The following is a 114,143-nucleotide window of genomic DNA, read 5'->3' as shown; positions in this document are numbered from 1 at the left end:
GCTTTTCCAACGTCATCGTCATGGTCCCGTTCTGCCGGACCGTGCATGAAGCGGATATGGTCATCCAGGCGATGGAAGAACACGGCCTGGTCCGTGGCGCGGCCGGACTTCAGCTGTACATGATGTGCGAAATCCCCTCGAACGTGGTCCTCGCGGAGGAGTTCGCCCGGCGCTTTGACGGGTTCTCCATCGGGTCCAACGACCTAACGCAGCTGGTGCTGGGGGTGGACCGAGACTCGGAGGAACTCGCGGGGCTGTTCGACGAACGCGACCCCGCCGTCACGTCCATGATTGCCCAGGCAATCAGCAAGGCACACGCCGCCGGCATCAAGATCGGCATTTGCGGGCAAGGCCCCAGCAACCACCCCGACCTCGCCGAGTTCCTGGTGGGCCAGGGCATCGATTCGGTATCGCTGAACCCGGACACGTTCCTGAAGACCCTGCCCATCATCGCCGCTGCCGAGGCCGCGTCCGCCAGGAGGTAGCCGGCCAGGCCGCGCCACCCAGGGGGAGCCGCGCCGCGCAGGGGGAGCCGCGCCGCCCAGGGGCGCAAAGACACGGGGCAGCAAAGTGCCTGGCCTGCATGCAGGCCAGGCACCGCCGTCGGCTGCTGGTGGTCCTCAGCCCCTGCTGATGGGGATCTTTGACGAAGCCGCCACCTGTGCCTGGTCCGGCATCGGTGCCCGGACTTCCAGGACGCCATCCTTGTAGGACGCGGAAACATCGTCCTGCTGGACGCCGCTGGGCAGCGGGATCCGGCGCATGAATGAGCCGTAGCGGAATTCAGACCGGTAGCTGTCCTTGTCCTTGTGCTCCTTCTTCTCCTGCCGCTCGGCCTTGATCGACAGCACGCCGTCGGCGACTGTCACGTCCACGTCCTTGTCGGGATCAATGCCGGGCAGTTCGGCCCGCACCACCAGCGTGTTGCCGTCCACCATCTCTTCAACCCGAATGGCGGAAGACCCCGTCTCGCCCTCGAAGAGTCTTTCGATCAGATCCATGGGGGAGCGGCGGGTGTCGAACCATTTCATCAGGTCTGTCATGCTTTCCTCCTGCTCATCTGGACGCCGGATCATCGGGTTGCCCGGCAGTTCCACCATCCCCTTCCCGGGAGGCGGGTTCCAGAGTCAAAGGTCCCAGCCTGCTTCCGGCAGCACGGGCGCCGGGGCGCCGGGCGAAATATCCGACGGCTTCGATCGCCAGGCACCCTGCCAGGGCAGCTGCTGAGGCGACTGCCAGGAGCTCCGCAGGCGGCAGGTCGAGGCGAAAGAAGTCCTGGGTCAACGGGACGGAAAAGAGCAGGGCAAGTCCCGCGTACATGCCGGCCAGGATCAGGAGTTTGGGTGCAGTGAGGGGCCGTGAGGCCATCACCAGGATCCAGGCCGCCACGAGGCCCAGGGTCACGGCGGCTGCCGACTGTGCCTCATCAGGGCCCCACCCGCCCGGGGCCTGGGCGTAGGCGCTCACGGCCAGCACGCACGCGGCTGCACAGATCCCGGCGGGTACGGCGAAAGCCAGTGCACGGCGGAGGAACCTGGGTTCGTAGCGCCGGCCTCCTGGCTGCAGGGCCAGGAAAAAGGCCGGCAGGCCGATGGTCAGGCCGTCGAGGGCGGACAACTGGCGGGGCAGGAAGGGGAACGCCAGCAACAGGATGCCGCTCACGACCGAGATCAGCGTCGCGTAGACGGTCTTGCTGAGGAAGACCAGGGATACGCGCTCGACGTTGCTGATGGCCCGGCGTCCTTCATCAACCACGGCCGGCAACCGGTCAAAGCGCCCGTCCAGGAGGACGAGGCGGGCTACCGCCTTGGTTGCCGGTGCCGCAGAATCCATGGCAATGCCCAGGTCGGCCTCCTTGAGTGCCAGGACGTCGTTGACGCCGTCCCCGGTCATGGCCACCGTGTGTCCCCGCCGTTTCAGTGCCTGGATCAGTTCCCGCTTTTGCGACGGCGTGACCCCGCCGAAGAGGTCCTGGGACTCCACGATCCCCTCCTGCAGGAGGGGATCGCCGGGCAGGTTCCGCGCGTCGTAGGCAGTTCCGGAACCGAAGCCCAGGCCGTTGGCAAGGGCCGATACTGTCCGGGGGTCATCCCCGGAGATAATCTTCACGGCGACTCCCTGGCGCCGGAAATAGTCGAGGGTCCGCGGCGCGTCCGTCCGGATGCTTTCCCGGAAAGTCAGGAGAACCACCGGCGCAAGGTCCACCGGCAAGCCTGACTCCGTGTCGTCCAGCGGCAGGTGTGCCGGCAGGTGTGCCAGCGCCAGCGTGCGGAGCCCGGTTGAGGCAAGCGCCGCTGCCCGGCCGCGCGCCCGTGAGCAGCCGGGGGACCGGCCGAGCACCGCGTCGGGCGCCCCCAGGACCCACGTTCCCGGTGCCCCGGATTCCGGACCGAATGTCACCGAACTCCACTTGCGCGCCGATGAAAAGGGGACGGCTGACACTTCCGGAAGCGGACTGTCGGCGGGAAAGGCTGCACCGATGGCCGCGGCCGTGCTGCTGGCGTCAGCGGCGGCCCCGAACCACTCCACTGCCGCCCGCCACCCATCCTCCGGGGCCGTCCCCACGTCATGGACGGCGTCGAACACGATGGAGCCGGAGGAGAGCGTCCCTGTCTTGTCCAGGCACAGCACATCCACCCTGGCCAGCACCTCCACCGCGGCAAGTTCCTGGACCAGGACCTTTTGGCCGGCAAGCCGGAGGCCGCCCACGGCGAATGCCACGCTCGTCAGCAGCACCAGGCCGAGGGGGATCATGGCCATGATTCCCGCAACTGTCCCAACTGCCGCTGGAACCCACGCCCCGGTGGCGAGGGCGTCTGCCCATCCGCCTTGTTCCTGCATCTGGGCATTGACCAGCAGCACGGCGGTGGGCAGCAGCAGCCAGGAGATGACACGGAAGACCTTGTCCAGCCCCCGGCGGATCTCCGACGTGACCAGGGAAAAACGCCTGGCTTCGGCCGCCAGCCGGGAGGCGAACGTCTCCGGCCCGACGTGCAGGACCCGGGCGTAACCGGTGCCGGCCAGGACCAATGAGCCCGAGAGCAGGACGGCCCCCGGCAGTTTCGGCACGGGCTCGGACTCCCCGCTCAGCAGCGATTCGTCCACTTCCAGGGAAGCGCCGGCCAGAAGCTGAAGGTCGGCACTGACCTCGTCTCCGGCACTCAGCACCACCAGGTCGTCCCGAACCAGTTCGCCGGAAGGTATCTCCGCCTTGGCACCGTTTCGGATCACCCGGCTCGTCGCGGCGTGCAGGATGGCCAACTGGTCAAGGGAACGCTTGGCACGGTACTCCTGGATGATGCCGATCAGCGCGTTGCTGATGGCGGACAACCCAAAGAGGGCATCGCGCCATTGGCCCAGCACCAGCAGCAGGAGGAAACTTCCGCCGACGATGCCGTTGAACAGGGTGAGGACGTTGGCCCGCACGATGTCCCAGACGCTGCGGCTCGTGGCTGCCGGAGCACTGTTGACCTGCCCGCTGCGGGTCCGTTCCAGGACCTCAGCGGTGGAGAGGCCTTCGAGCCCCCCGCGCCGGCCCGCGACGGCACCGGATGCGTCTTTGTCCTCCCCGGCTGTGGTCATGGCGCGACCAGGAACAGCTTCCGCCGTTACTCCCTGTGCTGGGCCTTGTGCATGCGGGTTATGACGGTGGGGCACGGCGGCTGGGTCAGGACCGCATGCGCTGTCGAGCCGAGGAGGAGCCGGCCGAACCCGCCCCTGCCCAGGCTGCCGAGGACCAGCAGCCGCGCCCCGGCAGCCGCCCGGACCAGGGCGTCCGCGGGCTCCAGGACGGTCTCCAGGGCGGTGTGGACCACAAGATCGGGATACTCCTGCCGGAGGCCCGCCAAGGTCTCGGACAGCACCAGTTGTTCTTCCTCCATCACGTGGCCTGCGAAACTGGAGGAGGGAAGGCCGGCGGCGATCCACCGGTTGGGGCCGCTGAAGGCGTACAGGACCGTCAGTTCTTCACCCAGGGCGTCGGCCTCCGATGCCGCAAAGGCAACCGCCTGGGTTGACTCGCGCGATCCGTCCACGCCGACGAAGACCCCCCGCCCGTCTTCCTGGCCGATGCCAATGACCGCCACGGGACATTCCGCCGTGGCAGCGGCCTGCAGGGCGCGGTCGGTCAAGGCCCCGCGGGAATGCCCGCTGGTGCCCAGGACCAGCATGGACGTGTTCCTGGAATATTCACCAAGCGCCGCTCCCACGCCGCCTTCGAGCAGTTCCAGCGTGACCTGAAGGTTGGGCTCCGCGGCGCGCACCTTGTCCCCGACCTCCTTGAGCAGGTCCAGGCCCCTTTCGCGGAGCACTTCGATGTAGGGCAGTGCCTCGGCGGCCATCCACCGGTCATCCAGGACATGCAGTACTGCCAGGGGCACTTTGAGCCGGCTGGCACGGGCCGCGGCCCAGAACAGGGCTGCGTTTGACGCGGGGGAGTCGGTGATGCCGACGGCGATGGGCTGGCTTGGTGCCATGGGGGCCATCCTTGGGGGTCTTGTTGGGCGGGCGGTGGGGCAGGACGGATTTTGGGCGGGAGGGTCGCCCGCAGACGGGTTAATCGGCTGTAGGCTCCCGCGGCGGCCACCAGTGTGTTGGTGCCGCGATGACGAACCGACGGCCGCTGATGTCCTCCGGCGTGATCCGAAGCAGGACGTTCTTTTGTCCCGGTTGCCACGGCGAGAGCCCCGCGTCCATGGCGTCCTGGACTTCTTCAGCGTCCGAGACGACAGCAGCGTGCCCCTTGATGATGACGCTCCAGGCGATCGTGCCGTACTGGTTCATTCCGTCTGCCTCGACCGCCACGGATTTCCGGCCGGCGAGGGAAGCGAGCTTTGTGTTGTCGCCTGTCCGGATCAGCAGGGTGCCGTTAGTGGGGACGTAATTGACGGGGAAGTTCTCCACGGTCTCGCCGTCTGCAAAGGCCACCCGGCACAGGGACGCGGAGCGAAGGTATTTCCAACAATCATGGACGCCGAGGTGCTTGATTTCGGGTTCTGTTGCTGCTGTGTTCATGGCCGTAGCCTAGGGCGGCGAATCTGCGGCGGCTAGGGAAGAAGGTCCCGCCGGTGGCCACCATTGCGTCCACTGAATTGATTTCGTAACAGGCCCGGGTCTGTCTGTGGCCGCCGCGGTCTTTTAGAATGGTTCCAGGAGATGCCTTCGTGCTCGGGGGAGGCGCATTCAGGGGCGGGGCCGGACTCCGTTCCGGGCGTTTAAATCGCGCCAGGGGCCTGCAACGACGCAGGTGCTTGCCGCAGGAGGTGGAACGTGGGCACTGAGCGGCAGTGGAACTCTCCCATGAGGGACAGGGTTGAGGAACTCCTGCGGGACTTGACCGCCCGGGGAGACGAGCTCCTGGATACCCAGGAACGGATCAACGGCTTGCTGGCCGCCGTCGTCGCCCTTGCCGAGGACCTGAGCCTGGAAGCCGTCCTGGACCGCCTTGTCCGCTCTGCCTGCGCGCTGGTGGGCGCAAAATACGGCGCCTTGGGCGTCATTGGCGAGGACCGCAGGCTGAGCCACTTCATCACGGTGGGTATTGATGAGGAGGGCATCCGCTCGATCGGCGACCTGCCGACGGGGCACGGTGTCCTGGGCCTGTTGATCCGCGAACCGAAGCCTTTGCGCCTGCATGACCTTGGCAAGCATCCCATCACCTCGGGCTTTCCCCCGAACCATCCGCCGATGAAGACGTTCCTGGGTGTACCGGTCCGCGTGCGCGACGAGGTGTTTGGCAACCTGTACCTCACCGAGAAGTTCGGCGGGAAGGACTTCACCCCCGAGGACGAGGACCTGGCGGTGGCCTTGGCTGCCGCGGCTGGAGTCGCCATTCAGAACGCCCGCCTCTTCGAGGACAGCGGCCGGCGGCAAAAATGGCTGGAAGCGGGCATGGAGCTGAGCAGCCGGCTGATCCTGGCGTCCCATCCGAGTGATGCAGACAGCCTCGACCTGATCGCCGAAACAGCGCTTAAAGTCTCCGATTCGGCACTGGCAGTGATAGCAGTTCCGGCCGGTGAGGGCGTACTGCGCTGCCAGTCCTCACTGGGGGTGCAGGGCCTGCAGGCCGGGCAGGAGATCACGGTCTCCGCAACGATCTCCTCCGTCATTGACTCGGGCGAATCCCTGGTGGTCCGGGAGCCGGGCCAGGTGTTCGAGGACGAGGTTGCCAAGAAGCTCGGTTCGGTGCTGGTGTTTCCGCTCGGGCACGGCACCAGCGACAACGGCGTGCTGTTGGTGGCCCGCGCACAGGGGGCCCCGGTGTTCAACCAGTCGGATGTCGAATCCAGTGCCATGTTCGGGAGCCGGATCGGGCTGGCACTGGACCTGGCCCGCGTCAACGCGCTTCGCGAACAGAACCTCCTGTTCACCGACCGGGAGCGGATTGCCCGCGACCTGCACGACCTTGTCATCCAGCGGTTGTTTGCCGCCGGCCTGAGCATCCAGACCTTGCGCCGCTACACGCCCGACCCCGTGGCACACGAGCGCATCGGCGCGGTCACCAGGGAACTGGATGACACCATCCGGAAATTGCGGGACACGATCTACTCACTCCGGACGGGGGAGGAGGAGCGGGAAGCCCTGACGGGCCGGATTTTGCGGGTTGTCCGGGAGAACTCCCGCAGCTACGCGGTTACCCCCAAGGTTGCCCTGGACGGGCCCGTGGACTCGGTCCCGGAAGAGGTGGCCGTCCACTTGCTGTCAGTCGTCTCGGAAGCGTTGAGCAATGCCCTCAGGCACTCCGGAGGTGACGAGATCCAGGTTGCCGTCACGGTGGGCCGCACCCTGGTCCAGCTCCTCATCAGCGACAACGGGCGGGGGTTTACGGAGCCTGCCGAGGTCAGCGGCCTGGCGAACATGCGCTACCGGGCGGAGCTGCTGGGCGGCACCTGCGTCATCGAGAGCGCGCCCGGAAAAGGCACCGCCGTCCAGTGGTCGGCGCGGCTGTCCTAATCGGCGGCTGTCCTCATCGCAGGCGGGGCGATCCAGCCTGGACGTCAGGATTCATCCGTAACATTCCGGGTGACGTACACCGCAGCCTGGGTCCGGCGCTCAAAGCCCAGTTTTGCGAGGATTGACGAGACATAGTTCTTGACGGTCTTTTCGGCCAGGAACAGGTCATCACCGATTTGCCGGTTGGTCAGTCCCTTCCCGATCAGGGCCAGGACCTTCTTTTCCTGTGCGCTGAGGGCTTCCAGGCGCGGGTCAACCGGGGCACTGGCCAGGCCCTCGATGATCCGCTGCTCCACCCCGGGCTCGAACAGCGACTCACCGGCCGCGGCCCTGCGGATTCCGGTCAGAAGGTCATCGCTCCGGATCTGCTTCAGGATGTAACCGGATGCCCCGGCCAGGACAGCACCCCGAAGGGCCTGTTCGTCGTCGTAGCTGGTCAGGATGAGGCAGCGCAGCCGGGGGTCAAGGGAACGCACGTCGCGGCAGACTTCTATGCCCGTGCCGTCGGGAAGGCGCCCGTCAAGGATGGCGATGTCAGGCTGCAACGCGGGAATGCGACGTGTGGCCTCCGCGGCGGAGCCGCTCTCACCAACGACCAGGAACCCCTCACCCTCCAGCAGGTCCCTCAGCCCCTGGCGGACCAGCTCATGGTCATCGAGGATGAACACCCGCATGGGCCCGGAAGAAGCTTGTGTGTGGTTCGCCCCCACTTCATGGATTTGCACCTAATGCTCCCAACATCTGACCAGGCCCCGCTTTCCCGGAGGGGCAGTCCCCAGGAGGGACTAAACCCCATTGTTCCCTGACCAGGGATGGGTGGGAAGGGACCAAAGTCCACAGCGGCGCGCGCGGGCCGGGGCGGCCAGCAGGAGGGGCGCAGCCCACTGTCCGGTACGGGCAACGCCGCCACCCGGGTGACCTTTGGCCCTACCCCGCTTGACGCGTGCAGTCCACGCTGGGACGGACCGCACCACGAGAGAGAACGGACATGGCGATGGCAGCCGCGGAGACGCACCCGAGGATTATCGTGGGAGTGGATGGATCGGAGGCATCCGTGGCAGCCCTCCGGGTTGCCCGTGCGTTGGCGGAGCCCCTGGCGGCGAGGGTCGAAGCGTGGGCGTGCTGGGACGTCCCGGCAGGTTACGGCGTCTACCTGGCTGTCGGAATCGAAGGATTCAAGTACGCCGCGGAACAGGTGCTGCAGCAGGCCCTGAAGGACGCCTTCGACGAGCAGCCGGCCTTCGTGCATCCCAGGCTGGTACGCGGGAAACCAAGCCCGTTGTTGATCGACGGCAGCCGCAATGCGCTACTGCTCATCGTGGGACGCCGGGGACACGGGAGCTTCGTCCCCGGTTCGGTGAGTTCAGCCTGCGTAAGCCATGCACACTGTCCCGTCCTGGTGGTCCACAGCCCGGAAGAAGGCCGGCCGTAGGAGGGGCTTGCTAACCCTATGCGCGATGGCGGTGTTCTTCTGCGTGGTGGTCCTGGTGCTGATGGCCGCTTTGCCCTTCGTCTGATCCCACCAGCTCGTGGAGTCCTGCCACGGCGTCCGCAAGCGACAAATCCGGGGATTCGACGACGAAGGGCATCAGCAGGCGGTTCTCCTTGTCCAGGTGCAGGGCGAAGATGCGCTGGATGGCCCCGGCCGCCACAGCGGCGGCCACCCCGCTGGAGGTCCGGAGCTCCTCGACCAGGTCGACGATGACTTTGTGCTCCGCGAGCATCCCCTCCACCAGAAGCTTCGCACCCGGCTTGCCGCGCGGCCCGCTGTACAGCGGGCCCTCCTCGGCGAGGGCATGGGGGACCAATTCCCGGTCGCACCAGTCCAGTAAGGCAGCCTGGGTGCCCTGCTCGGCGTTCGCGTCCCCGGCTTCGACAGCCTCGGTCAGCAGTCCGGCCATGCCGTTGAGCTGCCGAAGCATATCGGCGTGGTGCGTTTCCACCGCCTTCAGCGCCCGCGCCTCGTTGGATGCCTCTTTCCCTGCGGCCGGTAGAGCCTTCATTCGTTGTTGCCTTCCAGTTGTGGAACCTGCCGCTTGGTGCGCCCGAACGGCCAGCGGATGTCCTTTGTTGCCCAGTAGCCCGCAACGCTCATCACGGCGAATCCGGTCACCCCTATGAAGGGCGCCCGGACCACCAGTCCCAATACCAGGACGCAGAGCCCGGCCATAAAGAAGACCAGGCCGCGGCCGAGCCGGGTCCGCAGCGAAGACGGGGAAATATTCCTGTTGAGCAGCGCGGCGAGCCGGGGGTCATCCTGTTCCAGGCCCTGGGCGATGCTGTCAAGCTCCCGTTGCTCAAATTCCGAGAGTGGCACGACTGCCCCCACTATCCTTCCGTGGCTGCTAGCTGCCTGGATGGCCGCGCAGCACAGCCAGCCTGTTTTGGTATTCCGCAACGTCGATTTCCCCGCGGGCAAACCGCTCACCGAGCACGTCCTCCGCTGTTCGCATCGACGAGGACTGGGTATTGTGCGGATACGGTGCCCGCAGCGAGCGGGCCAGCAGCACGATGCCGGTGATGACAGCTCCCCAGACCACCACCATGCTGATGCTCATCAGGACATAGCCCCACAGGCCCATGCCGTCGTTCCAGCCGTACACTTCCCTGACCTCCGGTCACTGTAGAACGGATGCCGGCCATCCGCTGACTCCAGTATCGGCAGGAGCGTGGCCGCCGCGGCAGAGCCATTGGTCCCCATTCCCGGGCACCCATCCCGGCTTGAGCCGGCCGCCGCGGGGGCTTTTGGCACTGGCACGGTACGGCCCGGTTCCGCCACTCTGGGGAGGAGAACCAGGAGGAATAGGCGTGGAGGTCGAGGGCAAGGTCCATATGAGCCCGCCGCCCCGAACGGGCTTCCTTGCCCGTTGGGTCGGGTGGGTAACCCTTGGCGAGAGCCTGGGCTTCCTTGCCCCGGTCCTTGCCGAGTACATCGGGGCCAACGCCTGGCCTGATGGCGTGCCGCTGCTCCTCGTACTGGCAGGCTTTGCCGAGGGGGCGGTCCTGGGTTGGTTCCAGGTGCGGCTCCTCCGAACCCGCCTGCCTGGCGTCGCCTCCCGCCCGTGGGTGCTGCTCACGTCCGTTGCCGCCGGCTTTGCCTGGGCCGTCGGGTTGCTGCCGTCGGCCTCGCCGGCATGGGAGGACTGGCCGGTCCCGGCACGGATTGCGGCCGGGTCGCTGGCTGCAGTCCTTCTGCTTGGCTCGATCGGGTCGGCGCAGTGGATCGAGCTGCGGCACCATGTGCCGCGGGCGTGGCGCTGGATTGGCGGAAGCGCGGCCGCGTGGGCGGCCGGACTGGCGGTGTTCATGGCGGTTGCCACCCCCTTGTGGGAGCCCGGGCAGGCGGCATGGCTGACGGCCCTCATCGGCGCCGGGGCGGCAGTGCTCATGGCGGTCGCGATGGCGCTGGTGAGCGGACTGGTCCTGGTCCGCCTCCTCACGGAGAGCCGCCCGCAGGGTCACCGGTCTTAGCAGCTTCGGCGCCAGAGGCTGCGGCGCTAGAACCCGCGGCGCCGAAAGCGCTTGTCCACTGCGACGACCAGGGATGCGAGCACTGCCAGGCCCAGAATGCGCAGCCAGGCTCCGCCGTCGATCGGGGCGGTGTGGAAGAGGTCGTTCATCACCGGTGTGTAGGTGAGGGACAGCTGTCCGGCTGCCTGGACCAGGACGCCGAGGATCACCCACCGATTGCTGAAGGGCCCGATCCGCCAGGCTGGCCGGGTCAGCGAGCGGCAACTGAAGAGATAGAAGACTTCAACGGCCACGAAGAGGTTCAAGGCAGCGGTCCGGGCTTCGGCAACGGACGCGCCAACGCTGAGTTCATGTTCAAAGAGCCACCAGGCTCCGGCGACCATGAGGGCGGAAACCAGCAGGATCCGAAGTGTCAGGGTCCATGTCAGGAGGGGGCGGTCCGGTGGCCGGGGCGGACGGGACATGAGTCCCGGCTCCTTGGGCTCGAAAGCCAGCATCAACCCGAGAGCCACCGCCGTGGTCATGTTGATCCACAGAATCTGGGTGGGCAGGATGGGCAGCGTCCCGCCCACCAGGATGGCCACCAGGATTACCAGCCCTTCTGCCATGTTGGTGGGGAGGGTCCAGACGATGAACTTGGTCAGGTTGTCGAAGACGTTCCGTCCTTCTTCGACGGCCGCCTCGATCGTGGCGAAGTCGTCATCGGTCAGGACGATGTCAGCGGCCTCCTTGGCCACCTCTGTTCCCGAACGTCCCATGGAGATTCCAACGTCCGCCTGCCGCAGCGCCGGGGCGTCGTTTACGCCGTCGCCCGTCATTGCCGCAACGTGTCCGCGCGACTGGAGCGCCCCGATGAGGCGGAGCTTCTGCTCCGGTGAGACGCGGGCGAAGACCGTGGCGCGTTCGACGGCGTCCGGCAAGCGGTCAGCCGGAATGGCGTCCAGCTCCGCACCGGTTAAGGCGGTGCCGTCGCGGTGGTCGGAGGCCAGGCCGACGGCCGCGGCGATGGTCATGGCAGTCCGGACGTGGTCACCCGTTATCATCTTCACCGCGACGCCGGCGCGCTGGCAGGCGTGGACCGATGAGGCGGCCGCTTCACGCGGGGGATCGAGCATCGCCTGGAGCCCGGTGAGGGTCATCCTGCCGCGCAGAGCCGTTGCGGTCAGGGCACCGCCGGGCACGGGCAGGTAGAGGATGGCTGTGGCGAGCACCCGCAGCCCGGTGTCCGCGAGCGCGTGCGCCGCCGTGAGGGCAGCATGGTGGTGCAGCGGTGCGGTGCCGCCTTTTCCGTCCATCTGGAAACCACAAAGGTCCAGGACGCGTTCCACGGATCCTTTCACGAGGACGATGCTGCGGCCGTCCGGGGGACCTGGCGGATGCAGCGTGGCCATGAACTGGTGCTCGGAGGCGAAGGGCATGGCGGCCTGCCGGGGGCGTGCTGCCAGGAACCCCGCGACGTCCACACCGCCCTTCCCCGCTGCCACCAGCATTGCCGCCTCGGTGGGGTCCCCCCGCGACCGCCAGGTGGTTCCCTCGGGAAAGACAGTGGCGTCATTGCACGCGCCTCCGGCAAGGAGAGACCAGTAGAGCGCGAGGTTGTCGGCCGTTGCCACCGGTTGGGCAGCCTTCTCCGGCTGGCCCGCAGGGTGGATGTGCCCCTCCGGGCCGTATCCGGAACCGGTGACCCGGTAGCTGCGTTCCGGAGTCCAGATTGCCCGGACGGTCATCTGGTTTTCAGTGAAGGTGCCGGTCTTATCGGAGCAGATCACTGTGGTGCTCCCCAGGGTCTCCACCACCGGCAGGCGGCGGACCACGGCCCGCCGGCGGGCCATCCGGCGGACGCCTATGGCCAGCGTCACCGTGACGGCGGCGGGAAGGCCTTCCGGGATGGCACCCACAGCGAGGGCGACGGCGGCAGTAAACATCTGCGCAGGCTGCTCGCCGTGTGCCACCCCGGCGAGGAAAGCCACTGCGGCCAAAGCCAGGATGGCAACCGTCAGGGTCCCGCTGAACCGTGCCAGCTTCTGGGTCAGCGGTGTGGCCACAGGCTGGACGGATCCCATGAGCCGGTGGATCTCGCCGAGCTCTGTTTCACCGCCGATGGCGACGACGATCCCGGCACCGGTGCCTGCGGTCACCAGTGTGCCGCTGTAGAGCATGTTCCTCCGGTCAGCCACCGGCGTGGCCCGGGGAAGCACCACCTCGTCCTTGGAAACCGGTTCCGATTCGCCGGTCAGGGCGGACTCGTCCACGCGCAATGCGGACAGCCGGACCAGGCGCAGGTCAGCCGGTACCTTGTCGCCTGCTTCCACCAGCACAAGGTCCCCGGGAACCAGGTCCTCCGAGGGGATGTGGTGCCTGCTGCCGCTTCGCATCACCGCGGCCTTGGTGCGGACCAGCGAATGAAGGGCATCCAGGGCCGCTTCCGCCCGCACCTCCTGGATGAACCCCACCAGTGTGTTGACCAGCACCACCGCAAGGATGACGCCGGTGTCCAGGAATTCGCCCAGGATTGCGGTGACGGCGGCAGAGGCCAGCAGTACATAGACCAGCGGGTTATTGAACTGCCGCCCCAGTTTCCGCAGGACGCTGCCGCTGCGGGACCTTGGAAGCACATTTTCGCCGAATTGCGCCCGTCGCTGGCTGACCTGCTCCTCGTCCAGGCCCCGGACGGCATCACTGCCGAGCAGCAGGACGACTTCGTGGAAGGGCAATCCGTGGTGGGCGGGCTCCGGCGCTTTGCTTTGTGCATCGCCAGCCACTGCACCGCCAGGGCGTGGCCCCCTCTGGCCCTGGCGCGCGCCGGCGGCTTGTCCCTGCCCGGCCTTGGTTTGCCTGATCTTCGCCATGGTGCCGGGGTCAGCTTCCGGGCAGGGCGTCGAGGGTGGTGAAGCCGTAGCCTGCGGCCCTGATCCGGTCGATGGTTTGCGGCAGCGCGTCGGCGTCCAGTGTGGTGGCGTCGTCAGGATTGGAGCCGATGTGCATCAGGATGATCTCGCCTGGCTGCAGCCCCGCCAGGATCCTGTCCACGACGGACTGAACGCTGGCGCCACCACTGGTGCCCTTCCAGCCCAGCGTGTCCACCGTCCACCGGACCGCGACGTAGCCGAGGCCGTTGACTGCCGCAATGGTCCGGCTGTCACGCTCTCCGTAGGGGAACCGGAAGAACGGCCTGGGATCGGCACCCGCCGTAAGGATGGTCTGCTCCGCCCCGCGCACTTGTTGGGCAATGGCACCCTCGGTGAGGCCGGTGAAGCCGGGGTGCGTCATGGAGTGGTTTCCCACCCGGTGCCCGGCTGCCGCGATCTGCGCCACGCCTTGCGGGTTGTTGGCGGCCCAGTTGCCGGTCAGGAAAAACGTGCCCGTGGCACCTTTGGCGGACAGGGTGGAAAGGATTTTGGGCAGTCCGGCCGCGTTGGCTCCCGCGTCGAACGTCAACGCAACAACACGCCCCGCCCCGGGGATCACGGTGAGGTCCTGGCCGGCCAGCGATCCGGGGAAGGGCGCGGCGGGTGCCGGCTCCGCGGGGGCCGGAGGCTCCGGAGGTACCGTGACGGGCGGTTCAACGGGAGCCTCGCCGGCTTCCGGCGTCCCGGTTTCCTGGGGCGCAGCGACGGTGGCGGAGCCGCTGGGGCCCGGTGGGGACGACTCGGCGGGCGATGCCGGCGGGGAGGCCAGGGAGGCGGACGGCGTTGCCGCCGGGGCGGTGGGCGAAGCCGGCGGCGCGCTGCCGGCGCCCGGCCGCAGCAGGACGGTAAGGACTGCGGCGAGGAGCGCCAGGGCGAGCACCACCACGACGGCGACGGCCCGGCGTCGTACCTCCTTGCCCGACGCTGCCATCACGGACCCCGGCGCGCTGTCCCGCTGGTGCCCACGGCTTCCTCAGGAAGCCCTGTGCGCTTTCTCGGGGGTGTGGACCACCAGCACCGGGCAATGGGCGTGGGCCACGAGGGCCGAGCTGACCGAGCCGAGCAGCAGGCCGCCGAAGCCGCCATGGCCGCGGCGTCCCACCACCATCATGTCGGCGTTCCGGCTGGCCTCGATGAGTGTCTCGCGCGGATGTCCGCGCACCAGCGTGACGGTCACGTTTGCCGGCGTTTCGTCGCCGAAGGCCGTCTTCACCGCCTCGTCGAGGATTGCTTTGGCCCCTTCTTCGAAGTGCTCGATGCCCATCATGACGTAACCCGCGTACATTTGCGGGTACTCCCAGCAGCCCATGGCTTCCACCTTGGCACCCAGGGAAGTGGCAAAGCGCTGGGCCTGCCGAAGCGCCTCAACTGACGGTTCCGATCCATCCACACCCACCAGGATCCGGGCAATTGGTGCTCCGGCAACACTCATGTCAGCTCCCTTGTTTGTCCGGTCCGGTCACCTGCAATCATGCCGGGCCAGGGCCGCCGGGGCTAGGGCCGAAGGTCATAGGAGGCTCGGCGGCGCCCAGGTCCAGCCGGAACGGCGGGTACTCGTCGCGCATCAGCGCCGTGTAGACGATGACCCGGTAGATCCACCGGTTGATGCCAAGGATCAGGTCGAACAGGGGGCGCAGGTACCGGCCAGTGAACAGCAGGGCGACTGCCGCGATCAGGACCAGCAGCCCCAGCAACGACAGGCCGGAGCCCCGGTCGTACGTGGTCCCAAAGAAGTTTTGTTCGGCTTCCCACCGCCAGGCGGTGCCTGCGAAAGCGGCTACCACGAGCAGGTGCGGAATGGCGAGCAGCCACCACTTGATGAGGACCAGGCCCCGGGAGAGGCGTTGCGGGTAGTCCACCTCGAAATCCGCCGGATAGTTGGTGCGGGCCAATGTGAAGGGCGGGTAGACGTCAGTACCGACGGCCGCATAGGCGTAGAAGGCCACCCGCCAGTTCCAGCGGAGCACGCCGACGTTGAAGTCGAACAGCGCCCGCGGATACCGGCCGGTGACCAGGATGGCGAAGCCGGCCACGATGGTGGTGACGATGAATGCAAACCACAGGAAGAACAGAATGATGAAATGCGGGATGGCCAGGAACCACTTCACGAGCCACATCCAGCGGGAGAGGCGGGGATCGAGTTCCCCGTAGAGCCGTGCCGGGTAGGGCGCGAAGTCAGCCGATAAGCCGCCGGGCGGGGGCGGGACGGCTCCTGGCTGGACGGATTCTGGCGGGACAACTCCGGGTGGAATTGCTCCGGGCGGGACTGCTCCGGGTGGAATTGGTCCGGGCGGCACTGCAGCGCCGGGCGAACCGGGTGGGGCCGCTCCCGCCGGCGTTGCCCCTGGCCCCGCCGGACCGGCGGGGTAGGGGCTGCCGGGAGGGGCACTGCCTGGATACGCACTGCCTGGATACGCGCTGCCGGGATACGCGCTGCCGGGATAGGGGCCGCCGCTGGCATACGGACCGCCCTGGTAAGGCCCTCCGGGGTAGGTGCTGCCGGTGTAGGGACCGCCTGCCGGCGGCCTGGCCGGCGGACCCGCGTGCCGCCCGAGCCCCATGGCCCCGAACACAATCAGGGGGATCCCGATCAGGAGGGCGATGGTTCCGCCCACCAGCAGGCCGGTGGCTGCCGGCCCGATCAGCTCGGACCGGAAACCGGCCTGCATCCGGACGTCCACCCCGGAGGAGGCATCAGCGTTCATCACCACGATTTCCCAGGTGCCGGCCGCGAGGTCCCAGGTCAGCTCCTGCTGCCCCGGACCTGACACCGAGGTGGCCCAGAAACCCTGCCCGGCAGGCGGCGTGGCGGGTGTGTCCCCGGGGATGTCGCGGTACTCCGCACGGTCGCCCCGCCGGAAGGCATTGAGCAGCTCCGAACGATGGACGCCTGAGAGGTAACGCTCGACGTCCGCCTGCGGGCCGATGCCGATGAACACCTCCTTGCCCGGTGATGCGGATTCCGCCCGCAACCGCAGCGTCCCGATGTCGAAGGGAACCCTGCCCGGCACGTCTTCGCGGAAAGTCTCCATCCGTGGTGACGTGATTGCATAGGAGCTGACGGAAAAGCGGTTGGTACTGGACGTCAGGTACCCGTCGCCCTGGGCGGCTCCCACGGCTGACGCCACGGCACCGCCCGCCAGGGCAGCCAGGCCCGGCACAGCCAGCAGGATCCCGAGAATGAGCATGATGATGGCGGCGGGCTTTTTCATGGTGTGGTTCCTTGCGCCTGGGAAACTCTGCGTGGAAGAAGGAGCTGGTGGGAAAAGGCGCAGCTGCGGCTGCCTACTAGATCTGGTTCTCGCCGGCCTCGGTCCTGGTGATGACGGTGGGGCAGGGGAGGTGCCTCAGTACGCCGTGGGCGGTGGACCCGAGGAGAAGGCGCTTGAAGGCGCCGCGGCCGCGGCTGCCCACCACCAGCAGCCGCGCACCGGACGCGGCATCCACAAGCGCATCCACCGGTCCGCGCTCGGCCTCGAGCCGCTGGTGAACCGTGAGGTCCGGGTAGTCCTCCTTGAGCCCGGCGACGGTTTCGGAGAGCACGATCCGTTCTTCGTCGACGGCCAGGCTTGCCAGGGTTGCCGTTGACAGGCCCGCGTCGATAACAGGATTGGGGACGTTGATAGCGTAGACAACCGTCAGTTCCTCGCCGTCCCGGTCCGCTTCCGCTGCGGCAAACGCGACCGCCTGGGTTGCTTCAGGGGATCCGTCCACGCCGACCACTACGCCCGTCCTGCCCTCAAGGTCCTGGGTTCCGACGACGGCGACCGGGACCTTCGCGCCCGTTGCGACCTGCAGTGCACGGTCGGCCAGCGTGCCGCCGAGGTGGCCGCTGCCGGAGCCGACCACCATCATCGACGTTCTTTTGGAGTACTTGGCCAGTGATCCACCCACGCTGCCGGTGAGGAGTTCGGTGCTGACTGCCGGTTCAACCCCGTCCAGGCGGGCGGCAGCCTTCTGCAGGAGTTCCTGGCCGACCTCCTGGAGGGTGCCGAACCAGGGGTAGGGCTCCGCTACCCAGCGGTCGTCCACAACATGGAGCAGCACCAGCGGCAGGCCGGCGCGTTTTGCCCGGGCGGCCGCCCAGAGGACTGCGGCCTGGCTCTGGGCCGAATCATTGGTGGCCACAGCGATTGGTTTACGGGTTGTCATGGCCGCACTTCCTGATCTGTTCGAAGGGTCCAGTAATGGGCAGGGCACCTCCAGGCGCCCGGACCGCAGCCCAGCCATGCCGTGGTCCTGCCCTTCAAGACTGGCTCCGGGCGCGGCGGGGCTGTAGGGCCAAAAGTCACAGGACTGGATAATCCGGCTACGGCGCCAGGCCCGCCTTGGGGTCAATGTGCCGTCGGCGGTTCCCACCGGCAGCATTTGGTCAGTATGCTTACTAACGTCCTCCGAAGAGAAAGGCACCATCATGACTGAACAGAACCTGCCCGACGACGAACTGGAAGTAGTGCAGGAAGACGACGTGCTTCTCGACCAGGCGCCCGGTGCCGCCTCTTCCCTCGAACTTGATCCGGTCTCGGGGGAGCCCGACAGCTATCCGGGGGCCGCGGAGAACAACCCGGACCGCTGGCAGGAGGATCCGCTGCTGCAGGACGAGGCGGTTTCCGGCGAAGAGGAAGACTTCCTCAGCGAGCAAACCCTCCGTGATGAGACCGCCCGGGCACGGTATGAAGCCGGCGACGAGCAGGTGCCCCCGGAGGCGCCCACGCTCGGAGAGGCGGCGGCAGACGTCGACTTCGGCGAAGTGCCTGCCGGCCTGGAAGCGGACGGCAGCGACGACGAAGAGAACTTCGGGGGCTCCCCGCTCAGCGAGTTCGAGCCTGACGACCTGGAGCGCTGACGGCCACCACCCGGGGCGGCGCGGCAGGGCAGGCGAGGAGACGCCATGAAAACGAACGAACTGCTGGCTGACGCCTTCGGGCGCATCCAGGCAGTGGTAACGCAAACCCTCGACGGTCTCGATGAGGCCGCCCTGCAGCGGCGGCCGGCGGGCACCGGCAATTCCATCGCATGGCTGGTCTGGCACCTTGGCCGGGTGGAGGATGCCCAGGTGGCTCCGGCTGCCGGGCTGGAACAGGTCTGGACGGCCCAGGATTTCGTGTCCCGCTTCGGGCTGCCGCTCTCCCGGCAGGACACCGGCTACGGCCATACGGACAGCCAGGTGGACGCGGTACGTGCGCCGCGGGCTCTCCTGCAGGAATACTACGACGCCGTGCACCAGCAAACGGCCGCCGTGCTGTCAGGGCTCCGGGACTCCGACCTTGACCGCGTTGTCGACAGGAACTGGGACCCGCCGGTGACTTACGGGGTGCGGCTGGTGAGCATCCTTGCCGATTGCCTCCAGCACGCCGGCCAGGCCGCTTACGCCAAGGGGCTGCACGGAGGGAAAGTGGAACGGGCCGGTGCGTGAGCTGGTGGTCCTGGGGACTGCCTCACAGGTGCCCACGCGGGCCAGGAACCACAACGGCTACTTCCTGGGTTGGGACGGCGAAGGCCTGCTCTTCGACCCAGGTGAAGGCACCCAGCGGCAGATGATCCACGCCGGCGTTTCTGCCACCCGGATCACCAGGATCTGCCTGACCCACGTGCACGGCGACCACTGTTTTGGCCTGCCGGGAGTGCTGTCGCGGATGGCCCTGGACGGCGTGTCCCACCCGGTGCACCTGCATTACCCGGCGGCCGGCGAAGACGTCGTCCGGGCCCTTCTCTCCGTCAGTTCGCCAGGCATAGACCTGCGGCTGCACCCCCATGGTTCAGCCGGGGCGGTGGCCGAAGGCCTGGAGGTCCGGCCCCTCAAGCACCGGATCGAGACGTTCGGTTACCGGCTCACCGAGCCGGACGGCCGCACCTTCCTGCCGGAGCGGCTTCAGGCCGCCGGCGTCGCCGGACCGGACATCGGGCGGCTGCAGCGCGGGGGCAGCCTTGAAGGAGTGCCGCTCGAGGAAGTGAGCATTCCGCGGCCGGGCCAGCGCTTCGCGTTCATCATGGACACCGCGCCTTGCGCCGGCGCCGACGAACTCGCCGCCGGGGCCGACCTGCTGGTCACGGAATCAACGTTCAGCGACGACGACGGCGGGCTGGCTGAGCAATACCGCCACCTCACCGCCGGGCAGGCGGGGGAGTTGGCGGCGGCCGCGAAAGCGCGCACCCTGGTGCTCACGCACTTCTCGGCGCGGTACGGCGACGATGTCTCACTGCTGGCGGCCCAGGCGAAGGCGCGCGCCCCTGCTGCGGCGGTGGTGGCCGCGGAGGACCTGCAGCGCATCGCCGTTCCACCCAGGCGTACCGTGCCGGGATTTACGGCCCGGTCCGGGTTCACGCCCCGCGCGCCCCAGAACGAACCACGGAGATAGGGTTAAAACATGACGGCAGCAGCTGAATCCACGCTCACGCTCGACGGCAAGTTCGCCCGCGAACTGGCCGAACTCGCCGTTCCCTGGCAGGCCGAGGAAGCCCCGGCTCCGGAACTGCTGGTCCTTAACGAGGCGCTGGCCGCTGATCTGGGCCTGGACCCGGGCTACCTCCGCAGCCCCGAAGGCGTCCGGCTCCTGGTGGGCAACCATGTCCCGGACGGCGCCACACCGGTGGCGCAGGCATATGCCGGGCACCAGTTCGGCGGGTACTCACCCCTGCTCGGCGACGGGCGCGCCCTGCTGCTGGGTGAGCTGACTGACCGCAGCGGACGCCTCCGCGATATCCACCTCAAAGGCTCCGGCCGCACTCCGTTCGCCCGCGCCGGGGACGGCCGTGCCGTCGTCGGGCCCATGCTGCGGGAGTACCTGGTCAGTGAGGCCATGCACGCCCTCCGGATCCCCACCACGCGCTCCTTGGCGGTCGTGGCCACCGGGCGGCAGGTGCGGCGCGACGGGATGCTGCCGGGGGCCGTCCTGGCCAGGGTGGCGGGCAGCCACCTGCGTGTTGGCAGCTTCCAGTACGCGCGCGCAACGGAGAATATCGGCCTGCTCCGGAGGTTGGCGGACCACGCCATTGCCCGCCATTACCCTGACGCTGCGAAGGTCGAAAACCCCTACCTGGAACTGTTCCGGTCCGTGGTCTCGGCCCAGGCTTCCCTGGTGGCCCGGTGGATGCTGGTCGGATTCGTGCACGGAGTGATGAATACGGACAACATGACCATCTCCGGAGAGACGATCGACTACGGCCCGTGCGCCTTCATGGACGCATTCAACCCGGGCGCCGTCTACAGCTCAATCGACGTCAGCGGACGCTACGCCTACGCCAACCAGCCCGTCCTTGCCGAATGGAATCTCGCCAGGCTCGCCGAGGCGATGCTGCCGCTGATCGACGAGGACCAGGAGAAGGCGGTAACGCCGGCGGTGGAGGCCCTGGGCGCATTCCGCGGGCAATACAGCGCCGCGTGGTCCGGCGGCATGAGGGCCAAGCTGGGCATCCCCGAGGCCGCGGCCGCCGATGAGGCTGCCTCGGCCGTGGTGGACGGGGCAATCGCCATCCTCAAGGACGGCCCCGTCGACTACACCCTGTTCTTCCGGAACCTCGGCAAGGCTGCCCGCGGCGACCTCCGGCCCGTCCGCGGCATGGTCCTTGACCTGCCGGCCTTCGATTCCTGGGTTGAGCGGTGGCAGGCCCTGGGCCCCGACCAGGAGCTGATGGACAGCGTGAACCCGGCCTATATTCCGCGCAACCACCTGGTGGAAGAAGCACTCGCGGCCGCCACCGGGGGAGACCTGGACCCCCTGCGCCGGCTGCTGGAAGCGGTCACTGAACCCTTCACCGAGCGGCCTGGGCTGGAACGCTACGCCGAGGGAGCGCCCGAAGACTTCGGGAGTTACATGACCTTCTGCGGGACCTGAACGCAGAAGGGCGGCGGCCGGAAATCCCGGCCGCCGCCCTTCTTCGACGCGCGGTGGTTAGGCCACGCGGACGGCGGAGTAGCCGCCGAGCCAGCTGATGGAGTGTACCTCGGTGGTGTAGCCGTTGACGCCGCCGCTGACCACCTGGCCGTTGCCGGCGTACACGCCCACGTGGCCGGAGGTGATGATCAGGTCACCGGGGGCCGGGCTGCCCACCACGCTGCCGTACTGGAAGAACTGGGTGGGGGCGAGGTCGCCCACCGACTTGCCCACGGAGCGCAGGGCCTTTTCCACCATGGCCGTGCAGTCCTGCTGGACACCCAGCTGGCCGTAGGCCGATGCGAGGATCGCGGCTCCCGTGCCGGTACCGGTGGAGGCCGGGGTGGCCGAAGCGTAGGACATGTTCATTCCGGTGTTCACCGGAGTGGACGCAGCTGCCGCCGTAACGGGTGCCGGGGCGGGAGCGGGTGCCGGGGCGGGTGCTGCCGCAACGTATCCTGCCTCGGGGATCTGGATCTGGTCACCCGGGTAGATGATTGAGGACAGTCCCAGTCCGTTGGCGGACAGGACGTCGTTCAGGCCGACACCGTAGGCTGACGCGATGGCGCCAAGGGTATCGCCGGAAACCACCGTGTGGACGGTGCCGGCAGCGGCGGCCGGCGCTGCCACCTGCGCGGCGGGCTCGGCGGTGGCCTCGACGTTAGTCGTGGTGCCCGGGGCGGTTACACCTGCGTGGGCCGGCGCACCGACCCCGAACGCAATGCCGGATGCTGCTGCCACTGCGAGCGCCGGGCGGCCCAGCGAGCGGGCCTGGGACTTCGCTGTCACGGCGAGGCCCTCGAGCACAATTGAGCGGGCCGGAGTCGCGCGGTGACGGGCTGCATTGGAAATTTTTGACACGGTTGATCGCCTCTCCCATGCCTGCGGGGTGAGCTGTCGGGTTCGGGCTGGAGATGCCCGGCCGAAAGCACCCCGCAACGGACGGAGGCGCTATTCGACTTAACCCCAAGGCCTCAAGAGGCCATGGAAATGTGGTTCCCCCGTCCCTGCCAGCTGGAAACGATCGAATCCCGGGTCAGCGGCAGGGCTCGGCAAGCTGATGGGAATGTCCCGTCTGGGAGGGACACCATTCGACCATAACCCGCTCTCGGGTCAATTGTCACATTTGGATAACATGCGAGGTTTTCCTCTCGCATTAAGCAATCGTTTTGATGCGCGACTTCGCCTGTTACTGCAACGTGTTCATGCATGCCTTGGTAACGCTTCCGCCACGGTCTCCTGCCAAGCCATGCAAGCACCCGGCAGGCTTCGGAACTATGCCCCTGATCGTGACCAAGATCAAGGTCCTGAGGGGGCGCTAGGCTTTCCCTATGCCAGACGTTGAACGGTTCCGGGTGCTGCTCGAGCAGGAGCGGGAGCGGAGGTCGGCTTTGCTGCCGGCGCTCCGGGCGGATATCGCGGCGGCGAATTCAGCGCGCCAGGACTCCAACGTCGACGACGAGCACGACCCCGAAGGTGCAACGATCGCCTTTGAACTCTCCCAGGCCGCAGCGCTCCTGAAGCAGAGTTCGGCGGGGCTTGACCAGGTGGAGGCCGCCCTGGCCCGGATCGGCGACGGTACTTACGGTATCTGCGCGGTGTGCGGGGAGCCCATCGCCGAGGGCCGGCTGGAAGCCCGGCCGTGGACCCCCTATTGCATCCGGCATGCGGCAACGGGGCGTGGGCAATGAGCGGCGCCACGGACACGGTGGCCGCGGCCGCGGAATTCATCGACAGGACCCTCCAGAATGAGGGTGCCTGGTACCGGGCGGACGACGTCGGCAGCCGGCTGGGCGGGGCCCTCGCCTCCTACGGCTCATCCGTCGGGGCGGTCCGCGGCACCGTGCGCGACGCCCTGCGAAAATTCAAGGCCCTTGACCACGACGGCACGGTCATGCTTGCTTCGGCGCTCTGGGGCCAGCCTAAACCCGGAGCCCGGCCAGTGTTTGAGCGGCGCCTGGCCGCCGTCGTGCTGCTGCAATCCAAAGTCCGCGGGCTCCGGCATTCGGACCTGACCCGCCTTGAAGGGTTCCTCCGCTCCGCGCTGGCCCAGGAGCTGGTGGAGCCGATGATCGCGGACGTCCTGGTGCCGCTGCTGGCGGGACTGGGGGAACGCGAACGGCAGCGCGCCGACGTTGTCCTGGCAAGATGGCGGGAAGATCCGCAGCTGCAAGCGGCCGCGGATGCCCTTGAGAAGGACCTGACCCTGAGAAACGCACCTGGGAGATCCAATGAATGAACCGTTTGACCTCGCCCGTTTCGTCACCGCCCAAAACCGCGGTGGAACCTATGAGCAGGCGCTGGGGGAGCTGCAGGTGGGCAACAAGACCGGCCACTGGATGTGGTTCGTCTTCCCGCAGATCGCCGGCCTGGGGCGCAGCGCCATGTCCCGCACCTACGCCATCGCATCCCTGGCTGAAGCACGCGCCTATCTGGACCACGACGTCCTCGGCCCCCGGCTGCTCGAATGCGCGCAGGCCCTGACCAACCACCCCGACCGGTCCGCCGAGGATATCCTGGGCGGCATCGACGCGCAGAAGCTGCGGTCCTCCATGACACTGTTTCTCCGGGCGGCGCCCGGAGAAACAGTGTTCAAGACCGTCCTGGCCCAGTTCTTCGACGGCCAGCCGGACGAGGCCACCGACGCGCTGCTTGCCGAACAGGAAGCCGCCGGATAAGCGGCAACGGCTACGGCGTGGGGCTGCCGCCGTTGACGTTGAGCGTTTCGCCCACCACGTAGCTGGACTCCGGCGACGCGAGGAAGACATACGCGGGTGCCAGTTCGGCGGGCTGCCCGGCCCGGCCCAGGGGAGTGGACTGGCCGAACTCGGGCAGTTCCTCCTTCGGCTGGCCGCTGCTCACCTGCAACGGGGTCCAGATGGGGCCCGGAGCCACCGCGTTCACCCGGATCCCCTTCGGTGCCAGCTGCTGCGCCAGCCCCTTCGTGAAGTTGTTGATGCTGGCCTTGGTGGTGGCGTAGTCCACCAGCGTGGGCGAGGGGTTGTACGCCTGGATCGAGGTGGTGTTGATAATGGTGGAGCCCGGCGGCATGTGCGGCACCGCAGCCTTGGTCAGCCAGAACATGGCGTAGACGTTGGTCTTCAGCGTGTGGTCGAACTGTTCATCCGTGATGTCCTGCAGGTCCTTCTGGGCCACCTGCTTGCCGGCGTTGTTGACCAGGATGTCCACCCCGCCCAGGACGGCAACGGCGGTGTCCACCAGGTCCGTGCAGGCCGCAGCGTCCTTGAGGTCGCCGGGGACCTTGATTGCCTTGCGACCTGCCGCCTCAATGATTCCGGCGATCCGTGACGCGTCTTCCTCTTCCTGCGGCAGGTAGGAGAGCACGACGTCGGCGCCTTCCCTTGCGAAGGCAATGGCGGTTGCCCCGCCGATGCCGGAGTCCGCGCCGGTCACGATGGCACGGCGGCCTTCCAGCCGCCCGGTGCCGCGGTAGGTCTCTTCGCCCAGGTCGGCCTTGGGCTCCAGTTCCGCGTCCAGGCCCGGCTCGGGCTGGTGCTGCTCTGGCGGGGAGATCTTTTCGTAGGCAGTCACGGGGTTGCGGAAGGTGTACTGGTCGGTCATGCGGTCCTCCTCTTCGGCGCAAAAACTAAGCATGCTTACGTTTTCCAGCCTAGGCAAACATTCCGCCGCTGCCAAGCCGTTCAGCCGCGCCGCACCTCCACCAGCCTGACCTCGGCGAGCCGCCCGCCGTCCACGGCCGCTTCCATGTAGGTACAGGCCGGTTGCCGGCGCCGGTCCGTGGGGGAGCCGGGATTCAGCAGCCGGAGCCCCCCGGACGAGGTGGTGTCCCACGGGATGTGGCTGTGCCCGAACACCAGGACGTCCGCGTCCGGGAACAGCGCCTCGCAGCGCGGTTCGCGGCCCTTGGCCGGCCCCGTCTCGTGGACCATCGCGAACCGGACGTCGTCCAGCGTGATGCGTGCCGTCTCCGGGAGCCGCCGGCGCAGTTCCGGGCCGTCATTGTTGCCGTGGACACCCAGCAGCAACGTGCTGCGTTCCTCGAACTCATCCAGCAATGCCGGCTCCACCCAGTCTCCGGCGTGGAACACCACGTCCGCGGTTTCCACCGCGGCCCACACCTGCTCCGGCAGGTTCCTGGCGCGCTTGGGCACGTGGGTGTCGGCGATAAAAACCAGTTTCAGCGGCATACCGGAATCCTGCCACGGCTGCCCTGTTCCCGCAGGCCGCCGAGTCGTAATCTGGGGGCTGGGAGGTGATTGCCATGGAGGCAGCCCAAGGCGACCGCATCGTGGTGCACGGACGGACCGTGGGGTCCGCGGACCGGCACGGGGTGATCCTGGAAGTCCGCGGCCAGGGCGGGGCCCCGCCCTATGTTGTCCGCTTCGATGACGGGCATGAGACCGTCATGTACCCCGGCGGCGATTTCGCCGTCGAACGCGGCCACGCAACCTGACACCTGCCGGCACCTGACGTCAGGCAGCCCAGTACCCCTGGAGGGAGGCGCAGTTCCTCTGTAAGCCGGGAGTACCTGTCAGACTGAAGCCATGGAACATTTTCCGGCATCCGCTTCGTCTTCACGGCCTCCGCAGCGCACCGGTCCGCGCGACCCGGGCGATGCCTGGGTCGAGGGCGACCGCGGCCGCTACTGGGGCAGGTTCGGCGCAGCAGGTGTCCTGGCGTACGACCCCGCCAAGGGTGTCCTCCTCCAGCACCGAGCGGTGTGGAGCCACAACGGCGGAACCTGGGGGCTGCCCGGCGGGGCGCTGCACGAGGGCGAGGAAGCCGTTGCCGGTGCGCTCCGCGAGGCCTACGAGGAGGCAGCGGTCCCTTCGGAGAGCGTGGAGGTGCTCTTCACCTCGGTGCTGGACCACGGCTACTGGTCCTACACCACCGTGGTGGTGCGGGTGCGGGAATCGTTCGACCCCGTGATCAGCGATCCGGAAAGCATCGCCTTGCTGTGGATTCCGGTATCAGAGGTGGACGCCCTGGACCTCCACCCCGGGTTCGCGGCATCCTGGCCCGGGCTGCTGGACCGGCTGGACGGGCGGGCCTAGTACCCCTGGCCGTATTCCGCCGTCACCAGGATGGGCAGGTGGTCGGAGTTGCCGCGCGGAAGTGTTTCCACGCTTGCGATGTCCAGGCCCAGCGAGGTGGCGAAGTCGAAGTGGCCCTTGAATACCTTGTAGCGGGTGTAGGTGCGGCGGTTGCTGAGGGAGAGGGCGTACCCGGAGTTCTTCATGTGCATGTCCAGGTTCTTGGTGAAGAACGGGTAGTTGAAATCCCCTACCATCAGCGTCATCAAACCCCTGCCCATGCTCAGCAGTTCGGCGTGCGCTGCGTGGATCTGCTTGCGCCGCAGCGAGTTGGAGGCGGTGAGCGGCGCAGCGTGGAACGAGCCGATGACCAGTTCGTGCTGGGTCTCGTTGTCCATGACGCGGGTGCCGATGAGGCGCTCGTGGGCGGGCGCCAGTACGCGGTCGTGCATGGATTTCTTCAACGCAAAGGACTGCGTGTCCAGGGCGGTGAACCGGCTGGTGCGGTAATAGATGGCCAGGCCCAGCCGGTTGCCCTTGGTGACATCGGCCAGGTGCAACGGGCCCAGCGTCTCGGGCAGGTCGCTGGCATCCACCTCCTGGAGGCAGAGCGCATCGATGTCGTGATTCCGTGCCAGGGCGAGAAGCTCGCCACTCGCCTTGTGCTTGCGGAGGTTGTAGCTGATGACGCGCATGAAATACCTCTTTTGAGGTTGCTGACAGGACCAGTTCCTGAGTCTAGTCCGATGCCTGCACGGACACCCCAACATTTCGCCCGCTGCCCGGCGTGCCGTGCCGGTGCGGGATAGAGTTAGGGCCAATTCACCGAAATTCCTGAAAGGGTCAGCGTTGACTGCAGATCTGCCCGAACTCGCCGAAGGCAACTTTTACTACCAGGCCCTCGGTGGCGGCCGGTTCCGGTCGACCATTCACGCCCAGGGCGCCTGGAACGCCCATGAACAGCACATGGCTCCCGCATCCGGACTGATGGCCGGGGCCCTGGAGCGGCACGAGCCGCGCGCAGACTTGCGGATGGCCCGGATCAGCTACGAGATCCTGGGGCTGATTCCAGGCGGCGAATTCCAGATAGAGACCACCACCCTGCGGCCCGGGAAGACCATAGAACTGGTCCAGGCCGAGCTCGTGGCAGGCGGCCGCACGGCGATCCGTGCCACCGCGTGGCGGATGGTCACCAGTGACACCAGTGGCGTGGCCGCCGTCGAGGACCCGACCATCCCGGGCCCCGACGAATGCAAACCGTACGACGGCTCGGCCGTATGGCCCGGCGGCTTTATCCGTTCGCTGGAGATGCGGGTGGCTGAAGGCCACAGGCCGGGGGCCGGCAAGGTATGGCTGCGCACGGAGCACCCCTTGACGGACCAGGCCGACAGCGGAGACACCGCCCGGCTCATGGGCTTGGTGGACACCGCAAACGGCATCGCCGCCCGCGTCCCGCCCGGCAAGGACAGCTACGCCTTCCCCAACCTTGACCTCCAGATCCACATGTACCGCCGGCCCGAGGGTGAGTGGCTGGGGCTGGACAACGCCGTGTCGTTCGGCCGTGACGGCATCGGACTCACCTCAACTGTCCTGCACGACCGCCAAGGGCCCTTTGGCCGGGCCGAGCAGATCCTGACGCTGCGCAGGACCTGACCAAGCCCGTGCCCCCTTAACACGTGGAGAAGAGCCGTCAGGGCACGTCCGTGGAGGCAGGCGGCAGGCAACGTACCGGATGTATCGTTGTATATCGTTGGCGTTTCACAGAGGAGATCACCATGCGTGGTTCATTCCCGGCACGCGGATTCGGCGGCAACAACATCGACGGCATGTGGCAGGCCGTTGAGGAGCTCCGCTCACGGTTTGAAAAACAGGGGAGCACCCGTGCAGGCAAGGGTGAAGTGCGTGCGGCAGTGCTGGCACTGCTTGCCGAGCGTCCCATGCATGGCTACCAGATTATCCGGGAGATTGAAGACCGCAGCGGCGGCGCCTGGAAACCCAGCGCGGGTTCGGTCTATCCCACCCTGCAGCTCCTGGCCGACGAAGGTTCCATCAGGGCCGAGGAATCCAATGGCCGCAAGATCTACTCCCTGACCGAAGCGGGCCGGGAAGAGGCCGCTGCCCATCACGGTCCCGCGCCATGGGATGCCGCGGCCGCCGGCTCGGGCTCCCTCCCGAGGGCCGCCGTCGAGCTCGCCCAGGCTACAGCCCAGGTGGGGCGCACGGGTTCGCCTGAGCAGGTGCAGGAGGCGGTTGCGGTGCTTGATGAGGCACGCCGCCGAATGTACGCGATCCTCGCGCGGAACTGACGCGGGTGGCGCCAAGCTTCCGGCGCCGTGGCGGTCCCCTGCCCGGTGCCGGCGATGGCGCTGCCGCAAACAGCAGCGCCGGTGACAGCCCGGATGACGACGTCCGGGCCGGGAGCGCCCGTGCCCGTTACCGCCGCATCCTGCGCTTCGCCGCCCGGAACCTGTTGGTCATCTGGTGGTTTGAGCTGTTCCTCCCGAGAATCGGGCTGGGCTGGCTGGCCGAGCGGACCCGCTCGCGCCGGATGCAGCAGTTCGCGCGGCGTTTCCATGACCTCGCGGTGGAACTTGGCGGCCTGATGATCAAGGTGGGCCAGTTCCTGTCTTCCAGGCTCGACGTCCTTCCCCCCGAGATCACCAAGGAGCTCGAAGGGCTGCAGGACGAGGTGCCGCCCGTGCCCTTTCCTCAGATCCGGCGCCTGGCCGAGAAGGAACTCGGCGCGCCCCTTCGAGAGGTCTTTGCCGCCCTGGAGGAGGTTCCGATCGCGGCAGCGTCTCTCGGTCAGGCGCACCTGGCCCGCCTCAATCCCCTGGACGGTGCGGACACCGGGCTGGACAGGGTGGTGGTGAAGGTGCAGCGGCCTGGCATTGGTGCCATCGTCGACGTCGACCTCGCCGCCCTGCGCAGGGTGGGCGGATGGCTCAAACGGTTCCGGGTGGTCTCCGAGCGTGCCGACGTGCCCGCCCTCGTGGAGGAATTCGCGCAGACAAGCTTCGAGGAGATCGACTACCTGCACGAGGCAGCCAACTGTGAGCGGTTCGCGGATGACTTTGCCGGGGACGCCAAGGTGGCCGTGCCCGGCGTCGTCTGGGAGCGGTGCACCCGCCGCGTCCTCACCCTCGAAGACGTGACAGCCGTCAAGATCACCGATACGGCCGGGCTCCGGGCGATCGGAATCGACCCCGCCGAGGTGGCCCCCGTCTTCGCGGCCGTCATGTTCGACCAGCTGTTCACCAACGGCTTCTTCCACGCCGACCCGCATCCCGGGAACATCTTCGTCACCCCCGTTCCGGCCGCCGGCGATGCGCGCCCGTGGAAACTGACATTCATCGACTTCGGCATGATGGGCGAAGTTCCCGCCTCGACACGCAAAGGCCTCCGGAAACTGCTGATCGCGGCCGCCGCTCGCGATGGCAAGGGGCTCGTGGCCGCCATCCGGGAGGTAGGCGTCCTGGTGCCCACTGCGGACACCGTGGAGCTCGAGCGCGCCATGACGCACCTCTTTGCCCGCTTCGGCGGAATGGGTTTCGCCGAGCTGCGCGAAGTGGACCCGCGCGAATTCCGCGACTTCGCTGTGGAGTTCGGTGATGTGGTCCGTTCACTGCCCTTCCAGCTGCCGGAGAACTTCCTGCTGATCATCCGCGCCATGTCCCTGACCTCAGGGGTGTGCAGTTCGCTGGACGAGCGGTTCAACCTGTGGGATTCCGTGGAGCCGTATGCTGCGCAGCTGCTGCGGGACGAACGCGGCAACTTCGTCCAGGATGCTGCCCGGCAGGCAGTGGACGCCGCCGGGTTAGCCCTCGGCCTGCCCAGGCGGCTGGACGCCCTGGCTTCCCGGATCGAAGAGGGATCGCTGCCCCTGGCGGTCCCGCGGCTGGAGCGGCAGGTGGCCCGGCTGGACCGCGTGGCCAGGCGTTCGTCGTCGGCCATGGTCTTCGGCGCCCTCCTGGTCTCAGGCGCCGTGCTCCGGGGCGCGGATCCCGCCCTGGGCAACGTGCTGATGATCGCGTCTGCGCTCCCGCTGCTCCACGGACTGTGGGTGGGCCGCCGCCACTGACCTCCGCGGGATTCCCTGCCTTGTCAATGACGGGCAGCGGCACGGCGTAACCTAGGGGAGGCCGTCCGCCAGGATCGCCATTGACCGCAGGACACAGGGAGCAAGGCAGGATGCACGACGCCGGAACGGGACTGGCATCATGAACGGGCGGCGCACGTTGACCGTGGTGCGGCAGGACGTCTCCCTCGGCGCGGGCCGCGACCTCGAATTCGGCCTGGAACTGCTGGCCCGGGCTAAGAACGGGGAGATCGGCCCCACCCTGCGGCTGTACCGCCCGGCCCCCACCGTTGCCTTCGGCCAGCGGGACACCCGGCTGCCCGGGTACGAGGCTGCAGCCCAGGCCTGCCGCGATGACGGCTTCGAACCGCTGGTCCGCCGGGCCGGGGGACGCGCCGCGGCGTACCACCAGGGAACGTTGGTGGTGGACCACATCGAGCCGGACGAGGACGCCATTGCAGGATCCAAGGCGCGGTTCGGCTACTTCGGCGAACTCTTCGCCCAGGCCCTGCGCGAAGTGGGGGTGCAGGCGGACGTGGGGGAAATCCCGGGGGAGTACTGCCCTGGGGAGTTCAGCGTCCACGGCACCGACCCTGCCGACAGCTCCCGCCGCGTGAAACTTGTGGGCACGGCACAGCGTGTCGTCTCCGGTGGCTGGCTCTTCAGCTCCGTGATCGTGGTGGAGGACTCCGCACCAATCCGCAAAGTCCTCACGGACAGTTATGCCGCCCTCGGGCTGGACTGGGACCCCGCCACCGCCGGCGCCGCCAACGACCTCGTGCCGGGCCTTGGCGTGGATGACGTGGAGCAGGCCCTCCTTAAGACCTATGCGGGCCATGCCACCCTGGAAACTGCTCCGTTCAGCAGCCTGGGGGCATGACCCGCATCGGAAGGTACCGCAGGGCGCCTAGGCGGCCAGCCGGTTCTTGACCTCGGCCGCCGACGGGTTAGTGGCCGCCGTGCCGTCCGGGAAGAGGACCGTGGGGACGGTGCGGTTGCCTCCGTTGAGCTGCTCCACGAGTTCGGCGGTACCGTCCACCTCTTCGATGTTGATCTCGGTGTAGCCGATGCCCTGGGCGTCAAGCTGCTTCTTCAGCCGGTTGCAGTAGCCGCACCAAGTGGTCGAGAACATGGTGATGGTGCCGGATTCGGGAGTGAAGTCCACAGGGCTCTCCTAGCGTCGATTGAAAGGTTTCCTTACCGTCAACGGTAGCGTGCACAAGGGTATTCCCCGTCCTTTGCGGCGCGGTCCGCAGCCTGCATGACAGTATGTGGCGCCGGTGGCATGCTGGTGCCATGTGTGGACGCTACGTGATGGCGCGGGCCGTAGGGGATCTCCTGGCCGAATTCGACGCCGAACTGGAAGACGAGGTAAGCATTCCGCCCTCCTGGAATGTGGCCCCCACCGATGCCGTTCCCATCGTCCTTGAGCGGGTCAGGGACGACCAGGAAGTCCGGCAACTGCACGTTGCGCGCTGGGGACTGGTTCCGTCCTGGGCCAAGGATCCCGGAATCGGTTCCAAGATGATCAACGCCCGCAGCGAGACCGTGCTGGAAAAGCCCGCCTTCCGCAAGGCTGCACAGTCCCGTCGCTGCGCCGTCCCGGCTTATCCGGTACTCCCAGGTCCCCGTCTTTTACGTCTTCAACAGTCAGAATTTGCCCTCTGGAAAGTGTTGAAGTCGGCATTACCCGGTACCCGTCTTTGACGCTGCGGCCATCTTTCGTGTCGTTGCGTGGCGGGCGAGCCGGCCGGGTGGACTATGGGGTTGGCAAAGGAGCCGCGCGATGAGGGTGCAAAGAATACGGTTGGAGGGCGAGGAGCCCACTTGGACTGTTCTGGGTGCTGATCTACTGCCAGCCAAGGAGATCGAGTCGTACCTTGAGTTTTTGCGGCAGACCGACGCCTCGCCGAACACAGTCAAGGCTTACGCGCGCGGGTTGGCGTTGTGGTGGGAGTTCCTCGAGCTTCGTGGCCGGAGCTGGGACGTTTTCGGTGTTGAGGATTTCACGGGGTTCCTCGGCTGGATGCGGTCGGGGCTCCCGCCGGGAGTATCGTCTTTGTCCGCCGTACCGGAGCGGGTCGCTGATGCAACGGCGGCCCAGAGACTGCAGGCGGTCCGCTCGTTCTATGTGTTTCAGCAGTGGCGCGGCCTCGAGGGAATTCCCGCGCTGTTCCTGGGGCGGGAATCGAACTCGCCGTACTTGCCGTTCCTGGCTCACATCCGACGCGGATCACGTGCGGCGTCGGTGTCAGTGAAGGTCCACCGGCGACGGCGGGCGGCACCAACTTTGACGGCCGCGCAGATCGACTCCATCAAACAAGCCTGCGCGCACTGGGACCCCGGCACGAGGTCCTGGTCAGGATCGATCAGGGACCGGCTGTTCTTCGCTTTGCTTGAGGAGACAGGCCTGCGGCTTGGCGAAGCGCTTTCATTGCAGCACCGGGACTGGCACTCGGGCGGCGGCGAGAATCCGTACATCGAGGTGATCCCGCGCCCCCATCCGCACGGGGCGCGGGTGAAGGGCGGAAATTACCGCAAGCTCTACATCTCTGACGAACTGGACCGCCTCTACGCCGATTACGTCTGGCACCTCTGCGAGGCAGGCCTGGACCTGGCAGTCGGGGACATCGACGGCTCATACGTCTTCGTAAACGTCGCCGGCGGAAAACGCTTCGCACCAATTCGCCCGGAAACGATTTACAAGCTGATCGCCCGGATAAAGCGGGTGCTTGGCGACCTCGTGCCAGCGCATTGGTCCCCGCACTGGTTCCGTCACACCCATGCCACGGCCCTGCTTCTCTCTGGCCGACCAGTTCATGTGGTCAGTCGACGACTCGGTCACGCAGACGTCCAGACAACCCTGAACACCTACGCCTGGGTGACCGAGGACGAAGAATTACGGGCACTGGCCGATTGGTCCGCCGTGACAAAACAATGGAGGGACGGGCATGCGGACATCTGACGCAGACATGGTCGGGATCCTGCATGCCAGCGGAGCACCTGGCTTCACTGCGGCACGGAACGAGGAACTGCTCAGCGCGGTCCCCGAGGGCCTTCGTCTGCTGCACTACACGCGGGACTCGATCCCGGCCGAGCATCTAAGCTCATTCGGTTTTTATCACGACAAGATCGGCAACATTCACCTCGACAACCTGCCCACCACGATGAAGAACGAGCTGATGTTCGCGATCTGGCGCATTGTCGAGCTCGGCGGGCGAGTACCCTGCGCGCCGTTGGGATTACTCGCGCGGGAGCTCGCCGCGACGTCGAAACGGCTGCAGCGGGCCGGCCAGCCGTTCGAGAGCCTGATGAACTACACGCCGGCCGTATGGCGCACTGAATTGGCTACGACCTGGGTCCGGCGCACGAAGCAGCTGCCTAATCCGAACACGCTGCGCACATTCCTGTCACCGCTGGACCGGGTCAGCAAGCTTCTCTGGTTCGCCTACGACACAAGGCCGTGGTGGCAACGAGAGATCTGGGACCTGACCCTGGACCAGCGAATCCCCCGGCGGCCCCAGGAGATGCTCTCGCAGGTCGCGGTCCACTGGCACCGCCTCCAACCCACGTGGTTCCGTCAGGGCGCGATGTTCTACGTCAAGACACAACTCGAGGCCGGCCAGCTGACCTGGGCAAGCGTGCACGGCCGGCACAACGCGCTCCTTCCCTTCGGAGAATTTGCTGCAGCCCGAAATCTCCCGGGTCCGCGACTCACGCCGGACCCCGCCCGGCTGCGCCCGTTGATGCTGGAGTTCCTGAGCGAAACCCGTCAGACGAAAACACGCCACGGAAAGAACACCGGCAAACCGCGCTCGATCGGGAGCGTCGCCCAGATTACCGCGGCAGTCCGGGGCCTCTACGCATTCATGAACGATTTCGGACCCGAGGCTGCGGCCGCGGTCGGTGATGAGCGGTGGACCGGTATTGGTCCTGAGTATCTGAGGTTCTGGCGGCCAGGAGACATTCCGCGCGTTCACAAGAACCGCTACGACGAACGGCACCTGTTTACCGACACAGTCATGTCGGCGCTGGCCGCACACGCCCATCTGCTCGGCGTCCCTCGCCCGCTCGGTGGATTAGGGGACGAGCAGGGGATGCGGATTCTGTTGCTGATGATGGCTACCGGGCGTCGGATCAATGAGATCTGCATGCTGGACCTGGATCCGATCATCCCGGTTGAAGGCCCCACCCCTGAGGGCGGGAACATCGCAAAGCTGCGCTACCAGCAGACGAAGATCCTGGACGCGCCGGACACGATCTTCGTCGACCAGGAAGTCACCGCCATCATTGCAGAGCAGCGCCGCTGGCTCACCGAAAACTTCGAAGCCGGGGTGACACCGAAGTACTTGTTTGTGAAGGCTCAGGGCAATTTGCGCGGCCAGCACCCTTACAAGGACGGGCGGTTTCGACAACAACTGCGTCATCTCGTTGCCCTCGCCGGGTTGACTGAAGCCGATGGGACACCGCTGGACCTGGGCAAAACGCACCGGTTCCGGCACACGAAAGCGACAAGCCTGATCAACGCAGGCGTGCCCCTGCACGTCGTCCAGCGCTACATGGGCCACCTAAGCCCCGAAATGACGATGCACTACGCGCAGACCCTCGACGCGACAGCGAAAGCCGAGTTCCTCCGCTACCGCAAGATCACAACCTCGGGCTCCGCATCAGCGATCGAAGGCGAGGACCTCTATGAGCTGATGGCGCTGGACTCACGCACCGACCGCGTGCTGCCAAACGGCTGGTGCACACTGCCCCCGGCCAAGAGCTGCGACAAAGGCAACGCCTGCCTCACCTGCAACCTGTTCGTCACCGACGAACGATTCCTTGGCGTCCACGAAGGCGAGGCAGTCGCTCTCGACCAGCTCATTGACAACCGGCAGGCTGCGCACCAGCAACGCACAGGACAACCGATGAGCGAAAACCACGTATGGCTCACCCTCCGCCGCCGCGAGCAGCGCGCACTCAAGACCATCGTTGAAACCCTCACTGCACAAACGGATAATGCTCACGAGCCAATCCGCGGCGCAGGAGAGCAAACCAGAATCAACGCTGACCGACACGATCCGCAGGAGTCGCAATGAGCCGCGGCAACCCGGAACTACTCGCCCAGGCCGCGTCACGAAAACGCCAAGCAGCACGGGATCGCGCTGACACCGGCATACGCGCACTACTGAAAGCCGGCACACCCATCACCTTTGAGGCGGTCGCGGCCGCGGGCCACGTTTCCAAGGACTTTCTCTACCGCACGTCTGATCTGCGTAACCGCATCCAAGACCTTCGCAGCCGCACTGCCGGCATGCGGGCGGCAGTGCCGCCCAGCGAGCCCGCCGCGGCAACCTCCACAAGCAGCATCGTCCGCACACTCACCATCGCCCTCCGAGACGAACGGGCCCGGCATCGGGCGGAGATCTCCGAACTCAAGGCCGCTCTGGAAGCCGCCCATGGCGAACTGCTGCGGCTGCGGCGCCACCCCAGTTTGCCCAATGCCGAGTAGCCAACGGATCCCCGTTCCATCAATGATCGGACGACGTCTGCTGCGAGGGGACAGAATCGACGGCCTGGCAGCGGGCATAATGGCCCTATGTGTGGCAGATACGTCATGAGCAGAGCTGTCGGTGATCTTCTGGCGGCATTCGACGTCGAGGAATCATACGTCGATGAGCTCCAGCCTTCCTACAACGTGGCCCCAACAGACACTGTCCCCCTGATTCTGGACCGGAGCTCGGGGGACGGCGCACCCGTGACCAGAAAGTTGGTCACCGCCCGCTGGGGCCTTGTTCCGTCCTGGGCCAAGGACCCCAAAGGCGGTGCGAGACTCATCAACGCCAGAATGGAAACCATTACCGAGAAACCCTCCTTCAGGAAAGCCGCATCGGCAAGACGGGGATTGCTCGCAGGCGACGGTTACTTTGAGTGGGAAAAGACCCCTGAGGGCGGGAAGATCCCAACCTACCTCTACGGGCCGGACAACCAGATTCTTGCCTTCGCCGCCCTCTTTGAGAACTGGCCCGATCCTTCGCTGCCCAACGACCACCCGAACAAGTGGCTGCGCACTGCCACGGTCATCACCACTAATGCCTCTGATGCCCTCGGCCACATCCACGACCGCACCCCGCTGATCGTGCCTCCGGAGATGTATTCGGACTGGCTCGACCCGGACACAACCTCCGAGGCAGACGTCCGGGCCCTACTGGACTCCATGCCCGAACCGCACCTGGTCCCACGTGTGGTCAGCAGCCGGGTCAACAACGTCCGGAATGACGGGCCGGAACTGATAGAACCGGCTGTCGCAGACAGCTGAGCGCCCCTGCAGCACCTTGCTGCGACGGCCCCTGTTTCGTGCCGGTTAGGGTTACTCCTGAAAGGTCTATCTGCAACGGCCCGAGGCCCCAGCTAGGCCCATATAGCGACTTATCAGGGCTAGAGGTTCAGTATTCCGGCAATCAGACTTATTACACCTCCGATAGCCACCAACACGGCAGCCGCCACCGAGGCCTTGTACTGGAACGCATATGTCTTAAATCTCCCCGCCCCACGGAGTGATTTCCACGACCGCTCAGCGGTGCGAGCCATGACCCTACGCAACAGGAATAATCCTCCTGCACTGGCTAAAAGAAAGATGCCCAGGATTATGAAAAAGGGGCCGGTTACTCCTGGTCCCCAAGTCATGGCTTGCCCACTACAGCGGCAAACCCGATGACAGTTCCAGCTGTCAGCAGCAGGATGCAGAACGCTAGTCCCATTTGCTCCCATCCCTTCACGCGGCTCTCGGGCGCTTCCCCACCTCCGGTGAAATCAGTCATGATCTGAGCCTGCCGACGGGCAATCCCTTTCCGAAAAATGAGCCAAACCATGCCTACGACCGCGAAGACTATCGCTCCTTCCATGCCTCACCCTTTCCCGCTTGAAGGTCCGTCACGGGTCAAGCGTTGGTCCGTGAAGACGCGTCTCTAACAGTTCCGCCCCCCTAGCTTGCCCGGACGATCGACAGACAACTACAGATAAGCGGGGGGATGGCTACTACGAATGGAAACAGGGTCCCGGGAAGGCGAAACAGCCCTATTACGTGCATCCCGGGGAGGGCCACGGCCTGGTCTTCGCCGGCCTGTACGAATGGTGGAAGGACCCGTCCGTGCCCGAAGGCGAGCCTGGCCGCTGGCTGCTCTCGACGTCCATCCTGACGGCGGACACACCGCCGCCCGGGACGGAGTCGACCGTTTTCGGAAAGCTGACGGCGTTGCATGACCGGGTGCCGCTGCCCATGGACAAAGCCACGATGGAGGCCTGGCTGGATCCGCACGCGGAGGACGCCGCCGCTTTGGTGGACCTCGTGCGGGCAGGAGTCAAGGACGCGGCCGCGGACTGGCAGGTGGACTCCGTGGGCAAAGAGGTGGGCAACGTGCGCAACAACGGGCCTGAACTGATCCGCCCGGTGGAGGCCCTGTTCTAGTGCAAGCCCTGTTCTAGCGCAAGCCCTGCTCCAGTGGAGGCCTGCTCCGGCAGCCGCTCCCCATGGCGGGCCGTGCCATCACACGGTGACCGTACCGGCGTCGTCCACTGTCCAGCTGGGGTTGTAGGCCACTTCCCAGCGGAACCCGTCCGGATCGGCAAAGTAGCCGGTATAGCCTCCCCAGGGCTGGGTGACAGGCTCCGCGATGATGGCGGCGCCGGCTTCCGCGGCTTCTTCCATGACCCGGTCCACGTCTGCGGCGCTGGAGAGGTTGTGGCTGAGGGTGATGGGGGGAATCCCATCCGGCGGGGTGACTCCGGCCTCGGCCCGCATCTGGCGCACGTCCCACAGCGACAGCACCAGGCCGTGGTTCACCTGGATGAACAGGACTTCATCGGCAACTTCGCGGTGAACGGGCCAGCCAAGGCCGTCCACATAGAAGGCCCGCGAGCGGGAAACGCTGCGGACGCCGAGGGAGATAAAGTCGACTCTGGGCTCCATGCTTCGATAGTGTCAGATGATGGCGACAATTCAAGGAAACGATAGGGATGCCCGGGCCGACAGGGAACAGCTCGCTGCCGTTCGGATCGCCGTGGACGAGGTTGACGAGCAGATTGTCACCCTCATCGCACGCCGCGAACGGCTGATCCGGATTGCCGGGACCCTCAAAGGCGACGACGCCGAAGTTCGGGCGCCCGGACGTGTGGAGCGGATCATCGAGAATGTCCGGTCCGCAGCGGAGAAAAAGGACATCGACCCGGACATCGTTGAATCGACCTACCGGGCCATGATCTCCGCGTTCATTGAACTTGAAATGCGGATCCACAAAGAAAGCAGCTGAGGCTACAGCGCTTCCTCCACCGGGACTCCATGCTGGAACTCCCGGCCGTCGGCCTCGCTGAAGGCAGACAGCACATGTCCCTTGCCGAGTCCGTTCAGGGCTGACCGCGGGAAACTGCCTGTAATGGTGGAACCGGAATGGGTCACGCCTGACAGGTCGTAGTCTTCCTCGATTCCCTGGTCCCGGTTGAACGAGTAGCAGGCGATCGCCTTCCCGTTCATGAACTCGATGCATAGTCGCCGTTGCGACGAATAGTCCGGTGCAGCTCCCATCAACCCCACCACGTAAGCGCCGGAGCCGGGAATGGTCCCGTCGATGTCAAACGTGGCCACGAGGGTGGAGTCCTGGGTTTTGATGCTTGCCTGCTTCAGGAGTGCTTCATCGGTATCCATGCCATCATCCTGCTCCCTGCCGGACGGTCCGTCCACCCCTGCCTAGGTTTAACCTCCAACCCGGCGTAGACTGGCTTTATTCGAACACATCTTCGAATGGGGTGTTCGAAAAGATTTAGTCCGGGGAGGTGCACATGGGCATGTTCAGCGAGTCCGTGGATGTGGTGTGCTCTTCCACCGGCCAGCCTGAATCCCTCACCTGGGCAGGAATGGACTATGCAGTCTGCGCCGATCCCCTGCGCTGGTATGAACGCCGCCAATGGTGGGTGGAAGACAGCCGGGCGCCCCTGGGCAGTGGTCCAGGAGTAGTTGACCACGAAATCTGGCGGGTCCAGGTGCTGCCTGCTTCCGCCAATACTTCAGCTGAACCCCTCACCCTTGACCTCACCCGCCACATCCGCAGTGGCCGCTGGCGGCTGCTGCGGATCCATGACGGCCTTCGGCCCAGAACTGCCTGAACCAGAACAGCATGAGTTTCACCCATCTTCACGTTTCCACTGCTTTCAGCGCCCACTATGGGGTCTCCTGGCCCGAGGAGTTGGCAGCCGCAGCAGCCGCTGACGGTGCCACGGCGCTGGCCTGCACCGACCGCGACGGACTGTACGGCACCATCAAGCACCTCAAGGCCTGCATGGCCGCGGGCATCGACCCCATTGTGGGGGTGGACCTGGCAGTATTTGACGACGACGGCGATCACCGCACACAGGTAGCTGGCAGGGTGGTGGTGCTGGCCCGCGGACACAACAACGGCGCGGGGTACCGGGCCCTCTGCAGGCTGGTTTCCGACGCCCATGCCAGAACCTCCGGGAAAGCCGGGGGAGCGGTGCCGGCAGCGGTCACCCGCGCCGAACTGGCATCCCGCACCCTTGACCCCCACACCCTCAAGCCGGTGCTGACTGTCCTGCTGGGTCCTGATTCGGACGTCGGCCGTGCCATGGGAGGGCGGCGGTACCTGCGGCCCAGGACCCTGTTCAAGCAATGGCTGGACGCCATGCCACGCGGGACCGTAGTGGCCGAAATCGTCTCCCAGCTCAGCGCTCCAGGGTCACCCTTCAGCACTTCCCACGCTGTCCGCATGCTGCGGCTCGCCGAGGAGCACCATGTACCGGCCATCCTCACCAACGCCGTAAGGTACTGTGCGGCTGACGGCGCCCCCACCGCAGACGTCCTGGACTCGGCAAGGACCTTGAAGTCCCTGCCGGAACTGGCAGGGGAGCCCCTCCTGCAACCAACCGGCCAGGGGTGGCTGAAAACCGCGAACCAGATGATGGACCTGGCCAAGGAAATCATTGCCGCTGCAGGCTATGGTGCCGCGGACCTCAAGCAGCTGATGGCCCAAACCGAGGCGCTCGCCGATCTCTGCCGGATCGATCCCGTTACGGACATGGGGTGGAAGCAGCCGGTGGTGCCCGAGGCTTCAGTGATCGGCATCAGCCAGGACCCGCACATTGAACTGGTCCAGCGCTGTCAAGCAGGAATAGGCAAACGGTTCCCGGGAATCACCGGCGCCGGCGAAACCGCCATGCTGTCCCGGTTGGACCACGAGCTGGGCATCATCCAGAACCTGGGCTTCTCCTCCTACTTCCTTACAGTGGCTGAGGTCTCCCGCATGATCCAGGACATGGGGGTCCGCGCAGCGGCCCGGGGATCCGGAGCCTCCAGCCTGGTGAATTACCTCATCGAGATCAGCCATGTAAACCCCCTGCAGCACGACCTCATCTTCGAACGCTTCCTCTCCAATGACCGGGCAACACTGCCCGATATCGACATCGACGTCGAAAGTGCTGAACGGCACAACGTCTACCACCGGATCTTTGAACGCTTCGGCTCCGAACGGGTCACCCTCATGAGCATGCAGAACGGGTACCGGGCCAGGGGAGCGGTACGCGACGCCGGGCTGGCCCTGGGCATGGACGACGGCGAGGTGGGGGAGATCGCCAAACAGCTGTGGCGCTTCTCCGCGCGGAAGTTCCGTGAAGCACTGCAGGAAAAGCCCGAGCTGCGGGAGTTCGCCGGCCGGGTGGAGCAGCGCGACGCCGAAGGGAACCAGCAACTGGATCTTTTGGTGGACCTGACCGAGCGCCTGGACCGCCTGCCGCGCCATATCTCCATGCATCCCTGCGGCGTGATCCTGGGCGACGCCACCCTGCTGGACCGCACCCCGGTGCAGCCCAGCGGCCTGGGCCTGCCCATGAGCCAGTTCGATAAGCACGACATGGATCCCATGGGCATGCTCAAGCTCGATGTCCTGGGTGTCCGGATGCAAAGCGCCATGGCCTTCGCCGTCCGGGAGATTATCCGGATCCATCCCGGCAAGAAGGAGGTGGTCGAGGCAGGCGGCCACCAGCCCGGCCCTGACGGTTCCGGCCCGGACGGTTCCGGCCCGGACTACATTGCAGCCGACGGGAGGATCGACCTCAACGCCGTCCCCCTCGATGACGAAGCAACCTATGAACTGATCAGGAGCACGAATACCCTCGGATGCTTCCAGATAGAATCCCCGGGGCAACGTGAACTAATCGGCAAGATGGCCCCCAGGGAGTTCAACGACCTCATCATCGACATCTCGCTGTTCCGTCCAGGACCCATGAAGTCGGACATGGTGCGTCCCTTCCTTGAGCACCGGCATGGATTCGCCCCGGAAGTGTATCCCCACCCGGACCTTAAGCCTGTGCTGCAGGAAACCCACGGCGTCACTGTCTTCCATGAACAGATCCTGAAGACCTTTGACATCATGACCGGATGCGGACTGGCGAAAGCCGATGAGTTCCGCAGGGCATTGAGCAACGAAACAGGTGAAGCGCAAGTAGAGGAATTCTTCCGGCGCGAGGCGAAAGCCAAGGGGTACTCTCCCGACGTCGTCGACAAAGTGTGGGGGACCTTGAAGTCCTTCGCCAGTTTCGGCTTCTGCAAAGCCCACGGTGCCGCATTCGCCGTCCCCACCTACCAATCGGCCTGGCTTAAGGCCCACCATCCCGAGGCCTTCCTCGCCGGCCTGTGGGAACACGACCCCGGGATGTACCCCAAGCGGCTGCTGGTCTCGGAAGCCCGGAGGCTGAAGATCCCCATCCTCCCGCTGGATATCAACCTCAGCAAAGCCGAATACCAGGTGGAACGCGTGATGTCCGGTCCGGATACCGGCAAGCTGGGGATCCGGCTCAGCCTCAACGGCATTTATGGGCTGTCCGCCGCAGAGTTGAAGAGGATTGTGGCCGGACAGCCCTACGACTCCCTGGCAGACCTCCGGGAACGCTCCAGGCTGAGCAAGCCCAGCATTCGGCGCCTGGCTCAGCTGGGTGCCTTTGATTCCCTGCACCGAAATGCCGGTGGCCCGGCAAACCGTGCGGACCTCGTGCAGCACTTGCAAAAGCTGCAGTCTTCAAGCAACACCCGGAAAGGCGTAGCAGTCCTGGAGGGCCAGCTGTCCCTGCCCCTGGGCGACGTCGAACTGCGGAACATCAAGCCAGGGCTGCCGGCACCCACCCTGGTGGACAACGTCCGGGCGGAACTGGACCTGATGGCAGTCGATGTCAGCACCCACCTGATGGAGAGCCACCGCCCCCTGCTCGACAGGCTCGGCGTCACCACCGCCGACAAACTTCTCAGCCTGCGCAACGGCACCGAAGTTCTGGTGGCGGGGGTGCGGGTGGCCACTCAGACACCTCCGATGCGCGGAGGAAGGAGGGTTGTGTTCATCAGCATCGACGACGGCACAGGGTGCGTCGACTCCGTCTTCTTCCACGAGGCCCAGGAAAGTGCCGGTCCGCTCCTGTTCGGAACCCGCCTCCTGCTGATCCGGGGAACCACTCGAAGGACCGGCCCGCGCGGCATCAGCCTCAGTGCGAGCATGGCATGGGACCTCAGCAGGACCGACACCCTGCCGTTCCCGGACGCCGTCCCCGCCCCTGACGGCCCGCATCCCCTGGACGGGGTCAGCAGGACTCTGGCCATTACCGGTTTCAACGGCTGAACCTCCCGTGTGCCGCGTTGGTCGGCCTTTGTGTGAACCGATAGCATTGACGGTGGCTGGCTGTGGTCCCCGTATGCCACAAGCTATGAAGCCTCAACTTTGAATAGGAGACACCCGTGTCAGATGCCCAGCAGATCACCCTCGTCGTCGATGGCGAAGAGACCAAGGTGACTACCGGGACAACCGGTGCGGAACTCTTCTTTGAGCGCCGCGACGTCGTCGTAGCCCGAGTCAACGGTGAACTGAAGGACCTGGACCAGGAACTTCCCGAAGGTGCCGAGGTGGAAGGCGTCACCATCGAATCCCCCGACGGCCTGAACGTCCTGCGCCACTCCACCGCCCACGTCATGGCCCAGGCCGTGCAGCAGCTGCGTCCCGACGCCAAGCTCGGCATCGGCCCCTACATCACCGACGGGTTCTACTTCGACTTTGACGTCGCCGAGCCCTTCACCCCCGAGGACCTCAAGACCCTCGAGAAGATGATGCAGAAGATCATCAACCAGAACCAGAAGTTCGTCCGCCGCGTGGTCACCGAGGACGAGGCCCGCGAGGCCATGAAAAACGAGCCCTACAAGCTCGAACTGCTGGGCAAGAAGAACGACGCCGCAGAGGCGGGCGAAGGCGTCAACGTCGAGGTCGGCGCCGGCGACATCACCATCTACGACAACGTGGAGCGCAAGGAAGGGACCACCGTCTGGTGCGACCTCTGCCGCGGCCCGCACCTGCCCAACACCAAGCTCATTTCCAACGCCTTCGCCCTGACCCGCTCGTCGTCGGCCTACTGGCTGGGCAACCAGAAGAACCAGCAGCTGCAGCGCATCTACGGCACCGCGTGGCCCACCAAGGAAGCCCTGAAGGCGTACCAGGAGCGCATCGCCGAGGCCGAGCGCCGCGACCACCGCAAGCTGGGTTCCGAGCTGGACCTTTTCTCCTTCCCTGACGAACTGGGCTCCGGCCTGCCTGTCTTCCACCCCAAGGGCGGCATCATCCGCAAGGAGATGGAGGATTACTCCCGGCAGCGCCACGTGGAGGCCGGCTACGAGTTCGTCTACACCCCGCACATCACCAAGGGGCACCTGTACGAGGTCTCGGGACACCTGGACTGGTACAAGGAGGGCATGTTCCCCGCGATGCACGTGGACGCCGAACTCAACGAGGACGGCACCGTCCGCAAGCCCGGCCAGGACTACTACCTGAAGCCGATGAACTGCCCCATGCATAACCTCATCTTCCGTTCCCGTGGCCGGTCCTACCGCGAACTGCCCCTGCGCCTCTTCGAGTTCGGTTCCGTCTACCGGTACGAGAAGTCCGGCGTGGTGCACGGGCTCACCCGCGTGCGTGGCATGACACAGGACGACGCCCACATCTACTGCACCCGCGAGCAGATGAAGGATGAGCTCACCAAGACCCTCACCTTCGTCCTGGACCTGCTCAAGGACTACGGCCTGAACGACTTCTACCTGGAACTGTCCACCAAGGACCCGGAAAAGTATGTCGGTGAGGACGCGGCCTGGGAGGAAGCCACCAGGACACTGGCCGAGGTGGCCCAGGAATCCGGGCTGGAGCTTGTGCCGGACCCGGGCGGAGCCGCCTTCTACGGACCCAAGATTTCCGTCCAGGCCAAGGATGCGCTCGGCCGCACCTGGCAGATGTCCACCATTCAGCTGGACTTCAACCTGCCTGAGCGCTTCGAGCTGGAGTTCCAGGCCGCGGACGGCTCACGCCAGCGTCCCGTCATGATCCACCGTGCACTCTTCGGGTCCGTGGAGCGCTTCATGGGGGTCCTCACCGAGCACTACGCCGGTGCCTTCCCCGCGTGGCTGGCTCCGGTGCAGGTTGTGGGCGTCCCCGTGGCGGAGGCCTTCAACGAGTACATGTTCGACGTCGTCGACCAGCTGAAGGCGGCCGGCATCCGTGCCGAGGTGGACACCTCCTCGGACCGGTTCCCCAAGAAAATTCGCACCGCCAGCAAGGACAAGATCCCGTTCGTGCTGATTGCCGGCGGTGACGATGCCGAGGCGGGCGCCGTTTCCTTCCGGTTCCGCGACGGCAGCCAGGACAACGGCGTGCCGGTGGCGGAAGCCGTCAAAAGGATCACCGAGGCCGTCCGGAACCGGACCAGCTAGCGGAACGGAAGCAGACAGTGCAGGAGAACACAGGCGCAGGATATCCAGGGGATGCCGGCGTTACCGACGACTTCGCCCTCGCCGGTGTCCCGGACGCCTTCCAGCGCCTGTGGACTCCGCACCGCATGGCCTACATCAAGGGCGGACAGCACCAATTCAAGAACGAAGACGACTGCCCGTTCTGCTTAGGTCCCGCCCGCAGCGATGAGGAAGCGCTCATCGTCTACCGCGGGAAAACCTGCTACGTGGTGCTGAACCTCTTCCCGTACAACCCCGGCCACCTGCTGGTCTGCCCGTACCGGCATGTCCCGGACTATACGGACCTCACCCGGGAGGAAACCGCCGAATTTTCCGACCTTACCCAGACCGCAATGCGCGTCCTGCGGAAAGTGTCGAACCCTGGCGGGTTCAACCTGGGCATGAACCAGGGCGTGGTGGGCGGTGCCGGGATAGCAGGACACCTGCACCAGCACATCGTTCCGCGGTGGGGCGGAGACGGAAACTTCTTTCCCATCATCGCCCAGACCAAGGCCATCACCCAGACCCTTGACGAGGTCCGCCAGCAGGTGGCCGACGCCTGGCCCGGGGAGTCGGATGCTGAATAGGCATGCCCGCGGCTTCTTCACCGCGCTGTTCACCCCACTGGCCCGGTGGCTTCTCCGAATGGGCGTTTCCCCGGATGCGGTCACTATCCTGGGCACCGCCGGCGTGGCGGTGGGCGCCCTCGTGTTCTACCCGCTGGGCCACCTCTTCTGGGGCACCGTCTTCATCACGGCGTTCATTTTCTCCGACGTCCTGGACGGCATCATGGCCAGGATGCAGGACGTCAAAAGCCCATGGGGCAACTTCCTGGACTCCACCCTGGACCGGATCGCGGACGGGGCACTGTTTGCCGGGCTGGCCGTCTGGTTCTTTACCGGCGGGACCAACACCACCATCGCCGTCGCGGCCCTGCTCTGCCTTGTGCTGGGCATGGTGGTTTCATACGCCCGCGCCAAGGCCGAGTCCCTGGGCTTCAGCGCCAACGTAGGTATCGCCGAACGGGCCGAACGCCTGGTATCGGTGCTGGTGGTCACCGGCCTGACCGGGCTGGGATTGCCTCCGGCAGTGCTGCTGGTCACGCTGGTGCTGCTGGCCCTGGCCAGCTTTGTCACCGTGGTGCAGCGCGTGGTTTCCGTACGGCGGCAGTCTCTGCAGGCACCTTCGCCCGCCGATTAAGCATGATTAAGCCGCCCGGGCGCCGGGGGACTAGTATATAAGTGCCCGGTCAAGGGACCCGGCAACCCGTGCGTGCACCTTCGGCAGCTGCCGCCGCATGCCCGGCGAAGATCATCTGTCTACCCATAGGGGTTTTTGTGTCTACACCTGATGTAAGCAACGAGGCCGGTTCGTCCGCGAACAGCGTCACGGGCAGCAGCCGCGTGAAGCGTGGCATGGCTGAGATGCTCAAGGGCGGCGTCATCATGGACGTCGTCAACGTCGAGCAGGCCCGCATCGCCGAAGACGCCGGTGCCGTGGCAGTCATGGCGCTGGAGCGCGTTCCTGCCGACATCCGCGCCCAAGGCGGCGTGTCCCGCATGTCCGATCCCGACATGATCGACCAGATCATCGACGCCGTGTCCATCCCGGTCATGGCCAAGGCCCGCATCGGCCACTTCGTCGAGGCCCAGGTCCTGCAGTCCCTGGGCGTGGACTACATCGACGAGTCCGAGGTCCTGACCCCGGCCGACTACATCAACCACATCGACAAGTGGAACTTCAAGGTCCCCTTCGTCTGCGGTGCCACCAACCTCGGTGAGGCCCTGCGCCGCATCAACGAGGGCGCGGCGATGATCCGTTCCAAGGGCGAGGCCGGCACCGGCGACGTCTCCAACGCCACGGGACACATGCGCCAGATCCGCGCCGAGATCGCCAAGCTCTCCGCGCTGCCCGAGGACGAGCTCTACGTCGCCGCCAAGGAACTGCAGGCCCCGTACGAACTGGTCAAGGAAGTTGCCGCTGCCGGCAAGCTCCCGGTGGTTCTGTTCACCGCCGGCGGCATCGCCACCCCGGCCGATGCTGCCATGATGATGCAGCTCGGCGCCGACGGCGTATTCGTCGGCTCCGGCATCTTCAAGTCCGGCAACCCCGCCCAGCGCGCTGCCGCCGTCGTGAAGGCCACCACCTTCTACGACGACCCCGACGTCATCGCCAAGGCCTCCCGCGGCCTGGGCGAAGCCATGGTGGGTATCAACGTCGACGAGATCCCCCAGCCGCACCGCCTGGCTGAGCGCGGCTGGTAACTCTCTCCATTTTGCCGCCTTATCGGCGTCGGACGGCGCGATCCTCTGCGTGCTATCCCCGCGCTCCTTTAGCAGCTTTCGCGGCTGGCTGGGGCGCGGGGCCCCTTTACGCACGCTGCCGGACCGCGCCGTCCGTCGCTCGGGTTGCCGCCTCCTTTGGTAACTGACGACGCCGGTTCCTCACCTTTCTCTGGTGGGGGACCGGCGTCGTCCGTTTTTAAGTTGTTGGAACCATCGATTGCTCCGTAGATGCCGTTTTCGGGACTCTAAACGACGTTTACGGAGCAATCGATGGGGTTAGTCGAGGCCGCGGCGTTTTAGCAGGGGCTCCAGCTCCGCGTCCCGGCCTCGCAGGATGCGGAATGATTCCAAAGGGTCGCGGCTGTTGCCCCTGGCAAGCAGCTCCCGGCGGAAGCGTTCCCCGTTGGTCCTGGTGAGGCCGCCGTTCTCCTTGAACCAGTCCACGGTTTCGGCGTCCAGTACCTCGCTCCAGATATAGGAGTAGTAGCCGGCAGCGTAACCGGCCCCCGCGAAGATGTGCTGGAAGTACCCGGTCCGGTAGCGGGGCGGGATCAGCGGGTGGGCAATTCCAGCGGCGGCCAGGGCCTTCGCCTCGAACTCCACCGCATCGTCCGGTACGTCCCCCGGCTCCAGCGTGTGCCACGCAAGGTCCAGCAGGGCTGCGCCCAGGTATTCGGTCGTGGCGAAGCCTTCGCCCCAGAGCCGTGACTCCTCAAGCCGGTCGATGATGTCCCGGGGCAACGGCTCCCCGGTGACGTGGTGGCGCGCGTAGTTGGCGAGCACTTCCGGCCACATGATCCACATTTCGTTCACCTGTGACGGGTACTCGACGAAGTCCCGGGGTACCGCCGTTCCTGAGAACCGTGGATAGGTCACGCTGGAAAACAGCCCGTGCAGTGCATGCCCGAACTCGTGGAACAACGTCCGCAGCTCGTCCAGGGTGAGGAGGGCCGGTTCACCGGGGGCCGGTTTGGAGATGTTGAGCGTATTAATCACGACGGGCCGGGTGTCCAGCAGCTCCGACTGGTCGACCAGTGAGTTCATCCAGGCACCGCCCCGCTTCGATTCACGTGCGAAGTAGTCGCCGAGGAAGAGTCCCAGCCCGGTCCCGTCCCCGTCACGGACCTCCCAGATCCGCACGTCGGGATGGTATGCCTGCAGGTCGGGCCGTTCGTGGAACGTGATGCCGTACAGGGAGCTGGCTGCAAAGAAGACTCCGTCAGTGATCACCCGGTCCAGCTCGAAGTAGGGGCGCAGGGCCTGTTCGTCGACGTCGTACTTCTCCCGGCGCACCTTCGCCGAGTAGTAGGCCCAGTCCCAGGGCTCCAGGCGGTGGCCGGCTGCTCCTGCCAGTGCGGCAGCTTCGGCGTCCGCATTGCGCATCGCTGCCGGCGCCAGCCGGTTCAGCATGGCCTGGACCGCTTCAAAGTCCGGGGCTGTCTGGCGGTCCACCACGAGGCCGGCGTAATTCGGGAATCCCAGCAGTGCGGCCTTCTCAGCCCGCAGCCCGGCCATGGACTTGGCCAGGTCCAGCACATCCAGGCTGCCGCCATCGCTGCCCCGGCCCACGGAGGCTTCGAACAGGCGACGGCGGATATCCCGGTTTTCGAGCGACGCCAAGGCAGGCTGGTTGCCGGGCTGGATCAGGGTAAGCAGGTATTTGCCATCGTGCCCGGCGGCTCGGGCGGCCTCCGCCGCACCGGCGACGTCGTCGGCCGGCAGTCCCGCCAGGTCGGCCGCATCCTCCAGCAGCAGTGCCGCGGATTTCATGCCCTCCTTGACCCGCTGGCCGAACTCGGTACCGAGGCGGGCCAGCTCCGCATTGACGGCACGCAGCCGCTCCTGGCCTGCAGCGTCGAGCTGGATGCCGGACTGGTGGAACTCCTTGAGATACTCCTCCACCAGCCGGACGGACTCCGGACCGCAGCCGGTGGTGTCAATGGCCGAGAATCGCTCGTACAGGGCGCGGTTCAGGTACATCTCGTCCTGGTGCGCCGGGAAGAGCGGCGACAGTTCCGTTTCGAGGTCCCGGATGTCCTGCGATGCGTCCGCGGAGACCAGGGTGAAGAAAGCCGCTGCGGCCCGGTTCAAAAGCTGTCCTGAACGTTCCATTGCCAAGGCCGTGTTCTCGAAGGTGGCCGGCTCCGGGTTGTCCGTGATGGTCCGGATCTCTTCCAGGTGCCCGGACAGCCCGGCTTTTATGGCTTCGCGGTAGTCACCGGGTTCGAGGTCACGGAACGGTGGAAGACCATAGGGCAGCGGACTGGCGGCAAGGAGGGGGTTCGTCATGGGGTAAATCTTTCACGGCGGGCCACGCTTCTCAATTGCCGAAATATCACCAGCGTCCAGGCAGCATCCCTACAATTGCCGCTATGGGGACCATTTCGGGCAGGCTTTTCATGCGCGGCCGGGCGGCAGTCCTGGGCCTGGCGTGTGCCGCGGTCCTGGCTTCCGGCACCACGTTGGCAGGCTGCGGCCTCGTTGCGGAACAAGGGGCAATACCGTCGCGGCCGGGCTCCAGCACAAACGCAGTACACGATGCCACTGCGGCGGGCGCCACCGGGTCCCCAGCGCCCTCGCCTTCCCCCACGCCCACTCCCACCCCGGCCCCGGGGAAAGGGCAGGCCTGTCCCACCCTCCGGTGCACCACCGTCCTGGTCACCGGAGACCTGCTGGTCCATGCCCAGCTGTGGCAGCAGGCCCAGCAGGATGCAGCCGCCGCGGGAAAGCCCGGCCTTGACTTCCTTCCCCTCCTCGAAGGGCAGCGCCGTTACCTCAACGCCAGCGATCTGGCCATCTGCCACCAGGAAACGCCCGTGGCGGGACCGGACGGCCCCTTCTCCGCCTACCCATCCTTCAACGTGCCGCCCCAGATCATCACGGCCGCCAAGGAGGTGGGCTACCAGGCGTGCACAACCGCCAGCAACCACACCATCGACCGCGGCACGGACGGCTTGCTGCGCACCCTGGACCGGATGGACGCCGTCGGACTGAAACACACCGGCTCCTACCGCACGGAAAGCGAATCCCAGTCCGTCCTCCTCCTGCAGACACCGGCCGCAAAGGTCGCCGTCATTGAAGGAACCTATGGACTCAACGGCCTGACCCCGGACCACCCCTGGCAGGTGGACATGCTGGACCCCGCTGCCATGATCGCCAAAGCCGCAAAGGCACGGAGCCTGGGGGCGGACATCGTCCTGGGGGTCATGCACGCAGGAGACGAATATTCCAGTGCCCCCAACGGCCAGCAGCAGGACGTGGCCCACGCCCTGGTGGACAGCGGCCAGTTCAACCTGGTCTATGGCCACCACACCCATTCCGTGCAGCCCATCGAGAAGTACAAGGACGCCTGGATCGTGTACGGCCTGGGCAACGGCGTCACCGAACTGTCGCCCTGGTACGTCGTCAACAACGAAGGCCTGCTGGTCCGCATCCAGTTCAGCCAGGACGCCGGAGGCAAGTGGACCGCGAGCGACCTGGCCTGGGCGCCCTCGGTCATCGTCCGCGACCCCTACAGGTGGTGTTCGGTCGCCTCGGACGCCCCGCAGGGGCCCTGTGCCGGCGCCGAAGCAGACGCTGCAACCCGCCAGCGCACCGCCGGCGTTGTGGAGTCCATGGGGGCCGCCGCAGCCGGCGCCCACGAACTCCTGATCACGAAGGAGCCTTGAACCATGGACACTTCCAGGACCGGCACCCGGCCAAGGACAGCTCTGCTGGGCGTGCCCGTCCGGTGGATGGGGCCGGGCGCCATCGCGTTCCTCTTTGCCCTGTACGGCGTGTTCTGGTTCGTGGAGCGCCCGGCAGGGGAGCCGCTCCTGGGGCACGTGGGGCAGCTCTTCGGCGGTGAATCGGTCCTGCTATTCTCGATCGCCCTGGTCCTGATCAGCACCCTCCCCCATGTGGAACCACTGTTCGGCGGCATCGACCACGCGGCCATCTGGCACCGGCGGGCCGCAATCACGGCCACCCTGCTGCTGCTGCCGCATATCGAACTTGCGGCCAACCCGGCGGCGACGAGCGCCGGAAAGACGCTCGCCGTGATCGCGGCGAGCGGCCTGGCCGCTTTAGTGGTGTGGGCCATCCTGCCGCGCTGGCGGACCATGCTTCCCGCGCCCGTCCGCCGCCTGGTGCTTGCCGCACTTCAGGCCCGTCCTGTGAAGTTGGCGGCACGGCTGCTGGGCGGCTATGAGCGGTGGCGCGGCTTCCACCGGCTGACCGGCCTCTTCGTTGGGGCCGGGTTCGTGCACGGCCTGCTGGATGCCAGTTCCTTCGCCGCAGTGCCCGGGCTGCGCTGGAGCTACGTCGCGATCGGCGGTACCGGCCTGGCCTTCTATGCCTACCGCGAACTCCTCGCGCGGCATTTCCTGCCCCACCATGACTACCAGGTGGCAGGAGTGCGTCCATTGGCGGCGGACCTTGTCGAGGTTACGCTCCGGCCCCTAGGCAAACCACTGAAATTCAAGCCGGGCCAATTCGCCATGATCTACCTTGAGACGGCGGACGGCTGGCAGCGGCACCCCTTCTCCATGTCGGGCGCCGCCCACGGCGACACCATCGGGATCACGGTCAAGGCGCTGGGTGACCACACCACCAAGCTTCCCGACGTCGTCCAGACCGGAATGCCCGCCGTCGTCGGCGGACCCTATGGGCGGTTTGACCGGCATGGCGGCACGGCAGACCAGGTCTGGATCGCGGCCGGTGTCGGCATCACGCCGTTCCTCAGCTGGCTGCGGTCGCTGGACGGGGAAATCCAAGACAACGTCGACTTCTTCGTCTCCTCCGCGGGACCTTCGCCTTTTGCCGAAGAGATCGCCGCCGTCGCCGCGACGCAGCCCCGGCTGAAGGTCCATCTGGTCGACACGGAGGTCGACGGCCGGCTGACACCGGAGCGGATACTGTCCGAGGTGGGCACGGATCCGCGGCGGCTGTCGGTGTTCATGGGCGGCCCCGATGCCATGCTGCGGCAGTTCCGGAAGGACTTCCGGGCCGCCGGCGTTCGCCGCGCCAATATCCACCGCGAATACTTCCAGTGGCGCTAAACGTTTAGCCTGCGGGCAGTTCCTTGACCGGAGGTGCGCGTGAAGCCGCTCTTTAGCGGGGGCGCCGGGCGGCGTGCTCCCGGGCCAGGACGGCGAAGGAGTCGTCAGGGTTGCCGGGGGTGAAGCTGCCGAACTTGCGCTCGGCCGCGGTCCGGATGAGGAAGTCTGCAATGGCCGGGTTCTTGGGCAGCAGCGAGCCGTGCAGGTAGCTGGCCACGATGTTTCGGTAGCGGGCACCCTCGTGGCCGTCGTTGCTGTTGTTGCCGGTCCCCTTGGCCGTGGTGCCCAGCGGTCGTACGCCGCTGCCCAGGGTGGTCTGCCCGCTGTGGTTCTCGTAGCCAAGGACTTCGCCGAACTCGGAGGTGGCCACCTTGACGTTGCCGATCAGGCGTTCGTCGCCGCCATGGGTTTCCACGTCCAGAACCCCGATCCCGGGGATGACTGCGCCCGTGCGGGTCTTGAAGAAACGGCCGAAGAGCTGGTACAGCCCGCAGATGAGCAGCATTGGTGTGCCGTTCTCGGCCAGTTCCTTCAGGGCGCCGGCCCGTGCCTGCAGGTCGTCCTGGATGACCAGTTGCCCGCTGTCCTGGCCGCCGCCGCCGACAATGACGTCCACGTTGTCCGGGAACGGATCGCCCACGTTGTATTCGAGCAGTTCCGGCGTGTAGCCGTGCCAGGCGATCCGGCGCTGCAGGACAAGGGCATTGCCCCAGTCGCCGTAGATGTTCATGTCGCGCGGATACAGCTGCACCACACGGAGGGTGCCCTTGGACTGGTCAGCGGCTGCGGCTCCGGCCGGGTTCACGAGACAACCTCCACGGTGGTGATCTTGGACAGTTCGCGGCGGATGGCCAGCATCGCCGTGTAGGTGCAGAAGATCCGCTTCGGCTTGCCCTGGCCCTCGCGGATGAAGGCCGCCAAGGCCTGTGCGATCTCCGGCTCCACGGCACCGACCCGGACATCGTCGTACTGCAGCCGCAGCGCCATGTCATAAGCCCGTGAGCCGGTCAGCAGGTCAACGCCGCCGTCACGCAGGGAATCGAATTCCACGTCCCAGAGCCAGGACATGTCCCGCCCGTCGGCGTAGTTGTCGTTGATGGCAATCATGGTGGCGTAGCCGGCGGCGGGAAAGGACTTCAGGCCCAGGCGGAAGCCGCTGGGGTTCTTCACCAGCACCAGGTCCAGGGGCTGGCCCTCCACAGTGAGGCTCTCACCGCGCCCGAACGCCGGAGCCACCTGCGACAGGGCTTGGAGCAGGGTCTCATGGTTGGCGGTGGCGGCGCCCGCGCCGCAGATGCTCCGCGCCAGTGCCAGCGCGGCCGCGGCGTTGAAGATGTTGTACACGCCGCGCAGCTTCATCGCAGTGGTGACCGTGCCGCCGTCGTACTCAAACTCGGCGCTGTCCGCGCCCACCTTGCGGAGCACGACGTCGGCCCGCGGCTTTTCCGGCAGGTTCGCCGGGGCGGGGCTGCCGGGGGCGGCACGCATGTCGTCGTCGTTGGGGAAGGTCCCCAGCAACGACTCGTCAAGGCCGAAGTACTTGACCTCCTGGCCTGTGAGGGTGTCGGCGATCCTGGCCACGCGCGGGTCCTCGCGGTTCAGGACCACGGTTCCAGTGGTCTTTGCGGCGATGTGCTGCAGCAGCTGGGCCGTCTTGTCGATCTCGCCAAACCGGTCCAGCTGGTCCCGCAGCACGTTCAGGAGCAGGCAATACCGGGGCGGGACACTGTTCACGAAGTGCACGGCGTGGGCTTCATCGAGTTCCAGGACCGCGACGTCCGCATCAAGTTTTCCGCGCCAGTCCACCTCACCGAGGAGGGATGCGGCCACACCCCTGGTGAAGTTGCTGCCGGTGCGGTTGGTGAAGACTTTCAGGCCTTGGCTTTCCAGCAGCTCCACCACCATTTTCGTCGTGGTGGTCTTGCCGTTCGTGCCGCTCACGACGGCCACACCGTGGGGGAGCGTGCTGAGGGTGCGCCGCATGAAGCCGGGGTCGATCTTTTCAACCACCAGCCCGGGCAGGGCGGATCCGCCGCCCCGGAGCCGGGAGACGCGGCGGACCAGCTTGCCGAGCGGAACACTGAAGAAGACCATGTTTTGAATATATCCCAGCAACGGCATGCAACCCCTGCCGGGCAGCGGCAGGCGGAACCGGGCCGGCGATACCGCACGTATGCTGGATGGATGACAAACTCCCCTTCAGCTGCTCCTGCACGCCCGGGCTCAGGCCTGCGGATCGGCGTCCTGGCACTCCAGGGCGATTTCCGCGAACACCTCCGGGCCGTGGAGGCTACGGGCGCCGAAGCCGTGGGAGTGCGGCGGCCCGCGGAGCTGGACGGACTGGACGGGCTCATCATTCCCGGCGGTGAATCCACGGCCATCGACAAGCTGGCCCGCGCCTTCGACCTCGCCGATCCACTGCGCAAGCGCATCCACGAGGGCCTGCCGGTTTACGGTTCCTGCGCCGGAATGATCCTGCTGGCATCGGACATTGCCGATCCAGCCACCGACCTGTCCGGCGCGCCGCAGGAGACTTTTGGAGGCCTCGACATCACCGTGCGCCGCAACGCCTTTGGACGCCAGCGGGAGTCCTTCGAAACGGACCTGGATTTCAAGGGGCTTGAGTTCAGCGCCACGGAGTCGGGCGTCGCCCCGGTCCACGCCGTCTTCATCCGTGGCCCGTGGGTTGAGCGGGTGGGACCCGGCGTGGAGGTCCTCGCGCAGGTGGAGCCGGCTGATCCCGAACACGCGTCCCACGCTGTCCCGCTGCCTGGGGCGGCTAGAATTGTCGCAGTGCGTTCGGGCCAGCTGCTGGCCACCTCCTTCCATCCGGAAGTGACCGGCGAGAAACGCGTACACGAACTTTTTATCCGCATGATCAGAGGAGAAGCGTAAAGCATGTCAGGCCACTCCAAATGGGCGACGACCAAGCACAAGAAAGCCGTCATCGACGCCAGGCGTGCAAAGTCGTTCGCCAAGCTGATCAAGAACATCGAAGTTGCGGCCCGGATGGGCGGACCGGACCTCGCAGGCAACCCCGGCCTGGAACTGGCGGTGACCAAGGCCAAGAAGACCTCGGTCCCCAACGACAACATCGACCGTGCCATCAAGCGCGGCGCCGGCCTCACCGGTGAAGTGATCGACTACACCGAGATCATGTACGAGGCCCGCGGCCCCCAGGGCTCTGCCCTGCTGATCGAGTGCCTCACGGACAACAAGAACAGGGCAGCATCGGAAGTGCGCCTGGCGATCTCCCGCAACGGTGGCACCATCGCAGATCCGGGCTCCGTCAGCTACCTCTTCACCCGCAAGGGCGTAGTGAACCTGCCCAAGAACGGCCTGGGCGAGGACGATGTCCTGATGGCTGTCCTGGACGCGGGCGCCGAGGAAGTCAAGGACAACGGCGACACCTTCGAGATCCACTCGGAGCCGGGTGACCTGCCGGCCATCCGGGAAGCGCTCAAGGAAGCCGGCATCGAATACGACACCGACGAGGTGGAGTTCGTGCCGTCCATGCAGGTGGAGTTGGACGTCGACGGTGCCCGTAAGTTCATGAAGCTCGCCGATGCGCTGGAAGAACTCGACGACGTCCAGAACGTCTACAGCAACGCCGACTTCAGCGACGAGGTCCAGGCAGCCCTGGAATCCGAGTGACGTCCGGCCTTGCCTGCTGACGCGGCCTTCGGGCCCTCGCCCCGGGCTCGGGCCGGAGCGGGAAACCAGTGACGCTCCGTGTCCTGGGGGTTGACCCCGGCCTGACCCGGTGCGGTATTGGCGTGGTGGACGTTGAACGGAACCGCCGGGCCACCATGGTGGCCGTCGGCGTCGTGGGTACGTCGCCGGACGAAACCCTGGACCGGCGGCTGCTGGTCATCGCCACGGCCATCGACGAATGGCTGGACCGCTTCGAGCCCGAGGTGCTCGCCGTCGAACGCGTTTTCTCGCAGCTCAATGTCAGCACCGTGATGGGCGTGGCCCAGGCGTCCGGCGTGGTGATCGCTGCGGCGGCCCGCCGCGGAATCCCTGTTGCGCTTCACACGCCGTCGGAGGTTAAGGCGGCGGTCACCGGAAGCGGTACGTCCAACAAGGACGCGGTGACCAAGCTGGTCACCAAGATCCTCCGCCTGGATGCGCCGCCCCGGCCCGCCGACGCGGCGGACGCGCTGGCCCTGGCCATCACGCATGCCTGGCGTGCGGGAAGCGGAGCGGCCGTGGCCACCACCGGGCCGGGCAGTTCGTCCCTGACGCCCGCCCAGCGCGCGTGGGCCGAGGCGGAGGCCAAGGCGCGCCGCGCACGCTGAATGTCCCTGCCGGTTGCTAGGGTATTCGTAGATATGTTCGGATAGCCGGCCCTTACATGGGGCCGGCGGTACATCGGGAGCCCGGCCTTGATCAGTTTCCTTCGCGGAACCGTAGCCCACGTTGGCCTGTCCACGGCCGTTATCGACCTGAACGGCGCGGGCATGAGTGTCTATGCCACCCCGCAGACCCTCAGCCGGCTGCGGGTCGGCGAAGAGGGCAAGGTCTTCACCTCCCTGATCGTCCGGGAGGACTCGCTGACGCTGTTCGGTTTTGCGGACGACGACGAGCGCGAGGTTTTCGAGGTCCTGCTGAGTGTGAGCGGGGTCGGGCCGCGCCTGGCGCTTGCCGTGCTGGCCGTCCACGATCCCGAAGCGATCCGCGTGGCGGCCCACACCGGCGACAGCAAGACTTTCACCAAGGTCCCCGGAATCGGCCCCAAGGTGGCCGGCCGGATCGTCCTGGAACTGGCAGGAAAGCTCGTTCCGCATGGCACGGCTGCCGCGGCGGCCGCCGCCACTTCCGCGGAGGCGGCCTGGAAGCCCCAGGTGGTGGCCGCCATGACGAGCCTGGGCTGGTCGGAGAAGGACGCATCGTCCAGCATCGACAAGGCGCTGGCGGATGAACCAGAGGTGTCCTTCCGCGGCAACGTTCCCGAGATCCTGCGGACCACCCTCCGGTGGCTCGGCCAGGACGGTGCCCGTGCAGGCAACCGCGTAGGCAGCCGTGGCTGAACCGTCATTGGTGGCCGCGGGGGAGGAGCCGGAGGAGCGCGCCATCGAGGCCGCCCTCCGCCCCAAGAACCTGGACGACTTTGTCGGACAGCACCGGGTGCGCAAACAGCTGTCGCTGGTCCTGCAGGCGTCGAAAATGCGTGGGCGGACCGCCGACCATGTGCTGTTTTCCGGTCCGCCGGGCCTGGGCAAAACCACGCTGGCCATGATCGTGGCCGCGGAAATGAACGCACCGTTGCGGCTCAGCAGCGGACCCGCCATCCAGCACGCCGGCGACCTCGCTGCCATCCTCTCCTCCCTGTCCGAGGGCGAAGTCCTGTTCCTCGACGAAATCCACCGCATGTCCCGCCCGGCCGAAGAAATGCTGTACATGGCCATGGAGGACTTCCGGGTGGACATCGTGGTGGGCAAGGGCGCGGGGGCCACCGCCATTCCGCTGGAGCTTCCACCGTTCACCCTGGTGGGCGCCACCACGCGGGCCGGCCTGCTTCCCGGCCCGCTGCGCGACCGGTTCGGCTTCACCGGGCACCTGGAGTTCTACTCCGTGGCGGAACTCGAACTGGTCCTGCGGCGATCGGCCGGCCTGCTGGACCTGAAGGTGAATTCGGCCGGGTTCGCCGAGATCGCCGGGCGGTCCCGTGGCACGCCCCGCATCGCCAACCGCCTGCTGCGCCGCGTGCGGGACTGGGCGCTGGTGCACGGAGTGGAGCAGATCGATGCCCGGTGCGCGTCGGCCGCGCTGGACATGTATGAGGTGGACAAGAAGGGCCTGGACCGCCTGGACCGGGCGGTCCTGGACGCCCTGATCACCAAGTTCGGCGGCGGCCCGGTGGGCCTGTCCACCCTGGCGATCGCCGTCGGTGAAGAGACCGAAACGGTGGAAACGGTGGCCGAGCCGTTCCTGGTCCGGGAGGGGCTGCTGGGCCGCACCCCGCGGGGCCGCATTGCCATGGCGCCCGCCTGGACGCACCTGGGCTACGCGATCCCTGCCGGAGTCTTCGCGCAGGAGCAGCTGGACCTTTTCGACCCCGGGGAAGAGGCCGCTGAGGGAGCGGGCCAGGCCCCGCGAAGCCAATAGCAGCCTCCCTTCAGCTTTTCCCTTTAGACTGGTATGACGCTCGGCACGTTCGGGTCTTTGTTTCGCGGGTGGCCCTGCCGCCTCCGCTGCTGGGGAAGGCAGGCTCCTGCCTGCGTGCCTGTCCCGCCCCGGCCGAAACGAAGCCGGCGCCGCCGGAAAAATCAGCCAGGCACGTAAAGGAATGGAATTCCCCTTGGATCTAATGTCAATTCTCCTGTTCGTCATGCTGGGCGTGTTCATGTTCATGATGTTCCGCCGCAACAAGAAGACGCAGCAGCAGCAGGCTGAGCTCCAGTCGAAGTTCGGTCCCGGCGTGGAGGTCATGACCAGCTTTGGCCTGTTCGGACGGATCGTGGACATCGACGAAGCCGAGAACAAGGTCACCCTTGAGCTTTCCCCCGGCAACACCGCTACCGTCCACCGCCAGGCCGTCACCAAGATCGTCGAGCCCGCGGCAGAGCCTGCGGCGGCCGCGCCTGATGACGCCTCCTCGCTCACCGCTCCGGAGAGCGGAAGCACTGCCACCGGCATCGAGACTCCTGAGGAAACCCTGAAGCGCCTCAACGACGAGGGCAAAAAGGACAGCTAGGCCCGCTGCCCCCTTTTACCCTCTACCGCTGTGGAAAACCGCCGGCGCGGGCTGAAACCCGCACCGGCGGTTTCTCCGCGACTAAGAGAAAGATCGACAATGGCACGAACTGGCCGCAAGAAACCAGGGCTGCGCGTCCTGGTCTGGCTTGGTGTACTACTGGCAGCGCTGACGGCTGTCCTGGCCGGGGGCACTGTTGCCGGACAGGCCAGCTGGGCACCCAAACTGGCACTGGACCTTGAGGGCGGAACCCAGATGATCCTGGCCCCGAAGGTCGAGGGCGGGTCGAACATCAACGAGGAACAGCTCAACCAGGCAGTGGCGATCATCCGCCAGCGCGTGGACGGCTCCGGCGTCGCCGAAGCCGAAATCAGCACCCAGTCCGGGCGCAACGTGGTGGTCAGCCTTCCCGGTACGCCCTCTGCGCAGACCCGTGACCTGATCCAGGCATCCGCCGACATGAACTTCCGCCCCGTCCTGCTCAACGGCGACGGCGCAGCGGTGCCGGCCGAATCCCGGGTACCCGAGGACCAGCTGCCCAAACCAACGGCCGAGCCGGCAAACAGCAGTGACACCAACTGGATCACCGCGGACGTCTACAAGCAGTTCGAGGCCCTTGACTGCAACAGCGCCGACGCCGAGAAGCCGGAGCGTTCAGACCCCACCAAGCCGCTGGTCACCTGCGAGCCCGCCACCGCCAAGACGCCCGCGATCAAGTACATCCTGGGTCCGGTGGAGGTGAAGGGCAGCAACATCGTCACGTCCTCCTTCCAGCTGCAGCAGGGTGCGCAGGGCGCGGTGACCAATGACTGGGCCGTCAACATCCAGTTCGACGCCGAAGGTACCGCCAAGTTCAAAGAGGTCACCGAGCGGCTGAACCAGTTCTACGTGGCTGCCGGCGGCGAGTCCGGCACCGATCCCAAGTCGCAGTTCGCCATCGTGCTGGACGACCAGGTGATTTCTGCTCCGCGATCCCTGGCCGTCATCACCGACGGGCGTCCGCAGATCACCGGCGGATTTACCGAACAGACGGCGAAGGCCCTGTCGGACCAGCTGCGGTTCGGCGCCCTTCCCATCAGCTTCGACATCCAAAGCGAGCAGCAGATCTCAGCCACCCTCGGCGGCGAACAGCTGCGCATGGGCCTGTTGGCCGGCCTGATCGGCCTGCTGCTCGTCGTTGTCTACTCCCTGTTCCAGTACCGTGCCCTGGGCTTCGTCACCATCGCGTCGCTGGTCGTGGCCGGCGCCCTGACGTACCTGGCCATTGCCATCCTCGGCTGGACGGAAAACTACCGGCTGTCCCTGGCCGGCGTCGCAGGCATCATCGTCGCGATCGGCCAGACAGCCGACTCGTTCATTGTGTACTTCGAGCGCATCCGTGACGAACTCCGTGAGGGGCGCGGCCTGGTGTCCGCCGTCGAAAACGGCTGGAAACGTGCCAAACGCACGGTCCTGGCGTCCAAGGCCGTCAACCTGCTTGCCGCCCTGGTCCTGTACTTCGTGGCCGTTGGCAACGTCCGCGGCTTCGCCTTCACCCTTGGCCTGACCGCAATCGCCGACCTCATCGTCGTGTTCATGTTCACGCACCCCACGCTGCAGCTCCTGGCCCGCACCAGGTTCTTCGGCGAAGGCCACAAGTTCTCGGGCCTGGACCCGGAGCGCCTGGGCGCTGTCCCGCTGTACCGTGGCGCCGGCCGCGTCAGGACACCCGAGGACCGGCCCGTGGCCGTCCGCGCAAAGAACACCGGGGCGGCGGCAGAAGCCGAGCGCCGGATGACCATCGCCGAACGGCGGCTGGCGGAGAAACAGGAACAGCTCGCAGGCTCTTCGAAAACCTCTGCGAAGGAGAACAAGTAATGTCAGGCTTCGCGAGCTTCGGCAACGAGCTCTACACCGGGAAGCGCTCCTACGATTTCGTGGGTGCCAAGAAAATCTGGTTCATCATCGCCGCGGTGGCGGTGGCCCTGTCCATCCTCCTGCCCATTGCCAAGGGTGGGTTCAACCTCGGCATCGAGTTCCGCGGCGGGTCCGAGTTCACGGTCTCAAACGTCAAGACCACCGATCCCACGGTGGGGGAGCATGCCGTTACCGACGTCGTCGAAGGCAGCGTTCCCCGTGTGGCGAACGTCGCCGGTAACACCATGCGGATCCAGACGGACAAGCTCACGGACGACGAGACGCTCCGGATCAAGCAGGGCCTCACCAGCGCCTATGGCGTGACGGACAACGAGGTGACTTCCACGTTCGTCGGTCCCACCTGGGGAGCCGACGTGACTAAGCAGGCACTGATCGGCCTGGTGGTGTTCGTGCTCCTGGCAGCCTTGCTGATGGCCCTGTACTTCCGCACCTGGAAAATGTCCCTGTCGGCGATTGCCGGCATGGCGGTAACGATGTTCATCACCGCGGGGGTCTATGCCCTCAGCGATTTCGAGGTGACACCCTCGGCCATCATCGGCTTCCTGACGGTCCTGAGCTACTCGCTGTATGACACTGTGGTGGTGTTCGACAAGATCCGGGAAAACACCTCCGGGATTGACGCCTCCACCCGCCGCACCTTCGGCGAGGAGGTCAACCTCGCGGTTAACCAGACGCTGGTGCGCTCCATCAACACCATGATGGTGGCCATCCTTCCCGTTGGCGCCATCCTCTTCATCGGCGCCGGCCTGCTGGGCGCCGGTACGCTCCGCGACCTGTCCCTGGCCCTGTTCGTGGGGATCCTCATCGGCACCGCGGCGACGATCTTCGTCGCTGCCCCCATGTACGCCTGGCTGCGGCAGAACGAACCGGAACTGGTCAAGCAGGCCAGGCGGGTGCAGCAGCGCCGCGCGGCTACGGCGGAACGCGTAGTTCCGGCGGCACCGGCGAAGGCCTGATCCGGGCCGGTGCCGCAGCGCCGGCAGTATGGTTCCGGGAGGGGCCAGCCCACGCAGATCCTGCGCGGGCCGGCCCCTCGTCGCATTTGAGCCGGTTATAAAAGTCGCAGCCGTGGGGAATAGACTGGAGTAATTAAAACGGTGGTGAGGGGTGCTTCATTGGAAGAACGTTCGGCGTCGGCGCCAGCGGCAGAGGGTGTAAACAGTCCTGCCGGTGTACAAGCCGGTGTTGCGCGCTCCGGTTCACTGGTTCCTGTCGACAACTCGGGTACACGCCCCACGTTCCCCGGCCGTCGGGAACGCACCCGGTCGCGGCTTGCCAGGCTGACCGGGCGCGGCACCGCCACGTACTCTCCCATCCTTGAACCACTGCTCCGCACGGTCCGCGCCAATAACCCCAAAGAGGACTTCGACCTCATCCAGCGCGCCTTCGATGTGGCAGAGCGCAGCCATCGCGGGCAGAAGCGCAAGAGCGGCGACCCCTACATCACGCACCCGGTGGCCGTGGCCACCATCCTTGCCGAACTTGGACTCAGCGGCACCACCCTTGCAGCAGCACTGCTGCACGACACCGTCGAGGACACCCCCTACACCCTGGCCGACCTGAAACGAGACTTCGGACCTGAGGTCGCCATGCTGGTGGACGGCGTGACCAAGCTGGACAAGGTCAGTTTCGGTGAGGCGGCCCAGTCCGAAACCGTCCGCAAGATGGTCGTCGCCATGGCCAAGGACATCCGGGTGCTCATGATCAAGCTCGCGGACCGGCTGCACAACGCCCGCACCTGGCGTTTCGTCTCCCCCGAGTCCTCGGCCCGCAAAGCCCGGGAGACGCTGGAGATCTTCGCGCCGTTGGCCCACAGGCTCGGCATGAACACCATCAAGTGGGAACTCGAGGACCTGTCCTTCGCCGCGCTGTACCCCAAGGTGTATGAAGAGATCGTCCGCATGGTGGGGGACCGGACCCCGGAACGGGAAAAGAGCCTGGCCGTCATCCGCGACCAGATCACGGAGGACCTGCGGGCCGCGCGCATCAAGGCCACCATTACGGGCAGGCCCAAGCACTACTACTCCATCTACCAAAAGATGATCGTCCGCGACAAGGACTTCGACGACATCAACGACCTCATGGGCGTGCGTGTCCTGGTGGACTCCGTCCGGGACTGCTACGCCGCCCTCGGCACGATGCATTCGCGCTGGAACCCGCTGCCCGGCAGGTTCAAGGACTACATCGCGATGCCGAAGTTCAACATGTACCAGTCCCTGCACACCACGGTGATCGGCCCCGGCGGAAAGCCCGTGGAAATCCAGATCCGGACCCACGAAATGCACCGTCGTGCCGAATATGGCGTGGCGGCGCACTGGAAGTACAAGGACCAGCCCAACCGCACGGCTGTCGGCCCGGGCAGCCCCCGCGACGGTGACATGGGCTGGCTCCGCTCCCTGGTGGACTGGCAGCAGGAAACCTCGGATCCCGGCGAGTTCCTGGATTCACTCCGGTTTGAGATCAACGCCCGCGAAGTCTTCGTCTTCACCCCCAAGGGTGAAGTCATGGCGCTCCCTGCAGGGTCCACTCCCGTGGACTTCGCCTATGCCGTGCACACAGAGGTTGGGCACCGCACCATCGGCGCACGCGTCAACGGCAAGCTGGTCCCGCTCAACAGCGAGCTGAACCATGGCGACTGGGTGGAGATCTTCACCTCCAAAGCCGAGGGCGCCGGGCCGAGCCAGGACTGGCAGCACTTCGTCAAGAGTGCCCGGGCGCGCAACAAGATCCGCCAGTGGTTCAGCAAGGAGCGCCGCGAGGAGGCGATCGACCGCGGCAAGGAACTCCTGACCCGCGCCATGCGAAAGCAGAACCTGCCCCTGCAGCGCCTGATGACCCACGAAGCCCTCGCAGCCGTCGCCGAAGAGTTCAAGTACGCCGACATCTCCGGGCTCTACGCCGGCGTTGGAGACGGGCACACGTCCGCCCAGTCGGTGATGGAAAAGCTGATCGAGAGCCTCGGCGCCAACGAAAGCGCCGACGATGACGTCGCCGAAGTCAGTATCCCCACGCAGGTCACCAAGGCACGGTTCTCCGATTCCGGCGTCGTGGTCCGGGGCGTGGGCGACGTCTGGGTGAAGCTGGCCCGCTGCTGCACTCCCGTGCCGCCGGATCCGATCCTGGGCTTCGTGACCAGGGGCTCGGGGGTCTCGGTGCACCGCACGGACTGCACCAATATCTCGGACCTAAAGGACCAGCCGGACCGGATCGTGGACGTGGACTGGGCACCGACGCAGTCCAGCGTCTTCCTGGTGGAAATCCAGGTGGAGGCACTTGACCGGAAGTCGCTGCTGTCCGACGTGACGCGTGTCCTCTCGGACAACCACGTCAACATCCTGGCGGCCAGCGTCCACACCTCCACCGATCGGGTGGCGATTTCACGGTTTGCCTTCGAGATGGGCGATCCCAAGTACCTGAGCCACGTCCTCAGCGCCGTCCGCCGGATCGACGGCGTCTTCGACGTCTACCGCACCACCGGCAACAAGCGCCGGAGCTAACCGGCCGAGCTTCTCCAGGGCGGCCCGCTTGTGCGGCACCCGCGGCGAGGCCTCAATGGCGCGGACAAGGAGGCGCAGGCGAACATCCTGCTCCGGCCGGGACAGCAACGCCGCAAGGGCCGGTACCGCCCGTTCCGGTTCCACATGCAGTGCGATATCCAACGCCGTCCGCAGGGGACTGGAGACCATCAGGCCGCCGAGGCTGACCACATCAAACGGGCCGAGCCTCACCTCGTGCAGGGTGCAGCCGCGCGTGCTGCGCAGGCTTGACACCCTCCGCTTCGCATCCACCAGCAGCGCCAGCCGGTCAGGTTCCGCTGCGCAACCGTAGATCCACGCCGCGGTCATCCGTCCGGCAACAACCCGCTGCCGGATGGCGGCCGGCACCACGCACGCCGCCGCCCTCGCCCGCAACTGCGGAGAGGCACCAAGGCCTGGAAGGATGTATCCATGCTGGTGGAAGCGGGCCAACAGGCCGTCAGCGGCGAGGGACTGGAGTTCAGGGCCGGCGAAGGGGCTTCCCGGCGCATACAGCTCGGGAAAGCGTGGGGCAAAAGCAGTTTCTGGTCCTGCCGCCGGACCTCCGGAACCGGAAGGATGCGGGCCCCTGCCTGCGCTGGCGGCGGGGGAAGCTGATGGTGTTGCCATCCCCCCATCCTGCCGCGGGCCTCGTTAACAGAGACAGGCCCGGTTCCGGTTATGTGGATAACCGGAACCGGGCCTGCTCTGCCCACCACGGGGCAGGACGCTTACGCCAGTTCGCTCGCCGAACGCTGGATCTGGTCAAGCCAGGCCTGGCGGGCTTCGAGGGCTTCCCGGGCTGCCTTGATCTTGCGCTGGTCGCCGCTCTGCTCGGCCTTGGCGAGGTCTTCCTGCAGCCCGGCAATGGCGGACTCCAGTTGAGACAACGCACTGTTGGTGCGGGCCTTGCGCTCTGGGTTGGACCGCTGCCACTGCTCTTCCTCGGCCTGGCGGACCGCGTCTTCAACCTTGCGCAGGCCAGCCTCGACACGGCCCATATCGGCCCGCGGCACCTTGCCGGCCTCTTCCCAGCGGTCGCGGATGGACTGCAGGGCCTTTTTGGCTGCGGCGAGGTCCTTGACCGGTATGATCTCGTTGGCCTCGGCGAGGAGTGCTTCCTTGACGGTCAGGTTGGCGGCGTATTCCTGGTCGATCTCGTCGTTGGCGGCCTGGCGGGACGTGAAGAACACGTCCTGGGCGGCGCGGAACCGGGCCCAGAGGGCGTCGTCGTCCTTGCGGCTGGCCCGCGGTGATGCCTTCCACTGGTCCATGAGCCGGCGGTACTCGCCGGCGGCGAATCCCCAGTCCGTCGACGAGGACAGTGCTTCGGCTTCGGCGATCAGTTTTTCCTTCGCCGCCTTGGCAGCGGAGTTGTTGCTGTCCAGCTGGGAGAAGTAGGCGCGGCGGTGGCGGTCAAAGACGGTGCGTGCAGCCCGGAAGCGCTTCCACAGCGCGTCCTCGTTGCTGCGTCCCAGCCGGACCCCGCTCTTCTGCGCAGCCTTCCAGTTCTCAAAGAGCTCGTTCATGCGGGCGCTGGAGGTCTTCCACTGCGTCTGGGCGGGGTCCTGGCCGGAGATCTGTTCGGCCTCGGCCACGATGGCCTCGCGGGCAGCGAGTTCGGAGGCGCGCACGGCGTCGTGCTCGGCCTTTTCGGCCTTCTCCAGCTCGGTGATCTGGCCGGCCAGCTTGTCCAGCCGGGCCTCGGCGGCGCGGAGGTCGCCCACCATGTTTCGTTCGGCAAGCTGTTCGCGCAGGTGCGTCACGGTCTTCTGCATGTCCGTGCTCGGCGCCTTGGAGCTGACCCGCTGTTCCAGGAGCACGATCTGGGCCAGGACGTCGTCATATTTCCGCGCGAAGTAGGCCAGCGCCTCGTCGTCGCTGACCCCGGGGTACTGTCCCACGAGGTGCTCGCCGTCGTCGATCTTCAGGAAGACGTGGCCGTCGCCCTCCACCCGCGCCCACTTCGCGGCCTCGGCGACGGAGGTGCTGGGCGCGGCGGGAACGGGTGCGGCAACGGGGGCCGCCGCCGCAGGCTTGGGACGGGAGGCGAAGGCGGCGGGGGAGGGCGCCGACGGCCGCGGCCCCGGTGCGGGAGCAGGAGCGGGCGCAGGGGCAGCAGCGGGTTCCGGGGCCGGCGTTTCCGCAGTGGCGGCCTCTTCGGGGGCTGCAGGTTCCTGTGCGCCTGCGGCATCGGTTCCTGCACCTTCAGCGGCTGGCGCCGCCGTTTCGGTCAGGTCTGTTGCTGTTTCGTCGGATTGCTGACTGTCTGTCACCGCTAAAAGTCTTTCGCTTGGAGGGAACTGCTCAGGTTCTGCACCGTGGCCGCAAGCGGCCCCGGCTTCCTACTTCAGAGAAAACGAGTCTATCGTGACTGGTTGTTTTGGTGCGCCGTCCGTGTCGCTGCTGCCTGGGGTGATGCCGGCGGCGGCAATATTGGACACCACATCCAGCCCTGAGGTCACCTTGCCCACCACGGTGTAGCCGCCCGCGGTGTCGGGGTTGATGACGGTGTCCTTGTAGACCACGAAGAACTGCGTTCCGTTTCCGTAGGCGTTATTTCCGGTGCGGGCCACGGCAATGGTCCCGGCGGGGTAGGTGTTGTCGGCCGGGGTGTTCTCCAGGGGCCCCCAGGTGTAGTTGGGGTCGCCTTGGCCGTCGCCGCCGGGGGAACCGCACTGCAGCACGGCGAACGTTTCGGCGGTGGTCAGCCGGTGGCAGGTCTTGCCATTGAAATAGCCTTCGTCGCTGAGGGATTTGAAGACGGCGGCCGCCTGCGGGGCCTTGGTGCCGTCGAGTTCCACACCGAGCGGGCTGCCGTTCAGGAGCAGCTCACCAGTGAAGGTCTTCCCGGCCGCGGTGTCGGCGGCCGGGATGTTGGCTCCGTTGGTGGCCTGGGCGGAGGGAGTGGCGGAAGGGCTTGCCGAGGCGGATGGATCGGTCAGGCCTGCCTGCGCGGCAGCGTATTCGGCCTCGGTGGGGTTCCCTGCGAAGGCGGTGAGTTGAAGGACGACGGCGAGCAGCACGGCGGCGGTTCCGGCGCCGGCGGCCACGAGGTTGTCGCGCTTGCGCCGTTTCTCCTGCTCACGCCGCAGCTCGCGCTTGGCCTCCATTTGCTGGATGCGCCGTTTTGTTTCGCGGGCACTGCGTGAACTGGCCGCCAAGGGTCCTCCTACTCGTCGGGCTGCGCATGGCCCGGGCAGGCAGCCAGGCGCAGGTCATCGGCCGCCGGGGTCCGCCGGTCCGCCGCATTAGAGATGCACACGGATGACGCATAAACTGGCTGCCGCACATAGTTTATGCATGACTGGCCGGGCTGCAGCCCAAAGGCGCCTCCAACGGCAGCCGCGGCAGCTCCGGCGCACCTTTCCACCCAAAGGAGAACCTTTCCCATGGCACGCACCGCCTCCCTGTCCGGATTCCCCGAGTGGCTTCCCGAGGAGCGGCTGGTGGAGCTGCATGTGCTGGATACCCTGCGCCGGGTCTTTGAACTGCACGGGTTCGCCTCGATCGAAACCCGCGCCGTGGAGACAGTGGGCCAGCTGCTGCGCAAAGGCGAAATCGACAAGGAAGTGTACGGGCTCAGCCGCCTCCAGGAGGACGACAGCGACAACCCCGTCAAAGGCGGCAAAGCCGATCCGCACGCCCTCGCCCTGCACTTTGACCTCACCGTCCCGTTCGCCCGGTACGTGGTGGAGAACGCGGGCTACCTTGCCTTCCCGTTCCGCCGCTACCAGATCCAGAAGGTCTGGCGGGGCGAGCGGCCCCAGGAAGGCCGGGCGCGCGAATTCACCCAGGCGGACATCGACGTGGTGGGAGACGGTGAGCTGCCGTTCCGTTACGACGTGGAGATCGCCCTGGTGATCGCCGAAGCGCTCAGCGCGCTGCCCATTCCGGACTTCCGCCTCCGGGTCAACAACCGGAAACTCGCCGAAGGCTTCTACCGCGGCATCGGACTCGAAGATACCGCCGGGGTGCTGCGCAGCATCGACAAACTCGAAAAGATCGGCCCCGAGAAGGTGGCGGAGCTGCTCAAGTCCGAGCTCGGCGCAACCGACGTGCAGGCGCAGAAGGCACTCCAGCTGGCGGCCATCCGCACCGAGGACACCTCGTTCGTCGCGCAGGTCCGGGCGCTGGGGGTCAGCGACGACCTACTCGATGAAGGCCTCGACGAGCTCGAGCAGGTCATCGACGCTGCGGTCCAGCGCGCCCCAGGCAAGGTCCTGGCCGACCTCAGCATCGCCCGCGGCCTGGACTACTACACCGGCACGGTGGTGGAGACGGTGCTGGTGGGCCACGAACAGCTGGGTTCGATTTGCTCCGGCGGCCGGTATGACGCCCTGGCATCGAAGGGCAACCGGAAGTTCCCCGGCGTCGGGCTCTCCATCGGCGTCACCCGCCTGGTGTCCCGGATCCTCAGCCAGGACCTGGCCAGGGCATCCCGGTCGGTTCCCACTGCCGTGCTGGTGGCCCTGACCCACGACGACAGCTGGGGCGCAGCCCAGGACGTGGCGGCACTGCTGCGCAGCAGGGGCATTCCCACGGAAGTGGCTGCGAAGGCGGACAAGTTCGGCAAGCAGATCAAGTTCGCGGACCGGCGGGGCATTCCGTTTGTCTGGTTCACGGACGACGACGGGACGCACCAGGTCAAGGACATCCGCACCGGTGAGCAGGTGCTGGCTGCTCCGGAGACCTGGATGCCGCCCGTGGAAGACCTCACGGTGCAGGTGGCGACCACCGAGCAGGCTGCGGCCGCGGTCTAGCCGGCTGGCTGGTGCCGCCTGAGACGCAGCACCAGCCAGCGCCCCGCAACACCGGCGGCAAGGACCGCGGCCATGGTCAGCACCGGCGCCGGCGGCAGAGTAAAGGCCAAGACCACGCAGCCAACAAACCCGGCGGCGTTCAGCCAGCGGGGAGCGTAGGCGGGGCGGACCGCGAGGGTGAACGCGGACGCGTTGGCCACGGCGTAGTAGACGAGCACGCCAAAACTTGAGAAACCCACCACCGTCATCACGTCGGTTGTCAGCAGCAGCAGGATGACGACGGCGGCCACGCCCAGTTCAGCGGCGAACGGAACCGTGTGCCTCCCGCCCACCCTGGCGAGGAGCCCCGGCAGGTCGCGTTCCCGCGCCATGGCCAGCGTGGTCCGGCCCACTCCCGTGATGAGTGCGAGCAGCGCGCCCAGGCAGGCGGCGGCAGCTCCTGCCTGCACCACCGGTGATCCGCCGGCCAGCTGCGACTGAAGGACGGCGTCCAGCAGAGGTGTCGCGGTAGTGGCCAGTCCTCCGCCAAGATGGTTCAGCAGGAGCAGCGCCAGCGCCAGGTAAATGGCGAAAGCCGCCGCCAGGGCGGCGAGGATGGCACGGGGGATGGAACGGGCGGGGTCCTTGACCTCTTCGCCAAGGGTGGCAATCCTGGCGTACCCGGCGAAGGCGAAGAACATCAGTCCCGCGGCCGGGAGGACGCCCATTGCGCCGTTGGCAGGCCCCGCCGGTTCCGCTGCTGCCGGGTGCGGGCCAAGCGCCGCGGCAAGGGCCACGAAGACCAGGGTGGCGAGGACCATGCACAGGAGGATGCGGGTGAGCAGGGCGGTGCGGGTGATCCCCAGCAGGTTGACGCCGGTGAGGGCCAGCACGGCGGCGATTGCCACGGGCACTGCGAAGTCGCGTGCCACATAGCTGCCGAACGTCAACGCCATCGCGGCGCAGGACGCCGTTTTGCCCGTGACGAAGCCCCAGCCGGCCAAGAAGCCCGGCCACTCGCCGAGCTGCCTGCGGCCGTATACATACGTTCCGCCGCTGGTGGGGTATTTCGCTGCGAGGGCAGCTGACGCCACCGCGTTGCAGTAGGCCACCGCCCCGGCGATGGCAACGGACACGACCAGCAGGTTCCCCGCCAGCGCGGCGGCCGGGGCGAACACGGCAAAGACGCCGGCACCCAGCATGGAACCAAGGCCGATGGCGGTGGCATCGAACGTGCCAAGCCGTCGTTGCAGCTGCTGCTGGGCGCTCATGAGGCGGGGGTCCCCTTCCAACGGGTAAACTCGGACGGGATCGTTCCTGGAACGATCATATTGAACTTCGCTGTTAGCTTCCCGCTGTTACCCCGCAGAAAGGCGTGCTGTGCTGCGCACACATGACCTCGGATCCCTTCGCTCCGAGCACATTGGACAAACCGTAACCCTGGCCGGCTGGGTGGGCCGCCGCCGTGATCACGGTGGTGTGGCCTTCGTGGACCTGCGCGACGCCTCGGGCGTCTCCCAGGTGGTGGTGCGGGAGGAAGAGGTCTTCCACGGCCTGCGCAACGAGTACGTCCTGCAGGTGAAGGGCACTGTGTCGAAGCGGCCGGAAGGCAACGAAAACCCGGCCCTGGCCACCGGCGAAATCGAGGTCATCGCCGAGGAAGTCACCATCCTCAACACCTCGGACCCGCTCCCGTTCCAGATCGACGAGCACGTCGAAGTGGGCGAAGAAGCCCGGCTCAAGCACCGCTACCTGGACCTCCGCCGCCCCGGCCCCAGCCGGAACCTTCGCCTGCGCTCCGAAGCCAACCGGGTGGCCCGCGAACTGCTCCACCACGAGGGTTTCGTGGAGATTGAGACGCCTACGCTGACCCGTTCCACTCCGGAAGGCGCCCGCGACTTCCTGGTTCCGGCACGCCTGGCACCGGGTTCCTGGTATGCGCTTCCGCAGTCCCCGCAGCTGTTCAAGCAGCTGCTGCAGGTGGGCGGCTTCGAGAAGTACTACCAGATCGCCCGCTGCTACCGGGACGAGGACTTCCGCGCGGACCGCCAGCCGGAATTCACCCAGCTGGACATCGAAGCCAGCTTCGTGGAACAGGACGACATCATCCGGCTCGGCGAAAACATCGTCAAGGCTGTCTGGCAGCTCATCGGCGTGGACATCCCCACGCCCATCCAGCGGATCACGTATGCCGACGCCATGGCACGCTACGGCTCGGACAAGCCGGACCTGCGCTTCGGCCAGGAACTGACCGAGCTCACCGACTTCTTCAAGGACACCAACTTCGGAGTCTTCAAGGCGCCCTACGTCGGTGCCGTCGTCATGCCCGGCGGTGCCTCACAGGCACGCCGCGCCCTGGATGCCTGGCAGGAATGGGCCAAGCAGCGCGGTGCCAAGGGCCTGGCCTACGTCCTCTACAAGGAGGACGGCGAGCTCGCCGGACCGGTTGCCAAGAACCTTACGGACATCGAACGCGCCGGTCTGGCCGACGCCGTGGGCGCCAAACCCGGTGACTGCATCTTCTTCGCCGCCGGCGAGAAGACCCCCTCGCGTGCACTCCTCGGCGCGGCCCGCGTGGAGATCGGCCACCGCACCGGCCTGATCGATCCCACCGACTGGGCATTCTGCTGGGTGGTCGACGCGCCCATGTTCGAGCCCGCTGCTGCCGCCGTTGCCTCCGGTGACGTGGCCGTGGGAGGCGGCCAGTGGACTGCGGTGCACCACGCCTTCACCTCGCCCAAGCCCGAGTTCCTTGACACGTTCGACAAGGACCCGGAATCGGCACTCTCCTACGCCTATGACATCGTGTGCAACGGCAACGAAATCGGCGGCGGCTCCATCCGTATCCACCAGCGGGACGTGCAGGAGCGCGTCTTCGAGCTGATGGGCCTGGACAAGGAGGACGCCCAGACCAAGTTCGGCTTCCTGCTCGAGGGCTTCAAGTACGGCGCCCCGCCGCACGGCGGCATCGCCTTCGGCTGGGACCGCGTGGTCTCGCTCCTCGCGGGTGTCGAGTCCATCCGCGACGTCATCGCCTTCCCCAAGTCCGGCGGTGGCCACGACCCGCTCACGGAGGCCCCGGCGCCCATCACGCCGCAGCAGCGCAAGGAAGCCGGCGTGGACTTCAAGCCCGAGGCCAAAAAGCCCGAGGTCAAGAAGCCCGAAGACAACAAGTAGTACAAGGAAAGGCCGCAGCAGGGCCTGCCACCTGGAGGCTCCCCGTGCAACCGGGGAGCCTCCAGGCTTTAACGGCCCCGATCCACAAAGGAGCAGTCCCGTGACCGCATCACACGCCCTGGAGCGCGCCCCGATGGACCTCGAGACCGCAATGGACGCCGCCTGGCCGGCCACCGACCGGCACGACGCCGGAGGTTGGGTGCTGCGGGCTGCCGGCGGCGTGACCCAGCGGGCCAACTCCATCTGGCCGCGCACCACAGGCGGGGATCCGGACCTGCAGCAGGCCCGGCTCCGCGAAGCCAGGTCCTGGTACCGCAGCCGGCGGCTGCCCGTGATCTTCCAGGTCTTCGACGGGCAACGTACTGCCGCACTCAACCGCCTGCTCGATGCCGAGGGCTTCACGCGGCAATCCGAAACCCTCGTCATGACGCGGGGGCCGGTGGCCGGGACATCGGAGCAGGGTGGCGTCGAAATCTCCCGGGAGCCGTCTGCCGACTGGCTGGAAGCCTGGTGGGACGTGGACGGACGCGGGGGTGCGGACGCCCTCGCCACGGCGCGGGACATCCTGCAGGGCTGTCCGTCCATCTACGCACTGGTGCGCGACGGGCACGGGCTGCCGGCCGCCGTCGGGCGTCTCGCCATCCCCGCTGCCGGCACCCGCGGAGGCGTCTACTGCATGGCCACCCGGCCCGACGCACGCCGCCGGGGCCACGGCACCGCCGTGCTGCGGGCCCTGTTGCAGGCCGGGGCGGAACAGGGGCTGTCCGGCTACTGGCTGCTGGTGACTGCGCCGAACCACGCAGCGCAAGCCCTGTACGCCGCCGCCGGGTTCACTGAAGCGGGGCGATACCGGTACCGGCAGGAGCGTCCCCGCCGCGCGCTGACGGGCTGCTGAACGTCGCCCGCGAAAGTGGAGGAGAAGCCTCTGGCTACCCGGCCGGGTCTGTCACCGTGACCCGGACTGAGCACGCGTCCGCGGCGGCCTTCTTCACAACGGCGGCCCGGGGTTCTGCCACATCCAGGTAGCCAAGGCGGGGGAGCCGGGCATACTCCCGCAGGGCCGGGTCCGCAAGGACGAGGCCGGCCAGGGTCCTGTCGCCGCCGGGCACCACGTACTCGAACGGGGCAGCGCGGAACACCTGCGCAGCCTGTTCCGCCACGGCGGCCACCAGGGCGTCCGCCTGGTTGGACCGGCGCCGGGCGAATCGCTGCTGGGACTGGCCGCCCGCGGCAGTTCGTGACTGCACGTAGCGGGTGCCCGCCTTGGACGCCAGCAGCAATCCCTCGCTGGCCACACCGATCCCGTAGCCGCCGCGCCGCACCAGCAGCAGTCCGAGCCGGCGCGGCTGGGAGGCCAGGGCGGCGAGCCGTTCCAGGGGGCCTGCGCCCCGTCCGGGCCTGCCGTCGTCCGGCCAGGGTGCCTGCAGCAGCGCCGTGGCACCGTCGGCTGCCACCAGGTGGAGGCCGTCGTCGCCGTCCTGCAGCCGGTAGCCGCCGTGGGCGGCCCCGAACCGCTCGGCCCAGCCCGCCAGCCGGGGCCCGGAAACGAAGGTTGTCCGGACGGACGGCGTACCGCTGGCGGCAGCAGGGGCTGGCATGGGGATTCCTTCCGTGGCGGAACGCGGGCGGCGCAGGTGGGCAATGGAAGTAGCCTATCTAGGTGGATGATCTCTTCGGGCACGGCCCGGACAACGACGACGACGATGCTCCGGTCGCCGCGGGCAGCCCCGGGGCGGGCGCCGGAGCCAAGGCGCCGCGCAGCCCGCTCGCTGTGCGGATGCGGCCGCGCACGCTGGACGAAGTGGTGGGCCAGCAGCACCTCCTGGGCCAGGGTTCGCCGCTGCGGCAGCTGGCGGCAGGCGCCGATGCCGCGGGGCCGGCAGGTCCCAGTTCGCTGATCCTGTGGGGGCCGCCCGGCACAGGCAAGACCACGCTCGCTCACGTGATCGCCCGGGGACCGGGGCGCAAGTTCGTGGAACTGTCCGCCATCACCGCCGGCGTCAAGGACGTGCGCCGCGTCATGGACGATGCCCTCACCGCCCGCGACCTGTACAAGACCACCACCGTCCTGTTCCTGGACGAGATCCACCGCTTCAACAAGGCCCAGCAGGACGCCCTGCTGCCCGGTGTCGAGAACCGCTGGGTGGTCCTGGTGGCAGCCACCACCGAAAACCCGTCGTTCTCGGTGGTGTCGCCGCTGCTGTCCCGTTCCCTGCTTCTCACGCTCAAGCCGCTGACGGATGCCGACATCGAGGGCCTGCTGGTGCGGGCGGTGGCGGATCCCCGGGGCCTGGGCGGGAAGGTGCAGCTTAGCGATGAAGCGCTGGAGCACCTCGTGCGGTTGTCCGGTGGTGACGCCCGCCGGGCCCTGACTGCGCTGGAAGCCGCCGCCGGCGTCGCTTTCGGTGACGCGGACGACGTCGAACGTTCCGCAGGGGAGGAAAGCGCGGCCGGGGAGCCGGTCGTTGTGGAGCTTCGCCACACCGAACGCGCCCTGGACGCTGCGGCCGTCCGCTACGACCGTGCGGGGGACCAGCACTATGACGTGGCCAGCGCCTTCATCAAGTCCATCAGGGGCTCGGACGTTGACGCGGCGCTGCACTACCTGGCCCGCATGCTCGAGGCGGGGGAGGACCCGCGCTTCGTGGCCCGGCGGATCGTCATTTCCGCGGCGGAGGACGTGGGCATGGCGGATCCCAGCGCCCTGCAGACGGCCGTCGCGGCGGCGCAGGCGGTCCAGCTCATCGGGATGCCCGAGGGCCGGATCATCCTCGCCGAGGCGGTGGTCCACCTGGCCACGGCACCAAAGTCGAACGCGGCCTACATGGGGATCAACAAGGCCATCGCGGACGTCAGGGCCGGACTCGGTGTCGGGATTCCCGCACACCTGCGCGACGCGCACTACCCCGGATCGAAGCAGCTGGGCCACGGCGTGGGCTACAAGTACGCCCACGACGCACCCCACGCCGTCGCCACCCAGCAATACCCGCCGGATGACCTCGTGGGCCGCGACTACTACCAGCCCACCGGCAACGGCGCCGAACGCGACATTGCCCAGCGGCTGGAGCGGCTGCGCCGGATTGTCCGCGGCAAGTGAGCCCGTGGTAGGCTGGATCTTTGTCTGGCAAGGCTCGGACGCATAATCCCCCAGTTTTATGTGGGGAAGGTTATGCCCTGCGCCCAGTAGCAAAAGGCAGCGGTTGGCCGATGCTCTCCATCGTGGAGGCCAGTAACACTGACACACCGCAGATATTGGAAGGACACAAGTGGCTAACAACACTCGTGCTCGCCGTCAGGCCCGCCTCTCGCGGTCCCTCGGCATCGCTCTGACCCCCAAGGCCGCCAAGTACATGGAGCGCCGCCCGTACGGCCCCGGTGAGCATGGCCGTGCCCGCAAGAAGCAGGACTCCGACTACGCCGTCCGCCTGCGCGAAAAGCAGCGCCTGCGCGCCCAGTACGGCATCCGCGAAGCACAGATGACCCGTGCCTTCGAAGAGGCCCGCCGCACCAAGGGCCTGACCGGTGAAAACCTCATCGAACTGCTCGAAATGCGCCTTGACGCACTGGTCCTGCGTGCCGGCTTCGCCCGCACCATCGCCCAGGCCCGCCAGCTGGTTGTGCACCGCCACATCATGGTTGACGGCATCCGCGTTGACCGTCCGTCGTTCCGCGTCGGCGAGGGCCAGCTGGTCCACGTCCACAGCCGCAGCGAGACCATGGTTCCGCTCCAGGTTGCCGCAGCCGGCGCCCACCGCGACGTCCTGCCCGCCGTCCCGGCTTACCTGGACGTCAAGCTCGAGGCACTGCAGGCCCGCCTGGTCCGCCGCCCGAAGCGCTCCGAAATCCCGGTGACCTGCGAAGAGCAGCTCGTCGTCGAATTCTACGCACGCTAAACCCCAACAGCGTATCCAAAGAAGCCCGTGGCAAGCGCCGCGGGCTTCTTTGTATGTAAGGTACTTGGGGGACATATGCGCAACGCGCCCTCCGGGGCCGCGCGCGATGACACCCAACCACGGAATTTCGAGGAGATGAAACGTCTATGTCTGGTGGCGATATTGCCGGCCTGATCGCTGCCGGAGTGTTCGCACTCCTGGTGCTGCTGCTCGCGGTGCCCATCCTGAAGCTGGGGAGGGTCTTTGATGAGGTGCGTACCGCCATCAAATCCATCAGCGACGGCGCCACGCCCCTGATGGACGAGGTCACCGCCACCGTCTCCACCACCAATCAGCAGCTGAAGAAGGTGGACGGCATCTCATCCAACGTCTCGGATGCGTCCGCCAACATCTCGGCCCTGTCCTCCCTGGTTGCCGCCACGGTCGGTTCCCCGCTCATCAAGGTCGCCGCTTTCAGCTACGGGGTCCGCACGGCCCTCGCCAACCGCCGGAAGCCCGCTGCCGGGCGCCGCAGCCGCTAGATTCGGAAAGAACGAGAATGAAACGACTTGCCTGGATGGGAATCGGCGTGGCCATCGGCGTCATCGCCTTCCGCAAAGTGACCCAAGCCCAGTCCAGCCTCGGCCCGGAAGGCCTCAACCGCGCCGTGGGCCGGCTTGCCGACGGTGTCTACGACTTCGCCGACGCCGTCCGCGCAGGGATGCGCGAACGGGAAACGGACCTGCGGAGCGCACTCGGCGTCGAACCGGCAGACGTAGCCCGCCGCTGAACACGCGGGCCTGGCCCGCAGCAGAACCAACCGGCAGGGACCACCCCACGGGACCAGCCATCTGAACGAACTTTCCGCGCCGCCTGGCGGGGCGGACCACGAAGGGTAAGAAACAGCTCATGAAGTCGCAGGAGATCACCAAGCGCTGGGTGGACTTTTTTGTCAGCAAAGGCCACACCGCGGTACCTTCCGCCTCACTGGTCTCCAGCGACCCCTCGCTGCTGTTCACTGTGGCCGGCATGGTCCCGTTCATCCCCTACCTGACCGCCCGTGAAGAGGCGCCCTACTCGCGCGCCACCAGCGTGCAGAAGTGCATCCGCACCGGCGACATCGAGGAAGTGGGCAAGACCGCCCGGCACGGCACGTTCTTCCAGATGTGCGGCAACTTCTCCTTTGGCGACTACTTCAAGGAAGACGCCATCAAGTTCGCCTGGGAGCTCCTCACCAAAGGCGTTGACGACGGCGGCTACGGCCTCGAGCCCGAGCGGCTCTGGGTCACGGTGTACGAAGAGGACGACGAAGCCCGGGACCTTTGGTTGAAGAACACCGGCGTCCCGGCCAGCCGCATCCAGAAGATGGGCAAGTCGGACAACTACTGGTCCACGGGCCAGCCCGGCCCCGCCGGCCCCTGCTCGGAGATCTACTACGACCGTGGCCCCGCCTACGGCATCGAGGGCGGCCCGGAAGCCGACGACAACCGCTATGTCGAGATCTGGAACCTCGTGTTCATGCAGTACCAGATCGACAATGTCCGCTCCAAGGTGGACTTCGACATCGTGGGTGAGCTGCCCAAGAAGAACATCGACACCGGCCTGGGCATGGAACGCCTCGCGATGATCCTGCAGGGCGTCGAGAACATGTACGAGACCGACCAGGTCCGCCCCGTGATCGACAAGGCGGCCGAACTGTCCGGCAAGGAATACACCTCTGCCGAGTCCGCCGACGACCCGCACCACACCGACGACGTCCGCATGCGCGTGGTGGCCGACCACATCCGCTCCGCCCTGATGCTGATCGCCGACGGCGTGGTTCCGTCCAACGAGGGCCGCGGGTACGTGCTGCGCCGCCTCATCCGCCGCGCTGTGCGCGCCATGCGGCTCCTCGGCGTCGAACAGGCCTGCCTGCCGGAACTGCTGCCCGCCTCCCGCGATGCCATGAAGGGCGTCTACCCCGTGGTCGAAACCGACTTCGACCGGATCAGCCGGATTGCCTACGCCGAAGAGAAGGCCTTCCTGCGGACCATCGCCTCCGGAACGGCACGCCTGGAGGAAGCCGTTGTGGCCTCCAAGGCTGCGGGCAAGCCGCTGTCCGGCGATGACGCCTTCACGCTCCACGACACCTACGGCTTCCCGATCGACCTCACCCTGGAAATGGCCGAAGAGGCCGGGCTGAAAGTGGATGAGGCGGCCTTCCGCAGCCTCATGCAGGAACAGCGCCAGCGTGCCCAGGCCGATGCCAAGTCCAAGAAGGGCGGCCACGCAGACCTCACCGTGTTCCAGGACATCCTGGCCCAAGGTGAGACGGTCTTCACCGGCTACACCGAGCTCGACGGCGAGTCCCGCGTCCGCGGGCTGCTCACCGGCGGCCGCCAGGTCCAGCAGGCCTCCACGGGCGACGAGATCGAGCTCGTGCTGGCCGAGACCCCGTTCTACGCCGAAGCCGGTGGCCAGGCAGCCGACACCGGCCTGATCACCGGCGACGGGTTCGTCGTCGAGGTCCTGGACGTCCAGCGCCCGCTCAAGGGCCTGAGCGTGCACAAGGCGATCGTCCGTGAAGGCGAGATCGGGGCGGATTCCCTGGTGCGCGCCGCCGTCGACCGTGAACGCCGCCATGCCGCCGAGCAGGCACACACCGGAACGCACATCGTGCACGCCGCGCTGCACCAGATCCTGGGACCCGAAGCCACCCAGCGAGGATCCTTCAACAAGGCCGGCTACCTGCGCTTCGACTTCGCCTGGGGCGAGGGCCTGAGCACGGCGACGCGCTCCGAAATCGAGGAAGTCTCCAACCTGGCCATCCGCAACAACTACGCGGTTGAAACGAAGATCATGGGGCTTGCCGAGGCCAAAGCCATGGGCGCCATGGCGCTCTTCGGCGAGAACTACGGCAGCGAAGTACGCGTGGTGGAGATCGACGGCGCCTGGTCCCGTGAGCTGTGCGGCGGAACCCACGTGGCCAACACGTCACTGATCGGCAGCCTTTCGCTCCTGGGCGAGCAGTCCGTGGGCTCGGGCAACCGGCGCGTGGAGGCGTTCGTGGGCATGGAGGCCTTCCGCCACCTGGCAGCCGAACGGGCGCTGGTCACCGAACTGACCGACCTTCTCAAGGTTCCCTCCGGGCAGCTCGCCGACAGGATTTCGGCCACCCTGGCCAAGCTCAAGGCCACGGAGAAGGAACTCGACCGGCTCCGCAAGGAACAGCTTGCCGCTGCCGCCGGGCAGCTTGTGGATACCGCCACGGACGCAGCAGGCGTACGCGTCGTCGCCCACGACGCCGGAACGGTCAGTGGCGCGGACGACCTCCGTGGCCTGGCCCTGGACCTGCGCAACCGCCTCGGTTCGCAAGCCGCAGCCGTGGCCGTCGCCGGCGTCGCCAACGACCGTCCGCTCATTCTCGTCGCCACCAATGAGGCGGCCCGCGAGGCCGGCGTGAAGGCCGGTGCGCTGGTGCGTGTTGCTGCCGGTGTGCTGGGTGGCGGCGGGGGCGGCAAGGACGACGTCGCCCAGGGTGGCGGAACAGACGCCGGAAAGGTCGGCGCTGCCCTGGCCGCCGTCGTCGACGCCATCTCAAGGCGCTAGAGCCGCCATGACCAGTGCTGTTGCTGCCGGCGGCTACCCCCAGGGCGTCAAACTGGGGGTGGACGTCGGCACCGTCCGGGTCGGGGTGGCCATCTGCGACCGCGACGCGATCCTCGCAACCCCTTACAAAACCCTGGACCGGAACGCCAAGAAAAACTCCGACGTGCGCGTTATCGCCAAACTCGCGGAGGAACTCGGCGCCGTCCAGGTCATTGTGGGCCTGCCCCGGACCATGAAGGGCGAGGAACGGACCTCTGCCACCATGGCCAGGGACTACGCGGAACTGCTTGCGGCTGAGCTTGCCGGCCGCGGCCTGGCGGTTCCTGTGAACCTCGTGGACGAGCGGCTCAGCAGCGTCTCGGCACACCGCAACCTGCACGAAGCTGGCATGAGCAGCAGGAACCACCGTAAAGTAGTTGATCAGGTCGCGGCGGCGGGTATCCTGCAGCACGCCATCGACATGCAGAAAGCCAGGGGAGCGGATGTCGGCTCACGCGTGACGCCGCCTCCCCCTGCCGTGGACCTGGGGGTCAGCGCCAAGGACGAGTCTGTCCGCGCCACCCCGGGGGACACGGCCCGATCTTCAGATAATGGAAGGCAACAGTGAGCCCTGCCAACATTGACGACACTTCCGGTCCAGTGGACCCCGTGCTGGGGCGGCCGCTGACCCGCAAGGAACTGCGGGCACGCGAGAAGAGCCTCAACACCGGTGGCCACGACGCCGTCCCCCCGCAGGCGTACGAAACGGGCGAGGTCCCCCCGCAGCCGTCGGCACCGCCCGCTGCTTCTGCCGCGCCGGAGCCGTCCTTTGCCCCGCTTCCGGGTGCAGGCACCGTTCCGGCGGCTCCCGAGGCGCCGCCCTCCATCCAGGAGGAGCAGCACGCTGCCGATCCCCGCGTGGACTTCCCGCAGCATCCGCATGTGCAGCAGCAAGAGGACATGCACCCGGACCGTGAGGTCCTTTCCCACGGCGAACCGCACGCGGCCCATGCCGCGCCAGTGATGGCCGGACACCGGCACGCCGCTGACGCACACTACGCCGACGACGTCCGCTACGCGGAGGGGCACGACTACCAGGAAGACGTGCACGATGACCAGGCATATGCCCCCGCCGGCTACCACGACGACGCGCACCTGGAGCCGGACCACAGCGACGCAGGCCACCATCTGCTCCCGGGTTCTTCGGCAGCCCAGGTAGTGCCCCGCCCATCCAAGAAGGTCCGCCGCCGCCGTCGACTTCTGGCACTCTTCCTCACCCTGGCTGTTTTCGTGACGGCCGTGGCTGTGGGCGCGCAGTTCCTCAAGCCCCTCCTGGGCGGCGGCAAACCCTCCGACTACCCGGGTCCGGGGACCGGGGAAGTACAGGTGACGGTGGACAACGGGGAAGGGACCCGCTCCGTGGCCACCGACTTGGAAAACCAGCACGTGATCGCCAACGCGGACACCTTCCTGCAGGCGTTCCACGCCTCGGGCGGAACGCTGTCGCCGGGTGACTACACCTTCAAGACCGAGATGAAGAACGCGGACGCGGTCAACGTCCTGCTCGGCAAGGACAAGACCAAGGTCATCTACTTCGCACTCAGCGCCGGCCTTCGCATCGGCGAGTCCCTCCAGGCGATTTCCGAAGGCTCTGGCGTGTCCATTCAGCAACTCCAGGCGCTCAGCAACCAGCCCACGCAGTTTGGCCTGCCCGCCAACGCCAAGAACCTCGAGGGCTACCTGGCCCCGGGCGAGTACCGTTTCCCGCTGGGAACCCCGGCCAAGGACATCCTGCAGTCGCTGGTCAAGGCCACGACTGATGAACTGGTCTCCCAGGGCATCACCGACCCCGCCAAGCAGTACGAGGCCGTCATCGTGGCCAGCATCGTCCAGGCCGAAGGCGGCCAGGCCGACTACGGCGACGTGGCGGGCGCCATCTACAACCGGCTGAAGCCCAACGACCAGACCGGCGGCTTCCTGCAGGTGGACTCCGCGGTCACCTACGGACTGGGCACCCGGAGCTTCAACTTCACGGATGAGCAGCGCCAGGACAAATCGAACCCGTACAACACGTACGCCAACCCGGGCCTGCCGCCGGGGCCGATCGGATCCCCGGGCAAGACCGCCATCGACGCCGCCGCCAGGCCGAAGTCCAACGACTACCTCTACTGGGTGACCATCAACCTGGACACCAAGGAAACCAAGTTCGCCAAGACGCTGGCCGAGCACAACGCTTATGTGGAGCAGTACAACGCGTGGTGCAAGGCCAACGCAGGCCGCTGCACATGAGCCTGCGGGCTGCCGTCCTGGGCCATCCGATCAGCCACTCGAAATCCCCTGCGCTGCACCTGGCGGCATATGGGCGGCTGGACGCCGGCATCAGCTACACGGCCATCGACGTCACCGAGGAACTGCTGCCGTCCTTCATGCGCCAGATCCGGAACCAGCCCGGCTGGCGCGGACTGTCCGTGACCATGCCGCTGAAGACGGCCATGCTGGAGCAGGTCGACGAAGTGCGGGGAGTGGCGCGGACCCTGGGCGTGGTCAACACGGTCTCCTTCGAGGACACCGGCAACGGTCCCCGGGCCATTGGTTCCAACACGGACGTCGCCGGGATAGTCAACGCCCTTCGGCATGCAGGGACCCGGATGGCCCCGTCTGCCGTCATCCTGGGCGGCGGGGGAACTGCGGCGTCAGCCGTCGCCGCTTTGCGGGAACTCGGGACGTCCAGCGTCAAGGTCTTTGTCCGTGACGCTTCCCGTACGGCCGACGTCCGTGCGGCCGCCGAAAGCCTGGGCGTTGTCCTCGAAATCCGCTCGCTGGCCGCCGCCGCGCGCCCGACAGCGGAAGCCGACGTCGTCATTTCCACCCTGCCGCCGCGGGCGGCAGACGGACTTGCGGCAGAAATCGCCGCGCTCAAGACGCCAACTCCGGGCGTCCTGCTGGATGTCGCCTATGACCCGTGGCCCAGCCTCGTCGCCTCCGTGTGGCAGGCCGGCGGCGGCCGCGTGGTGCCCGGACTCGAGATGCTGCTGTACCAGGCAGTGGAGCAGGTGCGACTCTTCTCCCGGCGCGGCGAAGACGTTAACGCAGCTGTCATAGATGTGATGTGTGACGCAGTCGGCCTTGCCCGGCGGGCGTTGTGACCGCCCTACGTGGCAGGATGGAAATTATGCGTTGGTTGACTGCCGGTGAATCCCATGGTCCGGCTCTGATGGGAATTATTGAGGGCGTCCCCGCCGGTGTCGAAATCACCAGCGGGCACATCGCTGACTCCCTGGCCCGACGCCGGCTCGGATATGGACGCGGCGCCCGGATGAAATTCGAGCAGGACGTCGTCACCATCACCGGCGGCGTTCGTCACGGCCGCACCCAGGGCGGCCCTGTTGCCATCCAGGTCGGCAACACCGAATGGCCCAAGTGGGAGCAGATCATGTCTGCCGACCCCGTGGAGCCCGAGCTCCTCGCCGACCAGGCCCGCAACGCGCCGCTGACCCGGCCCCGGCCCGGCCACGCAGACTTCACCGGCATGCAGAAGTACGGCTTCGACGAGGCGCGTCCGGTGTTGGAGCGTGCCAGCGCCCGCGAAACCGCCACCCGGGTTGCCTTGGGCACGGTGGCCGCGCGCTTCCTGAACCACCTCGGCATTGAGCTTGTCAGCCACACCGTATCCATCGCCAGCGTCACCGTTCCGGAGGGCCGGCCGCTGCCCGTTCCGTCCGACGTCATCGCACTGGACGCCGACCCGCTGCGCTGCTTCGACCGCGAAACCTCCGACGCCATGGTGGCCGAAGTGGACGCCGCGCACAAAGAGGGCGAAACCCTCGGCGGTGTGGTGGAAGTCCTGGCCTACGGCCTTCCGCCGGGACTGGGCAGCTACGTGCACTGGGACCGCCGGCTGGATGCCCGGCTCGCCGCGGCCCTGATGGGTATCCAGGCCATCAAGGGTGTGGAAGTCGGCGACGGCTTCCTGACCGCCGCCCGCCGTGGTTCGGCGGCCCACGACGAGATCGTACGGGACGGCGAAGGCAGGATTGTCCGCGCCAGCAACCGTGCCGGCGGCATCGAGGGCGGCATGAGCATCGGTGATGTCCTGCGCGTGCGCGCCGCCATGAAACCCATTGCCACCGTTCCCCGGGCGCTGCGGACCATCGACGTCAGCACCGGCGAGCCGGCCAAGGCCCACCACCAGCGCTCCGACGTCTGCGCGGTCCCGGCCGCCGGCGTCGTGGCGGAAGCCATGGTGGCCCTGGTCCTGGCCGAGGCCGTCATGGAGAAGTTTGGTGGTGACTCCGTGGCGGAAACCGCCCGCAACATCAAGGGCTACCTGGACAACATCCCGGCATCCCTGGACTCGATCGGGCAGTAGTGCTCCACGGCAGCAAAACGGGACCCGCCTGCGGCCGGCCGATCGTTCTGATCGGTCCCATGGCCGTCGGCAAGTCAGCCATAGGCCAGCAGCTCGCGCAGCAGCTCGCAGTCCCGTTCATCGACACAGACGCCGTCATCGTTGCGGGCCACGGCTCCATTGCCGGTATCTTCGCCGGGCGCGGGGAGCACGCGTTCAGGGAGATCGAGGCCCGGACCGTGGCCAACGCCGTCGAAGAGGCCCAGGGCACTGCCACCGTCATCTCGCTGGGTGGCGGGGCCGTGCTCGATTCAGGGACGCAGCAGCTGATTAGCCGCTGCACCGTGGTCTACCTCGAGTGCGACGCCGATACCGTGGCCGACAGGATCGCCCGGAACTCGGGCCGTCCGCTCCTGGCCGGTGACGCGATGGCCCGCTGGACAGCAATGTTTGCCACCCGGCGGCCCATCTACGAGAGGCTCGCCGACATCACCCTGGACGTCCGCCATGGCTCGATATCCGAACTCGGCGAACGGCTGGAAGCAGCACTGCGGCACTGCGCAGCTGCCAAACAGGAAGTTGAAAAGTGAACACGCAATCAACCGTCATCAAGGTCACCGGCGAAGGCGCCGGCAACAATTACGACGTTGTCGTCGGGCGCGGCCTGCTGGACGCCCTTCCCGCGCTGCTCGGTGAGCGGGTCCGCCGCGTCCTGGTGATCCACCCGCGGGCGCTGCGCCTCACCGGCGACGCCGTCCGCGACGAACTTGCCGCCGCAGGCTTCACCTCTCTCACCGCGGAAATTCCCGATGCCGAGGAAGGCAAGCACATCCAGGTGGCGGCGTTCTGCTGGCAGGTCCTGGGCCAGAACGATTTCACGCGTTCCGACGCCATCGTTGCTGTCGGCGGGGGAGCGGTCACCGACCTCGCCGGCTTCGTCGCGGCCACCTGGCTGCGCGGCGTCAAGGTCATTCACATGCCCACCAGCCTCCTGGCCATGGTGGACGCCTCCGTGGGCGGCAAGACCGGCATCAACACTGCCGAAGGCAAGAACCTGGTGGGCGCCTTCCACCCGCCGGCCGCCGTGCTGGCAGACCTGGACACCCTGGACACGCTGCCGAAAAACGAGATCATCTCCGGCATGGCAGAGGTCATCAAATGCGGCTTCATCGCCGACCCGGCCATCCTCGACCTGGTCGAAAAAGACCCTGCAGCCGTGGTCGACCCCCGTTCCGACACGCTGCGCGAACTCATTGAGCGGGCCATCGCCGTCAAGGCGAAAGTGGTTTCCGAAGACCTGAAGGAATCCGGGCTGCGGGAAATCCTCAACTATGGCCATACGCTGGGCCACGCCATCGAGCTGGTGGAGCGGTACTCCTGGCGGCATGGCGCCGCGGTATCGGTGGGCATGATGTTCGCCGCCGAGCTCGCCCGCAGCGTTGGCCGGCTCAGCGATGCCGACGCCGACCGGCACCGGAGCATCCTGGACGGCCTTGGGCTCCCGGTCACCTACCGCCGGGACCGCTGGCAGGGCCTGCTGGACGGCATGCGCCGTGACAAGAAGTCCCGCGGGGACCTTCTGCGGTTCGTGGTGCTCGACGGTATCGCCAAGCCGGGCATCCTTGACGTCCCTGATACCTCGCTGCTGTTCGCGGCCTACCAGGAGATCGCTTCCTGATGCAGGGCGACATCAACGGAACAACGGATTGGCCGGAGGCAGGTTTCCCGGGCATCCGCATCAATCCCGAAACCCTGCTGCCGCAGATAGTCAACGAGGACGCCTGCCACGCTGCCCTCGCCGCCTCCACCGACCCCGCCGACCACATTTTCGTTTTGCTCGTGGAGGGCCACCCTTCGGAGGCCGCCGAGCTGCTTGCCGAAGCCCGGTTCAAGGACCCGGAATCCTTCCGGCTGCGCGTCTTCGAGGCCGAGGTCCTGCGCGTGACGCACCGGACGGACCGTGCCATCGAGCTGTTCCGGCAACTCCTGGCTGAAGTGCACGGCACGCCCCGCGAAGCGGCGGTGCTGCATTTCCTCGGCAAGGCCCAGTACAGTGCAGGCCACATCGCCGCCGCGGTGGAATCATTCACCCGTGCACTTGACCTGCGCGTGGCACACTCCGCGGACGCAGCCATGATCTACTCGTCAACGGTGGCCCTCCAGCGCGCCCGCGACGTCCTGGAGCTCGCCTGCTGAGGCAGGCCCGACACAGGCACGCAAAGGCTGCCCGGCATTTACCGGTAGAATGGTTGTGGGATTTTTGCATCCCCGCGATTTTTGACAAACACGAGCAGGCGGCCGCTCCGGCATGCCCGCCCGGTATACAGCATCTGACCACCCGGCCAGACACGGAAACCAGAGGAAACCAGTGGCAACCACTAACGACATCAAGAACGGAACGGTCCTGAAGCTTGAGGGCCAGCTCTGGAACATCATCGAATTCCAGCACGTCAAGCCCGGCAAGGGCGGCGCCTTTGTCCGGACCAAGATGCGCAACGTTATGTCCGGCAAGGTTGTGGACAAGACCTTCAACGCAGGCCTCAAGATCGAGACGGCCACCGTGGACCGCCGCGACTACCAGTACCTGTACCAGGACGGTGCGGACTTCGTGTTCATGGACACCTCCGACTACGACCAGATCACGGTCTCCGGTGCGACGGTGGGCGACGCCACCAACTTCATGCTCGAGAACCAGATGGTCAACATCGCCATCCACGACGGCACCCCCCTCTACATCGAACTGCCGCCGAGCGTTGTCCTCGAAATCACCTACACCGAACCGGGCCTCCAGGGTGACCGCTCCTCCGCAGGCACCAAGCCGGCCACCCTGGAAACAGGTTACGAGATCCAGGTCCCGCTGTTCATTGAAAACAACACCAAGGTCAAGGTGGACACCCGCGACGGCAGCTACCTGGGCCGGGTCACCGAGTAGTGAGCGCCCGCGGTAAAGCCCGCAGCAGGGCTCTGGATGTTCTTTTCGAGGCGGAGCAGCGCTCCGTTTCGGCGTTCGACGTGCTTCGCGCACGCCGGGAAAAGACCGACCAGGTGGTCAACCCCTACACGGTGGAAATCGTCGAGGGCGTGGTGTCCCAGCAGGCTGCCATCGACGAATTCCTCGAGACCTACTCACAGGGCTGGAGCCTGGAGCGCATGCCGTCGGTGGACCGCATCATCCTGCGCATCGGCACCTGGGAGCTTCTGTACAACGACGACGTCCCCGACGGCGTGGCGGTCAGCGAGGCTGTTGCGCTGGCCAAGACGCTGTCCACGGACGAGTCCCCGCAGTTCATCAACGGCCTCCTGGGCCGCCTGCAGCAGCTGAAGCCCTCGCTGCTCGCGTAGCCGGTTCCAACCGTTACAAGCAGGACAGACACGAAAAGGCCCCGCCACCCGGCGGGGCCTTTTTCGCGTTCTCCGGTGGCCGGGGCGGCTCGGTACACGGGTCAGCGCGTCACCGATTCGCGGAGGGTGACAATGCGCTGCAGCTGTTGCCGTTCCTCGGCCTGGTGCAACGGCACGTCACGGCCGCTCAGGATGCGCTGCCTGGTGTTGGCAAGTTGAGTCGCCGCCTTCAGGAATTCCTTCATCTGCCCCTTCCTGCCGGAGTTTGCTGCCCATGCCAGGGCGGTCCGCCGCCCCGCCCGGGTGGCCAGGAGTTGGACTTCGGCCGGGGTGAACCACCCCGCGGCGGAGTATTCCAGCAGCCGCTGGCGGGTGAGGCGTTTTTCGGCCACCCGCAACAGGATGATGCCGCCCACGGCCAGCACGAAGATGGGTACCTGGACGAAGATGTAATCAAGCAGGAAGCCCTGGCCCATGCTGTTCCATCGGTTGTGCAGGAACATGGCCGGCAGCAGACCCACGAAGAAGGCTCCCACGGAGGCGCCGGCGTGCCAGCGCCGTGCGGCGAATCCCATGATGAGTCCGGTGGTGCCTGTGAAGATTGCGTGCGCGAACGGGGACATAACGCCGCGGAGGAAGAATACCTGGGCAAAGTCACTGGCCGGGCTGGACGATTCGGCGATGGCCCTGCCGAAATAGAGGATGTTTTCGGTGAAGGCGAATCCACCGGCGATAGTGAAGGCAAAGACCACCCCGTCCACCGGACCGTCGAAGTGCCTTCGGGTGGCCAGGAGCAGGATCAGCAGGCCCAGGGATTTGGCGAATTCTTCGACGACGGGAGCTTGGACCGTGGCCATGTACGTCTGCAGGTCCGGCACATCCGAAAACTGGAAGGCGATCACGAAGAACGGCTGGATCAGCAGGGTGACGGCCACGGACACGGCCGCGCCCCAGGCGAACGCGAAGAACAGCAGCCGCTTTGGTTCGGGCTCCCACCGGTCGATGATGTGGACCGCCAGCAGGACCACCGACAACGGGATCAGGGAGGCCACGAAGCCAATCAGGAAACCCGCCGCCCCCGTGTTGGACAGCAGGAACGGCACCACCAGGAACAGGCTCAGGAACGCCAAGGCGCTGCCGGCCACCGTCACTCCCACCAGCCCGCCGCGGGTCCGGGCGGCCCGTACCAGGCTTCCCTGTACCTGCGGTGGGACCACGGGCGCCACAGGGCTGCCCTGGTGGCCGGGTGCCGCACGGTAGTTGCCGGGCTGCACATGGCCCATCCAGCTCGGGTTGGCCTGGCCCGGGAAATAACTGCCCGCCCCCCGGTAAGGATCGTCGGGTGGTCCGGGCGAGGGCTGCTGGGGATAGGTTGGCATACCCGAAAGCCTAAGCGGGCGCCGGCACGGGTCAAAGGATGGCGGCGCGAACACGCGCCGCGCCCGTGCCGGTGTGATCATCAACGCATCGGTCAGCCGCCGGGACGGCGTGGGCCGTGTGGTAATTTTGAACAGCACATGATCCTTTTTTAATTCCGTCCTGTGAGGCGGGGAAAGGGGAGACGAGCGTTGACTTCTGTCACCAGCGCACCGGTTCCAGCCAGGGTTGTCCTCAGCCAGGCGGACATCGACCGGGCCCTGACTCGTATCGCCCATGAGATCCTCGAGGCCAACAAGGGTTCCCAGGACCTTGTCCTGCTGGGGATTCCGCGCCGCGGCTACCCGCTGGCGGTCCGGCTGGCCCGGAAAATCGCCGCCGCAGACAACTCCGTTGATGCCTCCGCCATTGTCGGACAGCTCGACGTCACGATGTTCCGCGACGACCTCTCCCACCAAGGGACCCGGCCGCCGTACCCCACCCGGCTGCCCCGCACCGGCATTGACAACAAAGTAGTGGTGCTCATTGACGACGTCCTGTATTCCGGCCGCACCATCCGGGCTGCCTTGGACGCTCTCGTGGACCTCGGCCGCCCCCGCATTGTGCGGCTCGCCGTGCTGATCGACCGCGGCCACCGCGAACTGCCGATCCGGGCGGACCACGTCGGGAAGAACCTCCCCACCTCGTCCGCCGAAAAGGTCCGGGTCCGGCTCGAAGAGACAGATACTTCCGACGACGGCACCCCCGTCAACGAAGTCGTGATTGAGGGCGGCGCATGAAACACCTCCTGTCCACCGAGGACCTCAGCCTTTCGAACGCCATCCGCATCCTGGACACCGCCGAGGAGATGTCGGCCGTGGGGGAGCGGGAAGTGAAGAAGCTTCCGGCCCTGCGCGGACGAACTGTCGTCAACCTTTTCTTCGAAGACTCCACCCGCACCCGCATCTCCTTCGAAGCCGCGGCAAAGCGGCTCTCTGCCGACGTCATCAACTTCGCCGCCAAGGGCTCGTCGGTATCCAAGGGCGAATCCCTCAAGGACACGGCCCAGACGCTGTCCGCCATGGGCGCGGACGCCGTCGTCATCCGCCACTGGGCCTCGGGCGCACCCTACCGGCTGGCCGCAACCGACTGGATCGACGCCGCCGTCATCAACGCCGGGGACGGCACCCACGAGCACCCCACCCAGGCCCTGCTGGACGCGTTCACCATGCGCCGGCACTGGGCCCGCCTCGCCGGCACAGGTTCCGAAGGGACCGACCTCAAGGGCATGCGCGTGGCGATCGCGGGCGACGTCCTGCACTCCCGCGTGGCGCGCTCGAACGTTTGGCTGCTGCGCACCCTCGGCGCGGAGGTAACGCTGGTGGCTCCGCCTACCCTGCTGCCGGTGGGCGTCGAGAAGTGGCCCTGCAGCGTCAGCTACAACCTCGACGAGACCCTCGTGAACGGCGTGGACGCCGTGATGATGCTTCGTGTCCAGGGTGAACGCATGAACGCCTCATTCTTCCCCAGCACCCGGGAATACTCGCGCCGGTGGGGCTTCGACGACAACAGGCTCCGCGCCCTCGACGACCTCGGCATGACGGATACGATCATCATGCATCCAGGGCCCATGAACCGTGGCCTGGAAATCAGCGCAGCCGCCGCCGACTCACCCCGGTCCACTGTCCTGGCGCAGGTCCGCAACGGCGTGTCCGTGCGGATGGCAGCACTGTACCTGCTGCTCTCCGGGGACACCCGGGAAACAGCCACTCACCGGGTCCCGGCCTATGCCGCCGCCCAATCCAGCAAGGAGAGCAACTGATGGCAGCAAACACCGGAACCTACCTGATCCAGGGCGCCGCCATCCTCGGCGGGGAACCGGCGGACCTGCTGATCCGCGATGGCATCATCGCCGAGATCGGCACCGGACTCTCGCCTGAAGGGCAGGACCAGAGCGCCTCCGTCATCGACGCCGCGGGCCTGGTGGCGCTGCCCGGCATGGTGGACGTCCACACGCACCTGCGCGAACCCGGCCGCGAAGACGCCGAAACGGTCGAGACCGGCACCCGCGCTGCTGCCCTCGGCGGCTACACCGCCGTCCACGCGATGGCCAACAGCACGCCGGTGGCCGATACCGCCGGCGTCGTGGAGCAGGTCTACACCCTGGGCCAGGCGGCCGGCTGGGTTGACGTGCGGCCGGTGGGCGCCGTCACCGTCGGACTCGCCGGCGAGCAACTCGCCGAGCTGGGTGCCATGGCCGATTCCCGCGCCCGGGTGCGGATGTTCTCCGACGACGGCATCTGTGTCCACGATCCCGTGCTGATGCGCCGGGCCCTGGAGTACGTCAAGGCGTTCGACGGCGTCGTGGCCCAGCACGCGCAGGAACCCCGCCTCACCGCCGGCGCGCAGATGAACGAGGGTGACGTCTCAGCGGTCCTCGGACTCACCGGCTGGCCCGCTGTCGCCGAAGAGAGCATCATCGCCCGCGACGTCCTGCTGGCACAGCACGTCGGCTCGCGGCTGCACGTGTGCCACGTCTCCACGGCGGGTTCCGTAGAGATCATCCGCTGGGCCAAGGAACGCGGGATCGACGTCACCGCCGAGGTCACCCCCCACCACCTGCTGCTCACCGACGACCTGGTCCGCAGCTACGACCCCGTCTTCAAGGTCAACCCGCCGCTGCGCACCGACGCCGACGTCCAGGCGTTGCGTGCCGGGCTCGCGGACGGGACCATCGACGTCGTGGGCACCGACCACGCGCCGCACCCCAGCGAGCACAAGGAATGCGAGTGGGCGCAGGCCGCCATGGGCATGACAGGGCTGGAAACCGCCCTGTCCGTGGTGCAGCACGCCATGATCGACACCGGGCTGATGACCTGGGCCGACTTCGCCAGGGTAACGTCCACCACCGCCGCCAGGATCGGCCGCCTCACCGACCAGGGCCGGCCGATCGAGGCCGGGGAACCGGCCAACCTCATCCTGGTGGATCCGGCGGCGCGCTGGACCGTCGACCCCAGCCAGATGGCCACGATGGGCCGCAACTCCCCGTTCAAGGGCCGCGAACTGCCCGGCAAGGTCGTTGCCACCTTCTTCCGGGGACACCCTACGGTCCTGGACGGCGCCCTCAACACCCCGCACCCCGACGCCGCGGCAACCCCGGCAGGCGCGGCCTGATGGACACGAAACTTCTCTCTGCGGTCGTCACCGCGGCGATCATCGCCGTCGTGCTGGCCATGATGTGGGTTGGCTGGCGCAACCGCCTGAGACGCCAGTCCGACGTCGCACAGCTGCCCCAGGTGCCCGCGGAACCCGGTGAGCCGACCGCCCTCGCCGAGGGGCAGTACGTCGCCACCACCACCGCCGGCGACTGGCTGGACCGGATCGCCGTGCACGGCCTCGGTATCCGCACCAACGCGACCCTGGCGGTGTACCCGCACGGCGTCATTTACGACCGGCCGGGGGCTGCTGCCCTCTACGTTCCTGCCGGGTCGCTGACGGGTGTCCGGCAGGACAGCGGCATGGCGGGCAAGTTCGTGGAAAAGGACGGCCTGCTGGTGCTGGCCTGGACGCTCGGCGCACACGCGCTGGACACCGGGTTCCGCACCCGCCGCGCCGCCGACAAGGACGTGCTGTACCAGGCCCTTCAGGAATTGATTTCGTCAGCCCCCGCGGCTGGTGCCACCAGTGGAAAGTAAGACAGTGAAAGCGAATACAGTGACAGCAACCACCTCCGCCCCGGCAGCGCTGGTCCTCGAAGACGGGCGCATTTTCCGCGGCACCAGCTACGGAGCCACCGGCACCGCCCTCGGCGAGGCAGTCTTCGCCACCGGGATGACCGGCTACCAGGAAACCATCACCGACCCGTCCTACGCCCGCCAGCTGGTGGTCCAGACGGCGCCGCACATCGGCAACACCGGCGTGAACAGCGAAGACGCCGAGTCGCGGCGGATTTGGGTGGCTGGCTACATCGTCCGTGACGCCGCGCGCCGGCCCTCCAACTGGCGTTCCGAGCGCTCCCTGGACGAAGAGCTGGTGGCGCAGGGCATCGTGGGGATCCAGGGCGTGGACACCCGCGCCATCACGCGGCACCTGCGCGAACATAAGACCATGCGCGCCGGCATCTTCTCCGGTGAGGCTGCCGAGGCGACGGACAAGGAACTGCTCGACGCCGTCCTGGCCAGCGCTCCCATGGAGGGCGCCCGCCTGGCGGAAGAAGTCAGCGTGGACGAGGCCTACGTCGTGGAACCCAAGGACCACGGCTGGGAAGGTGAGCCCCGCTTCAGCATCGCGGCGATCGACCTCGGCATCAAGGCCATGACCCCCGTCCGGTTCGCCGAGCGCGGTGTGCGCGTCCACGTACTGCCGGCCACCGCCACGCTCGAGGACGTCAAAGCGGTCAACCCGGACGGCTTCTTCATGTCCAACGGCCCCGGCGACCCCGCCACCGCCGACGCCCAGGTCAAGCTGCTGCGCTCCGTCCTGGACGAGAAGCTGCCGTACTTCGGCATCTGCTTCGGCAACCAGATCCTGGGCCGCGCACTCGGTTTTGGCACCTACAAGCTCCGCTACGGCCACCGCGGCATCAACCAGCCGGTCATGGACCGCCGCACCGGCAAGGTGGAAATTACCTCCCAGAACCACGGCTTTGCCGTTGACGCACCGCTCGACGGCGCCACCCAGGCTCCGGAGTCACGCTACGGCCGGGTGGAGGTCAGCCACGTCAGCCTGAACGACGACGTCGTGGAAGGCCTCGCCTGCCTCGACATCCCGGCGTTCTCCGTGCAGTACCACCCGGAAGCAGCCGCCGGCCCGCACGACGCCGCCTACCTCTTCGACCGCTTCATCGACCTCATGGAAGGCACGCGCGACGGCCGCACCGCCAACCTTTCCAAGGACCCGGTGGACTCCGCGCACCCCGCCGAGGCTGCATCCGAAACGCCGAAAAATTCCGACAACAAGACTGAGGACAAGAAGTAATGCCGAAACGTACAGATCTCAAGAGCGTCCTCGTCATTGGTTCCGGCCCGATCGTCATCGGCCAGGCCGCGGAATTCGACTACTCCGGCACCCAGGCACTGCGCGTCCTCAAGGAGGAAGGCCTGCGCGTCATCCTCGTGAACTCCAACCCGGCCACCATCATGACCGACCCTGAGTTCGCTGACGCCACCTACGTTGAGCCCATCACCCCCGAGGTGGTGGAGAAGATCATCGCCAAGGAACGCCCCGACGCCGTGCTGCCCACGCTCGGTGGCCAGACAGCACTGAACACGGCCATCGCGCTCGACAAGAACGGCGTGCTGGAGAAGTACAACGTGGAGCTGATCGGCGCCAACATCGCCGCGATCGAGCTCGGCGAGGACCGCGAGAAGTTCAAGGGCGTCGTGGAACGCTGCGGCGCCGAGTCCGCCCGCAGCCACATCATCCACACCATGGACGAGGCCCTCACCGCCGCCGTCGACCTGGGCTACCCGATGGTGGTCCGGCCCTCCTTCACCATGGGCGGCCTGGGCTCCGGCCTGGCCTACAACGAGGAGGACCTGCGCCGCATCGTCGGCCAGGGCCTGCAGTACAGCCCCACCAGCGAGGTGCTGCTCGAAGAGAGCATCCTCGGCTGGAAGGAATACGAGCTCGAGATGATGCGCGACAAGAACGACAACGTGGTTGTCGTCTGCTCCATCGAGAACTTCGACCCCGTCGGCGTGCACACCGGAGACTCGATCACGGTGGCACCTGCCCTGACCCTCACCGACCGCGAGTACCAGAAGCTGCGCGACGTCGCGATCGCCGTCATCCGCGAGGTGGGCGTGGACACCGGCGGCTGCAACATCCAGTTCGCCATCGATCCCAAGACCGGCCGCGTGGTGGTCATCGAGATGAACCCGCGCGTCTCCCGCTCCTCGGCGCTGGCATCGAAGGCCACCGGCTTCGCCATCGCCAAGATCGCCACCAAGCTCTCGCTGGGCTACACCCTGGACGAGATCCCCAACGACATCACCCAGAAGACGCCTGCGTCCTTCGAGCCCACTCTCGACTATGTGGTGGTCAAGGTTCCGCGGTTCGCGTTCGAGAAGTTCCCGGCCGCGGACAATACCCTCACCACCACCATGAAGTCGGTGGGCGAAGCGATGGCCATGGGCCGCAACTTCACCGAAGCCCTGCAGAAGGCCCTGCGCTCCCTGGAGCAGAAGGGCTCGCAGCTGGACTTCAGCAGCGTCCCCGAGTGGGAGGTCGCCGAACTGATCGAAAAGGCCAAGCGGCCCACCACGGACCGCCTGCACCAGGTCCAGCGTGCCCTGCTGGGCGGCGCCACCGTGGAACAGCTCTTCGAGGCCACCAAGATCGACCCCTGGTTCCTGGACCAGCTCGAACTCCTCAATGAGGTCTCCCGCGAGATCCGCCAAGCCGGTGCCCTGACAGCTGACATGCTCAAGCGGGCGAAGCGCCACGGCTTCTCCGACGAGCAGATCGGCGCCCTGACGCATAACTCCGAGGCCGTGGTCCGCGGCGTCCGCCAGGCCTTGGGCATCCGTCCCGTCTACAAGACCGTGGACACCTGCGCCGCCGAGTTCGCCGCCTACACGCCGTACCACTACTCCGCGTACGACGAGGAGGACGAGGTTGCGCTGCACTCCAAGCCGTCCATCCTGATCCTCGGCTCCGGCCCGAACCGTATCGGCCAGGGCATCGAGTTCGACTACTCCTGCGTCCATGCCTCCATGGCGCTGCGCAAGGCCGGCTACGAGACCGTCATGGTCAACTGCAACCCGGAAACGGTCTCCACCGACTACGACATCTCCACCCGCCTGTACTTCGAGCCGCTCACGCTCGAGGACGTGCTGGAGGTCATCGCGGCCGAGGAACGCACCGGTGGCGTCATGGGCGTGTTCGTCCAGCTTGGCGGCCAGACCCCGCTGAAGCTCGCCCAGCAGCTCGCCGACGCAGGAGTTCCGATCCTCGGCACCTCCCCGGAAGCCATCGACCTCGCCGAGCACCGTGGTGCCTTCTCCCGCGTGCTGGACAAGGCCGGCCTCGTCTCGCCCAAGAACGGCACCGCCGTGTCCTTCGAGGACGCCAAGACGATCGCCGACGAGATCGGCTACCCGGTGCTTGTCCGCCCGTCCTACGTGCTGGGCGGCCGCGGCATGGAGATCGTTTACGACGAGCCCAACCTGTCCCGCTACATCGCCAACGCCACCGAGATCACCCCCGACCACCCGGTACTTATCGACCGCTTCCTGGAGGACGCCGTCGAAATCGACGTCGACGCCCTCTACGACGGTACCGACATGTACCTGGGCGGCATCATGGAGCACATCGAGGAAGCCGGCATCCACTCCGGCGACTCCGCCTGCGTCCTGCCGCCCATCACGCTGGGCAGCAACGTCGTCGAACGCGTCCGCGTGGCCACCCGCGCCATCGCTGAAGGCGTTGGCGTGCGCGGCCTCATCAACATCCAGTTCGCGCTGGCCTCCGACGTCCTGTACGTCCTCGAAGCCAACCCGCGCGCTTCCCGGACGGTGCCGTTCGTGTCCAAGGCCACCGGCGTCCAGATGGCCAAGGCCGCGGCCCTCATCGGCACGGGCGTGACCATCAACCAGCTGCGCACCGCCTACAAGATGCTGCCGGAAACCGGTGACGGCTCCACCCTGCCCCTGGACGCCCCCGTGGCCGTCAAGGAAGCAGTGCTGCCGTTCAGCCGGTTCCGCACCCTCGAAGGCAAGGTGGTGGACTCGCTGCTCGGCCCCGAAATGCGTTCCACCGGTGAGGTCATGGGCATCGACAAGCACTTCGACACCGCCTTCGCCAAGAGCCAGGCCGGCGCCAACAACGCGCTGCCCACCGAGGGCAAGGTCTTCGTCTCCGTCGCCAATCGGGACAAGCGCTCCGTGATCATGGGCGTCAAGCGGCTCTCGGACCTCGGCTTCGAGATCGTCTCCACCGGCGGCACCGCCGATGTCCTGCGCCGCAACGGCATCCAGGCCACACCGGTCCGGAAGGTCGCCGAGGGCAGCAGCGCCGAAGGCGAAGGCACCATCGCAGACCTCATCGTGGCCGGTGAGATCGACATGGTCTTCAACACGCCATCCGGCGGCGAAGCGCGCAGCGACGGCTACGAACTGCGTGCCGCGGCAACGTCCATCGGCATCCCTTGCATCACCACGGTGGCCGAGTTCAATGCCGCCGTCCAGGCGATCGAGGCCATGCGGACCTACGAATGGTCTGTCACCAGCCTGCAGGAGCACGCCACGGCGCTTGCAGAGTCCCAGAAGGCGGCCCTGCAGCATGCCTGAGCATGTATCCACTGCCGGCCGGGAGCCGTTCGGCTCCCGGCTCGGTGCCGCCATGGCCGCCCGCGGCCCGCTCTGCGTCGGAATCGATCCGCACCCCGCCCTGTTGAAGAGCTGGGGCCTGGACGACGACGCCGCGGGGCTTCGGCGGTTCTCGCTGACGGTTCTGGAGGCAGTGGCTTCGCTCGCTGCCGCCGTGAAGCCCCAGGTGGCACTTTACGAACGCCACGGTTCTGCCGGAATGGCGGTGCTGGAAGAGGTGCTGGCCAGCGCCCGGGACGAGTCCGTCCTCACCATCGCCGACGCCAAGCGCGGCGACATCGGCTCCACCATGGCCGCCTACGCAGACGCGTGGCTTCGGGATGAGTCTCCGCTCGCGGCGGACTCCGTCACGCTCAGCCCTTACCTCGGCTTCGAATCACTGCGCCCTGCGCTGGACCTCGCGGCGGACACCGGGCGCGGAGTGTTCGTGCTGGCCCTGACGTCCAACCCCGAGGGCGCCTCCGTGCAGCATGTAGGTGGCATTGACTCCGTGGCCCGCAGGATCTGCGCCGCAGCGGCAGCGGAGAACTCCCGCTACACGGGAAGCCTGGGCTCGGTGGGCCTCGTCGTGGGCGCCACCGTGGGCGACGCCCTGACAAACCTCGGCCTCGACCTGGCCGCGGTCCGCGGCCCCATCCTGGCGCCGGGGCTGGGCGCCCAAGGTGCCACTCCGGCAGACTTGCGGACAACTTTCGGTGCTGCCTACCCCCAGGTCCTGGGCACCTCAAGCCGGGACATCCTCCGGGCCGGGCCGGACCTGCGGGAGCTGCGGGAAGCTGCCCGGCGTACCCTCGACGGGCTTGTCGGGCAGTAGCTGCCCGTTTTACCCGATCCATTGATTCGGGCAGCACCAGAGGGTAGTTTCAGGACAGGTCCAAGGGCGGCCGCCCTTGGAGCAAGTCCGGCGAACCCCGGGGGTGTCCTTGATGGTCCTGCGACCTTTATCAGCGTCGGAACGGGCGGAGGCCCTGGGTAAGGCCGCGGCCGCCAGGGCCACCCGCGCGGCAGCCAAGGAGAGCCTCAAGAACGGCGACAGGTCCGCAGCGGACATCATCGACTCCGCCTTGCAGGACGACGCCCTGGCCCGGATGCGGGTGTCCGAATTGCTCGAAGCCCTTCCGGGCATCGGAAAGGTCCGTGCAGCGGCCATCATGCAGCAGCTCGGAATCGCCGCCTCCCGCCGGGTCCGGGGCCTGGGCGTCCACCAGCGCCGGGCGCTGGTAGATTTTATAGACGAGCATTAAGGCAGGCCAGACGGCTGCCCTTCCAACCTCCGGCAAAGGAATACGTGAGCAAGAAACCGGGACTGACAGTCCTCGCAGGTCCGACGGCTGTTGGCAAAGGCACCGTGTCCACCTACATCCGTGACAACTACCCCGAGGTCTGGCTCTCCGTTTCAGCCACCACCCGCGCACCCCGGCCCGGCGAGGTGGACGGAGTCCATTACTTCTTCAAGTCCAGGGATGAGTTCGAGCAGCTGATCGCCGACGGCGAGCTTCTGGAGTGGGCAGTGGTCCACGGGCAGAACACCTACGGCACGCTCAAGAGCACGGTGAACCGGGCCATCGCTGAAGGCCGGTCGGTGCTGCTGGAAATCGACCTGCAGGGTGCCCGCCAGGTCAAGGCTGCGGTCCCGGACGCCCAGTTCGTCTTCCTTGCCCCTCCCAGCTGGGACGAAATGGTCCGCAGGCTGGTGGGCCGGGGCACCGAGACACCGGAAGAACAGCAGCGGCGGCTGGAAACCGCTAAACTTGAACTTGCTGCTGAACCGGAGTTCGATCACACCGTCATCAATGACGACGTCCGCCGGGCAGCGGACGAGCTTGTTTCACTCATGGGGCTGACACCGCATCCACACCTGCCGGAACCGTCAGCCCGCTAGGAATTTGGAGAAATTCGTGTCCACGAACCTTGAAGGCATCATCAACCCGCCGATCGACTCGCTGCTCGAGGCAGCCGACTCCAAGTACGGCCTGGTGATCTTCGGTGCCAAGCGTGCTCGTCAGATCAACGCCTACTACGCCCAGCTGCACGAGGGCCTCTTCGAGTACGTCGGCCCGCTGGTTGACACCAAGCTGAACGAAAAGTCGCTCTCGATCGCCCTGCGCGAGATCAACGAAGGCAAGCTGGTTTCCACGCCGATCGAAGCCGCAGAGTAATCCTGCCGCTTAACTGACTCGCTGTTGACGGAGGTCACGTGCGCATAGTCCTCGGAGTCGGGGGAGGGATTGCCGCCTACAAGGTGGCATCGCTCCTCCGGCTTTTTACTGAAGCCGGCCATGACGTCACGGTCATCCCCACCGAGGCGTCCACCCGCTTCGTGGGCACCGCCACCTGGGAAGCCCTCTCCGGCAACCCGGTCAGCAACAGCGTTTTCGACGACGTCCACCTGGTCAACCACGTCCGCCTCGGCCACGAAGCAGACCTGGTGGTGGTGGCGCCTGCCACGGCCGACCTCCTGGCCAAGGCCGCCACTGGACAGGCCGCGGACCTGCTCACCAACACCCTGCTGATGGCGCATGGCCCTGTGCTGTTCGCGCCGGCGATGCATACGGAAATGTGGCAGCACCCTGCCACACGCGCCAACGTCGAAACCCTTCGGACCCGCGGGGCAGCAGTCCTGGAGCCGGCCTCCGGCAGGTTGACGGGTTCCGACTCCGGCCCGGGCAGGCTGCCCGAGCCCGAGGCGATCTTCGAAGCCGCCATGGCACTGGTCCAGGGACGCACCGATTACCAGCTTCCGCTGGCCGGGCGCACCGTCACCATCAGCGCCGGAGGTACCCGCGAGCCGCTGGACCCCGTCCGTTTCCTCGGCAACCGGTCCTCCGGAAAGCAGGGTGTGGCCCTGGCCGTAGCGGCCCGCAACGCCGGCGCCACCGTCCGCCTGCTGGCAGCCCATATGGACGTCCCCGCCCCCTCCGGCGTGGAGGTGGTGCGCGTGGAAACGGCCCTGCAGCTTCGCGGGGCCGCGCTTGAGGCCGCCGCGGACTCGGACGTTTTCATCATGGCCGCCGCCGTCGCGGACTTCAGGCCTGCCGATGTGTCGGACACCAAGATCAAGAAGCGGGACGACACCGCCGATCCCGTCATCACCCTGGTGCGGAACCCGGACATCCTGCAGGAGCTGGTGGAACGGCGCAACAGCCAGCCGGCCGCCGTGGCCGGACAGCTCATCGTGGGCTTCGCCGCCGAGACCGGGGACGGCGAGGGCGACGTCCTGGCCTACGCCGAAGCCAAACTGCAGCGAAAAGGATGCGACCTGCTGGTAGTCAACCACGTCGGAACGGACAAAGTTTTCGGGCAGGACTCCAATTCCGTGGTCATCCTCTCGCGTGTTGGCTCCGAACCGCAGGAAGCGTCGGGAACCAAGGCTGAGGTCTCCGATGCCATCATCCGCCGCATCAGCTTTGAACTGAACCGTCTGACAGTGAACTGATCCTGTTTCGCCCCTGGTCCGGGTGTTCCCCGCCACGTTCGCTTAGCACGGGGACATCTACGGACTTCTCCCTGACGGGAGTACGGACTTCAACCAGTAAGGTAGTTGAGTGACTTTACCGCTGCACCTTCCCCAGACCCACGGGGCTACGCCCTCCGCACTCCGGCTTTTCACGTCCGAGTCGGTCACCGAAGGCCATCCGGACAAGATCTGCGACCAGATCAGCGATGCCATCCTCGACGCGCTGCTCGCGGCGGACCCCGAATCCCGCGTGGCGGTCGAAACCATGGCCACCACCGGCCTGGTCCACGTGGCCGGTGAAGTCACCACCGACGCCTACGTCGAGATCCCGCAGATCGTCCGCGAGACCATCCTGGGCATCGGATACGATTCGTCGGCCAACGGCTTCGACGGCGCCCGCTGCGGCGTGTCCGTCTCCATCGGCCAGCAGTCCAACGACATCGCCGGTGGCGTTTTCAATTCCCTGGAGGCACGCGAGGGCCGCCAGGAGGACGACTACGACCTGCAGGGCGCCGGGGACCAGGGCCTGATGTTTGGCTATGCAAGCGACGAGACTCCGTCCTACATGCCCACCCCGATCTGGTTGGCGCACCGGCTCTCGGAGCGGCTGACCGATGTCCGCAAGACCGGCCAATTGCCGTACCTGCGCCCCGACGGCAAGACCCAGGTCACCGTGGGCTATGACAAGGACGTGCCCGTCTCCGTGGAGACGGTGGTGATTTCCAGCCAGCACGCGGAAGGCGCCAGCCTCGACCAGCTCCGCGCCGACCTCGCCGCCGTCGTCATCGAACCGGTGCTCGCAGCCGCGAACCTGGACATCTCCCGCGCCGCCAACATCCTGAATCCTGCCGGTGAGTTCGTCATTGGCGGACCGGTGGGCGACGCCGGCCTGACCGGCCGCAAGATCATCGTTGACACCTACGGCGGCATGGCCCGCCACGGCGGGGGCGCCTTCTCCGGCAAGGACCCGTCCAAGGTGGACCGCTCCGCTGCATACGCCATGCGGTGGGTTGCCAAGAACGTCGTGGCGGCAGGCCTGGCCAAGCGCGCGGAAATCCAGATTGCGTACGCCATCGGCCAGGCCCGTCCCGTCGGCACCTACGTGGAGACCTTCGGCACCGAGACCGTGGACCCGGCCCGGATCAGTGCGGCCATCGCCGAGATTTTCGACCTCCGGCCTCGCGCCATCATCGATGCCCTCGACCTCAAGCGCCCCATCTACGCCAAGACGGCCGCGCACGGCCACTTCGGCCGGGACGAGCCCGACTTCACGTGGGAACGGCTGGACCGGGTCGACGACCTGAAGGCATATTTCAACGCCTAGCCTGCTCCTTCCCCGGGCCGGAGTATCGATGTCAGCGCCTCGTGTTTGGCTGTCTGTGTCCATCCGGCAGCTGAACGGAGGTAACCACGGTGGCTGCTGAAAACGCCCTCCAGCCGTCCTTGCTGCAGGGCTTCCCGACCCGCCCCGTGGCGGGTGGGGTTGCCACCGCCGCGCACCTTCCCGTGGCCCGGGTGCTCGTGGAGTCGTCGCTGCCGCACCTTGACCGTCCCTTTGACTACGCCGTGCCGGCGTCCCTCGACGAGGCCGCGCAGCCGGGCGTCAGGGTGAAGGTCAAGTTCAATGGCCAGGACCTCAACGGATTCCTGCTCGAGCGGCTCGCGGAGTCCGACGCCGGCCACGCACTGGTGCCGCTGGCGAAAGTCGTGTCCCCGGTGCCGGTCCTCACACCCGCCGTGCGCAGCCTGGCGGACGCCGTCGCGGCCCGCTACGCCGGCACGGTCAGCGACGTCCTGCGCCTCGCCGTGCCGCCGCGGGTGGCGAAACTCGAGAAGGAGATGCCCGTGGGCGGGCCCTGGGCGTCCGAAGCAACAGACGAACCGGGCGCGCACCCCGGTCCCGTAAACGCCGCCCCCTCCGCCTGGACCGGCTACCGTGCCGGGCCTGCCTTCCTCCGGCACCTGGCCGCGGGCGGATCGCCGCGGGCGGTCCTTAACCCCCTGCAGGGCTATGGGCCCGCCGGCTGGCCGCAGCTGCTGGCGGAAGCTGCCGCCGCTGCCTATGTTTCCGGCCGCGGCGCCCTGTTGGTGGTTCCGGACTACCGGGACCTCGACCGGCTCGAGGACGCCCTCAAAACCCTGTTGCCTGAACATGCCGTGGCACGGCTCGCCGCTGACGATGGGCCGACGCCCCGCTACCGGAACTTCCTGCGGCTGCTGTCCGGAACCGCCAAAGTGGCCATCGGCACCAGGGCGGCAGCCTTCGCTCCGGTGCAGGACCTGGGGTTCGTAGCCTGCTGGGACGACGGCGACGACCTCCACATCGAGCAACGCGCCCCATACGCCCACACGCGGGAAGTCCTGCTGCTGCGCGCCGAACAGGAAGGCACGGCCTGCCTGCTGGCAGGGCACGCCCGCAGCACCGAGGTCCAGCGCCTGGTCGACGCAGGCTGGGCCGTTCCGATCGGCTCCGATCGTCCCGGGCTGCGCAAGACAGTTCCCCGGGTGGTCAACACCGCAGACAGCTTCGAACAGGGCCGGGATCCGCTGGCCGGCATAGCCCGGCTGCCGGGGGCGGCCTGGACGGCCGCCAAGGAGGGGCTGGAACACGGCCCTGTCCTGGTCCAGGTGGCCAGGGCCGGCTACGCGCCTTCATTGGTCTGTGACACCTGCCGCGAGCCCGCCCGGTGCAATGCCTGCCAGGGTCCGCTGGCACTGGCAGGCACCTCAGCGCCGCCCCAGTGCCGGTGGTGTTCCACTCCGGCCCCCGACTGGCGGTGCACCCACTGCGGCGCGAAGCGGCTCCGGAAGGGAGCAACGGGTGTGCTGCGCACGGCCGAAGAACTCGGCCGTGCCTTCCCCGGGGCAACTGTCGTCACCTCCTCCGGGGACCAGGTGAAGGCCCGCGTAGGCCCCGCCAGGGCACTGGTGGTGGCAACGGTCGGTGCCGAGCCTGTTGCCGAGGGAGGCTATGCCGCCGCACTCCTGTTGGATGGGGACTCCCTGCTGCGCCGCGAAACCCTGCGTGCGGCCGAAGATACGGTGCGCCGGTGGTTCAACGCCGCCGCCCTGGTACGGCCCGGTCCCGAGGGCGGCGTGGTGGTCGTCACGGCAACGGATGCTGCCGCAACGGGTGCCCTGCTGCGCTGGGATCCTGCCGGCTACGCGGAGCGGGAACTGGCCCTGCGCACGGAGCTCGGGCTTCCGCCGGCAGTCCGTATCGCTTCGGTCACGGGGCCGCGCGCCGCCGTCGGGCATTACACCGGTGCCGTTGAAGCCGAACTTGGAACTGCGGGCATCGTGGTGCGCAGCGCAGGCCCGGCACCCCTGCTTCCGTACGGGCCCCTGTCGGGGCGGCGCCAGGCTGAGGATGTCCGGACCCTGCTGTTCTTCCCCTACAGCCAAGGGGCCGCCGTCGTCCGTGTCCTGCGTGCCACCCGGGCCGCCGTCGCCGCCAAGCGCACTACGGAACCGGTGCAGGTGCGCCTGGACGGTGTGGACGTGCTGTGACGGTGTGGACGTGCTTTAGGGAAACCCTTTAGTGCCGACGCCTGGCCATGATTTCGTGCGCAATGTCTACCAGCTGGCGGGCGGACTCATCCCAGCTGAACTCGCGTGCCCGCTCCACTGACCGGCGGGAGATATCCTGCCACCGGGCCTCATCCTGGAGCGCGTTCACGGCGGCAGCAAATTGTTCAGGAGATGACGGGTCGACGTAGCTGGCGGCGTCCGCGCCCACTTCGCGGAAGATCGGAATGTCGCTGGCGATCACGGGGGTGCCCAGCGCCATCGCCTCCACCAGGGGAAGGCCGTACCCCTCGGCGCGTGAAAGGCTGACAAGTGCCGTGGCGCGGCGCAGCAGGGCGTCGTACTGCTCATCCGTGACCCCGTCGTGGAACACCACGGAAGCGCCCGCCGGGATGATCTTTTCAAGCTCCGCCCGCCGTTGCGGGGTGATCCGGCTGAGGAGGTGGAGGGTGTAGCCAGGCAGTCCGGCCATGCCGGCCACCATGGTTTCCACGTTCTTGTACGGCATGAACGAGCCCATGTAAACGACTGTCTTGTCCGCGCCGGCTTCGGGCCGCCGCGGCTCCTGCGCCGGCTGGGGCGCATTGGCGATAATGCGCACCGGACGCCGGGTCAGGCGGTATTTGGCGATCAGCGCTTCGGTGGTGCGGCTGATGGTGGCCACGGTATCGGCACGGTTCAGGAGCAGCCGCTGCGGCCAGAACGCTTTGTGGTAAAGACGCCACAACACGCGGACCGGTGCCGGCAGGAAGCCCGGGGGAGCGGGGTGCTCGTAGTAGATGAGGTCATGCAGGGTCAGCACCAGCCCGTACTTCCGGCCCCACGTGCCCATGGTTTGCATGGGGCACACCACTACATCCGGCTTCAGCGCATTGACCTTGCGGGCCACGAACAGTTCGAGGGGCGAGAGCGGGCTGCTGATCCGCGTGTACGGCACGTCCGGCAACAGGGCGAGTTGCCGCTCGTCCGAGATCAGCATGGAGACATCGGCGATCTTCGCCGCAGCCGCGATCAGGCTGGCACCGTAGCGGCTGATGCCATCATGGTGGTCGGTGCGGGTGAAACGTGCATCGATGACGATCTTCACGCGGGGTGGTCCTTCAGGAAGCTGCGGATGTGGCCGGCGGCCGGTTCCGGCGTTTCGTAGTGGATGAGGTGTCCGACGCCGGGAATCACCTTGAGGTTGCCGTCCGGCAGGAGCGCCACGAGGCGGTGCTGGTCGGGGAGGGTGGCGATCTCGTCCTTTTCCCCGGCGATCAACAGGACCGGAAGCTTCAGTTCTCCGGCCACCTCCGCCACGTGGTGGCTGACCGACGCGGTGAACGACTCCAGCAGGCTGTCCCGGTCGGCGAAGGAACTGAAGTAGGCGTGGTGCTGGCCGTGAATGAAACCGCGGAGGCCCCTGTCGCGCGTCTTGGCCATGGTTTCGCTCATGACGCGGACGATCACCCTGTTGCGCAGCAGCGCCAGGCCAAGTCCGCGGGGGAGGCGCGCCGCGAGCCGGTAATACAGCACCGCCAGGCGCGTCATTAGGCCCTTCGGACCCTCAAGTGCCGGCGCGGCGATGGGGTTGACGAGGATCAGCGGGTGCACGGCTGCCGGATGGCTGGCCACGAAGTGCGCGGCCACGATGGAGCCGAATGAATGCCCGAGCAGCACGGTGTCCGGCCCCAGATCCAGGGCTGCCATGAAGTCGGCAACGAACTGGCCGTACCGCTCCACCGAGTGCGGGTCCTGCCCGAACGCATCCGAACTGCCGAAACCGGGAAGGTCGGGCATGATGATGCGCATCTCTGGCAGTTGGTCGGCGACGCGCAGGAGCCCGTGGTGGTCCCCGCGGAACCCGTGGACCACCAGGATGGTGCGGGTCTCGGGGGTGGTCTCCAGCGGTTCGTACGTCCAGTAGGCAACGCTGCCGCCGTCGAGGGTTACCGCGGACGCGGAGGTGCGGGCCTCGAGGTCGGCGCTTAAGTAGGCGGGCACGGCAGGGCCGGACGGTTTCACGGTGTTCATGGCCCCGCCTAGTTGACGTTGTCCGGATGGGACCCCGTGCGGTGCCCGCGGTCCAGGGCATTGATGGCCGCCATGTCCCGGTCGGAGAGCTGGAATCCGAAGACGTCGAGGTTCTCCCGGATCCGGGCCTCGGAGCTTGCCTTGGGAATGGCGATGTTTCCCAGCTGCATGTGCCAGCGCAGGATGACCTGGGCCGGGGTCCTGCGGTGCTCACCGGCGCAGGCCTGGATCACGGGGTCCGCCAGGACCTGGCCGCGGCCCAGCGGGCTCCATGCTTCCGTGTGGATTCCCAACTCTGCGTGCTTCCGGCGCAGCTCCTCCTGCTGCAGCCACGGGTGAAGCTCAATCTGGTTGACGGCCGGGACCACTTCAGCGCTTTGCAGCAGCCGGTCCAGATGGGCCGGCTGGAAGTTGCTCACGCCGATGGCGCGGACCCTGCCTTCCCGGTACAGCGTTTCCAGGGCCCGGTAGGTTTCCGGAAACTGGCCCCGACGGGGGCAGGGCCAGTGGATCAGGTACATGTCCACATAGTCCAGGCCGAGGTTGACCATGGAGTCGTCGAACGCCCGGAGAGTGGCGTCATAGCCGTGGTGGTCGTTCCACACTTTGGTGGTGATGAACACGTCTTCCCGGGATAGCGGGGGAAACAGTTCCCCGGATCCGCCGCTGCCGGTACCGTCGCCCAGCTGGGAACTGATGCCGCGTGCCACGCCGGTTTCGTTGCCGTACATGGCGGCGGTATCGAAGTGGCGGTAGCCGGCGGCGAGGGCCGTGGCCACGAGTCCTTCAGCATCGGCAGGCGGCACTTTGTACAGCCCGAAGCCGAGTTGGTCGATCAGCACGCCGTTGTTCAGGCTGAGCCGGGGAGAGGTTCTCATGGCAACGACTCTACCTACTTCAGCTGGTGAGTCCTTCGTAATCCACCAGGCGCCGCGCGGTCGCTTCGTCAACGATCAGGTCGGTGGCGAGCCGGGCGGCCAGTGCACCACGCAGCCCGTTGATCTTGGAAACCCCCGAGACCACGCAGATCCTGCGCCGGACCTGGCGGAGCTGGGCAAGGGCCGGGCCCGTGGACCTCTCGTTCAGGACAATGCCGTCGGAGGACCCGTCACCCCGGAAAAACACGGTGGCGACGTCTCCCACGACATCCGAGTTTGCCAGGGCATTCAGGTCGTCCTCGTCAAGGTAGCCGCCCGCGTACACGTGGCTCGGAAAGTCCGCGTGCACCGAGCCGACGCCGAAGATGGCGATGCTCATCTTTGCCTGCAGTTCGAGGACCCGCTGCACGCTGCGTTCATTCCACATGGCGGTCTTGGTGGCTGCATGGTCGAAGAATGCCGGAACGGGGAACTGTTCCACCCGCGCCCCGTACGCGCTTCCGAACCGCCGCATGATGTCGCTGGCGTAGGTGATGCCGGTGGTGTGCATGTTCCCTGCGCCGTTCAGCTGGACGATCACGCTGTCATGGGTGATCTTCCTGGTGAGGTGCCGGCTGACAGCGCTGAGGGTGGAACCCCACGCCACACCGATGATGGCGCTTGAGTCCACGATCGGCCCGATAGTGCGCGCCGCCTGCATGGCCACGCGGTCCAGGGTCTCGGCTTCGTTGAGCGTGCCGAGCACCGGGACAACGTGGACATCCACGTTGTAGCGGCGGCGGATCAGCCCCTCCAGCTCCGGGCCGGTGTCGAGCGGGTTGCGGATTTGGATCTGAACCAGGCCTGACTCCCGCGCGGACGACAGCAGCCGCGAAACGGTGGAGCGGGACGTACGCAGCTCGCGGGCGATGGCGTCCATGGTGAGGTCCTGCAGGTAATACATCTGTGCAGCTCGGAGGGCATCAGCGTCCCGGGAAAGTGCCATCATCATTCCTTCCTGCACGTTTGTGCATAGTGCTTGACTCCATTTTCCATTACTCCAAACAATAGAGCAGAACGGCGGTGCGCCCCTACAGGCGGCCGCATCACACAAAGCCCCAAGGGAGTTGTTTTGGGACCCAAGGATCCAACTGTCCAACCGTCCACCGCTGCGCCGAAGTCCGGAGCCGAACGCTCTTCAGTCCACAACCTGCGCCGCCGCCCCCACGCGAAGGTGCTGGTGGTCGGCGGAGGCATCAACGGAGTGGGTACCTTCCGGGACCTCGCACTGCAGGGCGTCGACGTTGCGCTGGTGGAGCGTGGTGACTACTGCCAGGGAGCAAGTGGCGCTTCCTCACACATGATCCACGGCGGAATCCGGTACCTGGAAAACGGCGAGTTCCGGCTGGTCCGCGAATCCGTGGTGGAGCGCAACCGCCTGCTGCGCATCGCCCCGCACTACGTCAAGCCCCTGCAGACCACCATTCCCATCTTCAGCACGTTCTCGGGAATCCTGTCGGCGCCGCTGCGGTTCCTCACCCACAAGCAGCAGGGCAAGCCCAAGGAGCGCGGCGCCATCCTTATCAAAGCCGGGCTCAGCCTGTACGACTCGTTTTCCCGGGACGGCGGGAGCGTGCCGCGGCACCAGTTCCGGACCCACAAGCGCGCGCTCGAAGAACTGCCCGCACTCCGTCCGGACGTCAAGTACACCGCAACCTACTTCGATGCCTCCGTCCACAACCCCGAGCGCCTCACCCTTGACGTGCTCCAGGACGGCGAGAAGGCCGGCCGCGCACACAATGCCCGGGGCACCAGCGGACAGGGCGACACGGCCCGGGCCAGCAATTACCTCTCCCTGCAGTCCATGTCACCCACCCCGAACCCAGGGACCGGCCGGGGGAGTACCGTGCGGCTTCGGGATGAGCTCACCGGTGAGGAGTTCGACTTCACGGCTGACATCATTGTCAACACCACCGGAGCGTGGGTGGACCTGACGAATGAGGCCATGGGGGCCGCATCGTCGTTCATGGGCGGCACCAAGGGCTCCCACATCGTGCTCGACCACCCGGGCCTGCTGGAAGCATGCCGGGGGCGGGAGATATTCTTCGAGCACACCGATGGCCGCATCGTCCTGATCTACCCCATGGGTGACCGGGTTTTGGTGGGGACCACCGATGTTGACGCCGACATGAGCCAGGATGCCGTCTGCACGGACGAAGAAATCCAGTACTTCTTCGACCTGATCGGCCATGTCTTCCCCTCGATCGACGTCACGCCTGAGGACATCGTCTACACGTTCTCCGGCGTGCGCCCGCTGCCCAGCCATGACGCCACGCAGCCGGGCTTCGTCTCCCGCGACTACCGCATCGAACGCCGCGCTTCCCCGGCAAACGGAAGTGGCGCCGTCGTGCTCAGCCTGGTTGGCGGCAAATGGACCACGTTCCGTGCCCTCGCCGAGCACCTGACCAACGAGGTCCTCACCGAACTCGGGGTCCAGCGCAAGGTGTCGACGGCGCAGCTCCCCATCGGCGGCGGCGCCGGCTTCCCGGCCGATGACGCGGCAGAACAGAAGTGGATCAAGGCGCACATGGCTGACGGGCGCGACGCAGACCGCACCGCCGGGCTGCTGACCCGTTACGGAACCAGGGCCGAAGATGTCATCGCCTACCTCGATGCCGAACCCGACCAGGCACTGCGCTCCACGCGGGAACTCAGCGTCCGTGAACTGGAGTTCATGGCGGCAAACGAACAGGTCGGGCACCTGGTGGATGTGTTCATCCGGCGCACCTCCCTGGCCTTCCGGGGGCTGGTCACCGGCGAACTCCTGAATGAGGTGGCAGAGGTGCTGTCCGTGCCGCTCAAGTGGGACACCGCAGCACGCGCTGCTGAGATCAAGCACGCCCAGGACGTGCTGCAGCGTTTCCACCGCGTGGAAACGCACAGCCTGGTCGCTTAGGGCCGGGCAGCGGGCCGGGCCGCACCAGCGTCCCGGCCAACGGTCCTTCGCCCGCGGAGGACCGACAACTAAACAAAGAAGGAGTCAAAGATGTCTCTAGGAATAGTCTTCCTCTCCGAAGTCTTTGGCACGGCAATGCTGACCCTGTTGGGTTGCGGCGTCGTTGCCAACGTGGCATTGCGGGGGACAAAAGGCAACAGCGGTGGGTTCCTGATGGTCACCTGGGGATGGGGTATCGCCGTGTTCTGCGGCGTCTTCGTTGCCGCCAAGTCGGGTGCACACCTGAACCCCGCCGTCACCCTCGGCCTGCTGATCAACGGCAAAACCGAATACGCCCCGGGCGTCGCCGTGGATTTCGCATCAACGGTGACCTACTTCGGCGGCGAACTGCTGGGGGCCTTCCTCGGCGCAGTAGTCTGCTGGCTGGCATACAAGCAACACTTCGATGACGAACCGGAACCCGCCGGCAAGCTCGGAACGTTCTCCACCGGCCCCGCCATCCGCTCCACTCCATGGAACCTCATGACCGAGATCATCGGCACATTCGTCCTCGTCTTCGTCATCCTGACTTTCGGCGGGACCCCCTCGGGCCTCGGCCCGCTGGCGGTAGCGCTGCTCGTCGTGGGCATTGGCGTCTCGCTGGGCGGACCCACCGGTTATGCCATTAACCCCGCCCGTGACCTCGGACCGCGCATAGCCCACGCAGTACTTCCCATCAAAGGTAAGGGCTCCAGCGACTGGGCCTACTCCTGGATCCCGGTGGTCGGTCCGCTTGTCGGCGGAGCCTTGGGCGGCCTTGTCGCCAGGATCGCACCCATCATCGTCACCGCAGCCGCCTGAACCACTACCGAACAAACAACCAAGACAAGGACGTCACCATGAACCAGTACGTAATCGCCATCGACCAGGGCACCACCAGTACCCGCGCCATCATTTTCGACCACAGCGGCGCCATCGTCTCCTCCGGCCAGATGGAACACGAGCAAATCTTCCCCCAGGCGGGCTGGGTGGAACACGATGCCGCGGAGATCTGGGACAACACCCGCGAGGTCATTGGCTCCGCCCTGTCGAAGGCGAACCTGACGCGGCACGATATTGCCGCCGTCGGCATCACCAACCAGCGTGAAACTGCGGTGGTATGGGACAAGACCACAGGCAAGCCGGTGTACAACGCCATTGTCTGGCAGGACACCCGGACACAGGACATCGTGGACGAGCTGTCAAAGGACGGCGGCGCTGACCGCTTCAAGCAAAAAGTGGGCCTGCCGCTGGCGACCTACTTCTCCGGCACCAAGATCAAGTGGATCCTGGACAACGTGGACGGCGCCCGGGAAAAGGCCGAAGCAGGCAACCTGGTCTTCGGCAACACTGACGCCTGGGTTTTGTGGAACCTGACCGGCGGCGTCGACGGCGGCGTCCACGTCACCGACGTCACCAACGCCTCCCGCACCCTGTTCATGGACCTGGACACGCTGCAGTGGGACGACGAGATCCTGGGCATCTTCGGCGTGCCGCCCAGCATGATGCCGGAGATCAAGTCCTCCTCCGAGGTATACGGCACCGTCCACAGCTCGCAGCTGCTCCGCGAAACGCCGGTGGCGGGCATCCTCGGCGACCAGCAGGCGGCCACGTTCGGCCAGGCTGCCTTCGACGCTGGCGAAGCCAAGAACACGTACGGCACCGGCTGCTTCCTGATCTTCAACACGGGTGAGGAGATCGTCCACTCGAAGAACGGGCTGCTGACCACGGTGGGCTACAAGCTGGGCGACGCCAAGCCGCACTACGCCCTGGAAGGGTCCATCGCCGTCACGGGCTCGCTGGTCCAGTGGCTGCGTGACAACCTGGGAATGATCAGCAGCGCCCCGGAAGTGGAAACCCTGGCGGCCTCGGTCAAGGACAACGGCGGCGTCTACATCGTCCCGGCGTTCTCCGGCCTCTTCGCCCCGTATTGGCGCTCCGACGCCCGCGGTGCCATCGTGGGCCTGACCCGCTTCGTCAACAAGAACCACATCGCCCGGGCCGCGCTGGAAGCCACCGCCTTCCAGACCCGCGAGGTGCTTGATGCCGTCAACGCGGACTCCGGCGTCCCGCTCACCGAATTGAAGGTCGACGGCGGCATGGTCGCCAACGACGCCCTGATGCAGTTCCAGGCGGACATCCTCGGGGTTCCGGTGATCCGCCCGAAGGTCATTGAAACCACGGCGCTCGGGGCTGCCTACGCCGCGGGCCTCGCCGTCGGCTTCTGGAAGGACCTGGGCGAGTGCTCGGCCAACTGGTCCGAGGACAAGCGCTGGGAACCCCAGATGGACCAGGCCGAACAGGACCGCCAGCTGCGGCTCTGGAAGAAGGCGGTCACCAAGTCCATGGACTGGGTCGACGAGGACGTCCGCTAGGGCCAATCCAGGGTGGGGAAGGCGGCTATCCCGGCAGCACTGTGCCTGCGCTGCCGTCAACTGTAACGATCTGGCCGGTGTAGAGGACCCGCGTGGCCCTCGCTGTGCCCACTACTGCCGGGATGCCGTACTCGCGGGCTACGAGCGACGCGTGGGCCGCAAGGCTGCCGCCGTCTGTGACGACGGCGGCAGCCTGGGCGAAGAGCGGGGTCCAGGCTGGCGCCGTGGCCTTGGCGACCAGGACTTCACCGGGCAGGAAACGGGCGAAGTCCCCGGCGTCTTCGATGATGCGCACCCTCCCACGGGCCTGCCCGGGGCTTGCCGGGTGGCCCATGAGAGCCTCTGCCGGAAGCACCCGGGTGCTGCGGGCATTGCGGGCGATGCGGTCGAACATTCCGTCGAGGAGCGGTAGCCTGCCAAGGGTTAGGGGTGCGTCCAGTTTGCGCTGGCGCTGCCATTCCCGCCGGCGGTGCTCCACCGCAGAGTGCTGGGGTGGCGCGGCTATTCGCAGGTCCCGCCTGGTGAGGAAGTAGACGTCTTCCGGGTTCCCGATCACCCCCGCCTCCTGCAGCAGCGTGCCGATCCTCATGGCGCAGCGCCGAAGCAGCGGCCAGCCCAGGGTGAAGTCACGTGCCTGTTCCTCCCTCAGCACCGCGTAGTGCTGGGCGGCGCTGAGGAGGGCGTCGAAGCGGCGAAGGCCACGGCTGCCGTGCAGGACCGTGCGGCAGGCCCTTTCAGCTTCCCGGCGCCGGCCGGCGGACGTGGCTGTTACCCCGGCGGAGAACCCGTCCGCAGCGTCGTTGCCGTACGAGGGCTCCTCGCCGGAGGTCCTGTAGTACCAATCCAGGCTGTACACAGCATGGGGGACCTTTTCCGGCAACGATGGAAGCAGGCCGCCCAGCAAGACCTGATAGCCGCCTGCGGAAGCCTCCTGTCCCGCGAGCGCCGTAGCGAGGTGCTGGCGCCAGAACCGGGCCAGCGCCATCTCCATCTTCCAGGCGGCCCCGCCGGTAACGGAAAAGAACCACAGGTATTCCCCGGCGGCCCGCGCTACTTCGTCAACGACCTGTTGAAGCTCTGCCATGCCCATGTCCTGAAGTGCACCGACGTGCCGGTCCGCCAGCTTCCGGTAGGCCGCGAGGCTTCTGCTGCGCCATTGGGACTCCAACTCGCGGAGCACAGCGCGGTCGGCGCCTGCGGGATCGAACATGGGACGGGCAACCGCATTGAAGATGAACGGAAGCGAGTGCAGGCTGCTACCGAAAAGCAGTCGGGGGAGGGCACTTGGTGTTGGCGGTGCGACGTAGTACCAGCCGTTGACTGCAGCATGGCCCATGGGAATGCTGGCGCCGGCGGAGCGCTGGACCGCGTCATTGTACGCGCCGTCAATGGCGGGGACGAGCCAGTCCATGAAAAGCGGGGTCACCGGCCCGGGCAACCACTCGCCCAGCCGGAAATTCCTGATCCAGACTCCCTTCCCGGGGGGCTGCCAAGTGACCGGGTCCGGCAGGGCAGTGATGGGGCGCGCCTGCAGTATGTGCACCTGCCCGGCTTGGTCCAGCGCCCACTCCACGTCCTGCGGAGCACCGAAATGGCTGGCGACGCTGCCCGCTGCGGCGGCTACCGCCGTCGCGCCCTGCTCGCTGATGAC

107 protein-coding genes, 2 pseudogenes and 1 riboswitch (2 of these 110 running past the window's edge) are annotated in these 114,143 nt (G+C 66.8%); of the genes and pseudogenes, 74 read left to right on the top strand and 35 right to left on the bottom strand.

Annotated elements, in window-relative coordinates:
- Positions 1-485 carry the end of a phosphoenolpyruvate synthase gene (gene ppsA / locus AC3IMC_RS03060; protein WP_490916966.1) on the top strand. 1,930 nt of this gene lie to the left of the window's left edge, so only the last 485 of its 2,415 coding nucleotides appear in the window; its start codon lies off the left edge, out of view; it ends in the stop codon at positions 483-485.
- 135 nt (positions 486-620) lie between these two features.
- Here ppsA and AC3IMC_RS03055 read toward each other — a convergent pair whose 3' ends face one another.
- The 4 genes from AC3IMC_RS03055 to AC3IMC_RS03040 form a co-directional block, all read right to left on the bottom strand.
- On the bottom strand, positions 621-1,043 hold the full coding sequence (locus AC3IMC_RS03055; RefSeq protein ID WP_490916965.1) for an Hsp20/alpha crystallin family protein: 423 nt from the start codon (positions 1,041-1,043) through the stop codon (positions 621-623).
- A 13-nt stretch (positions 1,044-1,056) separates the two neighbouring features.
- Positions 1,057-3,582 carry an HAD-IC family P-type ATPase gene (locus AC3IMC_RS03050; protein ID WP_490916964.1) on the bottom strand — a complete coding sequence of 842 codons (2,526 nt, stop codon included), beginning with the start codon at positions 3,580-3,582 and terminating at the stop codon, positions 1,057-1,059.
- 26 nt (positions 3,583-3,608) lie between these two features.
- Positions 3,609-4,475, bottom strand: a complete 867-nt coding sequence (locus AC3IMC_RS03045; RefSeq protein WP_490916963.1) for a universal stress protein — start codon at positions 4,473-4,475, stop codon at positions 3,609-3,611.
- Positions 4,476-4,554: 79 nt separating this feature from the next.
- Positions 4,555-5,013, bottom strand: coding sequence for a pyridoxamine 5'-phosphate oxidase family protein (locus AC3IMC_RS03040; RefSeq protein WP_490916962.1), 459 nt, complete (start codon positions 5,011-5,013; stop codon positions 4,555-4,557).
- A gap of 285 nt (positions 5,014-5,298) precedes the next feature.
- Here AC3IMC_RS03040 and AC3IMC_RS03035 point away from each other — a divergent pair, with 285 nt between their 5' ends.
- Entirely contained in the window at positions 5,299-6,951 is a 1,653-nt protein-coding gene (locus tag AC3IMC_RS03035; protein ID WP_490917110.1) for a GAF domain-containing sensor histidine kinase, read from the top strand.
- Between the two features lie 44 nt (positions 6,952-6,995).
- On the opposite strand, the gene AC3IMC_RS03030 is transcribed toward AC3IMC_RS03035, so the two are convergent.
- The gene (locus tag AC3IMC_RS03030) at positions 6,996-7,625 is read right to left on the bottom strand and encodes a response regulator (RefSeq protein ID WP_490917109.1); all 630 of its coding nucleotides are present in this window, start codon (positions 7,623-7,625) and stop codon (positions 6,996-6,998) included.
- Positions 7,626-7,945: 320 nt separating this feature from the next.
- Here AC3IMC_RS03030 and AC3IMC_RS03025 point away from each other — a divergent pair, with 320 nt between their 5' ends.
- Positions 7,946-8,383 (top strand): universal stress protein, encoded by a 438-nt coding sequence (locus tag AC3IMC_RS03025; protein WP_490917108.1) that lies wholly within the window; start codon positions 7,946-7,948, stop codon positions 8,381-8,383.
- A gap of 16 nt (positions 8,384-8,399) precedes the next feature.
- Here the strand turns inward: AC3IMC_RS03025 and AC3IMC_RS03020 are convergent, their stop codons facing one another.
- The 3 genes from AC3IMC_RS03020 to AC3IMC_RS03010 are packed head-to-tail and all read right to left on the bottom strand — an operon-like array spanning position 8,400 to position 9,554.
- Entirely contained in the window at positions 8,400-8,954 is a 555-nt protein-coding gene (locus AC3IMC_RS03020; protein WP_490916961.1) for a hemerythrin domain-containing protein, read from the bottom strand.
- A complete protein-coding gene (locus AC3IMC_RS03015; protein ID WP_490916960.1) occupies positions 8,951-9,268 on the bottom strand; it encodes a DUF3040 domain-containing protein in 318 nt (105 codons plus the stop codon). The genes AC3IMC_RS03020 and AC3IMC_RS03015 overlap by 4 nt, the downstream gene beginning before the upstream one ends.
- A 28-nt stretch (positions 9,269-9,296) precedes the next feature.
- Complete coding sequence (locus AC3IMC_RS03010) at positions 9,297-9,554, bottom strand: SHOCT domain-containing protein (protein ID WP_490916959.1); 258 nt, start codon at positions 9,552-9,554, stop codon at positions 9,297-9,299.
- A gap of 205 nt (positions 9,555-9,759) precedes the next feature.
- Between AC3IMC_RS03010 and AC3IMC_RS03005 the strand changes: the two genes are divergently transcribed.
- Entirely contained in the window at positions 9,760-10,422 is a 663-nt protein-coding gene (locus AC3IMC_RS03005) for a hypothetical protein (RefSeq protein ID WP_490916958.1), read from the top strand.
- A gap of 26 nt (positions 10,423-10,448) precedes the next feature.
- Here the strand turns inward: AC3IMC_RS03005 and AC3IMC_RS03000 are convergent, their stop codons facing one another.
- The 5 genes from AC3IMC_RS03000 to AC3IMC_RS02980 form a co-directional block, all read right to left on the bottom strand.
- Positions 10,449-13,184 (bottom strand): HAD-IC family P-type ATPase, encoded by a 2,736-nt coding sequence (locus AC3IMC_RS03000; RefSeq protein WP_490916957.1) that lies wholly within the window; start codon positions 13,182-13,184, stop codon positions 10,449-10,451.
- 97 nt (positions 13,185-13,281) lie between these two features.
- Positions 13,282-14,262 carry a polysaccharide deacetylase family protein gene (locus AC3IMC_RS02995; RefSeq protein WP_490916956.1) on the bottom strand — a complete coding sequence of 327 codons (981 nt, stop codon included), beginning with the start codon at positions 14,260-14,262 and terminating at the stop codon, positions 13,282-13,284.
- A gap of 42 nt (positions 14,263-14,304) precedes the next feature.
- Positions 14,305-14,763, bottom strand: coding sequence for a universal stress protein (locus AC3IMC_RS02990; RefSeq protein WP_490916955.1), 459 nt, complete (start codon positions 14,761-14,763; stop codon positions 14,305-14,307).
- Between the two features lie 37 nt (positions 14,764-14,800).
- A complete protein-coding gene (locus tag AC3IMC_RS02985; protein WP_490916954.1) occupies positions 14,801-16,543 on the bottom strand; it encodes a DUF4389 domain-containing protein in 1,743 nt (580 codons plus the stop codon).
- A gap of 76 nt (positions 16,544-16,619) precedes the next feature.
- Positions 16,620-17,483, bottom strand: a complete 864-nt coding sequence (locus tag AC3IMC_RS02980) for a universal stress protein (protein WP_490916953.1) — start codon at positions 17,481-17,483, stop codon at positions 16,620-16,622.
- Positions 17,484-17,745: 262 nt separating this feature from the next.
- On the opposite strand from AC3IMC_RS02980, the gene AC3IMC_RS02975 reads away from it, so the two are divergent.
- Genes AC3IMC_RS02975 through AC3IMC_RS02960 form a run of 4 tightly spaced genes read left to right on the top strand, consistent with a single transcriptional unit; the run spans position 17,746 to position 21,166 of the window.
- On the top strand, positions 17,746-18,177 hold the full coding sequence (locus tag AC3IMC_RS02975; RefSeq protein ID WP_490916952.1) for a hypothetical protein: 432 nt from the start codon (positions 17,746-17,748) through the stop codon (positions 18,175-18,177).
- A 45-nt stretch (positions 18,178-18,222) separates the two neighbouring features.
- Complete coding sequence (locus AC3IMC_RS02970) at positions 18,223-18,747, top strand: mycothiol transferase (RefSeq protein ID WP_490916951.1); 525 nt, start codon at positions 18,223-18,225, stop codon at positions 18,745-18,747.
- Entirely contained in the window at positions 18,740-19,690 is a 951-nt protein-coding gene (locus tag AC3IMC_RS02965; protein WP_490916950.1) for a ribonuclease Z, read from the top strand. Before AC3IMC_RS02970 ends, AC3IMC_RS02965 begins: the two co-directional genes overlap by 8 nt.
- Before the next feature lie 9 nt (positions 19,691-19,699).
- Positions 19,700-21,166, top strand: a complete 1,467-nt coding sequence (locus AC3IMC_RS02960; RefSeq protein WP_490916949.1) for a protein adenylyltransferase SelO — start codon at positions 19,700-19,702, stop codon at positions 21,164-21,166.
- Between the two features lie 57 nt (positions 21,167-21,223).
- On the opposite strand, the gene AC3IMC_RS02955 is transcribed toward AC3IMC_RS02960, so the two are convergent.
- A complete protein-coding gene (locus AC3IMC_RS02955; protein ID WP_490916948.1) occupies positions 21,224-22,066 on the bottom strand; it encodes a LysM peptidoglycan-binding domain-containing protein in 843 nt (280 codons plus the stop codon).
- A 3-nt stretch (positions 22,067-22,069) separates the two neighbouring features.
- A riboswitch (cyclic di-AMP (ydaO/yuaA leader) is annotated at positions 22,070-22,260 on the bottom strand.
- A 276-nt stretch (positions 22,261-22,536) separates the two neighbouring features.
- Between AC3IMC_RS02955 and AC3IMC_RS02950 the strand changes: the two genes are divergently transcribed.
- Genes AC3IMC_RS02950 through AC3IMC_RS02940 form a run of 3 tightly spaced genes read left to right on the top strand, consistent with a single transcriptional unit; the run spans position 22,537 to position 23,883 of the window.
- Positions 22,537-22,896, top strand: coding sequence for a TraR/DksA family transcriptional regulator (locus tag AC3IMC_RS02950; RefSeq protein WP_490916947.1), 360 nt, complete (start codon positions 22,537-22,539; stop codon positions 22,894-22,896).
- Complete coding sequence (locus AC3IMC_RS02945; RefSeq protein WP_490916946.1) at positions 22,893-23,444, top strand: DNA alkylation repair protein; 552 nt, start codon at positions 22,893-22,895, stop codon at positions 23,442-23,444. Before AC3IMC_RS02950 ends, AC3IMC_RS02945 begins: the two co-directional genes overlap by 4 nt.
- Positions 23,437-23,883, top strand: coding sequence for a DUF1810 domain-containing protein (locus AC3IMC_RS02940; protein WP_490916945.1), 447 nt, complete (start codon positions 23,437-23,439; stop codon positions 23,881-23,883). Before AC3IMC_RS02945 ends, AC3IMC_RS02940 begins: the two co-directional genes overlap by 8 nt.
- Positions 23,884-23,893: 10 nt before the next feature.
- Here the strand turns inward: AC3IMC_RS02940 and AC3IMC_RS02935 are convergent, their stop codons facing one another.
- Both AC3IMC_RS02935 and AC3IMC_RS02930 read right to left on the bottom strand, forming a co-directional pair.
- Entirely contained in the window at positions 23,894-24,787 is an 894-nt protein-coding gene (locus tag AC3IMC_RS02935; protein ID WP_490916944.1) for a glucose 1-dehydrogenase, read from the bottom strand.
- Positions 24,788-24,867: 80 nt separating this feature from the next.
- The gene (locus AC3IMC_RS02930) at positions 24,868-25,374 is read right to left on the bottom strand and encodes a metallophosphoesterase family protein (RefSeq protein WP_490916943.1); all 507 of its coding nucleotides are present in this window, start codon (positions 25,372-25,374) and stop codon (positions 24,868-24,870) included.
- Positions 25,375-25,448: 74 nt separating this feature from the next.
- Between AC3IMC_RS02930 and AC3IMC_RS02925 the strand changes: the two genes are divergently transcribed.
- Both AC3IMC_RS02925 and AC3IMC_RS02920 read left to right on the top strand, forming a co-directional pair.
- Entirely contained in the window at positions 25,449-25,640 is a 192-nt protein-coding gene (locus AC3IMC_RS02925) for a DUF1918 domain-containing protein (RefSeq protein WP_454485310.1), read from the top strand.
- 91 nt (positions 25,641-25,731) lie between these two features.
- Positions 25,732-26,241: an NUDIX domain-containing protein gene (locus tag AC3IMC_RS02920; RefSeq protein ID WP_490916942.1), complete on the top strand. Its 510-nt coding sequence runs from the start codon at positions 25,732-25,734 to the stop codon at positions 26,239-26,241.
- Here AC3IMC_RS02920 and AC3IMC_RS02915 read toward each other — a convergent pair.
- A complete protein-coding gene (locus AC3IMC_RS02915; protein WP_454485307.1) occupies positions 26,238-26,915 on the bottom strand; it encodes an endonuclease/exonuclease/phosphatase family protein in 678 nt (225 codons plus the stop codon). The genes AC3IMC_RS02920 and AC3IMC_RS02915 overlap by 4 nt on opposite strands.
- 154 nt (positions 26,916-27,069) lie before the next feature.
- Between AC3IMC_RS02915 and AC3IMC_RS02910 the strand changes: the two genes are divergently transcribed.
- The 4 genes from AC3IMC_RS02910 (at position 27,070) to AC3IMC_RS02895 (ending at position 31,178) form a co-directional block, all read left to right on the top strand.
- On the top strand, positions 27,070-27,873 hold the full coding sequence (locus AC3IMC_RS02910) for a thioesterase family protein (protein ID WP_490916941.1): 804 nt from the start codon (positions 27,070-27,072) through the stop codon (positions 27,871-27,873).
- 122 nt (positions 27,874-27,995) lie between these two features.
- Complete coding sequence (locus AC3IMC_RS02905; protein ID WP_490916940.1) at positions 27,996-28,526, top strand: PadR family transcriptional regulator; 531 nt, start codon at positions 27,996-27,998, stop codon at positions 28,524-28,526.
- Positions 28,527-28,768: 242 nt separating this feature from the next.
- Entirely contained in the window at positions 28,769-30,301 is a 1,533-nt protein-coding gene (locus AC3IMC_RS02900; RefSeq protein ID WP_490917107.1) for an ABC1 kinase family protein, read from the top strand.
- A gap of 139 nt (positions 30,302-30,440) precedes the next feature.
- Positions 30,441-31,178, top strand: a complete 738-nt coding sequence (locus AC3IMC_RS02895) for a lipoate--protein ligase family protein (protein WP_490916939.1) — start codon at positions 30,441-30,443, stop codon at positions 31,176-31,178.
- 27 nt (positions 31,179-31,205) lie between these two features.
- Here AC3IMC_RS02895 and AC3IMC_RS02890 read toward each other — a convergent pair whose 3' ends face one another.
- On the bottom strand, positions 31,206-31,463 hold the full coding sequence (locus AC3IMC_RS02890) for a mycoredoxin (RefSeq protein ID WP_490916938.1): 258 nt from the start codon (positions 31,461-31,463) through the stop codon (positions 31,206-31,208).
- A gap of 131 nt (positions 31,464-31,594) precedes the next feature.
- Between AC3IMC_RS02890 and AC3IMC_RS02885 the strand changes: the two are divergent.
- The 5 genes and pseudogenes from AC3IMC_RS02885 to AC3IMC_RS02865 form a co-directional block, all read left to right on the top strand.
- Positions 31,595-31,906: pseudogene (locus tag AC3IMC_RS02885) on the top strand (SOS response-associated peptidase); the annotation flags it as partial.
- A 178-nt stretch (positions 31,907-32,084) separates the two neighbouring features.
- A complete protein-coding gene (locus AC3IMC_RS02880) occupies positions 32,085-33,263 on the top strand; it encodes a tyrosine-type recombinase/integrase (protein WP_490916937.1) in 1,179 nt (392 codons plus the stop codon).
- Positions 33,250-35,382: a tyrosine-type recombinase/integrase gene (locus AC3IMC_RS02875; protein WP_490916936.1), complete on the top strand. Its 2,133-nt coding sequence runs from the start codon at positions 33,250-33,252 to the stop codon at positions 35,380-35,382. Before AC3IMC_RS02880 ends, AC3IMC_RS02875 begins: the two co-directional genes overlap by 14 nt.
- The gene (locus AC3IMC_RS02870; RefSeq protein WP_490916935.1) at positions 35,379-35,795 is read left to right on the top strand and encodes a DUF6262 family protein; all 417 of its coding nucleotides are present in this window, start codon (positions 35,379-35,381) and stop codon (positions 35,793-35,795) included. Before AC3IMC_RS02875 ends, AC3IMC_RS02870 begins: the two co-directional genes overlap by 4 nt.
- A gap of 87 nt (positions 35,796-35,882) precedes the next feature.
- Complete coding sequence (locus AC3IMC_RS02865) at positions 35,883-36,602, top strand: SOS response-associated peptidase (protein ID WP_490916934.1); 720 nt, start codon at positions 35,883-35,885, stop codon at positions 36,600-36,602.
- A gap of 364 nt (positions 36,603-36,966) precedes the next feature.
- Here AC3IMC_RS02865 and AC3IMC_RS02860 read toward each other — a convergent pair whose 3' ends face one another.
- Positions 36,967-37,104: a hypothetical protein gene (locus tag AC3IMC_RS02860; RefSeq protein ID WP_490916933.1), complete on the bottom strand. Its 138-nt coding sequence runs from the start codon at positions 37,102-37,104 to the stop codon at positions 36,967-36,969.
- Between the two features lie 206 nt (positions 37,105-37,310).
- Here AC3IMC_RS02860 and AC3IMC_RS02855 point away from each other — a divergent pair.
- A pseudogene (locus AC3IMC_RS02855) lies at positions 37,311-37,751 on the top strand (SOS response-associated peptidase); the annotation flags it as partial.
- Between the two features lie 78 nt (positions 37,752-37,829).
- On the opposite strand, the gene AC3IMC_RS02850 reads toward AC3IMC_RS02855, so the two are convergent.
- Positions 37,830-38,252 carry a VOC family protein gene (locus AC3IMC_RS02850; protein ID WP_490916932.1) on the bottom strand — a complete coding sequence of 141 codons (423 nt, stop codon included), beginning with the start codon at positions 38,250-38,252 and terminating at the stop codon, positions 37,830-37,832.
- Between the two features lie 16 nt (positions 38,253-38,268).
- Here AC3IMC_RS02850 and AC3IMC_RS02845 point away from each other — a divergent pair, with 16 nt between their 5' ends.
- The gene (locus AC3IMC_RS02845) at positions 38,269-38,592 is read left to right on the top strand and encodes a chorismate mutase (protein WP_221385938.1); all 324 of its coding nucleotides are present in this window, start codon (positions 38,269-38,271) and stop codon (positions 38,590-38,592) included.
- Positions 38,593-38,594: 2 nt separating this feature from the next.
- Here AC3IMC_RS02845 and AC3IMC_RS02840 read toward each other — a convergent pair whose 3' ends face one another.
- Positions 38,595-38,984 carry a hypothetical protein gene (locus AC3IMC_RS02840; protein ID WP_221385939.1) on the bottom strand — a complete coding sequence of 130 codons (390 nt, stop codon included), beginning with the start codon at positions 38,982-38,984 and terminating at the stop codon, positions 38,595-38,597.
- 134 nt (positions 38,985-39,118) lie between these two features.
- On the opposite strand from AC3IMC_RS02840, the gene AC3IMC_RS02835 reads away from it, so the two are divergent.
- The 6 genes from AC3IMC_RS02835 (at position 39,119) to pdxS (ending at position 47,362) form a co-directional block, all read left to right on the top strand.
- Positions 39,119-39,442 (top strand): DUF6504 family protein, encoded by a 324-nt coding sequence (locus AC3IMC_RS02835; protein ID WP_490916931.1) that lies wholly within the window; start codon positions 39,119-39,121, stop codon positions 39,440-39,442.
- Positions 39,443-39,453: 11 nt separating this feature from the next.
- The gene (locus AC3IMC_RS02830) at positions 39,454-42,954 is read left to right on the top strand and encodes a DNA polymerase III subunit alpha (protein ID WP_490916930.1); all 3,501 of its coding nucleotides are present in this window, start codon (positions 39,454-39,456) and stop codon (positions 42,952-42,954) included.
- A 116-nt stretch (positions 42,955-43,070) separates the two neighbouring features.
- Positions 43,071-45,080, top strand: coding sequence for a threonine--tRNA ligase (thrS, locus tag AC3IMC_RS02825; protein WP_490916929.1), 2,010 nt, complete (start codon positions 43,071-43,073; stop codon positions 45,078-45,080).
- Positions 45,081-45,097: 17 nt separating this feature from the next.
- Entirely contained in the window at positions 45,098-45,685 is a 588-nt protein-coding gene (locus AC3IMC_RS02820; protein ID WP_490916928.1) for an HIT family protein, read from the top strand.
- The gene (gene pgsA, locus AC3IMC_RS02815; RefSeq protein WP_490916927.1) at positions 45,675-46,298 is read left to right on the top strand and encodes a phosphatidylinositol phosphate synthase; all 624 of its coding nucleotides are present in this window, start codon (positions 45,675-45,677) and stop codon (positions 46,296-46,298) included. Before AC3IMC_RS02820 ends, pgsA begins: the two co-directional genes overlap by 11 nt.
- A gap of 137 nt (positions 46,299-46,435) precedes the next feature.
- Positions 46,436-47,362 carry a pyridoxal 5'-phosphate synthase lyase subunit PdxS gene (gene pdxS, locus AC3IMC_RS02810; protein WP_454485287.1) on the top strand — a complete coding sequence of 309 codons (927 nt, stop codon included), beginning with the start codon at positions 46,436-46,438 and terminating at the stop codon, positions 47,360-47,362.
- A gap of 297 nt (positions 47,363-47,659) precedes the next feature.
- On the opposite strand, the gene AC3IMC_RS02805 is transcribed toward pdxS, so the two are convergent.
- Entirely contained in the window at positions 47,660-49,672 is a 2,013-nt protein-coding gene (locus AC3IMC_RS02805) for a M3 family metallopeptidase (protein WP_490916926.1), read from the bottom strand.
- An 83-nt stretch (positions 49,673-49,755) separates the two neighbouring features.
- On the opposite strand from AC3IMC_RS02805, the gene AC3IMC_RS02800 reads away from it, so the two are divergent.
- Complete coding sequence (locus AC3IMC_RS02800; RefSeq protein ID WP_490916925.1) at positions 49,756-51,051, top strand: CapA family protein; 1,296 nt, start codon at positions 49,756-49,758, stop codon at positions 51,049-51,051.
- Positions 51,052-51,054: 3 nt separating this feature from the next.
- Positions 51,055-52,422 carry a ferredoxin reductase family protein gene (locus AC3IMC_RS02795; RefSeq protein ID WP_490916924.1) on the top strand — a complete coding sequence of 456 codons (1,368 nt, stop codon included), beginning with the start codon at positions 51,055-51,057 and terminating at the stop codon, positions 52,420-52,422.
- A 52-nt stretch (positions 52,423-52,474) separates the two neighbouring features.
- Here the strand turns inward: AC3IMC_RS02795 and AC3IMC_RS02790 are convergent, their stop codons facing one another.
- Together AC3IMC_RS02790 and AC3IMC_RS02785 are read right to left on the bottom strand one after the other, a co-directional pair.
- Complete coding sequence (locus AC3IMC_RS02790) at positions 52,475-53,227, bottom strand: type 1 glutamine amidotransferase (protein WP_490916923.1); 753 nt, start codon at positions 53,225-53,227, stop codon at positions 52,475-52,477.
- Complete coding sequence (locus tag AC3IMC_RS02785) at positions 53,224-54,516, bottom strand: Mur ligase family protein (protein ID WP_490916922.1); 1,293 nt, start codon at positions 54,514-54,516, stop codon at positions 53,224-53,226. Before AC3IMC_RS02785 ends, AC3IMC_RS02790 begins: the two co-directional genes overlap by 4 nt.
- A 90-nt stretch (positions 54,517-54,606) precedes the next feature.
- Between AC3IMC_RS02785 and pdxT the strand changes: the two genes are divergently transcribed.
- The 9 genes from pdxT (at position 54,607) to AC3IMC_RS02740 (ending at position 64,536) form a co-directional block, all read left to right on the top strand.
- Complete coding sequence (pdxT, locus tag AC3IMC_RS02780) at positions 54,607-55,317, top strand: pyridoxal 5'-phosphate synthase glutaminase subunit PdxT (protein WP_490916921.1); 711 nt, start codon at positions 54,607-54,609, stop codon at positions 55,315-55,317.
- Between the two features lie 3 nt (positions 55,318-55,320).
- Positions 55,321-56,076: a YebC/PmpR family DNA-binding transcriptional regulator gene (locus AC3IMC_RS02775; protein ID WP_490916920.1), complete on the top strand. Its 756-nt coding sequence runs from the start codon at positions 55,321-55,323 to the stop codon at positions 56,074-56,076.
- A 68-nt stretch (positions 56,077-56,144) separates the two neighbouring features.
- Positions 56,145-56,723, top strand: a complete 579-nt coding sequence (ruvC, locus tag AC3IMC_RS02770; RefSeq protein ID WP_490916919.1) for a crossover junction endodeoxyribonuclease RuvC — start codon at positions 56,145-56,147, stop codon at positions 56,721-56,723.
- A gap of 87 nt (positions 56,724-56,810) precedes the next feature.
- Positions 56,811-57,455, top strand: coding sequence for a Holliday junction branch migration protein RuvA (gene ruvA, locus AC3IMC_RS02765; protein ID WP_490916918.1), 645 nt, complete (start codon positions 56,811-56,813; stop codon positions 57,453-57,455).
- Positions 57,448-58,533, top strand: a complete 1,086-nt coding sequence (ruvB, locus tag AC3IMC_RS02760) for a Holliday junction branch migration DNA helicase RuvB (RefSeq protein ID WP_490916917.1) — start codon at positions 57,448-57,450, stop codon at positions 58,531-58,533. Before ruvA ends, ruvB begins: the two co-directional genes overlap by 8 nt.
- Before the next feature lie 202 nt (positions 58,534-58,735).
- A complete protein-coding gene (yajC, locus tag AC3IMC_RS02755; RefSeq protein ID WP_490916916.1) occupies positions 58,736-59,122 on the top strand; it encodes a preprotein translocase subunit YajC in 387 nt (128 codons plus the stop codon).
- 99 nt (positions 59,123-59,221) lie between these two features.
- Complete coding sequence (secD, locus tag AC3IMC_RS02750) at positions 59,222-60,979, top strand: protein translocase subunit SecD (RefSeq protein ID WP_490916915.1); 1,758 nt, start codon at positions 59,222-59,224, stop codon at positions 60,977-60,979.
- Positions 60,979-61,995: a protein translocase subunit SecF gene (gene secF, locus AC3IMC_RS02745; RefSeq protein WP_490916914.1), complete on the top strand. Its 1,017-nt coding sequence runs from the start codon at positions 60,979-60,981 to the stop codon at positions 61,993-61,995. The genes secD and secF overlap by 1 nt, the downstream gene beginning before the upstream one ends.
- Positions 61,996-62,154: 159 nt before the next feature.
- Positions 62,155-64,536, top strand: coding sequence for a RelA/SpoT family protein (locus tag AC3IMC_RS02740; RefSeq protein ID WP_490916913.1), 2,382 nt, complete (start codon positions 62,155-62,157; stop codon positions 64,534-64,536).
- Here AC3IMC_RS02740 and AC3IMC_RS02735 read toward each other — a convergent pair.
- The 3 genes from AC3IMC_RS02735 to AC3IMC_RS02725 form a co-directional block, all read right to left on the bottom strand.
- Entirely contained in the window at positions 64,417-65,184 is a 768-nt protein-coding gene (locus AC3IMC_RS02735; protein ID WP_490916912.1) for a type IV toxin-antitoxin system AbiEi family antitoxin, read from the bottom strand. The two genes, AC3IMC_RS02740 and AC3IMC_RS02735, sit on opposite strands and share 120 nt — an antisense overlap.
- Before the next feature lie 101 nt (positions 65,185-65,285).
- Complete coding sequence (locus AC3IMC_RS02730; RefSeq protein ID WP_490916911.1) at positions 65,286-66,830, bottom strand: DUF349 domain-containing protein; 1,545 nt, start codon at positions 66,828-66,830, stop codon at positions 65,286-65,288.
- A 69-nt stretch (positions 66,831-66,899) separates the two neighbouring features.
- Complete coding sequence (locus AC3IMC_RS02725; RefSeq protein ID WP_490916910.1) at positions 66,900-67,718, bottom strand: peptidylprolyl isomerase; 819 nt, start codon at positions 67,716-67,718, stop codon at positions 66,900-66,902.
- A 228-nt stretch (positions 67,719-67,946) separates the two neighbouring features.
- Here AC3IMC_RS02725 and hisS point away from each other — a divergent pair, with 228 nt between their 5' ends.
- Positions 67,947-69,317, top strand: a complete 1,371-nt coding sequence (hisS, locus tag AC3IMC_RS02720; protein ID WP_490916909.1) for a histidine--tRNA ligase — start codon at positions 67,947-67,949, stop codon at positions 69,315-69,317.
- On the opposite strand, the gene AC3IMC_RS02715 is transcribed toward hisS, so the two are convergent.
- Entirely contained in the window at positions 69,314-70,567 is a 1,254-nt protein-coding gene (locus tag AC3IMC_RS02715; RefSeq protein ID WP_490916908.1) for an APC family permease, read from the bottom strand. The two genes, hisS and AC3IMC_RS02715, sit on opposite strands and share 4 nt — an antisense overlap.
- 109 nt (positions 70,568-70,676) lie before the next feature.
- Between AC3IMC_RS02715 and aspS the strand changes: the two genes are divergently transcribed.
- Entirely contained in the window at positions 70,677-72,473 is a 1,797-nt protein-coding gene (gene aspS / locus AC3IMC_RS02710) for an aspartate--tRNA ligase (protein ID WP_490916907.1), read from the top strand.
- A gap of 133 nt (positions 72,474-72,606) precedes the next feature.
- Positions 72,607-73,368: a GNAT family N-acetyltransferase gene (locus AC3IMC_RS02705; protein WP_490917106.1), complete on the top strand. Its 762-nt coding sequence runs from the start codon at positions 72,607-72,609 to the stop codon at positions 73,366-73,368.
- 34 nt (positions 73,369-73,402) lie between these two features.
- Here the strand turns inward: AC3IMC_RS02705 and AC3IMC_RS02700 are convergent, their stop codons facing one another.
- Positions 73,403-74,071, bottom strand: a complete 669-nt coding sequence (locus AC3IMC_RS02700) for an acVLRF1 family peptidyl-tRNA hydrolase (RefSeq protein WP_490916906.1) — start codon at positions 74,069-74,071, stop codon at positions 73,403-73,405.
- A gap of 62 nt (positions 74,072-74,133) precedes the next feature.
- Between AC3IMC_RS02700 and AC3IMC_RS02695 the strand changes: the two genes are divergently transcribed.
- The 14 genes from AC3IMC_RS02695 (at position 74,134) to nusB (ending at position 87,602) form a co-directional block, all read left to right on the top strand.
- On the top strand, positions 74,134-75,570 hold the full coding sequence (locus AC3IMC_RS02695) for a replication-associated recombination protein A (protein ID WP_490916905.1): 1,437 nt from the start codon (positions 74,134-74,136) through the stop codon (positions 75,568-75,570).
- Positions 75,571-75,739: 169 nt separating this feature from the next.
- On the top strand, positions 75,740-76,366 hold the full coding sequence (gene rpsD, locus AC3IMC_RS02690; RefSeq protein WP_043454433.1) for a 30S ribosomal protein S4: 627 nt from the start codon (positions 75,740-75,742) through the stop codon (positions 76,364-76,366).
- 146 nt (positions 76,367-76,512) lie between these two features.
- Complete coding sequence (locus tag AC3IMC_RS02685) at positions 76,513-76,887, top strand: DUF948 domain-containing protein (protein ID WP_454485731.1); 375 nt, start codon at positions 76,513-76,515, stop codon at positions 76,885-76,887.
- A 17-nt stretch (positions 76,888-76,904) separates the two neighbouring features.
- On the top strand, positions 76,905-77,135 hold the full coding sequence (locus AC3IMC_RS02680) for a DUF6167 family protein (RefSeq protein WP_490916904.1): 231 nt from the start codon (positions 76,905-76,907) through the stop codon (positions 77,133-77,135).
- Positions 77,136-77,254: 119 nt separating this feature from the next.
- Positions 77,255-79,933, top strand: a complete 2,679-nt coding sequence (gene alaS, locus AC3IMC_RS02675) for an alanine--tRNA ligase (protein WP_490916903.1) — start codon at positions 77,255-77,257, stop codon at positions 79,931-79,933.
- A 7-nt stretch (positions 79,934-79,940) separates the two neighbouring features.
- Positions 79,941-80,540 carry a Holliday junction resolvase RuvX gene (ruvX, locus tag AC3IMC_RS02670; protein ID WP_490916902.1) on the top strand — a complete coding sequence of 200 codons (600 nt, stop codon included), beginning with the start codon at positions 79,941-79,943 and terminating at the stop codon, positions 80,538-80,540.
- Entirely contained in the window at positions 80,537-82,201 is a 1,665-nt protein-coding gene (gene mltG, locus AC3IMC_RS02665) for an endolytic transglycosylase MltG (RefSeq protein ID WP_490916901.1), read from the top strand. Before ruvX ends, mltG begins: the two co-directional genes overlap by 4 nt.
- The gene (locus AC3IMC_RS02660; RefSeq protein WP_490916900.1) at positions 82,198-83,058 is read left to right on the top strand and encodes a shikimate dehydrogenase; all 861 of its coding nucleotides are present in this window, start codon (positions 82,198-82,200) and stop codon (positions 83,056-83,058) included. The genes mltG and AC3IMC_RS02660 overlap by 4 nt, the downstream gene beginning before the upstream one ends.
- Positions 83,059-83,081: 23 nt before the next feature.
- A complete protein-coding gene (gene aroC / locus AC3IMC_RS02655; RefSeq protein ID WP_490917105.1) occupies positions 83,082-84,281 on the top strand; it encodes a chorismate synthase in 1,200 nt (399 codons plus the stop codon).
- Complete coding sequence (locus tag AC3IMC_RS02650) at positions 84,281-84,850, top strand: shikimate kinase (protein WP_490916899.1); 570 nt, start codon at positions 84,281-84,283, stop codon at positions 84,848-84,850. Before aroC ends, AC3IMC_RS02650 begins: the two co-directional genes overlap by 1 nt.
- Positions 84,847-85,938 (top strand): 3-dehydroquinate synthase, encoded by a 1,092-nt coding sequence (gene aroB, locus AC3IMC_RS02645; RefSeq protein WP_490916898.1) that lies wholly within the window; start codon positions 84,847-84,849, stop codon positions 85,936-85,938. The genes AC3IMC_RS02650 and aroB overlap by 4 nt, the downstream gene beginning before the upstream one ends.
- Positions 85,938-86,456, top strand: coding sequence for a tetratricopeptide repeat protein (locus AC3IMC_RS02640; protein ID WP_490916897.1), 519 nt, complete (start codon positions 85,938-85,940; stop codon positions 86,454-86,456). The genes aroB and AC3IMC_RS02640 overlap by 1 nt, the downstream gene beginning before the upstream one ends.
- Positions 86,457-86,628: 172 nt before the next feature.
- A complete protein-coding gene (efp, locus tag AC3IMC_RS02635; RefSeq protein ID WP_141941547.1) occupies positions 86,629-87,192 on the top strand; it encodes an elongation factor P in 564 nt (187 codons plus the stop codon).
- Positions 87,192-87,602, top strand: a complete 411-nt coding sequence (nusB, locus tag AC3IMC_RS02630) for a transcription antitermination factor NusB (protein WP_490916896.1) — start codon at positions 87,192-87,194, stop codon at positions 87,600-87,602. The genes efp and nusB overlap by 1 nt, the downstream gene beginning before the upstream one ends.
- Before the next feature lie 101 nt (positions 87,603-87,703).
- Here the strand turns inward: nusB and AC3IMC_RS02625 are convergent, their stop codons facing one another.
- The gene (locus tag AC3IMC_RS02625) at positions 87,704-88,981 is read right to left on the bottom strand and encodes a PrsW family intramembrane metalloprotease (RefSeq protein ID WP_490916895.1); all 1,278 of its coding nucleotides are present in this window, start codon (positions 88,979-88,981) and stop codon (positions 87,704-87,706) included.
- Between the two features lie 189 nt (positions 88,982-89,170).
- On the opposite strand from AC3IMC_RS02625, the gene pyrR reads away from it, so the two are divergent.
- From pyrR to AC3IMC_RS02560, 13 genes are all read left to right on the top strand, one after another.
- Positions 89,171-89,758, top strand: coding sequence for a bifunctional pyr operon transcriptional regulator/uracil phosphoribosyltransferase PyrR (gene pyrR / locus AC3IMC_RS02620; protein ID WP_490916894.1), 588 nt, complete (start codon positions 89,171-89,173; stop codon positions 89,756-89,758).
- Entirely contained in the window at positions 89,755-90,780 is a 1,026-nt protein-coding gene (locus tag AC3IMC_RS02615; protein ID WP_490916893.1) for an aspartate carbamoyltransferase catalytic subunit, read from the top strand. The genes pyrR and AC3IMC_RS02615 overlap by 4 nt, the downstream gene beginning before the upstream one ends.
- Positions 90,780-92,132 (top strand): dihydroorotase, encoded by a 1,353-nt coding sequence (locus tag AC3IMC_RS02610; protein WP_490916892.1) that lies wholly within the window; start codon positions 90,780-90,782, stop codon positions 92,130-92,132. The genes AC3IMC_RS02615 and AC3IMC_RS02610 overlap by 1 nt, the downstream gene beginning before the upstream one ends.
- Positions 92,132-92,653, top strand: coding sequence for a PH-like domain-containing protein (locus tag AC3IMC_RS02605; RefSeq protein WP_490916891.1), 522 nt, complete (start codon positions 92,132-92,134; stop codon positions 92,651-92,653). Before AC3IMC_RS02610 ends, AC3IMC_RS02605 begins: the two co-directional genes overlap by 1 nt.
- Complete coding sequence (carA, locus tag AC3IMC_RS02600) at positions 92,634-93,935, top strand: glutamine-hydrolyzing carbamoyl-phosphate synthase small subunit (RefSeq protein WP_490916890.1); 1,302 nt, start codon at positions 92,634-92,636, stop codon at positions 93,933-93,935. The genes AC3IMC_RS02605 and carA overlap by 20 nt, the downstream gene beginning before the upstream one ends.
- Positions 93,935-97,249, top strand: coding sequence for a carbamoyl-phosphate synthase large subunit (gene carB, locus AC3IMC_RS02595; protein WP_490916889.1), 3,315 nt, complete (start codon positions 93,935-93,937; stop codon positions 97,247-97,249). The genes carA and carB overlap by 1 nt, the downstream gene beginning before the upstream one ends.
- Positions 97,242-98,102, top strand: coding sequence for an orotidine-5'-phosphate decarboxylase (pyrF, locus tag AC3IMC_RS02590; RefSeq protein WP_490916888.1), 861 nt, complete (start codon positions 97,242-97,244; stop codon positions 98,100-98,102). Before carB ends, pyrF begins: the two co-directional genes overlap by 8 nt.
- Before the next feature lie 112 nt (positions 98,103-98,214).
- Complete coding sequence (gene mihF / locus AC3IMC_RS02585; RefSeq protein WP_490916887.1) at positions 98,215-98,532, top strand: integration host factor, actinobacterial type; 318 nt, start codon at positions 98,215-98,217, stop codon at positions 98,530-98,532.
- Between the two features lie 44 nt (positions 98,533-98,576).
- Positions 98,577-99,170: a guanylate kinase gene (gmk, locus tag AC3IMC_RS02580; protein ID WP_490916886.1), complete on the top strand. Its 594-nt coding sequence runs from the start codon at positions 98,577-98,579 to the stop codon at positions 99,168-99,170.
- Between the two features lie 16 nt (positions 99,171-99,186).
- Positions 99,187-99,447 (top strand): DNA-directed RNA polymerase subunit omega, encoded by a 261-nt coding sequence (rpoZ, locus tag AC3IMC_RS02575; RefSeq protein ID WP_003800778.1) that lies wholly within the window; start codon positions 99,187-99,189, stop codon positions 99,445-99,447.
- A gap of 38 nt (positions 99,448-99,485) precedes the next feature.
- Positions 99,486-100,724 (top strand): bifunctional phosphopantothenoylcysteine decarboxylase/phosphopantothenate--cysteine ligase CoaBC, encoded by a 1,239-nt coding sequence (gene coaBC, locus AC3IMC_RS02570; protein ID WP_490916885.1) that lies wholly within the window; start codon positions 99,486-99,488, stop codon positions 100,722-100,724.
- 109 nt (positions 100,725-100,833) lie between these two features.
- On the top strand, positions 100,834-102,069 hold the full coding sequence (gene metK / locus AC3IMC_RS02565; protein ID WP_490916884.1) for a methionine adenosyltransferase: 1,236 nt from the start codon (positions 100,834-100,836) through the stop codon (positions 102,067-102,069).
- An 89-nt stretch (positions 102,070-102,158) separates the two neighbouring features.
- Positions 102,159-104,255, top strand: a complete 2,097-nt coding sequence (locus tag AC3IMC_RS02560; protein ID WP_490916883.1) for a primosomal protein N' — start codon at positions 102,159-102,161, stop codon at positions 104,253-104,255.
- A gap of 28 nt (positions 104,256-104,283) precedes the next feature.
- Here the strand turns inward: AC3IMC_RS02560 and AC3IMC_RS02555 are convergent, their stop codons facing one another.
- From AC3IMC_RS02555 to AC3IMC_RS02540, 4 genes are read right to left on the bottom strand one after another with little or no spacing between them, the layout of a single operon-like run.
- Complete coding sequence (locus AC3IMC_RS02555; protein ID WP_490916882.1) at positions 104,284-105,360, bottom strand: glycosyltransferase family 4 protein; 1,077 nt, start codon at positions 105,358-105,360, stop codon at positions 104,284-104,286.
- The gene (locus tag AC3IMC_RS02550) at positions 105,357-106,286 is read right to left on the bottom strand and encodes an alpha/beta fold hydrolase (protein WP_490916881.1); all 930 of its coding nucleotides are present in this window, start codon (positions 106,284-106,286) and stop codon (positions 105,357-105,359) included. Before AC3IMC_RS02550 ends, AC3IMC_RS02555 begins: the two co-directional genes overlap by 4 nt.
- Positions 106,287-106,294: 8 nt before the next feature.
- On the bottom strand, positions 106,295-107,164 hold the full coding sequence (locus tag AC3IMC_RS02545; RefSeq protein WP_454485697.1) for an aldo/keto reductase: 870 nt from the start codon (positions 107,162-107,164) through the stop codon (positions 106,295-106,297).
- Between the two features lie 19 nt (positions 107,165-107,183).
- On the bottom strand, positions 107,184-108,149 hold the full coding sequence (locus AC3IMC_RS02540) for a sugar-binding transcriptional regulator (RefSeq protein WP_490916880.1): 966 nt from the start codon (positions 108,147-108,149) through the stop codon (positions 107,184-107,186).
- Between the two features lie 126 nt (positions 108,150-108,275).
- On the opposite strand from AC3IMC_RS02540, the gene AC3IMC_RS02535 reads away from it, so the two are divergent.
- From AC3IMC_RS02535 to glpK, 3 genes are all read left to right on the top strand, one after another.
- On the top strand, positions 108,276-110,099 hold the full coding sequence (locus AC3IMC_RS02535) for a glycerol-3-phosphate dehydrogenase/oxidase (protein ID WP_490916879.1): 1,824 nt from the start codon (positions 108,276-108,278) through the stop codon (positions 110,097-110,099).
- A gap of 90 nt (positions 110,100-110,189) precedes the next feature.
- Positions 110,190-110,939, top strand: coding sequence for an MIP/aquaporin family protein (locus AC3IMC_RS02530; protein ID WP_490916878.1), 750 nt, complete (start codon positions 110,190-110,192; stop codon positions 110,937-110,939).
- Positions 110,940-110,977: 38 nt separating this feature from the next.
- Positions 110,978-112,492 carry a glycerol kinase GlpK gene (gene glpK / locus AC3IMC_RS02525; RefSeq protein WP_490916877.1) on the top strand — a complete coding sequence of 505 codons (1,515 nt, stop codon included), beginning with the start codon at positions 110,978-110,980 and terminating at the stop codon, positions 112,490-112,492.
- A gap of 25 nt (positions 112,493-112,517) precedes the next feature.
- Here the strand turns inward: glpK and AC3IMC_RS02520 are convergent, their stop codons facing one another.
- A protein-coding gene (locus AC3IMC_RS02520) for a PEP/pyruvate-binding domain-containing protein (RefSeq protein ID WP_490916876.1) crosses the window boundary here: on the bottom strand, positions 112,518-114,143 show its 3' portion. 642 nt of this gene lie beyond the right edge of the window; the window shows 1,626 of its 2,268 coding nt (coding positions 643-2,268); its start codon lies off the right edge, out of view; the stop codon is at positions 112,518-112,520.

It is taken from the genome of Arthrobacter sp. E70, from assembly GCF_058266945.1.
This window is presented reverse-complemented; position numbering and strand designations above follow the sequence as displayed.

Bases quoted from the DNA above. Each gene is read 5' to 3' on its own strand.
- AC3IMC_RS02935 (WP_490916944.1), bottom strand. From the start codon at position 24,787: ATGACCGACCAGTACACCTTCCGCAACCCCGTGACTGCCTACGAAAAG.
- AC3IMC_RS03035 (WP_490917110.1), top strand. From the start codon at position 5,299: ATGAGGGACAGGGTTGAGGAACTCCTGCGGGACTTGACCGCCCGGGGA.
- AC3IMC_RS02980 (WP_490916953.1), bottom strand. From the start codon at position 17,483: ATGACAACCCGTAAACCAATCGCTGTGGCCACCAATGATTCGGCCCAG.
- AC3IMC_RS02785 (WP_490916922.1), bottom strand. From the start codon at position 54,516: ATGGTCTTCTTCAGTGTTCCGCTCGGCAAGCTGGTCCGCCGCGTCTCC.
- AC3IMC_RS02845 (WP_221385938.1), top strand. From the start codon at position 38,269: ATGATGGCGACAATTCAAGGAAACGATAGGGATGCCCGGGCCGACAGG.
- carB (WP_490916889.1), top strand. From the start codon at position 93,935: ATGCCGAAACGTACAGATCTCAAGAGCGTCCTCGTCATTGGTTCCGGC.
- AC3IMC_RS02930 (WP_490916943.1), bottom strand. From the start codon at position 25,374: ATGCCGCTGAAACTGGTTTTTATCGCCGACACCCACGTGCCCAAGCGC.
- AC3IMC_RS02865 (WP_490916934.1), top strand. From the start codon at position 35,883: ATGTGTGGCAGATACGTCATGAGCAGAGCTGTCGGTGATCTTCTGGCG.
- AC3IMC_RS02605 (WP_490916891.1), top strand. From the start codon at position 92,132: ATGGACACGAAACTTCTCTCTGCGGTCGTCACCGCGGCGATCATCGCC.
- secD (WP_490916915.1), top strand. From the start codon at position 59,222: ATGGCACGAACTGGCCGCAAGAAACCAGGGCTGCGCGTCCTGGTCTGG.
- glpK (WP_490916877.1), top strand. From the start codon at position 110,978: ATGAACCAGTACGTAATCGCCATCGACCAGGGCACCACCAGTACCCGC.
- AC3IMC_RS02800 (WP_490916925.1), top strand. From the start codon at position 49,756: ATGGGGACCATTTCGGGCAGGCTTTTCATGCGCGGCCGGGCGGCAGTC.
- AC3IMC_RS02905 (WP_490916940.1), top strand. From the start codon at position 27,996: ATGCGTGGTTCATTCCCGGCACGCGGATTCGGCGGCAACAACATCGAC.
- AC3IMC_RS03030 (WP_490917109.1), bottom strand. From the start codon at position 7,625: ATGCGGGTGTTCATCCTCGATGACCATGAGCTGGTCCGCCAGGGGCTG.
- AC3IMC_RS02835 (WP_490916931.1), top strand. From the start codon at position 39,119: ATGGGCATGTTCAGCGAGTCCGTGGATGTGGTGTGCTCTTCCACCGGC.
- AC3IMC_RS02975 (WP_490916952.1), top strand. From the start codon at position 17,746: ATGACTGAACAGAACCTGCCCGACGACGAACTGGAAGTAGTGCAGGAA.
- AC3IMC_RS02860 (WP_490916933.1), bottom strand. From the start codon at position 37,104: ATGACTGATTTCACCGGAGGTGGGGAAGCGCCCGAGAGCCGCGTGAAG.
- AC3IMC_RS02875 (WP_490916936.1), top strand. From the start codon at position 33,250: ATGCGGACATCTGACGCAGACATGGTCGGGATCCTGCATGCCAGCGGA.
- AC3IMC_RS02960 (WP_490916949.1), top strand. From the start codon at position 19,700: ATGACGGCAGCAGCTGAATCCACGCTCACGCTCGACGGCAAGTTCGCC.
- AC3IMC_RS02625 (WP_490916895.1), bottom strand. From the start codon at position 88,981: ATGCCAACCTATCCCCAGCAGCCCTCGCCCGGACCACCCGACGATCCT.
- AC3IMC_RS02925 (WP_454485310.1), top strand. From the start codon at position 25,449: ATGGAGGCAGCCCAAGGCGACCGCATCGTGGTGCACGGACGGACCGTG.
- AC3IMC_RS02640 (WP_490916897.1), top strand. From the start codon at position 85,938: ATGCAGGGCGACATCAACGGAACAACGGATTGGCCGGAGGCAGGTTTC.
- AC3IMC_RS02830 (WP_490916930.1), top strand. From the start codon at position 39,454: ATGAGTTTCACCCATCTTCACGTTTCCACTGCTTTCAGCGCCCACTAT.
- AC3IMC_RS02895 (WP_490916939.1), top strand. From the start codon at position 30,441: ATGAACGGGCGGCGCACGTTGACCGTGGTGCGGCAGGACGTCTCCCTC.
- AC3IMC_RS02660 (WP_490916900.1), top strand. From the start codon at position 82,198: ATGAGCCTGCGGGCTGCCGTCCTGGGCCATCCGATCAGCCACTCGAAA.
- AC3IMC_RS03055 (WP_490916965.1), bottom strand. From the start codon at position 1,043: ATGACAGACCTGATGAAATGGTTCGACACCCGCCGCTCCCCCATGGAT.
- AC3IMC_RS02945 (WP_490916946.1), top strand. From the start codon at position 22,893: ATGAGCGGCGCCACGGACACGGTGGCCGCGGCCGCGGAATTCATCGAC.
- AC3IMC_RS03025 (WP_490917108.1), top strand. From the start codon at position 7,946: ATGGCAGCCGCGGAGACGCACCCGAGGATTATCGTGGGAGTGGATGGA.
- AC3IMC_RS02550 (WP_490916881.1), bottom strand. From the start codon at position 106,286: ATGAACACCGTGAAACCGTCCGGCCCTGCCGTGCCCGCCTACTTAAGC.
- AC3IMC_RS03050 (WP_490916964.1), bottom strand. From the start codon at position 3,582: ATGACCACAGCCGGGGAGGACAAAGACGCATCCGGTGCCGTCGCGGGC.
- hisS (WP_490916909.1), top strand. From the start codon at position 67,947: ATGGCACGCACCGCCTCCCTGTCCGGATTCCCCGAGTGGCTTCCCGAG.
- AC3IMC_RS02850 (WP_490916932.1), bottom strand. From the start codon at position 38,252: ATGGAGCCCAGAGTCGACTTTATCTCCCTCGGCGTCCGCAGCGTTTCC.
- AC3IMC_RS02970 (WP_490916951.1), top strand. From the start codon at position 18,223: ATGAAAACGAACGAACTGCTGGCTGACGCCTTCGGGCGCATCCAGGCA.
- AC3IMC_RS02540 (WP_490916880.1), bottom strand. From the start codon at position 108,149: ATGGCACTTTCCCGGGACGCTGATGCCCTCCGAGCTGCACAGATGTAT.
- AC3IMC_RS02530 (WP_490916878.1), top strand. From the start codon at position 110,190: ATGTCTCTAGGAATAGTCTTCCTCTCCGAAGTCTTTGGCACGGCAATG.
- AC3IMC_RS02840 (WP_221385939.1), bottom strand. From the start codon at position 38,984: ATGGATACCGATGAAGCACTCCTGAAGCAGGCAAGCATCAAAACCCAG.
- alaS (WP_490916903.1), top strand. From the start codon at position 77,255: ATGAAGTCGCAGGAGATCACCAAGCGCTGGGTGGACTTTTTTGTCAGC.
- AC3IMC_RS02775 (WP_490916920.1), top strand. From the start codon at position 55,321: ATGTCAGGCCACTCCAAATGGGCGACGACCAAGCACAAGAAAGCCGTC.
- AC3IMC_RS02610 (WP_490916892.1), top strand. From the start codon at position 90,780: ATGGCAGCAAACACCGGAACCTACCTGATCCAGGGCGCCGCCATCCTC.
- AC3IMC_RS02990 (WP_490916955.1), bottom strand. From the start codon at position 14,763: ATGAGTGTTGCCGGAGCACCAATTGCCCGGATCCTGGTGGGTGTGGAT.
- AC3IMC_RS02705 (WP_490917106.1), top strand. From the start codon at position 72,607: ATGGACCTCGAGACCGCAATGGACGCCGCCTGGCCGGCCACCGACCGG.
- AC3IMC_RS02805 (WP_490916926.1), bottom strand. From the start codon at position 49,672: ATGACGAACCCCCTCCTTGCCGCCAGTCCGCTGCCCTATGGTCTTCCA.
- AC3IMC_RS02685 (WP_454485731.1), top strand. From the start codon at position 76,513: ATGTCTGGTGGCGATATTGCCGGCCTGATCGCTGCCGGAGTGTTCGCA.
- AC3IMC_RS02995 (WP_490916956.1), bottom strand. From the start codon at position 14,262: ATGGCAGCGTCGGGCAAGGAGGTACGACGCCGGGCCGTCGCCGTCGTG.
- ruvX (WP_490916902.1), top strand. From the start codon at position 79,941: ATGACCAGTGCTGTTGCTGCCGGCGGCTACCCCCAGGGCGTCAAACTG.
- AC3IMC_RS03045 (WP_490916963.1), bottom strand. From the start codon at position 4,475: ATGGCACCAAGCCAGCCCATCGCCGTCGGCATCACCGACTCCCCCGCG.
- AC3IMC_RS02920 (WP_490916942.1), top strand. From the start codon at position 25,732: ATGGAACATTTTCCGGCATCCGCTTCGTCTTCACGGCCTCCGCAGCGC.
- AC3IMC_RS02985 (WP_490916954.1), bottom strand. From the start codon at position 16,543: ATGAAAAAGCCCGCCGCCATCATCATGCTCATTCTCGGGATCCTGCTG.
- pyrF (WP_490916888.1), top strand. From the start codon at position 97,242: ATGCCTGAGCATGTATCCACTGCCGGCCGGGAGCCGTTCGGCTCCCGG.
- AC3IMC_RS02900 (WP_490917107.1), top strand. From the start codon at position 28,769: ATGCAGCAGTTCGCGCGGCGTTTCCATGACCTCGCGGTGGAACTTGGC.
- AC3IMC_RS02915 (WP_454485307.1), bottom strand. From the start codon at position 26,915: ATGCGCGTCATCAGCTACAACCTCCGCAAGCACAAGGCGAGTGGCGAG.
- AC3IMC_RS02715 (WP_490916908.1), bottom strand. From the start codon at position 70,567: ATGAGCGCCCAGCAGCAGCTGCAACGACGGCTTGGCACGTTCGATGCC.
- yajC (WP_490916916.1), top strand. From the start codon at position 58,736: ATGTCAATTCTCCTGTTCGTCATGCTGGGCGTGTTCATGTTCATGATG.
- mihF (WP_490916887.1), top strand. From the start codon at position 98,215: ATGGTCCTGCGACCTTTATCAGCGTCGGAACGGGCGGAGGCCCTGGGT.
- AC3IMC_RS02545 (WP_454485697.1), bottom strand. From the start codon at position 107,164: ATGAGAACCTCTCCCCGGCTCAGCCTGAACAACGGCGTGCTGATCGAC.
- AC3IMC_RS03040 (WP_490916962.1), bottom strand. From the start codon at position 5,013: ATGAACACAGCAGCAACAGAACCCGAAATCAAGCACCTCGGCGTCCAT.
- AC3IMC_RS03020 (WP_490916961.1), bottom strand. From the start codon at position 8,954: ATGAAGGCTCTACCGGCCGCAGGGAAAGAGGCATCCAACGAGGCGCGG.
- pgsA (WP_490916927.1), top strand. From the start codon at position 45,675: ATGCTGAATAGGCATGCCCGCGGCTTCTTCACCGCGCTGTTCACCCCA.
- secF (WP_490916914.1), top strand. From the start codon at position 60,979: ATGTCAGGCTTCGCGAGCTTCGGCAACGAGCTCTACACCGGGAAGCGC.
- AC3IMC_RS02700 (WP_490916906.1), bottom strand. From the start codon at position 74,071: ATGCCAGCCCCTGCTGCCGCCAGCGGTACGCCGTCCGTCCGGACAACC.
- AC3IMC_RS02735 (WP_490916912.1), bottom strand. From the start codon at position 65,184: ATGGCAACACCATCAGCTTCCCCCGCCGCCAGCGCAGGCAGGGGCCCG.
- AC3IMC_RS02795 (WP_490916924.1), top strand. From the start codon at position 51,055: ATGGACACTTCCAGGACCGGCACCCGGCCAAGGACAGCTCTGCTGGGC.
- pdxT (WP_490916921.1), top strand. From the start codon at position 54,607: ATGACAAACTCCCCTTCAGCTGCTCCTGCACGCCCGGGCTCAGGCCTG.
- AC3IMC_RS02680 (WP_490916904.1), top strand. From the start codon at position 76,905: ATGAAACGACTTGCCTGGATGGGAATCGGCGTGGCCATCGGCGTCATC.
- AC3IMC_RS02870 (WP_490916935.1), top strand. From the start codon at position 35,379: ATGAGCCGCGGCAACCCGGAACTACTCGCCCAGGCCGCGTCACGAAAA.
- AC3IMC_RS02950 (WP_490916947.1), top strand. From the start codon at position 22,537: ATGCCAGACGTTGAACGGTTCCGGGTGCTGCTCGAGCAGGAGCGGGAG.
- AC3IMC_RS02880 (WP_490916937.1), top strand. From the start codon at position 32,085: ATGAGGGTGCAAAGAATACGGTTGGAGGGCGAGGAGCCCACTTGGACT.
- AC3IMC_RS02615 (WP_490916893.1), top strand. From the start codon at position 89,755: ATGAAACACCTCCTGTCCACCGAGGACCTCAGCCTTTCGAACGCCATC.
- AC3IMC_RS02940 (WP_490916945.1), top strand. From the start codon at position 23,437: ATGAATGAACCGTTTGACCTCGCCCGTTTCGTCACCGCCCAAAACCGC.